We start from the raw sequence: 103,515 nt of genomic DNA on the forward strand, positions 1-103,515 counted from the left end.
CCCCCCCCCCCCCCCCCCCCCCCCCCCCCCCCCCCCCCCCCCCCCCCCCCCCCCCCCCCCCCCCCCCCCCCCCCCCCCCCCCCCCCCCCCCCCCGCCTCTCATCCGAGGCCTGCTATCAGGCGGTGAAGTTCACTTTGCGGCGACGGGCCAGGAAGAACAGCACGCCACCGATGATCAGCAGCAGGGCCGCGCCGCCGGCGATGGAGCTTGCCGCGGCGCCGGTCTTCGGCAGGTTGGTGTCGCTGGACACCGGCGTGGTGCTCGGCGCGGCGGCCGGGCTGGTGGACGCCGGCGGCGTCGTCGACGCGCTGGCCGACGGGGACGGCGACGAGGTCTCCGACGTGCTGGTGCTCGGCGACGGGCTCGAGCACTCGTCCTTGACGACCTTCACGGTCAGGGCCGGAACGCCCTTGAGGTCCGGGAAGTCGACCTTCGCGGTGGTGGCCTCGCCGGCCGGGAAGACGACGTCCTCGGAGGCGCCGGCGGCGACGGTGACGGTCTTGGTGCTGTCGCCGTAGGTCACGTCGGCCTTGGCGGGCACGTTCTTCTCGGGGTTGCTCACGGTCACCGTGACGTTGGTGCAGTCGTTCTTCGCGGTCGCCGTGGGCAGGCAGGTGTCCGGGCGCGTCCAGTTGATCGTCTGCGTCTCGAGGTTCTTGGCCGAGACCGTGATCGGGCCGCTGTCGGCCGCGATGTGGATCGGCTCCTTGGTGGCCTCACCCTTGCCGACGGTCACCGACTGCTTGGTGCCGTTGTAGGCGATCTCGAAGGTGACCGGGTAGCCGCTCAGCTCGCCGTTGTTGCTCAGGCTGAGGTCGGTGCTGCCGTCGCAGTTGGGGATGGCCTGCACGGCCGGCTGCACGCAGTCGCTGGTGCCGAAGTTCTTCCACTGCAGCTTGGTGTCGCCGTAGTACTTGCTGCCGTCGAGCGGGTTGAGGATGTCGTCCTCGCCGCCGACGAACATGTCGACCTGCGTGTTGCACTTCGGCACCGAGACGGTGAGCGAGCCGCTCTTCTGGTCCGAGTCGACGCGGGCGGTCCGGTTGGCGAACAGGTACTGCGGCACCGCGAAGTCGGGCCGCGGCGCCAGGTAGGACACCAGCGTCACGTCGGTCGCGCAGTGCGCGTCATCCTTCAGCGTGAAGGTGCCGACGGCGCTGCCGTCCTCGGCGAACGTGAGCTTCGACGACGCGAAGTCGGCGGTCGTGCACTTGTTGGTGTCGTGGCCGTCGCCGGTGCGGGCCTCGGCCGAGGTGGCCACGGCGCCGGCGCCGATCAGGGCGCTGACCATGACGGCAGCGGCGCGGAAGAGGAGCGTCTTCTTCACCAGGGGGACTCCTGAACATCGAGGGGACGGGATGCGGAGATGCGCCGGGGGGCGCGCCGACGTGGTCGACGCGCCCCCCGGGTGTTGCGGTGTTGCGATGTCGTGCGTCCGCTATCAGGCGGTGAACTTCACCTTGCGACGGCGAGCCAGGAAGAACAGGCCACCACCGACGGCCAGCAGAGCGGCAGCGCCACCGGCGATGCCCGCGGTCGGCGTACCGGTCTTGGCGAGCTGGTCGCCGCCACCCTGGCCGCCACAGTCAGCCGGCTTCTCGTAGGGCACCGTGACGGTCTCGGCCGGGCTGGTGACGCCCTTGTAGACCGCGACGATCGAGATCTTGACCGAGAAGCCCTCGGTGGCATCGAAGGTCAGCGACTTCTTCTCGCCGGCCTTGATGTCGAGGTCCTTCGCGGCGCCGGTCTTCGGCGTGAAGTGAAGCTTGTACTCGATCTCGCCCTTGGTGTTGTCCAGGCCGATCGTCATCGAGTCACAGTCGGCGGCGAAGATCTCGTCCGGCAGCACCGGCTCGGTCGACTCCGACGGGGTCGGGATCGGCACCGTGGGGGTGTCGGTCGGGGTCGCGGACGGCGAGCCCGACGGCGAGGTGGTCTCCTCGGTCGGCGGCGTGCTCGTCGTGGCCGAGGCGGTCGGCGACGGCGACGTGGTCGACGGCGTCGGGTTGGGGTTGTCCGGCTTGCAGTCCGTGTTGGTCGGCTTGGTCGCCGACTTCACGGTCGTGTCTTCGTCGGACCAGTCGCCCTGGGTCCACTTCATCGTGACGGAGAGCTCGACGCTCTCCTTCGAGGCGGGCTCGTCGACAGTGCCCACGAGCCACTGCGAGTAGTCCTTGCCCACGATCGTGTGGAGCTTGATGTCGCCGACATCCTGCGCGACGCCGTCCAGCAGGACAGAGGTGATCTCCGCCTCGGGGTGCCAGTCGTTGGCGACCTTGAACTTGGCGACCCAGCCGCCGTTCTCGCCGCACTCGCTCGAGGGCTTGATCTTGACGTCGCAGGCCGCAGCCGGGGCGGCCATGGCGGCGACGATGCCAAGGCCGATGAATGCGCCGCCGGCGACGGTGGCGCCGCGGCGAAGCTTGGTGGTGAACAGGTTCACGCCTACTCCTGTGTTGGGAATCAGGGGTTCGGCGAGGAAGCGGCGGGCCGACGCCGTTGAGAGCGAGAGCCGTCGACGACGCCTCCCCACGTCGTCGACACGCGGCCGTAACCACGTGCAACAGCGAGGGACTTTAGCGAGTTAGATGAATCTGGGAAATGGCTCAGGGAGCCTTAAAGCTGTTGATGCAAAGCCGTGATCTTCGATGTACCGAGTGAGATCGCTTCGATGCCCAGCGTGTCTGGCTAAAGGGGAATTGTTCACTCTGCGATTGCGCTGCGTGAGTGTTGAAGTAGCTTCGAGTGGTGCTACCCAACGACCCCGGCGAGGGCGAATGACCAGGATCATCGCCGGTTCCCACGGCGGGCGGCGACTGGCCGCACCGGCCGGCGCGCTGACCCGGCCCACTTCGGACCGTGTTCGTGAGGCCTTCTTCAGCGCCCTGGACACGATGATCGACCTGTCGGGAGCGCGGTTCGCCGACCTTTATGCCGGATCTGGGGCGGTTGGTCTGGAGGCGCTGTCCCGCGGGGCAACCCACGCGCTTCTGGTCGAATCGGACGCACGCGCCGCACGTACGATCCGCGACAACATTGTCTCGTTGCGTGTCGGCTCGGCCGCGCGGCTCGTCACCGGCCGGGTGTCCCAAGTGCTCGCCGGGCCGCCGGAGGGCGGGCCGTACGACGTCGTCTTCGCCGATCCGCCGTACGCCGTGGACGACAACGAGATGGTGGAGCTCCAGGAGGCGCTGCTCGCGAACGGGTGGCTCGCGCCCGATGCGGTGGTGGTGCTCGAGCGGTCCCGCCGGGGCGACCCGATGAGCTGGGTGGACGGCATCACTGCGGACCGTAGTCGACGTTACGGGGAGACTACTCTTTGGTACGGTCGCCGATCATGAGACGTGCGGTGTGTCCCGGCTCCTTCGATCCGGTCACCAACGGCCACCTCGACATCGTCGGGCGGGCCAGCCGGCTGTTCGATGAAGTGATCATCGGCGTGCTGATCAACCAGTCGAAGACCGGCCTGTTCACCATCGAAGAGCGTCTCGAGATGCTCGGCGAGGCGACCGCCGGCTACGAGAACGTCCGGGTCGCGTCGTTCCACGGGCTGCTGGTCGACTTCTGCAAGTCCCAGGGCGCCGCGGTCGTGATCAAGGGACTACGCGCCGTCAGCGACTTCGACTACGAGTTGCAGATGGCGCAGATGAACATCGGGCTGTCCGGCGTGGAGACATTGTTCATGCCGACGAATCCGCTCTATTCGTTCCTGTCGTCCAGCCTTGTCAAAGACGTGGTCAAGTGGGGTGGCGACGCATCGGCGTACGTTCCCGACTTCGTGGGTGAGCGGTTGATCAAGCGCCTGAAGCAGAACTGACCTCTCGGCGCGCCGAAAACCGGCGCGCGGAAGAGGCAGTACCGTGATCGGACCACGCTGCGTGAGGCTTCGCCTTCAGTCCGGTCAGGGGTGGCGGGCGGGGTGGTTGGATGGATGACAGGAGTGAGTCACCGGTGGATCCGCTCGACAGCATCGACGAGATCATCGAACGCGTCCAGGACGCGCGCTCCGTCCCGATGTCGCGGACGAACTTCATGTACGACCGCGGCGACATGATCGAGATGCTCGAGTCGCTGCGCTCCGGCCTGCCGTCGGAGATCCGCAAGGCCGCCGCCGTGCTCGACGAGCGCGACCGGATCATCGAGGCCGGCCGCCGCGAGGCCGATCGGATCATCAGCGAGGGTGAGACGGAACACGCTCGGCTGGTCTCGGTCAACGAGATCACCGTCTCCGCCGAGCACGAGGGCGCCCGCATCATCGCCGAGGCGCGCACCGAGGCCCAGCGGCTGCGCGAGGAGGTCGACGACTACGTCGACACCGCGCTGGCGAACTTCGAGCAGTTCCTGACCAGGGCACTCGCCTCGATAGAGCGCGGCCGGGACAAGATGCACGCGCTCCGCGAGATCGGCACCTTCCAGGGCGAGGACGCCGAGCGCCCCCTCCCGTTCTGAACCGCTCGAAGACCAGGCCCGATTCGACGCTGGGCCGAAAGCTCAGGTAACCTTTTCCGTCGGCCTACCTATGGCTGAGAGTTCATGATGCCCAAGTCACCGCAGAGTCACCTGGATCCCAGGCAGCCGCTGGTCGTCGACACGACGAAGCTTCCCCGGCAGCCTGGTGCGACGCGTGCCCTGAAACGGGTGATACCGGCGCCGGCGAACCTCGGCCTGGAGCTGATCAATGTCCCCGTGGGGTCGGATGTCGAGCTCGATCTCGTGCTCACATCGGTCTCCGAGGGGGTGTACGTCTCGGGCACGGTCCGTGGCTCGCTCACCGGCGAGTGCGGCCGCTGCCTCAATGAGATCAGCCAGGCCTTCGAGGTCTCCCTCGCGGAGCTGTTCGCCTACGCGGACAGCACCACCGAGGAGACGACCGACGAGGACGAGGTGGGCCGGATGCAGGGCGACCTGATCGACCTCGAGCCGGCGGTACGCGACGCGGTGGTGCTCATGCTGCCCACCAACCCGCTCTGCCGGCCGGACTGCCCAGGCCTGTGCCCCGAGTGCGGGGTGCATTTCGACGACCTTCCGGCGGATCACAGCCACGAGGAAGTCGATCCCCGCTGGGCCGCTTTGCGCAACCTAACTGGAACTGAGGAGTAAGAACCGTGGCCGTCCCCAAGCGCAAGATGTCGCGCAGCAACACCCGGTCCCGCCGGGCGAACTGGAAGGCGACCGCGGTCGCGACCCAGGCGTGCCCGCAGTGCAAGTCGCCGAAGCTGCCGCACACGGCCTGCTCGGTCTGCGGCACCTACAACGGCCGTCAGGTCCTCGAGGTCTGAGCCTCCCGGAGTGACACGCCCGATTACCGGGCGGGTCGCACCTGGGCAACGGCGAGCCACCGGTCTGCCGGCTTCCTCCGCGGAGCCGGCGACCGCGCGGATCGCCGTCGACCTCCTCGGCGGGGACCACGCTCCCGCCGTCGTGGTTGACGGCGCTCTGCGCGCCTTCCAGGACGATCCGGCCCTTCATCTCCTGCTCGTCGGCACGCACGAAGCGGCCGACGCGGTTCTGGCTGCCGTTTCGCCGGCCGAACGCGACCGGGTGGGCATGCTGCCCATGCCGGCCGTCGAGATCCATCCCGACGACTCGGCCCGGGCCACCCTGCGCGCCGTCGCCGACGGGCTGGCCGACGCCGTCATGTCGGCCGGGAACACCGCGGCCGTCGTGATCTCCGCGTCCCGCGCCCTCGGCCGCTGGCCCGGCGTCCGCCGCCCGGCGCTGGCCGCCGTGCTGCCCACCGCCGCCGGCCGGCTCGTGCTGCTCGACGTCGGCTCGGCCGTCGACCCCGACGAGCACACCCTGGTCATGCACGCCCGGCTGGGCGCCGCGTACGCCTCCGTCGTGCACCGGGTCGCCGAGCCGCGGGTCGGCCTGCTCACCATCGGCATCGAGCGCGGCAAGGGCGACCGTCTGCGCCGCGCCCTGCCGCCTCTTCTCACCGCCGCCGACCTGCCCGGCGCCGCCCGGTACGCGGGCCTGGTCGAGGGCCACGACGTCGTGCTCGGCGAGGCGGCCGACGTGGTGGTAACTGACGGTTTCACCGGGAATGTCCTGCTCAAAGGGCTGGAAACCGCCTACGCCCGCCTCGGTCCTCCCGATGGGCAGACGGCCGGCGTCCCACCCCGCGCCGCACTGCTGCTCGGCGTTGCCGGCACCGTCGTGGTCTGCCACGGCGCCGCCTCCGGAACCGACCTGGCCGCCGGCATCGCGCTGGCGGCCGAGCTGCACCGCCGTGGCGCCGTCGCGGCCATGGCCGACCTGATCCCGCACAACGAGGTGTCTCCATGAGTGACAAGCGCCGCCGGCCGCCGACCCTCCCGCTCGAGGAGGCGTTCGGGGTCCCGATCGAGCCGGGCCTGCTGGAACGGGCGCTCACTCACCGCTCGTACGCGTACGAGAACGGCGGCCTCCCGACCAACGAGCGGCTCGAGTTCCTGGGCGACTCGGTGCTCGGCGTGGTGATCACCTCGGCGCTCTACCACAACCACCCCGACCTGCCCGAGGGCCAGCTCGCGAAGCTGCGGGCCAGCGTGGTCAACATGCATGCGCTCGCCGACGTGGCCCGGGGCCTGGGCCCGCTGGGGCTCGGCCCGCACCTGCTGCTCGGCAAGGGCGAGGAGACCACCGGCGGCCGCGACAAGGCCAGCATCCTGGCCGACACGCTGGAGGCGCTGCTCGGCGCGATCTACCTGGAGCACGGCCTGGACGTCGCGGGCGAGGTGATCCACCGGCTGTTCGACCCGCTGATGGCCGAGTCGGCCGGCCGGGGCGCCGCGCTGGACTGGAAGACCAGCCTCCAGGAGCTCACGGCGGCGCTCGGGCTCGGCGTGCCGGACTACGTGATCGAGGACTCGGGGCCCGACCACGCCAAGACGTTCACGGCCTGGGTCGTGGTGGCCGGCGAGCGCTACGGCGGCTCCGAGGGGCGCAGCAAGAAGCAGGCCGAGCAGCGGGCCGCCGCGGCCGCCTGGCGCACGCTGAACGAGCGCGGCCAGGACGCCGAGGACGAGAAACCAGACGGCGAAGACGACCTGTGAGCCTGGCCGTGGACACGCCCGAGGTCGAGCGGGTGGAGCATCGCGAGCGGCTCTGGGACCTGGCCGGCGCGTGGCGCGGGGTGCTCACCGCCGTCGGGATCTTCGCGCTGACCCGGATCGCGCAACTGCTCATCCTGGCCTGGATGAGCGGCGCGGCGGACGACCATGTGGGTGTGCGCGGCCGCCTGCTGGTCTGGGACGCGGGCTGGTTCCTGCGGGTGGCGGTCAACGGCTACCCCCACGGCTACACGTACGGGGCGAACGGCGGTCTCGAGGGCAACGAGCTGGCCTTCTTCCCGCTCTACCCGATGCTGATCCGGGGCGGGGCCGGGCTCGGCCTGAGCGCGCAGACCGCCGCCCTCACGGTCAGCTGGCTCGCCTCGATCGGGGCCGCGGTCGCGCTGCACCTGCTCGGCACCACCCTCTACGGCAAGCGGGCGGGCTGGGCCCTGGTCGCCATCTGCTGCACCGCTCCGGTGTCGGTGGTGCTCTCCATGGCGTACTCGGAAGCGCTCTTTCTCGCTCTTGTCGCCGGCATGCTCGCCGCCGCCCACCGCAAGGTCTGGTGGGCCGCCGGCCTGCTCGGTCTCGGCGCCGCGCTCACCCGCCCCACCGGCGCCGCCGCCGCGCTCGCCCTGGCCGTCGCCGCGATCATGGCGGTGCGCGAGTCGCGCCGGAAGGCGTGGCAGCCGCTCGGCGCCGCGGCCGTCGCGCTGGCCGGCGTGCCGCTGTTCCTGGCCTGGGTGGGCTGGCGGGTGGGCGACCCGAGCGCCTGGTTCCGCATCCAGACCGCGGGCTGGGGCACCTCGTTCGACTTCGGCTCGAGCACCTGGAGCTTCCTGCGCCAGACGCTGTCCACGGGCGACGGCTGGATCCCGGTGAGCATGGCGATCATGCTGCTGGTGGCGCTGGCCGCGGCCGGGGTGGCGCTGGCCGGGAAGCCCTGGCTGCCGCTCGCGGTTTACGGGGTGGTGGCCATGGTGCTCGTGTACGGCCAGGCCGGTTTCTACCATTCGAAGCCGCGACTGCTGCTGCCCGTACTGTTGACGCTGCTTCCCGCGACCGTCGCCGCGGCCCGCGCCCGCCCCCGGGTGGCGGTGCTGTCGATCGCGGCGTGGGCGGCGTTCGGCCTCTGGTACGGCGCGTACATGCTCACGGTCTGGCCATACACGCTTTAGGAGTTCCGGTGCCCGAATTGCCCGAGGTGGAGACCGTACGTCAAGGGCTGGCCAAGTGGGTGACCGGCCGGACGATCAAGACCGTCGAGGTGCACCACCCGCGCTCGATCCGGCGCCACCTGCCCGGCGACGCGCACTTCATCGCCATGCTGGCCGGCCGCACGATCCTCGACGTGTCCCGTCGCGGCAAGTACCTCTGGCTGCCGCTGGACTCGGGCGACGCGATCATCGGCCACCTCGGCATGAGCGGCCAGTTGCTGATGCAGCCGTCGGATGCCGAGGACGAGAAACACCTCCGCATCCGATTTGTCTTCGATGACGGCGGGCCCGAGCTGCGCTTCGTCGACCAGCGCACGTTCGGCGGCCTGTCGGTCTCCGAGGGCGGCGCCGAGCTGCCCGACGAGATCGCGCACATCGCCCGCGACCCGATGGACCCGCTCTTCGACGACGAGGCGTTCGTGGCCCGGCTGCGCGGCAAGCACACCGAGGTCAAGCGGGCGCTGTTGGACCAGACGCTGATCAGCGGGGTGGGCAACATCTACGCCGACGAGGCGCTGTGGCGGGCCCAGCTGCACGGCGCGCGGGCGACCGACCAGCTGACCCGGCCGGCCGCGCGGCGGCTGCTCGCCCACGTGCGGGACGTGCTCGGCGAGGCGATCGTGGCCGGCGGGACCAGCTTCGACGAGCTGTACGTGAACGTGAACGGCGAGAGCGGCTACTTCGACCGGGCGCTCAACGCGTACGGCCGGGAGGGCGAGCCCTGCCACCGCTGCGGCACGCCGATCCGCCGCGAGCAGTTCATGAACCGGTCCTCGTTCAGTTGTCCCCGGTGCCAGCCCCGCCCGCGTACGCGCTGACGTACGGGCTCGCGTCGGTGGCCAGGCCGAACCCGGCGCCGCGCCGCCCCATCAGCCGCCGCGCCGCGGTGAGCAGCGCCGCCGGCACGCCGTGCACGATGTGGCCGTCGCCCGGGCGCACGCCGTCGCCGTCCCAGCTCTGATAGGCCGACCACGGCCCCTCGAACGTGCAGATCCGCACGCCCAGGTCGCGGTAGAGCGGATGGGTCGGCACGCCCGGGTTGAGCACCACCCGGTGCAGCCCGCGCCGGGCGGCCAGCCGGATGGTCAGCGCCACCGGCCCGACCCCGCCCGATCCGGCCGGCGCCCGGTCGAGGAACAGGCCCTCGACGCCGTCCTCCCGCCAGGCGTCGACGTCGGCCAGCACGTCGGCCAGCGACCGGCTGCCCCAGTCGAGGTCGATGCGGCCCAGCGACTGGTGCAGGGTGCGACGCTCGCCGGGCAGATCCCGGATGATCCAGGTCTCGGAGTCCAGCGCCAGCTCGGGCGACGGGTGGGCGTACGGGGGGAAGAGGGTCTTCACGAGGATCTCCGATGGTCGGCGGCGGTCAGAGCGACGACGAGCAGGCCGGCCACGTGGGTGGCGGCGAGCGCGCCGACGGCGTTCGGCAGAGGGCCGGCGGCCGGTGTCGGTAGGAGCTTCAGGAGGACGGTGGCCAGCGGCGGCGCGGCCGCGATGACGGCGGCGACGCCGATCCGGCCGCGGGCGGCGAGCAGGAACGTGATGGCGAAGACCCCGCCGAGCAGGGTGCCGCCGGCCAGGCCGAGGATCTCGTCGCGGGCGCCGGTCTCGTAGGCGGCCAGGGCCAGCGCGCAGCCCAGGGCGAGCGGCGGCAGCAGCCCGGCGATGGTGACCGTGGTGACGCCGCGCCGGCCGGCCGGGTCGGCGCCGGCCTCGTTGTTCCAGCCGATCAGGGCCTCGAGGATCGGCACCGCGAGCAGCAGCGGCAGCCAGAACGGCATGGTCGACCCGGACGGTCCGGCCCGCCACACCAGACCCACGCAGACCGCCTGGGACGCGCCGATCACCAGATATCCGCCGGCGCGATGCAGCTCGGGCCGGGTGAGCCGGAGCGGGCGGCGGCAGGCGGGCAGCATCGCCGGGCGGAACGCGCGGACCAGCGCCACCACGATCGCGGCCGGGAGCAGGGTGCCGACGGGCAGAAGATGTGCGAAACCGGCGACGGCCAGCAGCCAGCAGGGCACCGACCACCGGACGACCGCGGCCTCGGCCCGGGTGACCAGGGCGGCGGTGACGGTGGCCAGCGTCGCGAGGCCGCCGAGGCCGACCACGAGAGCCATGCCGCGATGGGGTCCGAGCAGCGCGGAGGGCGCGATCCAGACCAGCGCGCACCAGAGGCCGGCGACCGCGGCGAAGCCGGCCGCGACCAGACGGCAGGCGGTGGCGATCCCGGCGCGCTGGGCGATGGTGACGCCGGCGCAGGTCAGGGCCTGGGCGGCGGTCCAGCCGAGCAGCAGCGTGACCAGCGGGACCGGCCACGCGACCTGCCGGAGCTGCCCGCCACCGGCGACGGCGACGCTCAGCGGACCGAGATAGAGGGCGCAGCGGAGCACGGCGGCGTTCAGGTAGGCGCCGCGCGCGGGGGGCGCGAGCTCCGGTGGGGCGACTTGCGGTTCGGCGGCATGCCGTGAATGCCTGGGATGCAGCCGTACGGCGGGAGCATGCCGGCCGTGTCCGACGGCGCTCCTTCGACGGGTACGGGTCCGGGCCGCGCGCGGCGTGGTCACCGGGCGCCGCGGCGTGATCGTCACAGCCCCTCACCGCCCTGCGCGGCCATCGCCTTCTCCTCTTCCACTTCCTCCGCCAGTTCCGTTTCTCCGGCGACTTCCGTTTCTCCGGCCAGTTCCGTTCCTCCGGCCGGTTCCGTTTCTGCGGCCGGTTCCGCCTCTCCCGCCGGGCCGGGCCGGCCGGGCATCGGGCCGCCGGGCATCGAGCCGGACGGGATCACGGCTCGCTCCGGGGTCAACCAGCGCAGGGTGGCCGGGTTCGCGGTCCGCGGGGCCGGCACCGCGAGCGCGACCTCGAAGGCCGTGGCGGGCGGGGGCGCGGACAGGTCGGCGTAGAGGGCGCCGTAGACCCGTACCACCCGGTCGTTGGTGTAATGGGTCAGCGCCCGGCGCCGCGCCGCGTCGCCCAGCTGGCGCCGGCGGTTCGGCGCGCGCAGCAGCCCGACGATCGCGATCGCCAGCTCGGCCGGGTCGTCCGGCTGCACCAGCACGCCCGCGTCGCCGATCGTCTCGGCGGCCGGCCCGACGTCCACCCCGACGACCGCGCGGCCCGACATCATCGCCTCGATCAGCCGGTACGGCGGGTCGGCCGGCCCCGGCACGTGGGCCACGACGTGCCCGGCCGTGTACCGGTCGCGCGGGTCGGCGGGCAGCGGGTGCAGCCGCACGGCGCGGCCCAGCCCGGTCCGCTCGATCTGCTCGGCGCAGTGATCCTCGTGCGCCGGCGTGACGCCGACCAGGTGCAGCACGGTCCCCGGCAGGGCCGCCGCCACCTGCTCGAACGCGGCCAGCAGCGGCGTGAGCCCACTGTCCGGCCCGCCGCTGCCGGCCCAGACCACGGCCGGGTCGGTGTCCAGCTCGGCCGCGCCCGGGTACTCCGAGGGGTCGACCCCGGCCGGCACCTGCACCAGCCGGGCGGCCTCGGCGCCGTGCCGCAGGGCCCAGCCGTGGTGGTAGGCGCTGAGCGGGGCGATGAGGCCGGCCTCGGCGTACCCGGTGCGCGCCACCGCGGCCCGGAAGCGCCGCAGCACCGCCCGCACCGCCGGCGACAGCCGGTCCTCGGCCGGCCGGTGCCGGGCGACCGGCGCCCGGGCCTCGGTGAGCAGCAGCGGGACGCCGTCCCGGAACCGTCCGCCGAGCGCGGCCAGCATCGGGGTGGTGCCGCCGACGCAGTGCACCAGGTCGACCTCCGGCACCGGCACGGTCAGGGCTCCGAGGGCGTGCTTGAGCAGGGTCGCGGCGGTACGGGCGTCGCGCGCCCCGAGCCTCGGCAGCGTCGGCTCCGCCGGTTCGGGCCGGCTTTTCCAGGCGTCCATCAGCAGGTCGGCGAGCGGCACCCCGGCCAGCGGGTCGGGTCGTTCGGCGGCCAGCTCGGCCAGCCCGCGAAGACCGGTGGCGAACCGGCGCTCCTCGATCAGTCCACGGCAGAGCAGGTGAGCCGCTCCGCGGCCGCTCTCGTTGCTGTCGCCGCGGCGGCGTTCTCGGACGGGCTCGCGTCCGACCTGCACGGCCTTGGCCGAGCGGACGTTGAGCGGCAGCGGGTACGCGGGCGCGGACGGCGGTTCGCGGTCCGTGACGGTGAGCAGGTCGAAGCCGAAGCGGCGCAGGCCCTCGACGAGCGTCCGGCACCACCCACTCAGCGCGTCCCGCCGGTACGGGTACCCGCCGCCGGTAAGCAGGCAGACGCGCTCGGGCGACGGGGTCGATTTCACGAAGGAGGCAACGAGACAGCCCGGGGAAGTTACGAGAGCCTGTCAACTAGGCGACACTTTTACGCGCTTTTTATCCGATTTGCCGCCCGCTTTGCACGAATTGTCACATATTCGCGCCGTCGAGCGACCACCCGCCGAGGGGACGACTCACCGGGTGAGGCCCGCCGAGCGCGGGTGGCCGCCGAGGGGAGGTTCCGGGCGGGGCGCCCAGCGCGAGTGATCGTCGACGGGAGGGCCGCGGAGGGGGCCGCTGACGGTGGGTGACCGTCGCGGGCGGAGTGCTCTCGGGCCGGGGCCCCGACCGCCGGGGTGGCCGATTGAGGCGGAGTGCTCCCGGGCCGGGGCCCCGACCGCCGGGGTCGCCGATTGAGGCGGAGTGCTCCCGGGCCGGGGTCCTAGACCGCCGGGGCGACCGATTGAGGGGGAGTGCTGGGGCCGTCGAGCGCGGGTGATCGATCGAGGGGGAGTGCTCCCGGCCTGGGCCGCCGCGCGCGGGTGACCGATCGAGGGGCGGCTCCCGGAGTGTGGGCCGCCGAGCGTGGCGACCGTCGCGGGGTTTCGGGCCGCCGAGCCCGAGGGAATGGCCGGGTGAGTGAGTGGGTGATCGCGTGCACGCGAGTCGCAAGGAGCAAATTGCGCATGGCAAAGACCGTGATGCGTGGTGCGGATTGAGTGGTTCAGGTCGCGTGGTGCGGAGTGATTTGCGCAGATCGCTTGGTGCGGAATGAGTGCGCAATCCGAGCGGAGCGGACCGGGTGCGCAAACCGGATGGTGCAGACCGCCGGGCCCGGGACGGAGGGCGGGGCGGAGGGCGGTTGCGAATGGCGCGGAGCGGGTGGCGCGCGGCGGGTGTTGTGGAGCGGGTGGCGCGCGGCGGGTGGTGTGGAGCGGGTGGCGCGCGGCGGGTGTTGGAGAGCGGGTGATGCGGACCGCCGGGCGCGCACTGCGTGGTGCGGAGCGGGTGATGCGGGCCGCCTGGCGCGCAGCGGGTGGTGCGGAGCGGGTGGTGCGGAGCGGGTGTTGCGGAGCGGGTGGCGCGCAGCGGGTGGTGCGGACCGCGTGGCGCGCAGCGGGTGGGTGCAGGTGCGCGCCGACCGGCGGAAGTGAGTGGTGCGGAGCGGGAGAGCCGACTCGCGGGGCGACCCGGCGCCGGGTGCCCCGCCACTGGCGCCCGGCGCCAGGCCCCGGCGTTCGCGTGGCCGCACGGCCCGGCGCGGCCCGTGGGGGACGCGGGCGTCGCGCGGGCGGTGGGCGCGGTGATCGAGATGCCGAGAGGCTCACCGCCGCGACGCCGCACCGGCCGGCCGCCGTGGCGGCCGGGCTCGGTGTGCCTCGTGGGTGATCACCCGGATTGGGCGACCAGCTCCGGGACTGGTTAGCCGACCCGACCCGGAACTGGTTACCCAACCCCACCCGGAACTGGGTGGGGCGACTTTACGGCCCGCCTATGACATTTTTGACGGGCTGTCCACAACGGCGTGGCCGACCGTATGCGGCGGCGTCAGGTGGCGGCAAACCCGCTAAGCGAAACATAAGGCCTGGTAAAGAGTGTCAACGTGGCATGATTCACTGGCCTGGTGAGCGCGACGCCTTCCGCACCGCTTGACGGAGCGTGGGTATCGGCGGACTATGGAGGTGTCGCCAGTCGCGCCCACTCATGCCTGGTTTCAGTGGCTAGCCATTCAGTCGCTGCTCCTGGTGTGGGACATCTGCACCTCAGACTACGTTCCGCGGGTGCACGATTCTGTGCTCACGCGTGCCCGTGTGCATAGAGGTGTGGTGCACGCTGGGCGCGCGACACAGAGCGCGCGGAGTCAAACAACACCGAAGAAGAAGCGATGCTTCTCAAGGAGTCACCATGGCGAAGGCCCTCTTCGGCCACGTAGGTGCGGCGCCCGATCGGCGCCTGCTCGACGAGGTCACCCGACTGCGTTCCAGGGTGCAGGCTCTGGAGTTCGAGGTCACCCGCCTCCGGGCGGAGAATGATCGTCTCGCGGCGGCCGCCGCGGAAGCGGACGACATCCTGCGGCTGACCGAGCCGGCGCTGACCTGAGTTCCAGCCGCCGCCGCAATCCGGCGGTCCCTCCCCCCTCAGCACCAAGAACGCGATTCACACAGCGCGCCTCCACCCCGTGGCGGCGCGCATCTTTTTGTCCGATTTGCAGGGCGGCACCCCCGCTGAGCGCGGCGTGCCGGGCCGATGGGGCGGGCGGCGGGTAGCCTGCACCCCAAGCAACGTGCAGCCAAGCACCAGCACCCTGTTGTCGACCCTCGGAGATCCGTGCACCTCAAGAGCCTGACGGTCAAGGGCTTCAAGTCCTTCGCCTCCGCTACGACGCTGCGCCTGGAGCCGGGCATCACCTGTGTGGTGGGTCCCAACGGCTCCGGTAAGTCCAACGTCGTCGATGCCATCGCCTGGGTCCTCGGCGAGCAGGGCGCCAAGGCGCTTCGCGGCGGCAAGATGGAGGACGTCATCTTCGCCGGCACCGCCGGCCGGGCGCCGCTGGGCCGCGCCGAGGTGACGCTCACGATCGACAACAACGACGGCGCGCTTCCGATCGAGTACACCGAGGTCTCGATCACCCGCCGCATGTTCCGCGACGGCGCCAGCGAGTACGAGATCAACGGCAACGCCTGCCGCCTGCTCGACATCCAGGAGCTGCTCAGCGACTCCGGCATCGGCCGGGAGATGCACATCATCGTCGGCCAGGGCCGGCTCGACGCGATGCTGCACGCCAAGCCCGAGGACCGCCGCGCGTTCATCGAGGAGGCCGCCGGCGTCCTCAAGCACCGCAAGCGCAAAGAGAAGGCGATCCGCAAGCTCGACGCGATGCAGGTCAACCTCAACCGGCTGACCGACCTCACCGCCGAGCTTCGCCGCCAGCTCAAGCCGCTCGGCAAGCAGGCCGAGGTGGCCCGCCGCGCCGCCGGCATCCAGGCCGACCTGCGCGACGCCCGGCTCCGGCTGCTCGCCGACGACCTGCACACGCTGCGCACCACGTTGGACAAGGAGATCGCCGACGAGTCGGCGATGCGCGATCGGCGCGAGCAGGTCGAGGAGGAGAACCGCGAGGTCCAGCGGTGGCTCGCCGAGCTCGAGGCCGCGCACGCCGAGGACGCGCCGCTGCTGCAGGCCGCCCAGGACACCTGGTACAAGCTTTCCGCCCTCCAGGAGCGTTTCCGCTCGACCGAGCAGCTCGCCAGCGAGCGGCTGCGGCACCTCGCCGCCACCCCCGACGAGGAGCGGCCCGGCCGCGACCCCGACCAGCTGGTCGCCGAGGCCGAGCGGGTGCGCGAGCAGGAGGAGGAGCTGCGCGAGGCGCTCACCGACGATCAGATGCGGCTGGCCGAGGCGGTCGAGCGACGGCAGGAGCTGGAGCGCCAGCTCGCGGCGGCCGAGGGCGCCCTGCGTACGGCCGCGAAGGCCATCGCCGACCGCCGAGAGGGACTCGCCAAGCTCGCCGGAAATGTGAACGCGGCTCGCGCCCGTACCGGATCGGCCGCCGAGGAGATCGAGCGCCTCGCCGCCGCGCACACCGACGCCCTGATGCGTGCCGAGGCCGCCCAGGCCGAGGTCGACGCCGTCGCCGCCGAGTCGACCGAGGCCGACCGCGACAATGTGGAGCTCGACGAGCGGCACGCCGAGGCCGTCGGCGCGCACGACCGGGCCGGCGCCGTGGTGCGGGAGCTGTCCGACGCCGAGCGCGCCGCCGAGAAGGACGCCGCCAGCTGGAAGGCCCGCGAGGAGGCGCTCGCCCTCGGTCTCCGGCGCAAGGACGGCGCCGGGGCGTTGCTGGCCAAGTCCGGCGAGGTGCCGGGCCTGCTCGGCAGCCTCGCGTCGATGCTCACCGTCCGGTCCGGCTACGAGGCCGCCGTCGCGGCGGCACTGGGCACCCTGGCGGACTCGGTCGCGCTCTCCGGTGTGGACGAGGCGATCGAGGCGATGCGTACGCTCAAAATCGCCGACGCCGGCCGAGCGGCCCTGGTGGTCGCCTCGCCGCCCGGCCCCGGCATGCGCGGCTCGCTCGAGTCCCTCCGCCCGCATCTGCCGGAGGGCGCCGTCTGGGCGCCCGAGGTGATCGACTGCCCCGAGCAGATCCGGCCCGCCCTCAACCGCGTCCTGCGCGACGTCGCCCTCGTGCCCGACCTCGCCGAGGCCGCCCGGCTGGTGGCGCAGAACGCGGAGCTGCGCGCGGTCACCCCCGACGGCGACGTGCTCGGCGCGTTCACGGCGGCCGGCGGCTCGGGCAAGGCCACCAGCTACATCGAGGTGCAGGCCGCGGTCGACGAGGCGAAGGCGCAGCGGGCCACCGCCGAGGCGACGATCCGCGAGGTCAAGGCGCAGCTGGTCGACGCGCGCGCCGAGGTCGCGGAGAAGAAGGAAGCGGTGAACGTCGCGGCCGCCGCCAAGCGCGCGGCCGAGGGCGAGCGCAACGCGGCCGCCCGCCGGCTCGCCGAGCTCGGCGCCGCGGCCCGATCGGCCAAGGCCGAGAGCGAGCGCCTCGGCGCGGCCCGGCAGAAGGCCGAGGGCGCCCGGGAGAACGACCTGATGCGCCTGGCCGAGCTCGAGGAGCGGCTCAGCCTGGCCGAGGCGACCCCGATCGACGAGGAGCCGTCCACCGAGGAGCGCGACACGCTGGCGGCCCTGGTGCCCCAGTCCCGGCAGAACGAGATGGAAGTGCGGCTCGCCGTGCGTACGGCCGAGGAACGGGTCTCCTCGATCGCCGGCCGGGCCGACTCGCTCATGCGCCAGGCCAACGCCGAGCGACAGGCGCGCGAGCGCGCCGCCGCCCGCCGCGCCGCCCGCGCCCGGGGCGCCGAGATCGCCAAGGCGGTCGCGCTCGGCGCGGCCACCGCCATGCTCCGGGTCGAGGTGTCGCTCGCCGCCGCCGTCGAGGCGCGCGACGAGCTCGCCCAGGCCCGCACCGCCCGCGAGGCCGAGCTGCAGGAGGTGCGGGCGAGCGCCAAGCGGCTGGTCGCCGAGCTCGAGCGGCTCACCAGCGAGGTGCACCGCGACGAGATGGCCCGGGCCGAGCAGCGCATGCGCATCGAGCAGCTCGAGGCCAAGGCGGCCGAGGACTTCTCGCTCGACGTCGACACGCTGATCACCGAGTACGGGCCGGACCAGCTGGTGCCGCCGAGCGCCGCCGAGACCGCCCAGGCCGACAAGGACGGCAAGCCGGTGCCCGACCCGGCGCCGTTCCACCGTCCGACGCAGGAGAAGCGGGCCAACAAGGCCGAGCGCGACCTCCAGCTGCTCGGCAAGGTCAACCCGCTGGCGCTGGAGGAGTTCGCGGCGCTCGAGGAGCGGTTCAAGTTCCTCTCCGACCAGCTGGAAGACCTCAAGGCGACCCGCAAAGACCTGCTCACCGTGGTCAAGGACGTCGACGACCGCATCCTTGAGGTGTTCACGTCGGCGTTCGAGGACACGGCCCGGGAGTTCCAGGTCGTCTTCCAGGTGCTCTTCCCGGGCGGCGAGGGCCGGCTGGTGCTCACCGACCCCGAGGACATGCTGACCACGGGCGTCGAGGTCGAGGCCCGGCCGCCGGGCAAGAAGATCAAGCGGCTGTCGCTGCTCTCCGGCGGCGAGCGCTCGCTGACCGCGGTGGCGATGCTGTGCGCCATCTTCCGGGCCCGTCCGTCGCCCTTCTACATCATGGACGAGGTCGAGGCCGCCCTCGACGACGTCAACCTGGGCCGGTTGATTACGCTCTTCGCACAGCTGCGGGAGCACAGCCAGCTGTTGATCATCACGCACCAGAAGCGCACCATGGAGGTCGCCGACGCCCTCTACGGCGTCACCATGCGCGCCGGTGTCACCCAGGTGATCAGCCAGCGGCTGGCCAAGGACTCGGAGGACTAGACCGGATGTCGCGCGATCGCGCCCAGGCCCTGCTCATCGACCTGGACGGCGTGTTGCGCCGCTGGGACCCGGCCCCGATGATCGCGGTGGAGGTCGAGTACGGCCTGAAACCGGCGGCGCTGCTCGAGACGGCGATGTCGTGGGACATCTACCGTCCCGCGGTGGCCGGCGAGATCACCGACGCCGAGTGGATGCGGCTGGTCGCCTCCCGCCTGCCGCTCGCGCCGGAAGCGGCGGCCGAGGCCGTCGAGCGCTGGCAGTCCTATCGCGGCGAGCCTGACCCGGACGTGCTGGCCTTCGTCCGCGAGGTGCGGGCCGGAGGCCGCAAGGTCGGCCTGGCGACGAACGCCACCGACCGCCTGCGCCCCGACCTGGAGGCGCTGGGCCTGGCCGACGAGGTCGACGTGGTGATCAGCTCGTGGGAGCTGAAGGTCCACAAGCCGGCGCCGGAGTTCTTCGCCCGGGCGTGCGAGCTGGTCGGCGTCGCACCGGACCGGGTGTTGTTCGTCGACGACGACGACCGCGTGGTGCGCGGCGCGCGGTCGGCGGGGCTGTCGGCGTACCGCTGGTCGGGGCCGCAGCACGTCGCCTACCTGCGGAAGGCCCTCGACCTCCCGGAGTGACGTCAGTCGCCGGTTTCGCCGTCGATTCGCTCGCGCAGGAGGTCGGCGTGGCCGTTGTGGCGGGCGTACTCCTCGATCATGTGGAGGTAGACCCAGCGCAGCGTCATGGTGTTTTCGCGGTGGGTGAACTCGTGGTCCAGCGGCAGGTCGGCCACGGCCTGGTCGGCGGCCGGCAGCTCGGCCCGGAAGGCGGCCAGGTTCGCCTCGGCGTCGGCGTCGGCCACGTCGTCGAAATCGCCGTCCCAGTTCTCCTCGGTGTTGTAGAGGGCGCCGGGCGGGGTCTGGCCGGCGGCCCGGACCACGAACCAGATGCGCTCGACCTCGGTCATGTGGCGCACGAGGCCCAGCAGCGTCAGGTTGGACGGCTCGACGCTCGCCGTCTTGAGCTGGGCGGCGGTCAGGCCCGCGCACTTGCGCAGCAGGGTCTGGCGGTGCCAGTCGAGCCAGCCCTGGAGCATCGGGCGCTCGGAGCCGGTGAAGGGTTCGTCTTCGCGCTGTGCGGCGGGTGCGGTCCAAGTAGTCATCGCCGGTCATCCTGCCGGGAACCGGCCGCTCCCGCGATCCGATTACAGCTGGGGTACCGCACCGAGGCGACCTCGAAGAGCTTGCCCTCCTTGTCGGTGCCCTCGACCCGTACGCTCGCGATCTCGCCGTCGAGGTTCAGGGTGCTCACCGCGTTGCCGAAGTAGGGGCCCGCGAGGCGCTTCCAGCTCCATGGGGGGCGGGGAACCCCGGCCGCCTTGGCCACCCCGCGTACGCCCCGCGCGGCCAGCCGCGACCAGCTGAACCGCATCAGCGGGCGCATGAAGGCGGGCACCTGGTTGTGCACCGGCGAGCAGGTCAGCTGCATCACCGGCGTGTGCACGCCGGCGCCGAAGTCGGCCGCGGCCACGTACGAGTGATGGACGTCCCCGGAGAGCACGCTGATCGTGGCCGGCGCCCCGTAGGCCCCGCCGGCGCCCACGCGACCGCCGTACGACCCCTCGCCGAGGCGCTTGAACAGCTCGCCCATCGCCACGAACGACCGGCTGAACGCCGCCCAGTGCTCGAGGTCGAAGGCCCGCCGGATCTTCTCGGCCCGGGCCGCCACCTTCGGCGAGGACGAGTCGGCCCGGCGCTCGTTCCACGCCTCCAGGTGGTGGATCGCGGGCGGCATCAGCCACGGCAGCGACGAGCCCACGACCAGGTGGTCGTACTCGCCGGTGGCCCGGTCGAGGAACCACTGCCACTCGGTCGCCGGCAGCATCTCGCGCGCGCCCGGCGTGAGCACCCGGTTGCACCGGTTGTCGAGCATGACCAGGCGGGTGCGGCCCAGGTCGAGGGCGAAACTCCATTGATAAAGGTGCTGGGCGCCGTCGACCGAGCGGCCGAAGTCGTGCAGCAGGACGGTGGCGTCCTCGGCCTCGGTCACCTGCTGGTAGAGCGGGTCGGCGGCGAGCTCGTCCGGCGCGAGGTTGCCCAGGTGCTGATAGACCCAGTAGGACGCCAGGCCGCCGGTGATCCGCTCGGTCCACCAGGACTGGGCCGCCATGTCGTCGCGCCACGAGGCCGAGGTGTTCCAGTCGTCGATCATCTCGTGGTCGTCGAAGATCATCACACTCGGCACGGTCGCGAGCAACCAGCGGATCTCCGGGTCGCGCCACGACTCCAGGTAGAGCTTGGTGTACTCGTCGAACGTCACCACCTGGTCGTCCGGGCCCGGTTGCCCGGCGGCCCGGCGGCGCCGCAGGAAGCGCCGGACCTTCTTCGACGTGTTGTCCGCGTACACCTGGTCGCCGAGCAGCACGATCAGGTCGGGGCGCAGGTCCGGATTGCCGGGGTCGGCCATCAGGCGCCGCGAGTAGGCGTCGAGGGCGTCCGGCGGGAGGTGCCGGGCGGTCGAGTGCGGCGTCGCCTCGCGACAAGATCCGAAGATCAGGCGCACGGGTACGTCTTCGTCCTGCGCCGGGCGGGTCCGGATCACCGAGGGTGGGTACGCCGAGTCCGCGGCCGGCCACACCTGGCGATCCTGGATGACGACCCGGTACTCGCTGGTCGTCGCCGGGGTCAGACCCTCGACGACCACGAGCGCGTAGTGATGCCCGTACGCGGAGAAGGTCCGGGCCTCGCCGGAGCCGCCCCCGGAGACGTCGACGCACACGGTGGCCGGCTCGGTGGTCTCGACCCAGATCGTGGCACTGGTGCCGGCCACGCGCCGCAGAACCGGTCCGATGAGCAGGTGAGCGGTCACGGGCACTGGCCTCCACGCGGGGGAACGCAGGTGAACGGGGCGTCCCATCCTCCGTCAGATGTGCCGGATCTCGCCACTGGACCGGCCCACGCCACGTACCGACGGCTCATCTGTCAGGATTTCGGCTATGGAATACGTGGTCGCCGCAGTGATCCTGCTTGTCGTCCTGGTGGCCGGCGCCGTCGGCCTGGTGGTGCCGCGGATGCGCCGCCGGGAGCTGCCGCCGCCCGGTGGGGCCCCGACGACCACGATCGAGCGGCCCCCGGCCGACGAGGAAGCGCCCGGTCTCGTCGTCCCGGCCGAGGCCGACGAGGAGCTCCCGCCGCTGGTCACGGCCCCGGCCGAGGAAAAGCCGGCCGAGGAGATCGTCCCGTCGATCGAGGCGCCGGAGCCCACCGCGGGCCGGCTCGTCCGCCTGCGGGCCCGGCTCGCCCGCTCGCAGAACGCCTTCGGCCGCGGCCTGCTCAGCGTGCTCTCCCGCGACCACCTCGACGAGGACGCCTGGGAGGAGATCGAGGACAGCCTGATCTCGGCCGACGTCGGCGTCGAGGCCACCCAGGTGATCGTCGCCCGGCTGCGGGAGCGGGTCCGCGTGCTCGGCACCCGCACGGCGGCCGAGGTGCGCGCCCAGCTCGCCGAGGAGCTCACCGGCGCGCTGGAGCCCGAGCTCGACCGCAGCCTCAAGACCGCGCCGCACGACGGCCGCCCGGCCGTGGTGCTGGTCGTCGGCGTGAACGGCGCGGGCAAGACGACCACCTGCGGAAAGATCGGCCGGGTGCTGATCGCCGACGGGCGCACGGTGCTGTTCGGCGCGGCCGACACCTTCCGGGCCGCCGCCGCCGACCAGATCCAGACCTGGGGCGAGCGGGTCGGCGCCGAGACCGTGCGCGGCCCCGAGGGCGGCGACCCGGCCAGCGTGGCGTTCGACGCGGTCAAGCGGGGCATCGACACCGGCATCGACACGGTCGTCATCGACACGGCCGGCCGCCTGCAGAACAAGGTCGGCCTGATGGACGAGCTCGGCAAGGTCAAGCGGGTCGTGGAGAAGCACGGGCCGGTCGACGAGACGCTGCTGATCCTGGACGCGACGACCGGACAGAACGGACTCGAGCAGGCGCGCGTGTTCACTGAAGTGGTGGATGTGACCGGCGTGGTGCTGACCAAGCTGGACGGCACGGCCAAGGGCGGCATCGTCATCGCGGTGCAGCGCAAGCTGGGGATTCCGGTCAAGCTCATCGGTCTGGGCGAGGGTCCGGACGATCTGGCCCCGTTCGAGCCGAGCGCCTTCGTCGAGGCGTTGCTTGGCTCCGACGGCTAGTCTCGGAGTCGCAGAGTGTTCGAGACCAGGGGGGCGTGGGTGACGCAGGAGCCGGTGCGGGAGATTCCGCTGCACGGCGGCAACGTCAGCACGGTCTCGCGGGTCGGCGACACCGTCCGGCGTAACACCGGGCCGTGGACGCCGGCGGTGCACGCGCTCCTCAACCACCTCGAGCGGGTGGGCTTCACCGGTTCCCCGCACGCGCTGGGCGTCGACGAGAAGGGCCGCGAGGTTCTCTCGTACCTCGACGGTGAGTGCGGCGAATACCCGCTGGCCCCGCACTGGGTCACCGAGGAAGCGCTGGTCACCGTCGCGACCATGTTGCGGATGTTCCACGACGCGCAGTACGGCTTCGTGCCGCCGCCGAACGCGGTCTGGCGCTCGTTCGGGCCACCGCCGCCGGACACCGAGGTGATCTGCCACCACGACGCCGCCCCGCACAACGTGGTCTGGCGGCCGGACGGCACCCTCGCGCTCATCGACTTCGACCTGGCCTCGCCGGGCGCCCGGATCTACGACGTCGCCTACGCCGCGTGGACCTGGGTGCCGCTGTTCAGCGACCGGGACTCGTACACCCTGGGGTGGAAACGCCCGAACCGGCCGCGTCGCCTGCGGCTCTTCGCCGACGCGTACGGGCTGATCCCGCGCGACCGCCACCGCCTGGTCCGCACCATCCGGAAGCGGATCGTGGACCACGTCGAAGGCATCCGGCGGATGGCCGCGGCCGGCGACCCGGCCTTCGTCCGCATCGTGCACAAGGGGCATCTCCGGCGCCCGATGCGTGATCTGCGTCTGCTCGACTACGAGCGGCACACTCTCGAATACGCCCTCCGCTGATACCGATTGCCCCGGTTTCGGGGCTTTCGGCGTGGGGCCTGTGAGAGTTTCTTCACACGTACGAAACAACCCGTCACGCGCCGGAAATCGCGCGTAGACCGTGCGTGAAACAGCGGACCGGAACGCTTCCCTGCGAACCGGCCGACTGGCGACGCTGCCCCGTGGGTCGTGTGGGAGGACACCTAATTTCGAGAGGAGGCAGCGTGGAGATCAACACCGGCAATACCGCCTGGTTGCTCCTGTCGTCTGCACTCGTTCTGCTTATGACCCCCGGTCTGGCGCTGTTCTACGGTGGCCTCAACCGGTCCAAGGGCATGCTGAACATGATGATGATGAGCTTCTCGTGTATCGGGCTCATCTCCGTCCTGTGGGCCCTCTACGGCTTCACGCTGGCGTTCGGAACCAACGACAGCGACGGCCTCAACAAGTTCCTCGGCAGCTTCAGCCAGTACTGGGGATCCGGGACCTCGTGGGGCTCCGAGATGTGGGGCCAGACCGGCATCCCGACGTACGTGTTCATGGCGTTCCAGATGATGTTCGCGATCATCACGGTCGCCCTGATCAGCGGCTCGCTCTCCGACCGGCTCAAGTTCGGCGGCTGGGTGCTGTTCGCCCTCGGCTGGTTCACCCTGGTCTACGTCCCGGTCGCGCACTGGGTCTGGGGCGGCGGCTGGATCGGCGCCAAGCTCCACGCGCTCGACTTCGCCGGTGGCACGGCGGTGCACATCAACGCCGGTGCGGCGGCTCTCGCCGTCACGCTGGTGCTCGGCAAGCGCCTCGGCTGGCCGCGGGAGAACATGCGCCCGCACAACGTGCCGTTCGTCGCGCTCGGCGCCGGCCTGCTGTGGTTCGGCTGGTTCGGCTTCAACGCCGGCTCCGAGCTGACCGTCGACAGCACCACCGCGTTCGCCTTCGTCAACACCCAGCTCGCCACCGCCGCCGCGCTCTGCGGCTGGTGCGTCGTCGAGTGGCTGCGCGACGGCAAGCCGACCCTGGTCGGCGCGTCCTCCGGCGCGGTCGCCGGCCTGGTCGCCATCACCCCGGCCTGTGGCTTCGTCGCCCCGCTGCCGGCCGTCCTGATCGGCATCATCGCCGGCGCGGTCTGCGCGCTCGCCGTCGGCCTGAAGTACAAGCTCGGCTACGACGACTCGCTCGACGTGGTCGGCGTCCACTTCGTCGGCGGATGGATCGGCTCCCTCTCCATCGGCTTCTTCGCCACCACCCAGGTCAACGGCGCGATCTCCGACGTGCTCGGCGCGGACAACGGCCTGTTCTACGGTGGCGGCGCGACCCAGCTCGGCCGCCAGTTCGTCGGCAGCATCGCGGTCACCTTCTACTCGTTCATCATCGCCGGGCTGCTCGCCCTGGTCCTCAAGGCCGTCAAGGTCTTCCGGGTCAGCGAGGACGCCGAGATCGGCGGCATCGACATCGCCGACCACGGTGAGACCGCGTACGACTTCACCCCGGCCGCGGGCTCGGGCGGGGGCAGCGCGTTCGCGATGGCCGGCATCGGTGGCGCGAAGCAGGTGGATGCTGACGGCAAGGCGGACGTCAGCCAGAAGGTCGCCGGTTAAATACCCGTATGACTGCTCCGAGAGAGGGACTGAGCATGAAGCTGGTGACCGCGGTCATCAAGCCGTACCAGCTCGACGCGGTGAAGGAAGCGCTGCACGCGCTGGGCGTGACCGGCTTGACCGTGAGCGAGGTACAGGGGTACGGACGGCAGAAGGGGCACACCGAGGTGTACCGGGGCGCCGAGTACACGGTGGAGTTCCTGCCGAAGATCAAGGTCGAGGTGGTGACCGACGAGATCGACGTGGACAAGATCGTCGATGCCGTCGTCACCTCGGCACGGACCGGCAAGATCGGTGACGGGAAGGTCTGGGTGACCGCCGTCGAGGAGGTCGTCCGGGTCCGGACCGGCGAGCGCGGCCTCGACGCGCTCTGAGGATGAACAACATGTCCAGTGAGCCGCCGGCCCCACCGTCGGTGCCGGCCGGCGGCTCGCTCGACAAGCTTCGGGAGCACATCGGCGCCGCGGCCCGGGCCGACCGGGCGGCGGCGCTCGACTCCTGGCTCACCGCGATCTTCCCGAGCCATCTGCCCGGCGTCAGCCTGCTGGCGGTGGGCGGGCTCGGCCGGCGCGACTGCGCGCCCTACAGCGACCTCGATCTCGTGCTGCTGCACAACGGCACGGCCGGGATCGACCGGATCGCCTCGGCCCTGTGGTATCCGATCTGGGACGCCCGGCTCGGCCTCGACCACTCCGTGCGCACGCTGCCGGAGGCGCTGTCGGTGGCGCACGACGACGTCAAGGTCGCCCTCGGCCTGCTCGACGCCCGGCACGTGGCCGGCGATCCGGCTTTGTCCGGCGAGCTGGTCGCGGCCGCCGGCGATCAGTGGCGCCGCACCGCCGTACGCCTCATGCCGCAGTTGAAGGAACTGACCACCACCCGCTGGGCCAGCCACGGCGAGCTCGCCTTCCTGCTCGAGGGCGACCTCAAGGAGGCGGCCGGGGGTCTGCGCGACGTGACGATCCTGCGCGGCATCGGCCGGGCCGGCGTCGCCGACACCATGCGGCCCGCGGTCCGGGCCGCCAACCTGCGCCTGCTCGACACCCGCGACGCCCTGCACCTGGCCGTCGGCCGCCGGGTCGACCGGCTGGTCGCCCAGGAGCGCGGCGCGGTGGCCGAGCTGCTCGAGCTCGACGACGGCGACGCGCTGCTGCGCCGGGTCGCCGGGGACGCCCGGACCGTCGCGCACGCCGTCGACGACGCCTGGCGGGCCGCCGACCGGCTGCGGGCCGGACGCCGCCGGGGTGGGCCGCCCGGAACACCGTCCCGCCGCCCGGTCGCCCGCGACGTGGTCGAGCAGGAGGGCGAGCTGGTCCTCGCGCGTACCGCCATCGGCCCCGTGCCCGACCCCGCCCTCTCGCTGCGGGTCGCCGCCGCGGCCGCCACCGTGCGCCTGCCGATCGCCCGCGCCACCAGCGAGTGGCTCGCCGCGTTCAGCCCGCCGCTGCCCAACCCGTGGCCGCCGGCCGCCCGCGCCGCGCTGGTCTCGCTGCTCGGCTCGGGACCGGGCCTGCTGCCCACCTGGGAGACCTGCGACCGGTACGGGCTGATCGACGCCTGGCTGCCCGAGTGGGCGCGGATGCGCAGCCTGCCCCAGCACCACCCGGTGCACCGCTTCACGCTCGACCGGCACCTGGTGCAGGCCGCGTACGAGGCGACCGCCTACGCCCGCGAGGTGGACCGCCCCGACCTGCTGCTGATCGGCGCGTTCCTGCACGACGTCGGCAAGGGACTGCCGGGCGACCACAGCATCGTGGGCGCCCCGATCGCCGCCGAGATCGCGACCCGGATCGGCCTGCCCGCCGCCGACGTGGCCACGATCGAGAAGCTCGTGCGGCTGCACCTGCTGCTGCCCGACGTGGCCACCCGCCGCGACCTGAGCGACCCGGTCACCATCTCGACGGTGGCCGAGCAGGTCGGCGACAGCGCCACCCTCGACCTGCTGCACGCGCTGGCCCGGGCCGACTCGCACGCCACCGGCCCGGCCGCGTGGTCGGACTGGAAGGGCCGGCTGATGGCCGAGCTGGTCAGCCGGGTGCACACCGCGCTCGACACCGGCGAGCTGCCCGAGCCGCCGGCGCCCGACCCCGAGCTGCTGGAGGGCGGCCTGCCGGCCGTGCACCTGGACGGCGACCGGGTGGCGGTGGCCGCCGCCGACCGGCGCGGCCTGCTCGGGGCGGTGGCGGCCTGCCTGGCCATGCACCGGCTCGACGTGGCCGGGGCGAACGCGTCCACGGTCGACGGCCGGGCCATCGTCGAGTTCCTCACGTCGCCGCGCTACGGATCGCCGTACGACCCGGTGGCGCTCGCCGCCGACCTGCGCCGGGTCGCCGCCGGGGATGTGTCGGTCACCCAGCGGGTGCGGGCCCGGGCGATGAGCGCGCGGGGCGGGACGGCCTCGCCGCGGGTGGTCTGGCAACGCGGGGAGGCGACCGGCGCGGCCGTGCTCGAGCTGCGCGCGGCCGACTCGCCGGGGCTGCTCTACCGGGTGGCGACCGCGCTCGACGAGGCCGGGGCCGAGGTGCGCGCGGCCCGGATCTCCACCCTTGGCGGTGACGTGGTGGACGCCTTCTATCTCGTCGGATCATGGGCTCAGCAGGCGGAACGGGACCGGGTCGAGGCCGCGGTGCTGGCCGCGGTGTAACCAAAGAGCGCGGCGCCGCGTTGGTGGGGGAGTGGAATCCCACCCCCATCCAACCACCCCGCCCGCCGCCCATGACCGGACTTGAGACTTCTGATCTGCTCGATGATCACATCCGTTCGCTCGGCCCGCGGCTGCGACTGGCGCTGACCGCCACCGTCACCCGCAACCGCTCGCTCGACGCCCGGCTGCTGCTGGCGCGGGCCGCGCTCGGCGACGCCGGCACGCTCGACGAGCTGCTCGCGGCGGCCCGGGCCGGCGACCGGCGGTGGTTGCGCCGGATCCGCCGCAAGGTGTCGCCGCCGCTGCTGGCCTCCGTCGCCCAGACCCTCGCCCAGCAGGAGATGCTGCCGACCGACCGGGCCGACGCGCGGGCCCTCTACGAGCTGATCCGGCGGGCGGTCGGCGGCCGCAAGCTCAACCCGGCCAACCAGGCCCTGCACGCCCAGCTCGCGCTGGCCGACGAGGGGCCGGACCGGGCCCGGGAGCTGCTTCGCGCGTACCGGAAGATCACCGGTTCGGCACTGGCCGGACTGCGCGCCGACCTGCTCAACCCGTTCGTGGCCGACCGCCCGGCCGAGCCCTGGCTGCGGGCCTTCCAGGCGATGCTGCCGGCGCCCGGGCCGGTGGTCGGCGAGGGCGACGGCGTCCCGTTCGACCGGCTGGCCGCGCCCGCCGCCGAGCGGATCGAGGCCGCGCACCGCGTCTCGGTCGTGGTCACGTCGTTCCGGCCGGACCGCGGGCTGATCACGGCGGTGCGCTCGATCCTGGCCCAGAGCTGGGCCAACGTCGAGATCATCATCGTCGACGACGCGTCCCCGCCGGAGCACGACGACGTGCTGCGGGCGGCCGCCGCGCTCGGCGAGCGGATCCGGCTGGTCAAGCTCGCGGTCAACGCCGGCACGTACGCGGCCCGCAACGCCGGGCTGGAGGCGGCCGGAGGTGAGTTCGCCGCGTTCCAGGACTCGGACGACTGGTCGCACCCGCGCCGCCTCGAGCTCCAGGTCAAGCCGATGCTCGAGGACCGCCGGCTGGTCGCCACCACCTCGGACGGGCTGGCCGTCACCGACGAGCTGACGCTGACCCGGCCCGGGGTGCGCAGCGGCCGGTTCAACCCGTCGTCGCTGGTGTTCCGCCGCAACGCGGTGCTCGGCCAGGTCGGCTGGTTCGACCGGGTGCGCAAGGCTGCCGACAGCGAGTACATCGGCCGGATCCAGGCCGCCTTCGGCGCGCGGCGGGTGCGGCACCTCGACGGGATGCCGCTCGCGCTGATCCGGCTGAGCATGAACTCGCTGTCCCGGTCGGAGATCAAGCCGAACTGGATGCACCCGGCGCGGACCGCCTACAGCTCGGCCTATCTGCGCTGGCATCGGCGGATCGCGGACGGCACGGCCTCGCCGGTGCGGCCGGCCGACGGGTCGGAACGGCCGTTCCCGGCGCCCGGTCACCTGCTCGGCGCCGACCCTTCGCGGACCGCGGCGTACGACGTGGTGATGGTGGCCGACTGGCGGTTCCTGGAGAGCGCGCAGCGTACGGCGGTGGACGAGATCCGCGCGCTGGTGGCGGCCGGCCTGCGGGTGGCGGTGCTGCACCTCGAGTCGTACCGGGCGGTCTACCTCAAGCGGCAGCCGACGAGCGCGCCGATCCAGGACCTGATCAACGACGGGGTGGTGGACCGGGTCGGGACGTACGAGCGGGTGGACGCCGCCCTGGTGCTGGTCCGGCAGGCGGCCGTGCTGCAGTTCGCGGCATCTGAAGACAGCCGGGTGCGGGCCCAGCGCGTGGTGATCGTCGCCGACCGGGCGCCCCGCCGCAGCGACGGCACCGACCGGCGCTACCTCCAGGACACCTGCTCGGCGGCGGCGCGCGACCTGTTCGGCGCCGACCCCGTCTGGGTCCCCCAGGATCCGGGGGTGCGGCCTTTCCTCCGTACGGACGAAAGCCGCGATTTCCCCACCGCGATGGCACCCGCCGGATGGGTCTCCGATCGGGCCGGCGCCGCCGCCGGCCCCGCGCTCGCCGGCACCGACCTCTGCGACGCCGCCAACTGGCCCGCCGACGCGGCCGACTCGCTCGCCGTCTGCTCCCGGCTGCCCGACGCCGACATCCGGGTACGCCTGCCCGACCGTCCCCGCGGCTCGCTCGACATCCCGATGCGCCGCACCTGGCTCGGCTACGAGGCCGGCGACCTCGGCCACCGCACGTTTCTCCACCAGCTCGACTTCTACCTGCACTTCCCGCCGCCGGAGAGCGCCGAGTGGTACTCCCGTCCGGCCCTCGAAGCGGCGGCCATGGGCTGCGTCGTGGTGATGCCCGAGCGGTACGCGGCCCTCTACGGCGACGCCGCCGTCTACTGCGGACGCTCCGAGGCCGGGCCGCTGATCACGCGCTACCGGGCCGACCCAGGCCTCTTCGCCGAACAGAGCCGCCGGGCCCGCGAGGTGGTCGCCCGTGCGCATGATCCGGCCCTGCTCGTCGAACGGATCATGGAGCTTCTTCCCGTAACGGCCGCCGCGACCCCGCCGTTACCACATGCGTGAAAGTGAAGCTCAAGAGGCTGGTCAGGGCGGTACTGGGCCTGCCGCGGCGGCATGTCGCCGGGCTCGCGGTCGCGGCGGCGATCGGCCTCGGCGTGGCGGTCGCCTCGGCCGCCGGCCGGGCCGCGGTCGCCACCAGCCTGCTCGCGCTGCTGCTGGTGGTCGTGCCGGCCGGGGTGATCCACCTGTCCCGGCGGATCGGCGGGGTCAACCGCAACACCCAGGAGACGGTCCGCGACCTGCGGGTCCTGGTCGAGCAGCTGCAACGGCGGGTGATCGCGGCGGTCGAGAAGGAACGGCTCGCGGCCGGCGACCGGCACCAGGAGATGGCCGAGGCGCTGTCCCGGGCCGAGCGGCTCACCGGGCGCGGCGCCGAGCTGCTGCTGCGTCAGCAGACCCAGGAGGTCGAGGCGTTGTTCCAGCTCTTCGGCCGGGTGACGCCGCGGGCGCCGATGCCGGCCGGGGGCGCGCTCAACCCGAGCGACCTGCTCGGCCTGCACACGGTCGCGGCGAGCCGGCGGCCGGCGCTGACCGTGGCGCTGGGCAGCGGGGCGGCGACGGTCTGGCTCGCGTACGCGCTGGAGGGCACCGGCGGCCGGCTGGTGGCCGTGGACCACGACCCCGTGCGCGCCGCGGCGACCCAGGAGGCGTTGCGTGAGCACGGGCTGGACGGGGTCGAGGTGCGGCACGCGGCGCTCGCCGAGCTGACGGTCGAGGGGCGGCCGGTGGACTGGTATGACGTCGACGCCCTGGACGGCCTCCAGGACATCGATCTGCTCGTGGTCGACGGGACGGCCGCGCCCGGCCCGGAGGCGGTGGCGCCGGCGCTGCACGTGCTCGGCCGCCGGCTGTCGGCGGAGGGTGCGGTGGTGGTCGACGAGGCGCCGGCCCGGGTGGCGCCGCGGCAGGGCGGTTTCGGCCTCACGGAGCAGCGGCGGCTTTCGGGGCGCTGGACGACGCTGGCACTGCCGCAGGCGCCGCAGAAGGTCGCCAAGTAGCCTCTCCGGTTGTGGTGATCGAGGATGGCTGGCCTGGAGGCGTTCGGCATGGACCTCTCGCCGGCGATGGTCGACGTCGCCCGGCGAGACCACCCCGGCCTGCGGTTCGCGGCGGGCTCGATGACCGATCTCCCGCTGGCCGACGGATCGGTCGCCGCGCTGCTCGCCTTCTGGTCGCTGATCCACCTCCCGGACGACGCGATCCCCGGGGTCTTCGAGCAGTTCCGGCGTGTGCTGCGACCGGCCGGCCCGGTGCTGGTGGGATTCCACGTCGGTGACCGGTCCCGGCTGAAGACCGAGGGTTACGGCGGCCATCCGATGAAGGTGTACGTCCATCGCCGGCGGCCCGAGCAGATGGCGGGCTGGCTGCGCGATGCCGGGTTCGCGATCGATGCGCAGCTGGTCTTCGGTCCGGACGACGACCGTCCGGGAGCGGTGCTCATCGCACACCCGACGCCCGGAGACTGATCCGGGCGGCGCGTCCTTCAGCTCTGCACGCCGGTTCGTAGCAGGGCGAGCAATCGCCGAGCCTGGTCCGTGTCGACCGCGGTCAGGGCCACGCCGGTGGCCAGGGCGAGCAGGTCTCGTGCGGTCAGCCCGGGACGCAGCTCCGGGGCGGCCCGGGCCACGAGCGCGGTGGCGGTCTCGGTGATGGTCTGATGCCAGCGCCCGGACAGCTCGGCGCGTCGTCCGGGTGGCCCCTCGGTCGCGGCCGTTGCCAGGGCGCGCTTCGTCATCACGTGCTCGACGTAGGCGTCGAGCCAGGTGAAGAGGTCGGCGTCGGCGTCGGCGCCCAGCCGGGCAAGACGATCGACTTCGTCGGCGTAGACCGCCACCAGCAAGTCGGCCCGGGTCGGGAAGTGGCGGTAGAGCGTGGCGTTGCCGAGGCCGGCGCGTTTCGCCACCTCGTCCAGCGGCACCTCGGCGCCGCGCTCGGCGACCAGCTCGCGGGCCGCGGAGAGCAAGCGGTCGGCGTTCCGCGTGGCATCCGCTCGGGCCATGACGTCTCCTTTCGACGGGCAGTCGCTTGCTAAACGGGGACGCCCCCAGTTAAATGGGGGTGTCCCCACTTCGATGATATGGGAGGACCCTCGTGGCTCTCATCGCGAGCGACCGGCAAGCCATCACCGATCTGATCAACATGCACGGCCACCTCACCGACCGGGGCGCGTTCGACCGGATGGACGAGCTGTTCACTTCGGACGCCGAGTTCGACCTCAGCGACTTCGGGCTCGGCGTGCGGGCCGGGCTGGCAGCGATGAACGACGCCATCCGGGCGATCGAGGAGCATCCGGTCGGGCACCATGTGACCAACATTGTGCTGTCCGAGGGCGACGACGGCACCGTCCACGCGATCAGCAAGGGCTTCGGCATCGGCGTGGACGGCCACTGCGGCAGCGTCGTCTATGAGGACGTGCTCCGCGCCGGGCCGGCCGGGTGGCGGATCATCCGGCGGGCGATCCGCCTGCGCCGGGTCCCGCTGCAGGCCTGAGTGACTCAGCGCGCGCGGCGGTAGTGCATGGCCACCGCGCCGTTGCGGAGCGGGTCGGCCGCGATCAGCTCGAGCCGGCGCGTGGCGGGCAGCCCGCCCTGGTAGAGCGTCGGGCCATGGCCGGCGATCCGGGGGTGGATGAGCAGCCGGTACTCGTCGATCAGGTCCAGCCGGTCGAGCTCGGCCGCGAGCTTGCCGCTTCCGAGGAGGACGCCGGCCGGGGTCGCGTCCTTGAGCTTCCGCACGCCCTCGCCCAGGTCGCCGGCGATGTGGTGGCTGTTGGACCACGGGAAGTCCGTGCGCGTGGACGACGCCACGTACTTGGGTTTGGCCTCCAGCTTGACCGCCCACTCGCGCAGGGCCGGCGGCGCCTCCACGTCGCCGCGGGCCACGGCCGGCCAGTGGCTCTCCATCATCTCGTAGGTGACGCGGCCCCACAGCATGGCCCCGTTCTCGTCCAAGAGACGGGTGTAAAGGGCGTGCGTCTCGTCGTCGGCGATCCCCTCCTGGTGGTCGACACAACCGTCCAGGGTGAGGTTGATGCTGAAGGTGAGAAGTCCCATGGCCGCCGACTCTAACGTCCGTGCCGGTCCACCCCACGCCGGTTGCTGGGTAGGCCGATCGAAGCACCCGGGTACGACAGATTCACGCGGCGGTCCACAGGCAGCCGGAAAAAGCGCGACCCCGCCGCGGGGGACGGCGGGGTCGCGGGGGCCACGGGAGACAGGGGGATCTCCCGCGACCGAGCCGGCGGGGGCCGGCCGATCCTGGTGTCGCTTGTTACGCCACGAAGAATCGGCCGCCCGGCGGCCGGGTTTACGGACGCCCCGGGTGCCCTTGGGTTGCCAACTTGGCGGCCAGGTCGGCGTAGAGCTCGTGGCCGTGGTGCCGGCGCACGAACTCGGGGCCCCGGGCCGCCTGCGCCCGCAGCGCCGGGCGGTCCTGGTGCAGCAGCCGGACGGTCTCGGCCACCTCGGGCGCCTCGCAGTAGACGGCCGCGTCCCCGAACGTCGCCGCGTACCGGTAGGGCAGCAGCGCCACACAGCCGGCCGCCAGCGCCGTCAGCAGGTCGGGATCCGGGTCGGCGGGCGCCTCCGGCCGCGGCAGGTGCAGGTAGAAGTCGACCTGGTAGAGGAACGACCGCAGGCTCACCTCGGCCGGGCCGTAGACGAGCCAGGCGCGCGGGGCGCCGAGCCGGCCGAAGGAGCGGCCCGCGGTGCCGTCGGCGTCGAGCAGGCGCACGTCCACCCGGCCCGAGTCCGGCAGCTCGTCGCGCAGCCGCTGCCACTCGGCCCGGCCGCCCCGGCAGCTGCGGCCCACCACCGGCCGGTCGGCTCGCGGGCCGCGCCGGTCGAGCCGCCACTGGCTCGCGTCCACGGTCCCGGGCAGGTCGACGGCGGTGAGCTGGTCGGCCGGGGCGCCGTCGGCGATCGGGTCCTCGGCCAGCGCGGCGGTGAGCAGCCGGCGGCCGTCCGGGCCGGCCGGGGCCCAGAGCGGGCGGCGGCCGAACAGGCGGCGGCTGGACGCGGCGGCCGACCGGGAGACGGCGGCCGACTCGATCACCACGCGCTGGGCCCGCACGCCGCTGGGCAGGTCGGGCGCGTGCTGCAGGACCCGGGCCGAGCGGGCCACCACGAGCCGGGCCCGGACGTCGTCGGTGAGCTCGACCTGGGTCACGTCACCCGAGTTGATCAGGTCCTGCACGGCCGGGTCGAGGTTGCGCGGGCCGTCCCGCAGGTGCGCGAGCACGTCCAGCTGGAGCAGGGCGGCCCGCAGGCCGCGGGCCTTGAGCGCGCGGAGCTGCCCGATCCCGGCGGCCCCGGCCCCGCCGGCCGTCGTCCAGTCGCCGGCGAGCACCACGTCGTACGCCCGCGGTCCGCTCTCGCCCCGGATCCGGCGCGGCGCCGCGAACGCCCGCGGCTCCCGCGGGTCGGCGCCGTCCGCCACCCGCACGTGCCACGCCTGGAACGCCGACAGATACGAGCGGCGGGCCGGGTGCATCCAGCCGGGGCGGTAGTCGGCGCTGGAGAGCGAGCCGCCGGAGAGCCGGATGAGGGCGAGCGGCGGCCCGGTGAGGTGGTGGGTGGCGGCCCGGCCGAAGACGGCGCGGGCGCGTTCGACGTACTCGGCGTCGGCGCCCTTGCGGACCGGGTCGAGGTAACCGACCCGGTTCAGCGCGGCGGCCCGCCGGATCATCAAGGACGAGAGGTTGTACGACCGGGTCTGCTCCACCCCGGGCCGGCTCACCAGCAGCTCCGGCGTCACCCGCATGCCGGTCGAGGTGGTCGAGAAGACCGCGTCGTCGGCGAGCAGCGGCGCGACCTGCTTCTCCAGCCGCAGCGGGTGCGACCAGTCGTCGGAGTCCTGGAACGTGACGAAGTCGCCGGTGGCCGCGTCGAGGCCGGCGTTGCGGGCGACGTACGTGCCGCCGTTCGTCACCATCCGGATCAGCCGCACCCGGGGGTCGAGCGCGGCGGCCGTCCGCAGCACCGGGTCGAACTCGGGCGGCGAGCCGTCGTCGACGAGCAGGATCTCGTGGTTGGTCCAGGTCTGGGCGGCCAGCGAGCGTACGGCCGTGAGGAGGGCCTGATCGGGCCGCCAGGTGGTGACGATGGTCGTGATCCGCACCGGGTGTCCGGTCCGCTGGGCGGCGCCCGTGACGAGCCGGTCGAGCGGGGCGCCCGGGCCCTCCGGGACGCGGCCGGACGGGTGCGGCAGCAGCGCCGCGAAGCCCTCGGCCCAGCCGTCGCCGGTCCCGCCCGCGTGCGGGTTGGCGAGGTCGAGGGTCACCGCCGTGCGGATCGCCGGTGCGACCCCGGTGTACTCGTCCAGCAGCGTCCTGGTCAGGGTGCGATCACCCGCCGCGTACGCCAGCTGGCAGTGCAGTCCCTGGTGGGCCGCCGCGATGGTGCCCGCCCGCCGCAGCCGGGCCAGCCGGGTCAGCGCCTCGGCCTGATCGTCGGGGCGCAGGTCCTGCAGCGCGATCACCCGGGCCAGCTCGCCGGCCGCCCAGGGGTCGTCCTCGGCCTCGGCCTGCCGGGCCAGCGGCGCTCGAGCGGCCACCGAGCGGGCCTGCAGGGCGGCCACGGCGAGCGGGTGCGGTTCCGGCATGAAGATCCTCCAGATTCTCTCCCCTTCCTTAACGACCGAGAGAGTCGGGTGAATTGTCCGTATCGCCCCCTTGGTTCCCATCGTTTGTCCCCGCGTGCCCCAGTACGACGTCGCCATCCTGTCCGACCTGCGATACCCGGGCGGAAACTCGGCGAGCATCGTGGCCGAGGTACGCGCCCAGGCCGCGGCCGGACTGTCCACCGTGCTCGTCCACCTGCCGTCCCCGCACCTCAAGCACGCCCGCCCGTTCCAGGCCCGGATCGTCGCCTGCCTGCGCGACGGCCTGGCCGACCTGGCCCACGACGACGGCGCCGAGATCACCGCGCGGGTGCTGCTGATCCGGCAACCGCGGATCTTCACCGAGGAACCGGCGTCGGTGCCCCGGATCCGGGCCGGGCACACGATCGTCGTGCTCAACCAGCCGCCCGGGGACGAGCGCCACGACCAGTGCTACTACGTCTTCGACGAGGTGCGCGAGCGGGTCGAGCGCCTCTTCGGCGGCGACGTGGTGTGGGCGCCGATCAGCCCGCACGTACGCGAGAACGTGCTCCAGGTGGCGCCGCGGGCGGCCCTGCCCGACACCGACTGGCACGAGATCATCGACGTCGACGACTGGGCCGGCGACCGGGTCCGCGAGCCGGGGCCGATCCCGGTGATCGGCCGGCACGGCCGGCCGGACGCCGTGAAGTGGCCGCGTGACCCGGGTGAGCTGCTGCAGGCTTACCCGGACTCGCCCGACTTCAAGGTGCGCATCCTCGGCGGCGGCGAGATCGGCGTGCAACGGCTCGGCCGGTTGCCGCGCTCGTGGGACGTCGTCGAGTTCGGGGCCGAGTCGCCCGAGGAGTTCCTGCGGACGATCGACTTCTTCGTCTACTTCCACGACCCCGACCTGGTCGAGGCGTTCGGGCGGACCATTCTCGAGGCGATGGCCAGCGGCGTGCCGGTGATCGTCGGCCCGCATTTCCGGTCCATCTTCGGCGAGGCGGCTCTCTACACCGACCCGGCGGGCGTACGCGGGCTGGTCCGCCGGCTGCATGCCGACCGGCCGGCGTACCGGTCCCAGGCCGACCGCGCCCGCCGGTTCGTGGCCGAGCGGTTCGGCAGCGCCTCGCACCTCACCCGGCTCGTCTCGCTCGGCGTGATGCCGCGCGGCGTCACCCGCGGCCCGGCCGAGCGCAAGCGGATCAGCCGCCAGTCCCGGCGCGTGCTGCTGGTCGGCGACGACGTGGCCCGCTTCCGGGCCATCGCCCGCCGCCTGCCGCCCGGCCTCGAAGCGGTCGTGGTGGCCGGCACCGGTGGTCTCGCCGACGCGCACGCGGCCGGCCTGCTCACCGAGTACCTGCCCGAGGCCGCCGACCTGGGCGTGCCGCACGCGCGGTGGACGGCGTTCGTCCGGGACCGGCTGCGGCACCTGGTCGAGCTCTACGGGCCGCGCGCGGTGCTGGTCGGCGGCCTGCCGCACGACGGGATCGTGGCCGCGATCGAGGACCACCCGCTGACCCGCTGGCTGTGGCTGCGCCCGGCCATGTGGCGGCGCGGGGCCGGCGGCGAGTGGGCGGCGCGGGGCGCGGCCTTCGCCGGCATCCTCGAGCCCGGCGAGTTCGCGGCGGCCGGCGACGAGGGCTGGACCACGACCGCGCGCAGCGGGGTGTCCACCGTCGACCCGATCACCGACCTGCCGGACCGGATCGCCCGCCGCGAGGGCCCCGACACGCTGCTCTGCCGCGGCGTCGAGGCCACGCTGCCCGGCTTCCGGGTCGTCGAGGCCGGCGCCGGCGACCTCGGCGAGGTCACGCTGGCCGTCTCCCGGGCCGACTACGCGAGCTTCCACGAGCTGCTCGGGGCGCGGGTGCCGACGGTCTTCGTGCCCGACCCGGAGGCCGCCGACGACGAACTGGCCCGGGCCCGCTTCGCGGCCGCGGCCGGGGTGGCCGTCTGCGCCACCGACGACGAGTCGGCGGCGGCCGAGCTGCAGCGACTGGCCGATCCGGAGGCGCGGGCCGCCCTGGCCCGCCGCTGCGCCGAGCTGTCGTTCGGCAACGGCGCCGGGGACGCGGCGGCATGGCTGGCCGGGCACTGCCGGGGCCGCGCGGCAGTGGGCGAGGCGGAAGCAGGGGAGGTGGATCGTGCCGGACACCGATGACCTGGCGCTGGCCCGCTGGGAGGTGGCCACGCTGACCGGGCGGCTGCGGTCGCTCGAGGCCGAGCGGGACGCCGCGGTGCTGGAGCGGGACATGCACCGGCAGCTGGCGGCGGCGCTGCGGCACAGCCGGTCGTACCGGCTCGGGCGGGTCCTGGTCGACCTCGTGCGCGAGCCGTTGCGTACCGGTCCCGCGCTGGCCGGACGGCTGCTGCGCCGGCGGCGCCCGGCCCCGGCCCGGCGCCGGCCCGCGGTGCGCGAGGTGCCGGCCCGGGTCTACGTGGCGGTCGGCCTGGACCTGACCGCCTCCCAGGAGCTGGTGCGGGCGCTGCGGCAGCGGATCGTGGTCGACGCCGACCACCTGCCGGTCGTGGTGACCGACCAGCCGGCCCTGCGCGGGATGCGGGTGCCGGGCGTGGTGCTCGAATACCTGCCCGACCCGGTGACCTGGTCCAAGCACGAGGCCGACGACTGGGAGGCGCTGCTGGCGGGCCGGGTCGCGCAGCTCTGCCGCGACCACCGGGCGGCCCGGGCCGTGGTCGTCGACCCGCGCGATCCGCCCACCCTGGCGAAGCTCCTGCGTCACTGACCACGTAGCCGCGTCGTTGGCGCAGCATGACCGCGCCATCGCCCAGCCTCGTGGCACCGCGGGTGCCCGGGTTCTCCGCGCCGTCCGTAGGACCAGGCGCCGGCAACGACACAGCGATGCGTTTCGTGGTCGAAGGGCCGCCCGTGGGTGCGCTCTGGCGGCGGGCACTGGCCAGGGCGGCGCTCGTGCCGTTCGTCGTCATGGCGCCGCTCATCGCGATGGCGCCGACCGCCGACCACAAGTACAACGTGTACTGGCACGGCGGCCTGTTCCGGGACAACCCGCTGCGGATCGTGCCGCACACCGTCGACTCGCTCCCGGGGTATCTGCGCAACGGCAACTTCCGGCCGCTGGGACGGATGCTCGAGAAGTCCGTCGACCTCCTCGCGTACGCGATGGGCGATCTTTTCGGTCTGCCGGCGAACGTCGCCTTCCGGCTGGTGTCGATCGCGGCCGCGATGCTGCTGGGTGTCGCGGCGCTCGTCCTGGCCGAGAGCGTGGTGTCGCGCGGGAAGCTGTTCCGGCAACCGCCGTCCACGCTGGCCGCGGTGACGCCGTTCGCGGTCGGCGCCGGGCTGGTCGCCGCCGGCCGGTCGAGCCCGGTGGTGCTCTTCGGCGGGCTCTACCTGACGACGGCGGCGCTGGTGCTGACGATCGCCGCGGCGGCGGCGCGGATCCGGCGAGTGCGACCGTGGGCGATCCCGCTGTTGGTGGCCGGCGGCGCGGCACTGGCGGCGTGCAACGAGCTCACCTACCTCGCGCTGCCGCTGGCCACGGTCGCGGCGGCGGCGCGCGGGCGGTGGGTGCTCGGCCGGCCGTGGCGGCGGATGCTGCCCGCCACCCTCCTGTTCGGCTGGGCCGGGTTCCTGCCGGTCTTCCTGGCGGTGCGGGTGGTCATCCAGCGCTACTGCGCGGCCGGGCCCTGCTACCACGGCTCCGACGTGGCGGCCGGTCCGGCCGTCCTCACGACCTTTCCCGTACGCCTGCTGGCCTGGTTGCCGCCGCTCTCCTGGCCGCAGGCGGTCCGGGGCGGCGGTGGCCTCTCCGGGGTGATCCTCGCCCTCGCCCTGGCCGCCCTCGCCGCTCTGGCCGGGCTCGCGATCCGCGACCTGCGCCGCCTCGGCGCGGTGAGCCGCCCGGCCGCCGCGGCCCTCGCCGTGGTCGCGTTCGCCCTGCTCGCCCTCGGCGCCGGGCTGGGCTCGCTGAGCGCCGACACCCAGGCGCTGGTGGCCGCCCACCGCTGGGGACAGGGCTGGCGCGACTCGGCGCTGACCATCCCGGCCGGGGGCCTGTTGCTCGCGGCCGCCACTCATCTGTTCCGGCCCCGGCGGCTGCTGCTCGGCGGCCTGATCGCGGTGCTGGTGGCCGGCTGCGCGGTCTCGGCCACGGTGAACAAGCGCTTCCGCGACACGGTGATGGAGTCGCCGATCGCCCGGCTCGACGACCGGCTCGCCCAGGCCGTCGTCGACTTCGACACCACGCCGGCCGGCGCGGCCGACCGGTGCGCGCTGCGGGCGCGGTTCTTCGCGCTCAACCCGGGCGGGGAGGGCCTGGCCCGCCGCTTCGACAAGTCGTTCGACGCGGCCGCCGAGCAGCGCGCCGGCGTGCCGTTCTGCCCCGTAACCCGATGACGGTGCCGACGTTGAGGTGATGTGATGATGAGCCGTTTGCGGAAGCTCAACCGCCGGCAGGCGGCCCTGGTGGCCGCCGCGGCCGTCCTCTGTGCCGCCGACGCGGGGTGCGCGCTGACCGGCCATCTCGGCCTGGCGCTGACCGTCCTCGGGGTCTTCCTGGCCGGCGTGGTCGCGTTGATGATGCTGCTCGCCCGCCGGCTGACCGCGCTGCTGGCGGCCAACCGGGCGGCCCAGCGGGACGTGCGTCAGGTGCTCGACCAGACCCAGCGGCGGCTGCTCGGCGCCGTCGAGGAGATGCTGCTGACGGCCGGCGACCGGCACCGGGAGCTCAGCGAGGCGCTGGCCGCGCAGCAGAAGGCGGCCGCCACCGGCACCGACCGGTTGCTGCGCGCGCAGACCGGCGAGATCGAGGCGCTCGTGCAGCTGTTCCAGGGCTTCACGCCGCGGGCGCCGATGCCGTCCTCGGGCGGGTTCGCGCTCAACCCCACCGACCTGCTCGACCTGCTGCATCTGATCCGCACCCGGGAGCCGAAGCTGGTGCTGGAGCTGGGCAGCGGCACTTCGACGATCTGGATCGCGTACGCGTTGCAGAAGTCCGGTGGCCGGTTGGTCTCGCTCGACCACGACCCCGGATACGCCGAGAAGACGCGGTCGGCGCTGGCCGCGCACGGGCTCACCGACGTGGCCGAGGTGCGCGACGCCCCGCTGCGCCCGGTCGTCCTCGACGGCCGCACCTTCCCCTGGTACGACACCGAGGCCCTGGCCGACCTGCGCGCGGTGGACCTGCTGCTGATCGACGGGCCGCCGGAGAAGACCGGGCCGGACGCCCGCTACCCGGCCATGCGGGTGCTCGAGGACCGGCTGGCCGACGCCGCGACCGTGGTCTTCGACGACGCGCACCGGCACGACGAGCAGGTCGCGCTGCGCAAGTGGGTGGAAACGATCGAGGGCCTCACCGAAGAAGGTGAGGCCCCGGGGCGGCACGCCGTTCTGTCGTACCGCCGGATCGTTCGTCAGCTCAGCACGGCTCAGTAGCCGAACTCCTGGGTGTAGTAGACCGTGCCCGACTTGGCGTAGACCGCGCCGACGCCGAGCGTGGTCGCCTTGCAGTTGAGGATGTTGGCGCGGTGCTCCGGGCTGTTCATCCACGCCTTCACGACCTCGACGCCGGTGCGGTAGCCGTAGGCGATGTTCTCGCCGGCCGGGGCCGGGTACCGCGCCGCCTTCTGGCGGGCGGCGAAGGTCGAGCCGCCGCGGCCGGCGTGGCTGAACGCGCCGGTCTGGGCCATGTACGTGCTGTGGCTGCGGGCGGCGGTGGTCAGCCGGGCGTCGACGTGCACCGGCTTGCAGCCGTTCAGCGTGCGCTGCTTGTTGGTCAGGTAGGCGACGTCGCCCTGGAGCTTGGCCTCGCTCACCACCGCGGCGTTCGCCGGCGCGGCGACCATGACCATGCCGAGCAGGGTGGCGGGGATCATCGCGATCAGGGCCAGACGCTGGGAGATCTTGGTACGCAAGTCGGACTGCCTCTCGGTGGTGGGCGCCCGGCTGCTACCGCCGGGTTCACCGACAAAGTTCGGCCCGGCCCGAGCGGTCATGACCCCTCCGCGGTTGCCTTGCCGGGGCCCTTGAGTTGCCGCCCGGTTGGCTAGCCGGGCCCGGTTGCCGTCACGGTGCGCGCCGGTTTCTCGTTGGGTTCTTTCGGGAGCTGGCCGCGCCGAACTAGGGAGAAACCGACCGTGTACGACGTGGCGATCCTGTCCGACTTCCGGTATCCGGGCGGCACCTCGGCGAGCATCGCGGCGGAGGTGCACGCGCAGGCCGAGGCGGCCCTGTCCACCGTGCTGGTGCACGTGCCGTCGCCGCATCAGCCCAAGACGCTGCCGTTCAGCCCGCGGATCAGCGAGCTGCTGCGGGACGAGGTCGCGGTGCTGGCCCGGGACGACGAGCCGGTCCGGTGCAAGCTGCTGCTCGTACGGCAGCCGCGGATCTTCACCGAGGATCTGGCCGTCCCGCCGCGGATCTCCGCCGAGCGGACGGTCATGGTGATCAACCAGCCGCCCGGTGACGCCGGCAACCCCTACCGCTACTACGACTTCGCGGCCGTACGCGACCGCGTGCACCGCTATTTCGGGCCGCGCGTGGAGTGGGCCCCGATCAGCTCGCAGGTGCGCGACCAGGTCCGCCAGGTCGAGCCGGACGCCCGCCTGGCCGCCGACGACTGGCACGAGATCATCGACGTGGCCCAGTGGTGGCGCGACCGGGACGGCTTCGTCGGCGACGTGCCGGTGATCGGGCGGCACGGCCGGGGCGACCCGGTGAAGTGGCCGCTCGACCCGGAGGCGATCCAGCGGGCGTACCCGACCGGCGACGAGTTCCGGGTGCGCATCCTCGGCGGCGGCGACATCGCGGTGCGGCGGCTCGGGCACCGGCCGGACAACTGGGACGTGGTCCCGTTCGGCGCCGAGTCGCCCGAGGAGTTCCTGCGCACCATCGACTTCTTCGTCTACTTCCACGACCCCGACCTGGTCGAGGCGTTCGGGCGGACCATCCTCGAGGCGATGGCCAGCGGCGTGCCGGTGATCGTCGGCGAGCACTTCCGGCCGACGTTCGCCGACGCCGCGCTCTACGGCGCCCCGGAGGGGGTGACCCGCCTGGTGCGTGAGCTGTACGCCGACCCGGCCCGCTACCGGGCGGTGGTCAACCGGGCCCGCGAGTTCGCCGAGCGCCGGTACGGCCACCAGTCGCACCTGGCCCGGCTGGCCGCGTTCGGCATCCGGCCGCGCATCTCCCCGGCTTCCTCGGTGGGCACCGTTCCGGCCGCCGCCGCGAGCTCCCGCCGGGTGCTGATGGTCAGCGACAACGGCGCCGGCATGGGCCACATCTCCCGGCTCATGGCGATCGCGCGGCGGCTGCCCGGCGACATGTCCGCGGTCATCGCCACCCAGTCGTACGCGGCCTCGGTCGCCCACGGCGAGGGCTTCCTGACCGAGTACATCCCGTCCCGCAAGGTGCTGCAGGCCGCCCACCCGCGCTGGACCGCCCTGCTGCGGGCCCGCCTGGCCCACCTGATCGAGCTGCACGAGCCGGTCGTGGTCGCGGTCGACTGCCTGCCCCACGCCGGCATCGTCGAGGCCGTCCGCGACCACCCGGAGCTGACCTGGGTGTGGGTGCGGCGGGCCATGTGGCAGCGCGGCGTCGGCGCCGACTGGATCACCGAGGGCAAGGTCTTCGACCACGTGCTCGAGCCCGGCGAGTTCGCCGCGGTCGTCGACGAGGGCCCTACCGTGGCCGACCGGGCCAACGCGGTGCAGGTCGAGCCGATCACGTTCCTCGACGAGAGCGAGCTGCTCGACCGGGCCGCGGCCCGCGCCGAGCTCGGCCTCGACGACCGGCCGGCCGCGCTGCTCCAGCTCGGCGCCGGGAACATCAACGACATCTCCTCGCCGATCAGCCGGATCTGCCGCCGCCTCACCGAGCACGGCTTCCAGCTGGTGCTGGCCGAGTCGACGATCGCCACCACGCCGATGCCGCACGTGCCCGGGGCCCGGGTGGTCAAGCTCTACCCGGTGAGCCGCTACCTGCGGGCGTTCGACCTGACGGTGAGCGCGGCCGGCTACAACTCGTTCCACGAGCAGATCGGCTTCGCGATCCCCACGGTGTTCCTGCCGAACACCGCGACCCGCCTCGACGACCAGGTCGGCCGGGCCCGCTTCGCGGCGGCCACCGGCGTCGCGCTGGTGGTCGAGGACCCCGGGTCGGCCGAGCTCGAGGAGGTGCTCGACCAGGCGGCCCGGCCCGAGGTGCGGGCCGGCCTGATCCACCGCTGCGGCGAGCTGGCATTCGAGAACGGCGGCGGCGCGGCCGCCGCGTGGCTGAGCGGGCTGCCGGCCCGCCGACGGAGGCTGACGTGAGCGACCTCAAGGTGCCGGGCCGTCGGGTGGTCCTCGACCCGCCCGAGCGGGCCCGCTGGGAGCTGGCCGCGATGGCCGGCCGGATGCGCTCGCTCGAGGCGCGGCTGGCCGAGGAGCAGGAGGGCGCCGAGACCGCCCGCAAGGAGCGCGACCGCGAGCGGCGGCGCTTCGAGAAGCTGCGGGACAGCGAGTCCTACCGGCTCGGCTACGGGCTGGTGTCGCTGGCGAAGGACCCGCTGCGGACGATTCCGCGGCTGACCCGCGCGGTGCTGCGCCGGTTGCGGGGGCGTCGTGCGGCGGGTGGGGCTTCGGGCGTACGCAAGGCGCCCGCCGCCGCCCAGCGGCCGCCGGCCCACCTCTACGTCGCCATCGGTCTCGACATCGCGGCGGTTCGCGAGTTCGTCCTGACCCTGCGGCAGCGCCTGCTGGTGAACCCCGACCACCGCCCGGTCGTGGTGACCGACTGCCCGTCCTTCGCGCTGCTGCGCGACCTCGGCGTGCTCATCGAGTACCTGCCGGACCGGGCCACCTGGGAGCGGCACCGCCCGGACCGCCCCTGGGACGACGTGCTCACCCAGCGGTTGTCCCGGCTCTACCGCGACCACGAGACGGCCCGCACCGTCATCGTGGACGCGGCCCAGCCGCCGTCGCTCGCCGACCTACTGCGGTAGTTCGCGGGCCAGCAGAGGCGCGAGCGCCGCGGCGTACGTCGTGGTCATGTGGTTGGAATCGCGGTAGACCAGGAGATTGCCGACCACCGCGGGGCAGGCGTCGGCGCAGAACCAGGCGGTCGGATCGATCACTCCGGCGTACCCGAGGAAGACCCCGCGCTGCTCCGGACCCCGCACCACCGCTCGCCGGCTTCGCGCGCAGTTCCCGGCGTGGCCGGCGTTGGCCGGCTCGGCCAGGCATTCCGGCACCGAGCTGCCCATGTACGGGGTGTCCGCGATCGCCTCGACCCGGGCGCCCGTCGCCCGCAGTTGCGCGAACGTGCTGTCCCAGGCGGCCCGCCACTGCGCCGCGACGTCGCCCGCGGGCCTGGCCGGCCGGTAGTTGAAGCTCGACCCGATGACCACTATCCGCGGGCGCAGGGCCGCGATCCGGGCCATCGCCGAGCGGTGGAACGCCGTGCATTCGGTGTACTCGCGCTTGAGCGTCTCGTGCCAGAGCGGCAGATCGGCGGCCGAGCACGAGCTCTTGGTCAGCTCGACCAGCCGCCAGTGCCGCTCGGTGGCGAGCCGTTCCATCGCCGGGAACCATTGCGCCGCATGCGAATCGCCGTAAAGGACGACGGTCTCGGCGCCCGCCGGGTCGCCGTAGACGCAGCCGGTGGGCGCGGCGGTGACCGGCACGTCGGCGTGGCAGCCGTCGTCCCAGACGCGCGGCCGGTCGCGGGCCGCCTTGGTGAGCGCGGGCGTCAGGTTGCCGGGCAGCTTGTCGAGGCCGCGGCTCGCCGCGATCGCCGTTCGCAGCGCGGCCGACGGGTCGGCGGCCTCCGCCAGCGCCACGCGCAGATCGTTCTGGCGGGCGCCGGCCGGGACGGCGTGCGGCAGCAGGGCGAGCGTCACCGCGACCGCGGCGACCGCGGCCGACAACGACGCGCCGAATATCAGGCCGCGTTTCCGGAGTGCCGGCCGATGCCGGAGCGGGTTCTCGACCGCGTGGTACGTGACCCAGGCGAGGCCGAGCGCGGCGGTCGCGAGGGCGGCCTTCCTCGGGACCGAATCGGTGGGGAGCAGCATCAGAACCGGCCAATGCCACAGGTACCAGCCGTAGGAGAGCCGGCCGACCTCCTGGAACGGGCGGATGCCGAGCAGCTGGTTGCCGCGGGCGGCGATCAGCACGACGGCGCCGGCCACCGGGATCGCGGCCCGCCAGCCGGGGTACGCGGTCGCGTCGTCGAAGGTGACCGCCGCCCCGACGATCGCGGCCAGCCCGGCCCAGCCGGCCCACCGCGGCAGCCGGGTTCCGGCCAGCGCCAGCAGCGCGCCCGCACCCAGCTCCCAGGCCCGGGTGTGCGGCCCGAAGTAGGCCCACGGCGCGCTGCGGGCGGTCTCGGTGACGCTCAGCGCGAACGAGACGGCGACCAGCACGCCGAGCACGACGGCGAGCGGCCGGCGACGCCGCCACAGATGGGCGGCGGCCATGATCAGCAGCGGCCAGACCAGGTAGAACTGCTCCTCGACGGCGAGCGACCAGAAATGCTGGAACGGCGAGGGCGGCCGGTCGGCGCTCAGGTAGTCGGTGCCGATCGAGGCGAAGCGGAGGTTCGCGAAGTAGCCGGCGGCCGAGAGCGCGTCCTTGCAGTACTCGCCGAGGCGCACCACGGGCAGCAGGAAACGAGCGGCGATCAGGGTGGTCACCAGCACGACGGCGGCGGCCGGCAGCAGGCGTACGGCCCGCCGGCAGTAGAACCTCGCGACCGAGATGCGACCGGTCCGCTCGGCCTCGCGCAGCAGCAGCGAGGTGATGAGGAACCCGGAGATGACGAAGAAGACGTCCACGCCGACGTAGCCGCCGGCCAGGCCCGGCACCCCGACGTGACCGGCCACCACCAGCAGCACGGCCACCGCCCGGAGGCCCTCGATGTCGGGGCGGAAGCCGTGGCCGCCGGGCAGCACCGAGGCCGGCAGCGAGTCGCGCTGGCTGGGCAGCCGGCGGGCGGGGGAATCCAGAGCCGCTACGTTGCGCACCCTCCACCCAACGCGCTTCTCGCAACTTTCGACTCGGCGTTTTCGTTGGGTCTTCGTGACCGCCGAGATCGTTGACGTGCCGCAGCAGGCCGGGCCGGCGGCCGTGCCGTCGCGGGCCGAGGCCCCGCCGGAACGGCCGTGGCGGGGGCTGTGGTGGCGGTGCGCGCTGGTCCCGCCGGTGGTGCTCGCGCCGCTGGTGACGCTGACCCCGTCGGCCGACCACCGGTTCAACATCTACTCGAACGGCGGCCTCTACCTCACCCATCCGTGGCGGTTGCCGGTCACCGCCGTCCGGACCGTCCCGCAGTTCCTCGACCTCGGGAACTTCCGGCCGATCGGCCGGGTCCTCGAATGGTCGCTGGACACCGCCGCGTTCGCGCTCACCGCCCTGTTCGGCATCCCGGCGAACATCGGCCTGCGGGTCGTCTCGTTCGGCGCCGCGATCGTGCTGACGATCGCGGCGGTGGTGCTGGCCGAGGCCGTCACCGCGCGACGGCGGCGGCTGTTCGGCGCACCGCCCTCGGTGGCGGCGGCCGTGCTGCCGTTCGCGATCGCGGCCGGTCTCGTGGCGGCCGGCCGGCTCAGCACCACCGTCCTGTTCGGCGGGCTCTACCTGACCACCAGCGCGCTCGTGCTCGGGACGGCCGCGTGGGCCTGCCGGGCGCGCCGGGCCGGCCCGCTGGTGGTCCTGGTGGGCGCCGCGCTCGCCGCCTTCAACGAGCTCGCCTACCTGGCCGTCCCGCTCGCCACCGCGGCCGTGCTGCTGCGCGGCCGGGTCGTGCTCGGCCTCGGGTGGCGGGAGGCACTGCGCGGTCCGTCGGCGCGCTTCGCGGCGCTGCTGTGGGTCGGCTTCCTGCCGGTCGCGGTGCCGGTGCGGCTGCTCATCCGCGATCGCTGCGCGGGCGGCGGCTGCTACGCCGGCTCGGACGTCGCGCTCGGCGGTGCGGCCGGGACGCTGCCCAACCGGCTGGTCTCCTGGCTGCCGCCGCTGATGTGGCCCCGCGCCACCGGCGGCCACCTGCCGCACCTGGCCGCCGCGGTCCCGGCGCTGGCCCTGATCGCGCTGGCGGTGCTGGCCTGGTGGACGCTGCGCGGCCTGCGCGAGCGGCGGCAGCTCGACCGCCGGCAGTCCCTCGGCCTGGCCGGCGTCGCGGTCGTGCTGCTCGTGCTGGGCGGCGCGCTCGCCTCGCTCAACGCCGAGGTGCAGGACCTGGCCGCGGCCGGCGTCTTCGGCCAGGGCTGGCGGGACAGCGGCCTCACCACGGTCGCCGGCAGCCTGCTCGTGGTCGCCCTGTGGCGGCGCTTCGTCCCCGTGCTGCTGGCCGTCCTGGTGCTCGCCGGGACAGTCTCGGCCGCCGCCAACGAGGACTTCCGGGACGCCACCGCCGGCGGCCGGTTCCCGTACCTCTACGACCGCATCGCGCAGGAGGTCGCCGGCTTCGACCGGACCCCCGCCGGCGACGTCCGCCGCTGCGCCCTGCGCGACGCCTTCATCCAGACCTCGACCGCGAATCACCACGGTGTGAACCAGCGGGAAGTGGAGCGCTTCGACATGAGTCTCGACCGGGCTACGCGGCAGCTTTCCGGCCGCCGCTTCTGCAATGCGGCGCCGCGATGACCGCGCTCGTGTCGGTGGTCGCGCCGATCTACAACGAGGGGCCGGGCGTCGACCGGTTCGTCCGCCGGCTGGGCCAGGTGCTCGGCGACGCCGGCCTGGCGTACGAGCTGGTCCTGGTCGACGACGGCTCGTCCGACGACTCCTGGGACCGGATCGTCCAGCACGCGCTGGCCGACGACCGGGTGCGCGGCATCCAGCTCTCCCGCAACTTCGGCAAGGAGCCGGCCGTCCTGGCCGGGCTCGAGCACGCGGCCGGGGACGCGGTCGTGGTCATCGACTCCGACCTCCAGCACCCGCCGTCGGCGATCCCGGCCATGGTGCAGCGCTGGCGGGACGGCGCGCACGTGGTCGAGGCGGTCAAGCGCAACCGCACCGGGCAGGGCCTGATCGGCCGGCTCGGCGGGAAGGCGTTCAACCGCGCGTTCACCCGGCTGACCCAGGTGGATCTGGTCAATGCCACGGATTTCCGCCTGCTCAGCCGTACGGCGCTGGATGCTCTTCTCCGCATGCCCGAGCATTCGTCGTTCTTCCGCGGCACGTCGAGCTGGATCGGCTTCCGGCGCGACACCATCGAGGTCGACATCGACCACCGCGAGGGCGGCGAGTCCCGCTGGACGTTCCGCTCGCTGTTCCGGCTCGCCGTCAACGGGCTCACCTCGTTCACGTCGGCGCCGCTGCACCTGGTCACGCTCGGCGGCCTGGCGTTCGCCGGTTTCGCGGTGCTGCTCGGCGCCCAGACGCTGATCCGGTGGCTGCGCGGCGGCTCGGTGGCCGGCTTCCCGACGGTCATCCTGCTGCTGCTGGTGATGGGCACGTTCGTGCTGCTCGGCCTGGGCGTGATCGGCGAGTATCTGGCCCGCATCCACGAGGAGGTACGCCGCCGGCCGCGCTATCTCGTGCAGGAGAAGTCGGCCCGGTCCGTCGCCGAGGTGCCCGAGCAGTGGGTGGCGGAGCGCAAGTGACCGCCACCCTGTCCGCGCCCGTCGTCGCCGGCCATGATCGGCGGGCGTGGCGTCAGCTCTTCGCCCGCTGCGTCACCGTTCCGCTCGCCGCGACCGCCCCGCTGATCAGCCTCGTCGCCGGCTCCGACCATCGCTACAACGTCTACTGGCACGGCGCTCTCGTGCAGGAGCACCCGCAGCGGCTGGTCACTCAGAACCTCAGAACCATTCCCATGTACGTCGACTTCGGGAACTTCCGTCCGCTGGGGCGCATGTTCGAATGGGCGATCGACGTCGCCGCGTACGTCTTCTGCGAGGTCACCCACCTCCCCGTGCAGGTCGGCCTCCGCCTGATGTCGGCGCTGGCCGCCGCGCTGCTCACCGCCGCCGCCGTGCTGTTCGCCGAGGCCGTCACCGGCCGCGGCCGCCTCTTCTCCGCCCCACCCGCCCGCACGATCGCCCTGCTGCCCTTCGCGATCGGCTGCTGCCTGTGCGCGGCCGGCGCCCTGAGCAGCACCGTCCTCTTCGGAGGCCTGTACTTCGGCACCGCCGCCCTGGTGCTCGCGGTGGCCGCCCTGGTCTGCCGGGCCCCCCGGCTCGGCGTCCTGCTCGTCCTGACCGGCGCCGCCCTGGCCGCCTTCAACGAGATGGCCGCGATCGCGCCACCCCTGGCCACCGCCGCCCTGCTGGCCCGCGACCGCCTGGTGCTCGGCGTCCGGCCGCGGCTTCGCCCCGCCCTGCTGCTGTGGCTCGGCTTCCTGCCCGTCTTCGTGCCGGTGCGGATCGCGCTGTTCCTGGCCTGCCGGGACGGCGAGTGCTACCGCAACTCCGACCTGAGGCTGGGCGCCGGCGTGCTGACCGCGCTGCCCAACCGCCTGACCGCGTGGCTGCCGCCGCTGCAGTGGGGCTCGGACTCCCCGTCACTCAGCCGGGTGGCGCTGACGGTGTGGATGCTGGTGTTCGCGGTGCTGTCCGTGCGTCTCTTCATGACGCTTCCGCGGCTGCCCCGCCTCGACCGCGCCCAGGCGACCGGTCTGGCCGCGGGCGGCGGCGCGCTGCTGTTGCTGGGCGCGCTGCTCGGCTCGGTCAACGAGCAGGGCCAGCTGGCCGCCGCCGACGGCCGCTGGGGCATCGGCTGGCGCGACAGCGGCCTCACCGCGGCCGGCGGTGCGCTGCTGCTGGCCGGCCTGCTCGCGCTGGTCGCACACCGCCACGTGAGCCGCGTCGCGCTGGTCGTCCTGGCCCTGCTCGGCGCGGGCACGGCCGCGGTCAACCAGGCCTTCACCCAGACGAGCAACCGTCTCCCGTACGCCACCCTGACCGCCCGCATGGCCGCCGAGGTGGCCCAGTTCGACCCGTCCCCGTCCGGCACGGCCCGCCGCTGCGACCTGCTCCGCCAGTTCGACGACATCTTCCGCCGTACGCCCTATTCGCGCTTCGCCTCGGGCGAGCTCCCCGGCACACACAGCGCCACCGACCGCATGGACGTGACCGCCTCGATGGCCACGCGCCAGATGTACGGCAGGCCGTTCTGCCGATGATCGCCCGCCTCTTCCGCTACGCCGTGAGCGGCGGCGCCAGCGCCCTGACCCACTTCGGCGTGGGCCTGTCCCTGACCTACGGCTTGAACGCGCGGCCCGTGCTGGCGTCCGCCGTCGGCTTCACCGCGAGCGTCGTCGTCTCGTACGTCCTGCAACATGCCTGGGTTTTCCGCTCGACCGCGACCCACGCCACCGCCGGCGCCAAATTCCTCACCGTGACCGCCGCCGCCTTCACCCTGAACACCACGGTTCTGTGGCTGGGCACCGAGGTCCTGCATGCCCCATACCCACCGGTGCAGGCCGTGGCCCTGGTCGCCATCCCGGTGCTGAACTATTCGCTCAACTCCCGCTGGACCTTCCGCGCGGCGCCCGCCCAGCTCCCGCCTTCGGCCGCCACACACCCACAACGCTTCCGTTTCGGCCCTCTCGACCCTCGCGAGCCTCGCGAGCCTCTCGACCCTCTCGACGAAGAGCCGCTTCACCACCAGCGCTGACCGCCCGCGGTGCGTCAGCTCTGCTTACTCATACGTGCGTGCGTCAGTCGCCGTTGTTCGCGTTGTGTCGCCTCGTCGGTCGCGCTTTGCTCTGCTTACAAATACGTGCGTCGCCGTGTGTTGCTCTGCTCACCACCGCGCACCGACAGCGTCGGCGTTGTCCACACCGTCGAGTTATCCACACCTCGCCACCGCACGCCCGTCAGAAATCACCGATTTCCGCGATAATGGCCAGCGGGGGCGCCCCCAGAGGTGGGCGGGTTGGGCCTGGTGGAGCGCGGTGGGATCTGCGGCTTGGCCGTGACCGGCCGGCGGGGCCTGCTACGGCCGGGCGGGATCTGCGACGGCCGGGCGGGGCCTGCGACGGCCGGGCGGGATCTGCGACGGCCGGGCGGGGCCTGCGACGGCCGGGCGGGGCCTGCGACGGCCGGGCGGGGCCTGCGACGGCCGGGCGGGGCCTGCGACGGCCGGGCGGGATCTGCGACGGCCGGGCGGGGCCTGCGACGGCCGGGCCTGCGACACGCGGGCTCGGGCGTATGACGGATAGCGCCACCGAGAGCTGCTGACCCGCCGACCGAGCCGCGCGAGCGGAGCCGCACTTCATCGGCTGACCAACGCGAATCGCCCGCCCAGCGGCCGGAGGCGGCCGCTGAGCGGAGCGATGCGCGTATTGGTAAGCAGAGCAAAGGGCGCCGGGAGTAAACCTCAGAGGCGGTGGGCGTCACGGACCGTGGTCACGCCGCGGGTGTCGAAGAAGCGCTTGGCGACGCCGGCCAGGTGGTCGGCGTCGTACTCGCGGTGGTGCTGCACCAGGATGACCAGGTCGGCGGCGGCCGCGGCGCCCTCGAGGTCGTCGGTTCGGGTCACCTCGACGTCGCCCACGGTCCAGGACGGGACGTGCGGGTCGTGGTAGAGGACGGTGGCGCCGAGGGCGGCTAACTGGCGGGCCAGGGGGGTCGCCGGGGACTCGCGCTGGTCGGCGATGTTCGCCTTGTAGGTCACGCCCAGCAGCAGGATCGTGGCGCCGTGGACGGCCTGGCCGTCGGCGTTCAGCAGATTCTGCGCGCGGCGGGCGACGTACGAGGGCATCGTCGCATTGATCTCCTGGGCGAGCTCGACGAAGCGGAACGGGTAGCCGAGCTTGCTGCGGACGTTGTGCGAAAGGTAGTTCGGGTCGATCGGGATGCAGTGCCCGCCGACGCCCGGACCGGGGTAGAAGGCCTGGAAACCGAACGGCTTGGTGGAGGCCGCGTGGATCACGTCCCAGAGGTCGATGTCCAGCTCGTGGCAGAACCGCGCCATCTCGTTGACCAGGGCGATGTTCACGTGCCGGTAGGTGTTCTCGAGCAGCTTGGCGGTCTCGGCCTCCCGGGTGCCGCGCGTGCGCACCACGGTGTCGACGAACCGGCCGTAGAAGTCGGCCACCCGGTCGGCGCAGGCGGAGGTGTAGCCGCCGACCACCTTGGGGGTGTTCCGCGGGCCGAAGCGCTCGTTGCCGGGGTCGATCCGCTCGGGCGAGAACGCCAGGTGGAAGTCGATGCCGGCGGTCAGGCCCGAGAGCTTCTCGAGCAGCGGGCGGACCACCTCGTCGGTGGTGCCCGGGTAGGTGGTCGACTCGAGGACGACCAGCATGCCGGGGCGCAGGTTGCGGCCGATCGCCTCGGTCGCGCCGACCACGGCGCGCAGGTCCGGGCCGTCACCCTCGGCGAGCGGGGTGGGCACGCAGATCACGGCGGTCCCGGCGGTGGAGATCAAATTCTCATCGGCGGTCGTACGGAACCCGCCGGCCAGCATCTCGACCACATCCGCGTCGCCGAGGTCGTCCACGTGCGACCGTCCCGCCGCGAGCGAGTCGACCACCCGCTGGTTGACGTCGAAGCCGAGGACCTTCATGCCGGCCCGGGTGGCCTGCTGCGCCAGCGGCAGACCCACGTATCCGAGCCCGAGCACCACAACATCAAATGTCACGAGATTTCCCCTAGGTCAGGCGATGGAGGTGTCGGAGGAGGGCTGAGCGGGCGGGGACGGCTGGGTGGGCAGCGCGATGTCCGGGTGCACCTGGTCGTCCGAGCCGGTGCTCTGCCGGGCCACCATCGGGGCGCGCGGCGCGACGGGGGCCGGCGCCGGCGGCAGCGCGGCCGTGGCCGGGCGGGGCGCGGCGAGCTCGAACGGGGACGGGAACGGCAGGTACTTGGGCAGGAACTCGGCCAGCAGCGCCGCCTGTTCGGTGGCGGCGTCGGCCGACGAGTCGGTGTCGTTGAGGCAGAACGCGTCCAGGTGCCGGTCGTGCAGCACCCGGGCCAGCCGCATCGGCGTCGCCGGGTCGGCCAGGTCGGTGTACATGTAGTTGATCTCGCCCGGGGCGGCCCGGCCGGTCAGGTACGAGTAGTACTGCTGGAGCGAGCTGAGCAGCGAGACGTCCTCGGGATGCCGGAACTGGTGCTCGGCCGTCGCGGTCACGTGCTCGGCGAAGCGCAGCTCGATCTCGGCCAGCACGCTGCGGCGCGACGGGTGCGGCGTGTGCTTCATCTTGCGGGTCAGCACCCGGCCGAACGCTTCCTGGATGAGCTTGCGGTTGTTCTTGCCGGCCGAGTTGACCGGCGCGTCCTCGGGGCTCCGCGGGGCCGAGTCGACGAGGGCCGTGGACGGGAAGAACCGGGTCAGGCCGCCGGGCGTGAAGAACATCTCGGGCGCCACCGGGCGGGCGATGAAGACGTCGTCGTTGAGGTAGAGGAAGTGCTCGGCCAGGCCCGGGATCCGGTGCAGCCGCGACTCGATGGCCTGCGAGTTGAAGGTGGGCAGCCGCCCGGTGTCGCCGAAGACCTCGCGGTGGCTCACCACGGTCAGGTCCGGCCGGGAGGTGTCCAGCCAGGCCGGCACCTGGTCGTCGGTGACCAGGAAGACGTGCCGCACCCAGGGGGCGAACGCGTGCAGCGCGCGCAGCGAGTAGCGGAGCTCGTCGCGGGAGGCGAACCGGGAGTCGTTGGCGGCCTGGCCGCTGACCTCCGACACCCAGCCGTTCTCGCTCAGGGCCGCGGCCTTGCGCTCGCGCCAGTCCGGGTCGCCGCCGTCCACCCAGGTGTAGACCACGTCGATCGGGAAGGCGATCCGGTCCGGGCTGACCATCGTGAAGATCTCGCGGGTCCGGTACGCGGCGGGGTCGCCGGGCGCGCTGAACGACCCGAAGACCGCCTCGGGGGCGTCCACGATGGGCTCGCCCAGGGGCACCACGTCGGCGACCGGGTTGCTGCGCGGTCCGACGAGGTTGCCGTCCACGGTGCGCCAGAACTCGATCTCGCAGCCGTACTCCGGGCCGAACACCAGGGTGCCGCCCGGATCGGTGACGGGCCGGCTCAGCCGCAGCACGGCGGCCTTGCGCCGGCCCCGGCGGCCGTGACTGCCCTGCGGGCGGACCACCTCGAGCAGGCCGGCGTCGCTCGCGCTCAGGGTCTCGAGCAGGGCGATCACCCGGTTGCGGTCCTCTTCCCGTACGGCCACGGCCGAGCCGGTGAGCGAGTCGATCGGGATGCGGAACCACTCGATGGTCGCCGTCTCGAGAGCCGTCACGACCCGGTCGAGGTTCTCCCGCCGTACGCCCGCCGGTGTTGCCCGATCGGTGACCCGGGCCGAGACGCGCCCCAGCCCCGCCCGGCCCCGCGCCAGCGCCGCGCCGCCCCCGGCCAGCGGAACCACCCGCCGTGCCGTCGCCAGCCGCCGCTCGGCCGGCAGGTAGCGCAGCAGCTTGTGCTGCACGCCGGCCAGTACGCGGCGACGCACCGGCCAGGGCGTGTGTCGCAGGATCCGCCGTATAGGCACGCCGTCGTCCTTCCGCCCGGGGTCCGTCGTCACAAGGCCTCAACGGCGCTCCCGGCCCGAGGTTGCGGTGGATATCGGTACGGACACGCACTTTCGTGACGCCTGATATCGCCGGTATACGCCGTTTGATGGCTGTTGCGCGGGTAAACGCGGGTGCTCGACCCCTACGGGTGCGGTCAGGGTTACGGCCGATGGGCAGGGTTGCTCGGCTGAGGCATGGTGGATGGGCGAGGTTGTCAAGGTGGGGGAGGACCCGATGGGCAAGGCTGTGGCATTTCTGGTCGCGCTGATCCTCGGCGTGATCGTGGTCGGCTGGGTGGTCAGCTCGCTGCTCGGGCCGGCGCTGTTCTACCTGATCGTGGGCGCGCTCGCGGTCGGCGGCGGGCTGTACGTGTACGGCAAGGTCAAGAAGTCGATCGCCCCCGGCACCCGCACCCAGCGGCGTATCGAGGCCGCGCAGAAGACCTACCGCATGCGCAACCGGTGAGCTTTCGCACGGGCGGCTAGGCTTGGCGGTATCGCCTTCACTTCTGACCACCGGGCAGAGCTAGCTAAGGATTAGCGCACCGTGTTTGACACTTTGAGTGACCGCCTGTCCGGGATCTTCGGGAAACTCCGTGGCAAGGGCCGGCTCACCGATGCCGACATCGACGCCACCGCGCGCGAGATCCGTCTCGCGCTGCTGGAGGCGGATGTCGCGCTGCCCGTGGTCAAGTCCTTCATCTTCAACCTGAAGGAACGCGCCCGGGGCGTCGACGTCTCCCAGGCCCTCAACCCGGCGCAGCAGATCATCAAGATCGTCCACGAGGAGCTCATCAACGTCCTCGGCGGCGAGGGGCGGCGGCTGCAGTTCGCCAAGAACCCGCCCACCGTGATCATGCTGGCCGGTCTCCAGGGTTCCGGTAAGACCACGCTGGCCGGCAAGCTGTCCCGCTGGCTCAAGGGCCAGGGGCACCAGCCGCTGCTGGTCGCGGCCGACCTCCAGCGCCCCAACGCGGTCAACCAGCTCCAGGTGCTCGCGGGCCGGGCCGGCGTCGACGTCTACGCGCCGCAGCCCGGCAACGGCGTCGGCGACCCGGTGCAGGTCGCCAAGGACTCCATCGAGTACGCGCGGCGCCAGGCCAAGGACATCGTCATCGTCGACACCGCCGGCCGCCTCGGCATCGACGCCGAGATGATGCAGCAGGCGCGCGACATCCGCGACGCGGTCAGCCCCGACGAGGTCATCTTCGTCATCGACGCCATGGTCGGCCAGGACGCGGTGCAGACCGCCGAGGCGTTCCGTGACGGCGTCGGCATCACCGGCGTGGTGCTCTCCAAGCTCGACGGCGACGCCCGCGGTGGCGCCGCGCTGTCGGTCCGGCACGTCACCGGCGAGCCGATCCTCTTCGCGTCGACCGGTGAGAAGCTCGAGGACTTCGACCTCTTCCACCCCGACCGGATGGCCAGCCGCATCCTCGGCATGGGTGACGTGCTGACGCTCATCGAGCAGGCCGAGCAGGCCTTCGACGACGAGCAGAAGGAGAAGATGACCTCCAAGCTGCTCGGTGGCGAGCAGTTCACCCTGGAGGATTTCCTCGAGCAGCTGACCGCCGTGCGGCGGATGGGCCCGATCGCCAACATTCTCGGCATGATGCCCGGCATGGGCCAGATGAAGGCCCAGCTCGACGAGCTCGACGACTCCCACTTCGACCGGGTCACCGCGATCATCCGCTCGATGACCCCGCAGGAGCGCACCAACCCGAAGATCCTCAACGGCTCCCGCCGGGCCCGCATCGCGACCGGCTCGGGCGTGACGGTCATGGACGTCAACCAGCTGCTCAACCGCTTCGCCGACGCGCAGAAGATGATGAAGCAGATGACCGGCATGATGGGCCTGCCCGGCGCCCGCCGCAAGGCGACGAAGAGCCCGAAGAACAAGCGCAAGGGCACGAAGGGCGGCTCGAACCGTCCCCGCGCCGGCGCCGGCGCCGGCGGCGGTGGCCTGCCCGCGGGCTTCCCGGGCGGCATGCCCCAGCTGCCGCCGGGCTTCGACCCGAACGCCCTGGGCGGCGGGGGTGCGGGCGGTTTCAAGCTCCCGAACATCGACTTCAACAAGCTGACCAAGCAGCCCAAGAAGGACGACGACAAAGGCTGACCCGGCCCGTCCGGTGACCCCGTGATCGGGTAGGACTGTCCCTATGGCATTCCATGTGCGTGGGGCGGTGCTGCCCGACGGTGCGGTCCGGGATCTGTGGCTGGTCGGGGACCGGGTCACGTATGAGCCCGTTGCCGACGCCGAGACCATCAGTGCGGGTGGCTACATCGTCCCGGGGCTGGTGGACGCGCACTGTCACCTCGGCATCGCCTACGGGGCCAAGCCGATCACCGACCTCGACCAGGCGCGCGAGCTGGCCGCCGTCGACCGGGATGCGGGAGTGCTCGCGCTGCGGGACGCGGGGTCGCCCTATCCGTATCCGGAGCTGGATGACGAGCCGGGGATTCCGCGGCTCGCTCGGGCCGGGCGGCACGTCGCGCCGCCGCGGCGGTATCTGCGGGACATCGGGATCGAGGTTGCGGCCGAGGACGTCGCGGCGACCGTCACCGCGCAGGCCAAGGCCGGCACCGGGTGGGTCAAGATCGTGGGGGACTGGATCGACCGGGGGGTCGGGGACCTCGCGCCCTCGTGGGATGCGGCGACCATGACGGCCGCGGTCGAGGCGGCGCACGCGGCGGGGGCTCGGGCCGCCGTGCACACGTTCTCCGAGGAGGGCGTGGAGATCATGGTGCGGGCGGGGGTCGACTCGGTCGAGCACGGCACCGGGCTGTCGGTCGACCTCATCGACGAGATGGCGCGGCGGGGGACCGCGCTCGTGCCCACGATGATCAATATTCGGACGTTCGGGACGATCGCCGAGCAGGCGCGCGAGAAGTTCGCCGGGTACGCGGACCACATGGTCGCGCTGCGGGACCGGTTTCCGGCCGTGGTGCGGGCCGCGCACGAGGCGGGCGTGCCGATCTTCATCGGGACCGACGCCGGCGGCGGCATCCGGCACGGGCTCGCGGCCGAGGAAATGCTGATCATGCAGGAGGCGGGGCTGCCGGCCGCCGACATCATCGCGTCCGCCTCGTGGAAGGCGCGCGAGTGGCTGGGCTTCCCGGGGCTGGTCGAGGGCGGCCTCGCGGACCTGGTGGTCTACGAGGCCGACCCCCGCGTCGACCTGCGCGTCGTGCGGGCGCCCTCGCGGATCGTCCTGCGCGGCGCCGTCATCCGGTAAGGCTCCAGATGCGCACGCCGGTCGCCACCGGGCAGATCAGGCGCTCGGTGGTGTGCACGCACCGGCCGTTCCGGGTCGGCACCTCGCCCAGCCGGGTCAGGTGGCGGTCGGCGATCCGGACGGTCGTGACCGTTCCCTCGGCCGCGGGCGGCAGCACCAGCAGCGTGTCCGGGGTCAGCCACTCGACCTGGGCGTCCGGGGTACGGAACACCGGGCGGCCGGCCGCGTCGTAGAGGACGGTCGTGCCGCCGCCGCTGACCAGGATGTTGCCGGCCAGCGCGGAGAGGCCCCCGGCGCCGTCCGGCCCGGCCACCCGCCAGAGCGTGCGCCGCGCCGCCAGGTCGATCGCCGCCACCGTGGTGGGTCCGTCGCCGGCCCGATCCAGCACGCAGAGCCGGTCGGCGCCGCACACGTCCAGGCCGCCGAGGGTGTGGCCGGCGCCCTCGCTGAAGGCAACGGCCGTGGTTCCGGTGCCCAGGTCGGTGTCGCGGATCCGGTAGCCGGTGGTGCCGCAGCACCCCGCCTCCTCGGACAGCAGGTGGCCGTCGATCACCGCGAGGGTGCCGTCCGGGCGGGGCGTGCCGATCGGGACGGATCGCCGCAGCGTGCCGGTGCCCACGTCGCGCACCAGAGCCTGGCCCGACCTGGTCACCTGCACGAAATCGGTCCCGGCATAGTTGTCCGGCGCCATCTCGCCCGCGGCCCGCATGCCCAGGGTTCGCCGCGGCGGATCGGCCCCGGCGTCGAGCCACCAGCGCCTCGCCCCGGTCGCCCAGTCGAACGCCTCGGTCCGGCCCGCCGCGGTCGAGCGCACCAGCGCCCGGTCGTGCGGGACGAGCGCGTCGCCCTCGCCGAGCGGCAGCTGCCAGAGCTTCCGGCCGTCGGACGGGCGCAGCACGGTCGCCACCCGGCGGGTCGTCCCGCCGTCGTCGCTGTCGATGACGACCAGCACGCCGGCCGGCGCCACGCGCAGGTTGGCCTGGGTGGCGTTCCGGCCCACCTCCGGGTCGGTCCAGGCCACCGCGCCCGTCCGCGGGTCGACGGCGTTCACGGCGACCCGGCCCGCGGCGTCCTGCCACATGGTGAACACGCGCCCGTCCGCGATCGCCGACCATGTGTCGCGCAGCGAGCCGGCGAACGGGAGCAGGGGCCCGACCTCCGGCAGCGCGTGGCTCGAGGGGGCGGGGCCGATCGGGTGGTCGTCCCGCTGCGCCCGGGTGATCATCCCGGCCACGCCGGCCGTCACGAGGCACACCGCGATGGCGGCGGACAGGGTCGCGGCCCGGTTGCGGCTGCGCTGCCGTCCTCGCTGCCGAGCCCGGTCCGCCGTGCCGAGCGGTATGGCGTCGGCCTGCCGGGCGAGGTCGCTGAACAGGTCGTCGAGGTCAACGGGCATCGGGTTGTCCTTCCCCGGTCAGGGCGGGTTCGAGCGGGCCGAGCACCTCGGCCAGGGCGGCCCGGCCGCGGGACAGCCACGACTTGACCGTGCCGGTCGAGACGCCGGTCTCCGCGGCGATCTCGGCCACCGAGCGATCGAGCAGGTAGTGCAGGGCCAGCGCCCGGCGGTGGATCATGGGTAGGGCGCGCATGGCGCCGACCAGCAGCACGGTGTTCTCCGAGGGCGGCGGCGAGGGCGGCGGTGGCGGGTCGGCGGCGGTCCGGGCGCGACGCACGCCCAGGCGGCGCCGGCGGTCGGTGGCGAGACGGTTGACCACCATCCGGAGCCAGGCCTCCTGATTCTCGTACGCGGCCAGCCGTCGCCAGCGCTGCCAGGCTCGCGCGTACGCCTCCTGCACCAGGTCCTGCGCCTCGGCCGGGTCGCCGGTCAGCCCGTACGCGTATCGGGCCAGGCGTCGCGAGGTGTCCCGGTAGAACGCGTCGAACTCATCGGTCCCTGTCATCTCCACCGCCCTTCTACCTAGGACACGGCAAGCCCGCCCGGTGGGTTGCGCACGGTGCGCGATTAAGATGTCGCCTCATGGCTCGAGTGCTCACTCCGCGTGCGGAGGACTTCCCCCGCTGGTACCAGGACCTGATCGCCAAGGCGCAGCTGGCCGACAACGGCCCGGTCCGGGGCACCATGGTGATCCGGCCGACGGGCTATGCCATCTGGGAGCGTATGCAGGCCGACATGGATGCGCGCATCAAGGAAGCGGGCGTGCAGAACGCCTACTTCCCGCTCTTCATCCCGGAGAGCTACCTGCGCCGCGAGGCCGACCACGTGGAGGGCTTCTCGCCCGAGCTCGCGGTGGTCACCCACGCGGGCGGCAAGCAGCTCGCGGAGCCCCTGGTCGTACGCCCGACGAGCGAGACGGTCATCGGCGAGTTCATGGCGAAGTGGGTCGACTCGTACCGTGACCTGCCGCTGCTGCTCAACCAGTGGGCCAACGTCGTCCGGTGGGAGCTGCGCCCGCGCACGTTCCTGCGCACGACCGAGTTCCTGTGGCAGGAGGGGCACACGGCGCACGCCACCGAGGCCGACGCCCGCGAGCACGCCCGCGACATCCACAAGAACGTGTACCAGGCGTTCATGGAGGAGATCCTGGCGGTGCCGGTGGTGCCGGGCCGCAAGACCAAGGGCGAGCGCTTCGCCGGCGCGACGAACACGATGACCGTCGAGGCCATGATGGCCGACACCAAGGCGCTGCAGATGGGCACCTCGCACGAGCTCGGGCAGAACTTCGCGAAGGCGTTCGACATCACCTACTCGTCGGCGGCCGGCTCGGTCGAGCACTGCTGGACGACGTCGTGGGGCACCTCCACCCGCATGATGGGCGGGCTGATCATGGTGCACGGCGACGACAACGGGCTGCGGCTTCCGCCGCGCCTGGCGCCGATCCAGGTGCAGGTGATGGTGGTCAAGGCGGGCGAGGGCGTCACCGAGGCGGCGGCCAAGCTGCGCGACGAGCTCAAATCAGCGGGCGTACGGGTGAAGCTCGACGACCGGGCCGATGTCCCGTTCGGCCGCCGGGCCGTCGACGCCGAGCTGCAGGGCATCCCGATCCGGGTCGAGGTCGGCCCGCGCGATCTCGCCTCGGGCAACGTCACGGTGGCCCGTCGCGTGGACGGCTCGAAGTCCCCGATCCCGATCGGCGACATCGTCGGCGCCGTCACCTCGGCGCTCAAGGCCGACCAGGCCCGCCTGTTCGACGACGCGCTGGCCTTCCGCGAGGAGCACACGGTCGACGTCAAGACGCTCGGCGAGGCGATCGAGGCGGCGCAGACCGGCTGGGCGCGGGTGCCGTGGTCGGCGGTCGGCGACGCCGGCGAGAAGGAGGCGAACGGCAAGGCCGTCACGGTTCGCTGCCTGACCCGCGACGACGGCACGATGCCCGACTCGGACGAGGAACCCGGCCTGATCGCCTACCTGGCCCGCTCCTACTGATGCGCTTCGCTCCCGGCCGCACGATCCTGTATCGGAACTTCTCGGGCGGCGAGCTGAGCGCGGTCCGGCCGTGCCGGGTGATCGGCGACGACGACCGCGGGCTGCTGTTGTGGCTGGCCCGCGGTTCGGCGGTGATCGGTCTGGAGGCCCCGGACGGCCGGCGCATCCGGCAGATGCCGTTCGCCGAGTGGGCGACGCTCCCGCACACCCCGTTCCAGGGCAGCTGGCAGGGCCCGGGGGTGCTCAAGTTCATCCCGCCCGACGTCGACCACTCGGTCTGGTTCTTCCGCGACGACGCCGGCGAGTTCACCGAGTGGTACGTGAACCTCGAGGAGCGGGCCGCCCGCTGGGACGACGGCGACCTGGGCGGCGTCGACGTCACCGACCAGGACCTCGACGTCGTGGTGCGGCCCGACCACACCTGGGAGTGGAAGGACGAGGACGAGTTCGCCGAGCGCCTGGCCGTCCCCGCCCACTACTGGGTCCCCGACGAGGCCGCGGTCTGGGCCGAGGGCCGCCGCGTGATCAAACAGGCCGAGGCCGCCGAGTTCCCCTTCGACGGCACCTGGACCGACTTCCACCCCGACCCCGCCTGGCCCGCCCTCACCATTCCCGCAGGCTGGAACCGCCCAAAGGCATAGCGCAGTCGACCCGGCGGCGGGCCCGGGCGGGTTGGGTTGGGGTTTTTGATCTGCCCCACTCACGCACAATGAAGGGCCAGGGCCAGCAACGCTGGGCCCCGGCCCGGCCTCGGCGGGAGCGACGGTCCGTCACCCCCCACCCAGCTACGACATGACCTTGACCTTGCCGTTGATTTGTCCGGATATCGCGCCCAGTTGGCAGCAGCTGAACCCCGTCTGGCAGAATGGATTCGCTTGGCACGCGTGAGGCGCCCTCTAACCCTGAGCGCGTTGCCATCCCCGAGGCTTCGGTCCCGCATCCCCACGTGGGTCCAAACCTCAAAACTCACGCAGTCATCAGGAGCGAAATCACCGTGGCCGTTAAGATCCGGCTCCTGCGGATGGGCAAGATCCGCAACCCGCAGTACCGCATCGTCGTCGCCGACTCGCGCACCAAGCGCGACGGTCGCGCCATCGAGTACGTCGGCATCTACCAGCCGAAGGAAGACCCCTCGATCATCCAGGTGAAGTCCGAGCGCGTGCAGTACTGGCTCTCGGTCGGCGCCCAGCCGAGCGAGGCCGTGCAGCGCCTGCTGGAGAAGACCGGCGACTGGCAGCAGTTCAAGGGCCTTCCCGCGCCGCCGCCGCTGCTCATGGCCGCGGAGAAGAAGAGCCGCATCGAGCTGTACGAGGCCGAGGCCAAGTCGGCCGCGGGCGTTGCCGACACCAAGCCGGCCACCCCGAAGAAGTCGGCGAAGACCGAGTCGAAGCCGGCCGCCGAGAGCAAGACTGAGGCCAAGGCCGAGGCCAAGACTGAGGCCAAGCCGGAGGCCGCCGAGGCCAAGCCCGTCGAGGCCGCCGAGCCGAACCGTGAGGCTGTCGCCGAGACCGCAGAGGACCCCGCCGGTGCCGGCGCCGACGCGAGCTGACGGGGCGCTCCGGCCCGCGCTGGAGCACCTCGTCAAGGGCATCGTCGACAACCCGGACGACGTCCGGGTTCGGCTGGTCGACTCGCGCCGCGGCAAGCGGCTCGAGGTCCGCGTGCACCCGGAGGACCTGGGAACGGTCATCGGGCGCGGTGGCCGGACGGCGAAGGCCCTGCGTCAGGTCATCGGTTCGATCGGTGGGCGCGGCATCCGCGTCGACATCGTCGACGCCTACTGACCGATGCTGCTAGTTGTAGGTCAGATCGGTAAGCCGCACGGGCTCCGGGGCGAGGTCTCGGTCTACGTGCGGACCGACGAGCCCGAAGAGCGTTTCGCCGCCGGTTCGGTGTTCACCACGGAGGTCCCCCGGGACCGCCGGGTGAGCGCCGCGCCGGCGGCCGCTCCGGGCGTCGTCTATCAGGTGCCGGCCCAGCTCGTCGCCGAGTCGGTGCGCTGGCATCAGGGTCGCGGGATCGTCCAGTTCGAGGGCGTCCACGACCGCAACATCGCCGAGGCGCTTCGCGGCGTGCTGCTTCAGGTCGAGAGCTCCTCGCTGGCGCCGCCGTCGGACCCGGACGAGTTCCACGACCACCAGCTGATCGGGCTGCGCGTGGTGACGGCCGACGGCTCCGAGCTGGGCACCGTGGCGCGGATCGACCACGCGCCGGCTTCAGATCTCGTTGTTTTGGACAAATCGGGCGGTGGGCAGGCGTTGATCCCGTTCGTCACGGCGATCGTGCCGACCGTGGACGTGGCCGGCGGCAAGATCGTGGTCGACCTGCCCGAGGGTCTGCTGGAACTCTGAGCATGCGCGTCGACGTAATCACGATTTTTCCGGACTTCTTGGCGCCGCTCGAGCTGTCGCTGATCGGCAAGGCCCGCGCGACCGGCGCCCTCGATCTCACCGTCCATGATCTGCGGACCTGGACCCACGACGTGCACCGGACGGTGGACGACAGCCCGTACGGCGGCGGCCCCGGCATGGTCATGCGCCCCGAGCCGTGGGGGCAGGCCCTGGACGCCGTGGGCGAGGGCACCCTGATCGTCCCGTCCCCGGTCGGCAAGCGGTTCACCCAGGCCGACGCCCACGAGCTCGCCGCGCTCGATCACCTGATCTTCGCCTGCGGCCGGTACGAGGGGATCGACCAGCGGGTCATCGACGACGCGGCGGCCCGGATGCCGGTGCGCGAGGTGTCGCTCGGCGACTACGTGCTGTTCGGGGGCGAGGTCGCGGTCATCGTGATCATGGAGGCGGTGACCCGGCTGCTGCCCGGCGTGCTGGGCAACGCGGCGTCGCTCGACGAGGAGTCGCACGCGCACGGGCTGCTCGAGGCCCCGATGTACACCAAGCCGGCGACCTGGCGCGGGCATGACGTGCCCGAGGTGCTGCGGTCCGGCGACCACGGGCGGATCGCCCGCTGGCGGCGGGATCAGGCGCTCCTGCGTACGGCCGCGCGAAGGCCCGACCTGCTCGCCGCCTACCCGCCGGCCGACCTCGACAAAGCGGACAAGCGCACCCTGGACGAGGCCGGATTTCGGATCACGCCGCCGGATGTGGCAGAGTAGGTAAGTTGCCGTTTTCACTCCGCGCCGCGGAGTGCGGACGAGGATCCCCCTTGGGAGATCAGCAGTACCCACCTCGCGCATCGAACTCCCGATGCGCCTAGCACGACGAGGATGCAGCGATGAACACGCTGGACGCTCTCGACGCCCAGTCGCAGCGCACCGACCTTCCCGACTTCCGTGCCGGCGACACCCTCAAGGTGCACGCCCGGGTCGTGGAGGGCAACCGTTCCCGTGTCCAGGTGTTCCAGGGCGTCGTGATCGCCCGCCAGGGCGCCGGCCTCCGGGAGACCTTCAAGGTCCGGAAGATCAGCTTCGGCGTCGGCGTCGAGCGGTCGTACCCGATCAACAGCCCGGTGATCGACCGCATCGAGGTCGTCTCCCGCGGTGACGTCCGGCGCGCCAAGCTCTACTACCTGCGCGAGCTCCGGGGCAAGAAGGCCAAGATCAAGGAGCTTCGGGAGAAGCAGACCGTCTGATCCTTATCGATTCCGGCCCCGGGGGAACTACGCTTGCCCTTGTGCCGGATGGGATCAATGTGAACCCTTCCAGTGCTACCGCCCGTACTACTCGGGCGGTAGCTCTGTATTCAGAGGGATCTGCGCTGTTTCCGGAGCGGTTCGGCGGGTCGGCGGCAGCGGCGGCGGGAGATGCGAAGCGTGGAACCGATGCAGGGCTATCGGCCGTCCGAGCGGCGGCGGCGCTCGATGATTCGGCGCAAGGAAATGCCGCTCTGGCAGGAGTTGCCCCTGCTGCTCGTGGTGGCGTTCTGCCTGGCCGTACTGATCCGCACCTTCCTGGTGCAGGCCTTCTACATCCCCAGTGGGTCGATGGAGAAGACGCTGCTGGTGAAGGACCGGGTCCTGGTCAACAAGGTCGTCTACGACCTGCGCGACCCGGTCCGGGGCGAGATCGTGGTCTTCCGCGGCACCGACAACTGGGCGCCCGAGGTGACCGAGCCGGTCAGCAACAGCTTCGCGGCCAAGCTCGGCCGCACGGTCGGTGACCTCGTCGGCGTCAGCCGTCCGGGGGAGCGCGACTTCATCAAACGAGTGATCGGCCTGCCGGGCGACAAGATCGCCTGCTGCGACGACAAGGGCCGGATCACCGTGAACGGGGTCGGCATCGACGAGCCGTACATCGCGGACGGCTACAACTCCGATCTCAATCAGCCGCCGAACCCGACGCAGTGCACCAGCCGGCGGTTCGCCGAGATCACCATCCCGGCTGGTGAGATGTTCGTCATGGGCGACCATCGCGCCGTCTCGCAGGACGCCCGCTGCCAGGGTCCGGTGCCGATCAAGAACATCATCGGGCGCGCATTCGTCATCGTCTGGCCGAGCAGCCGGTTCACCAGCCTCTCCGTTCCGGACGTCTGGAAGAGCTACGCGACCGACCATCCGACCGCGGCCGCCGAGGGTCAGGTGCCGGTGCGCCGCGACGATCCGGGCGTTGACGGTTTCGTCCTCCCGATTCTGTTTAGTGCCGCGCTATCCGCGCGTTCCGGACTGCTCTTCGTGACCCGGCGACGTAGGCTCCGTTCGTGATTGACGAGCAGCCCACCACCAAGCGCCGCGGCTCCTTCTGGCGTGAGCTTCCCATTCTGCTGGGGGTGGCGATCCTCGTCGCCGTTCTCGTGCGCGCCTTCGTCCTGCAGACCTTCTACATCCCGTCGCCCTCGATGGAGCACACGCTCAACGTGCTGGACCGGGTGCTGGTCAACAAGCTCGTCTACGACTTCCGCGACCCGCGGCGCGGCGAAATCATCGTCTTCAAGGCCCCCTCGGATTGGCAGTCCGGCGCCGAGGGCGAAGACTTCATCAAGCGCATCATCGGCACGCCCGGCGACACCGTCGAGTGCTGCGACGACCAGGAGCGCCTGATCATCAACGGTCACTCGCTCGACGAGCCGTACATCTACAAGGACGCCGACGGCAACCAGGACCCGGCCGCCGACCGCAAGTTCAAGATCACGGTGCCGAACGACCGCCTCTGGGTGATGGGCGACCACCGCTCGGCCTCCGGCGACTCCCTCGAGCACTACGAGGAGACGAGCGACATCCAGGAGGCGACCGTTCCCGAGAAATCGGTGATCGGGCGCGCCTTCACCGTGTTCTGGCCGGTCAACCGCGCCACGTGGCTCTCGGTGCCGTCGGGCTACGACGACATTCCGGACGCGACGGCGGCAAAGTAGCACCCGCTCGATAGATCCACCTCGGGCGCAATAGGCTTGGTCCGTGACCCAGATCGACCGCCGTGCCGCGCGCGTGCTGCTCGTCGACCGGGCCGGCCGCTTGCTGCTGCTGCACGGCGGTGATCCGGCCCGTCCCGGGCAACGCTGGTGGTTCACCCCCGGCGGCGGGCTCGACGAGGGTGAGACGCCCGCCGAGGGCGCCGCCCGCGAGCTCGCCGAGGAGACCGGCCTCAGCGTCGACCCGGCCGAGCTGGGCGAGCCCGTGTGGCACGAGGTGACCGAGTTCAGCTACCGCGACCGTGACTACCGCCAGGATCAAGACTTCTTCCTGCTGCGGGTCACCGAGTGGCAGATCGACACCGCGGGGATGGACGAGGACGAGCAGCAGACCATCACGGAGCATCGGTGGTGGTCGGCCGAGGAGATCGACGCGAGCTCCGAGCAGATCTTTCCCCGTACGCTGGCCGCGCTGTTGCGGGGTTTCACGGAGGTGCTGCGCTGATGCTCGCGCCACCGCGCACCGTCGTCCGTCGGGAGGGCGGCATCTACGCCCTCGAGCGCGCCCTGCAGCGCCGCGGGTTCCGCATCGTGGCCGGCGCCGACGAGGCCGGGCGGGGCGCCTGCGCCGGCCCGCTGGTGGCCGCCGCCGCGATCCTGCCCGAGGGCAAGCGTGGCGAGGTGCCCGGGCTCGCCGACTCCAAGCTGCTCACGCCCGCGGCCCGGGAGCGCGTCTACGCCGAGGTCGTCGATCGGGCGCTGGCCTGGTCCGTCATGATCATCCCGGCCACCGAGGTCGACGCGCGCGGCCTGCACGTGTGCAACCTGGCGGCGATGCGGCGGGCGCTGGCGTCGCTGTCGACCTCGCCGGAGTACGTGCTGACCGACGGCTTCCCGGTCGACGGCCTGGGCGTGCCCGGCCTCGCGGTGTGGAAGGGTGACCGGGTCGCGGCCTGCGTCGCGGCCGCCAGCGTGCTGGCCAAGGTCACCCGGGACCGCATCATGGTGGAGATGGACAGCCAGTTCCCGGATTACGGGTTCGCCGTGCATAAGGGATACGTCACCGACGAGCACAGCGCGGCGCTCACCCGGCACGGGCCGTGCGCGGAGCACCGTTTCTCGTACGTGAACGTCGCCGCGGCGTCCGGCCGGGGGAACCGTCCGCCCCGGGCGCGGCGTCCCGCCGTGGTCGAGGCGGCGTCGCTGTTCGACGGGCTTTCGGATGCATCGGGGACCGAGCCGCCGGTGCTTCCGGGCGCTGGTGAGGGTACCGTCGGCGTGGCGTCGGGCGACCAGCCTCAGCCGTCGCCGTCGGTGGGGGAAGATGAGGCCATGGAGGGCGAGAAGCGATGAGCGCAGAGGATCTCGAGAAGTACGAGACCGAGATGGAGCTGCAGCTCTACCGGGAGTACCGCGATATCGTCCGCCAGTTCTCCTACGTGGTGGAGACGGAGCGCCGGTTCTACCTGGCCAACCAGGTCGACCTGCACGTGCGCAACTCGGACGGCGAGGTGTATTTCGAGGTCGAGATGCACGACGCCTGGGTGTGGGATATGTATCGGCCGGCTCGGTTCGTGAAAAATGTCCGGGTGATGACCTTCAAGGACGTCAACGTGGAGGAGCTGGAGAAGCCCGACATCTCCCTCCCGGACGAGCCGGGCTTCGGCAGCTAGCCGGGGTTATCCACAGTCTTTGGGCTGTCCACAGGGGCGGTCGCGGTTGGCTTGAGTTTTCGGCAGGGTGGCGGGCATGTTCGCCGCCCTGCCTTTTCTTGCCGTCCTGCCGTTTGCTGCCGCTCGGCCCGTTCTTGCCGCGCTGATCGCTCTGCTGGCGCCGCTCGGGCCGGCCTCCGGTTCGGCCGCCTTTGCCGCCCGCGCCGGGGGTCCTGGGCACTCTGCCGCGACCTCTTCCGGACATTTCTGGCGATTGGCCGTCCCTCGGGCGGGTGACACCGGCTATGGGTGGCCGTTGTCCCCGGCGCGGGTGGTGCGCAGGTTCGACCCGCCGCCGCAGCCCTGGCTGGCCGGTCATCGCGGAACCGACCTGGCCGGCTCGCCCGCGGCCGTCGTGCGATCCGCCGGGGCCGGCACGGTCGTCTTCGCCGGCGTGGTCGCGGGCCGGGGTGTCGTCAGCGTGGCGCATGCGGGCGGCCTGCGCACGACCTACGAGCCCGTCACCGCCGCCGTGGCCGTCCGAGCCCGGGTCGCACGCGGTGACCCCATCGGCGTGCTGGAGGCGGGTCACCCGGGCTGCCCGGTCGCGGCGTGCCTGCATTGGGGCCTCCGGCGCGGCAACCTCTACCTCGATCCGCTCGCCCTGCTGGGCCTGGGCCGGGTGCGGCTGCTTCCGCTCGGCGGCGTGCGATGAGCGGCCGTCAGCGTTGAAGACTGGCCAGCAGCGGGGGCAGGCGCTCGGCGAAGCGGTCGTACTCGTCCGGGCGGTTGTAGATCTGCGCGCTCAGCCGGAGCAGGCCGCGGCCTCCCCAGGCGTTCACCGCGGTCTCGGTGGCCAGCTTGTCGGAGATCAGCAGGCGGAGCGCCACCGCCTCGGGGGCGGTCGACGCGAGGCCGGCCGGCAGCGGGATCACGCGCATCGCCGTCCGGGGGTCGGCCGGCTGCGGCAGGTCCGCGGGCGCCAGGCCGAGCGCGGCGCCCACGACCCGCTGGCCGTAGGCGATCAGCGCGGCGTTGTGCTCGCGGACCGCCTCCCAGCCGAGGGTGCGCAGCGTGAACAGGCCGGTCGGTGCGGCCAGCCAGGGCGTGTAGTCGAGCGTTCCCTGGTACTCGACCGACAGCGGGAAGCCCTGGTCCTGCTCCCACGAGACGACCAGGGGCTCGATCCGCCGCCGCCACGGGGGAGAGACCGCGAGCAGGGCCGTGCCGCGCGGGGCGAAGGCCCACTTGTGCAGGTTGCCGACCCAGAAGTCGGCGTCGATCGCCGAGACGTCGACCGGGATCATGCCGGGGACGTGCGCCGCGTCGACCAGCACCGGAATCTCGTGCTCGCGGGCGGCCGCGGCTATTTCGCGTACCGGAAAGGTCGCGCCCGTGGCGGAAGCGATCTGATCGATGATCAACAACTTGGTTTTGCCCGGGCGCAGGGCCGCCCGGACGCGCGAGATCACCTCGGCGTTCGAGGCGCCCAGCGGCAGCGCGACGGTCCGCGCCGTCGCGCCCAGCCGGCGGCACTGGCGGCGGGTGGCCATCGCGACCGAGCCGTATCCGTGATCGGTGAGCAGCACCTCGTCGGCCGCCTCGAGCCGCACCGACTGCAGCACGAGCGAGATCGCCGAGGTCGTGTTCGGCACCAGCGCGCTGCCGTCGGGGTCGGCGCCCAGGAACGCGGCGACGTGCCGGCGGGTGTGCACGACGCGGTCGAGCATGCCCTGCGTGTAGAACTTGTGCGGATTCGCCTCGATCTCGTCGCGCAGTCGCTGCTGGACGCGCTGCACGCCGATCGGGACGGCGCCGAAGGAGCCGTGGTTGAGATAGGACACGGCCGGGTCCAGGGAGAACAGGAGGCGGGCACCCGGCAGGGGTGCGGGCGGGTCTCCGGCGCTCACGCTCCGATCGTACGGTGTCATGCCCGGGGGTGGGCCTGTTTGAAGGCGGCCCGCAGGCGCTCGGTGGACACATGCGTGTAGATCTGCGTGCTCGAGAGCGAGGCATGACCGAGCAGATCCTGTACGGCGCGCAGGTCCGCGCCCCCGTCGAGCAGGTGCGTCGCGGCCGAGTGCCGCAGATCGTGCGGACTGGTGTGCGGAAGGCCGGCGCGCTGGGCGGCGGTGTCCACGATCCGCCGGACGACGGTCTGCTGCAGCCGGCCGCCCTTGACCCCGAGGAAGAGGGCGTCCCGGCTCGCGTGCGTCATGAGCGCGGGCCGCCCGTGCCGCAGCCAGTCGGTCAGCGCCCGCTGGGCGGGGAGGCCATAGGGGACGGCGCGTTCCTTGGCGCCCTTGCCGAAGACGCGGACGACCCGGCGGGACTCGTCGAGGTCGGCTCGGTCGAGGCCGCAGAGCTCGCTCACGCGTACGCCGGTCGCGTAAAGCAGCTCGAGAACGGCGCGGTCCCTCATTTGCTCGGCGGTGTCGGTGTTGGCGCCGCTCTCTACGAGGGTGGCCGCCTGGTCGGCGCGAAGGACGTTCGGCAGGTCGCGGTGGGCGCGGGGGCTGGCCAGCTGGGTCCCCGGGTCGGCGGGGGAGATTCCGGCGCGATGCGCCCAGGCGGTGAAGGTCCGGGCCGCGGCGGCTCGGCGTGCTTGCGACGTACGCGCGGAGCCCGCCCGCATGCGCTTGGCCAGCCAGCCGCGGAGCACCGCGATGTCGAGATCGGCCGGGGTGGTGCATCCGCTCTCGGCCGCATGGCTGAGCAGCGAGACCACGTCGCCCACATACGCTCGCACGGTGTGGTGCGACCGGTTGTCAACGCGGGCGAGATGGCGCCCGAACTCGTCGACCGCATCGCGCATCGCGACCGGGAGCCGCTCGTGCATCGCCCTCGAATTGCGTTCTTGTGCCTCGTTCATAAACTGCGCCTCACTATGAGCCTGAACCGCCGCTCCGCCCTGCTCACCGCCGTCGCCCTGGTCGCCGCCGTCGCCGTGCCCGCCGTGCTGGCCGGTTGTGACCCCGCCGGCCCGAACGATCCGGTGAAGTCGTCGTCATCGTCGCCGTCCGCGCGCGCCGGGATGGGTGGCCCGGCCTCGCTTCCGCCGTCCTTCACGATCTCCGAGGTGCCGGAGTCCTACTTCAACACCCCGTCGAAGAACATCTACTGCTACCTAGCCGATTCTTCGGTGCGCTGCGACATAGTCAAGGCGACGTTCCTGTGGCCCGACGAGCCCGCCGACTGCGAACTCGACTGGGGCGGGGCCGTGCAGCTGGCGAACGGCAAGCCCCGGGTGCTCTGCCACGGAGACACGCTTCTCGGTACGTCGAAGCAGACCCTGGCCTATGGGACCGGTTTCCGCTCGGGCTCCGTCGAGTGCGACAGCGCCAGCACCGGGCTGACGTGCAAGGACTCGGATTCGGGCAGCGGGTTCACGTTGTCGCAGGCTCGGTATCGCATCTTCTGAGGGGCGCTTTTCTGTCGTACCCCCGCCCTAGGGTCGACCCATGACACGCCCCGATCGATCCCTTCCCGCCGCCGTTACCTTCGACGCCGCCTTCGCCGCCGTTACCTTCGACGCCGCCTTCGCCGCCGCCTTCGCCGCCGCCTTGGCCGCCCGGTCGAGGTTGCGGTTTCAAGTTCTTCCGGCCCGGGTGGGGTCGTCACGCGGATCGCCGGTCGCCCGGCCTGCGCCGCCGCCGTCTTTCCCGGCGGGCGGGCTCTACGGCCGGGTCAGCTGCACGCGGTCGGCGGGGTGGACGGTTTCCGTGCCGTCCGTGGCCGTGACGACCAGAACCGGCACGCCCTCGCCGAGGCGATACTTCCGCCGCTCGGCGTCGGTGGGCATGCGGGCGCCGGCCTTCTCGCCGCGGGCCAGGGTCACGAGCTCGGTTGGCTCGGGCACCCGCACGAAGGTCCCACGTGGCCGGTCGACGGTGACCAGGCCCTCGGTGCGGAGCTGCCCGATCGCCTGGCGGACGGTGGTGCGGCTGATGCCGTATTCCTGCGCGAGGCGCAGCTCGCTGGGCAGTGGCTCGCCGGGGCCCAGCTCTCCCGACTCGATCTGGTTGCGGAGCAGGTCGGCCAATTGGCGGAACACCGCTCGGTCCGCGGAGGGATCGATCATGCCCCTCAATTTACGTGGCCACGATGCTCCATCATATTGTACGTATGTAGGCATGTCCGTATAATACAACTGCCGCACTGAGAAGGCCCAGACTTGATCGGGCGGCAGGGCGGGCGGCGGTTAGTCGATCGCTCGTAGGGTCGCGAAAGCGCCTGGTGCGCGGTCCGGCCGTCGCCCGTTCCACCGCTGCCGGGAGACCAGCGGTGACCGCCTCGAAGCGCGAACGCCCGCCCTGTCAGGCCGGCCAGCGCCTCGAGTGCAGGAGCCCAGCCGCATGCCAGCGCTCGCACGAAGACCGTCCAATGTGTTCCGCTGTTTCAGTGCCGTCCGCCAAGTGGCACGGGCGGCGGCAGATGCCCGTTCGACGTGAGCGGCCAAGTCACATTCACGGCGACGCACGCCCCTTCAAAGCCGTATCCGCGGCGGCGGGCTCCCGTTCATGCGCGCGGCCGAGTCGTGTCCGCGGCGGCGGGCCGCCGTTCATGCGCGCGGCCGAGCCGTATCCGCGGCGGCGGGCTCCCGTCCATGCGCGCGGCCGTGTCGTGTCCGCGGCGGCGGGCATCCGTTCAGTTCGCGGCCAAGTCGCGTCCGCGGCGGCGAGAGAATCCGTTCGATCCGCGGGGCCGAGTCGCGTTCGCGGCGGAGGGCATCCGTTCAATGCGTGGCCAAGTCGCGTTCGCGGCGGCGCTCGTTCAGAGCGGCCGCCGCCGAGAAGCGCCCGCGGCGGCAGGTGCCAGTTCGGTGTGTCCGCGCCAGGGATGCGCGGCTCAGAAGCTGACCCAGGAAAGGAACCGCTCGTAGAGGTCGGCTGGTGTGGATTGCCCGTGGGCGGTGAGGTCGTCGAGGGCGTCGTACATCTGGCCGGAAAGGTAGATGGTCAGCACCGACGGAAACTCCTGGAACTCCGTCAGCAGATCCGTCTTGGCGTTGGCGCACGGCCACGGCTGGTTGCAGACGCGGCAGTCCCAGGCGGGCCGGGCGTGCAGATGCTCGACCTGCCCCACCATCGTGGTCATTGGTATCTCCCGCTGGCCGCCGGGTTCGGGAAGGAGCTCCTTCCACCGGGCGGGCTGCCCGGGCTGCCGGTGATCGGAGCGCTCACCCTCGGGGCGGGGCAGGCCCTCCGGGTTCCTGGATCGCTGGCGCGGCACGGCCCGCGGCGTTCGGCCGCCGTTCGTCATCGCGGGCTCCGATCGAGCAGGAACGTAGCGACTCCCCGAGGCCGGCCGGTGCGGCTGCGCGCCACCACGAGCTCCCGAAGGTGGCCGCGCCGACCCCCGTGCGGGCCGGCCCGCATGCCGCGCGCACCAACCCGCCCGACGCGTCCACCGGCTTTGTCGTCCTTCACCACGCGCCCCCTACTTCGCCGCCCGCGTAGCGGCCATGGTCAGGCGCCTCGAGGCGCTGTGGTCATTGACTGAGCGGTCCGCGCAGGCGGGCCGGGGCGGGGAAGCGGGGGCGGCCCCGAGCCGGAGACCGGGGCAGGGACTTGGATCGGGGCCGCCCCCGGCGCCCGGGTCGATGGCAAGGTCGGCCCGGGCGCTGGGTGGTGGTGGCAATGTGGCGGTGGCCGGAGCGTGGGTGGGGCGCGACCACCGTGGGACCGGGGCGTCCGACAAGCGTGGCAGCGGGCGCAAAGCCGTCAGGCCGACGAACGTCGGGAACGGGACGGCGGCCAGATAGTCGATGACGGTGGGGAGCGGTGTGGCAGTGCGCGGTGGCCTGGGCTGGATCGAGGCAAGGTAGAAGTCGACCGTTGGCGACGGTGTGGCCGGGCGCGCGGGGAACGGTCGTGGCTTGGTGGGGACCTCGTGGTCGACGCAGGGCCAGGTCAGGCCGCAGGTGCAGCGTCGCCAGAGGGTGAGCCGATCTCGGCGATGAGTGGGGGCTGTGGGGACCGGCTCGGTTGCCCGGCGACGCCTAGTCATGGGCACAGTATAGATGTCATACGACTACCTGTCTTCTATCAAGTTGGCGACTGACTAATAGTCTCACGCCTACGGTCGATCACGTGGCAGTGAAACCGATCCGGCTCATGGGCGCGCACGAGATCCGCATCCGGCTTGGCGGGGTCAGCCGGCAGCGTGCGTACCAGATCACCAGTCGGGCTGACTTCCCCAAGCCGCTGGCCGATCTGGCGCAGGGCAAGGTGTGGCTGGCCGACGACGTCGAGGCGTGGATGAAGGTTCATCGGCGCGACCTGGACGACTCCGAGGACTGACGGAACGACGGCACGGCGGCGACCGCGAGTCGTGGGGGCTCACGGCGCCGCCTCCGTACGCCTGCGCAGGGCGATCTCGCCCTCGCGCCGCTCGATCAGACCGGCCAGTTCCAGCAGGGACAGCCGGCGGAGCACCGTGCGCACATCCAGGCCGGCCTTCGCGGCGAGCTGCTCGGTGGTGACCGAGCCGCGCGCCGGCACCGCCTCCAGCACGAGAGCCGATTCCTCGTCGAGCGAATCCCGCCGGTGTTCCGGACCGCGGGGCGTCTCCACCCCGTACTCGCCGATCCGCCCGACCGCCTCCAGAACGTGGGAAACGTTGGTGACCAGGGTGGCGTCCGGCCGTGATCGCAAGGTCTCGTGGCACCCGACGGACATCGCCGACGTCACCGGTCCCGGCACCACCATCGCGGGCCGCCCGAGCGCCAGCACCCGGTTCATCGTCTGCATCGCCCCGCTGCGGGCGCCGGCCTCGACCAGCACCGTCCCCGCCGTGGCGGCCGCGATCACCCGGTTCCGGATCAGGAACCGGTGCCGCAGCGGCTCCGACCCCGGCGGCCATTCGCTGATCAGCAGCCCGGCCTCGGCGATCAGGTCGAACATGGACGCGTTGCCGGCCGGGTAGGGCCGATCGACCCCGCAGGCGAGCACCGCCACCGTGATCCCGTTCGCGGCCAGCGTCGCCCGGTGCGCCGCCGCGTCGATCCCGAACGCCCCGCCCGACACCACCGCCCAGTTCTGCTCGGCCAGCCCCGACGCGATCTCCGTCGTCGTCTCGACGCCATAACCGGTGGCCGCCCGCGCGCCGACCACCGCGATCGAGCGTTCGAGCGTCTGCCCCAGGGGCCAGGCGCCGCGTACCCAGATGCAGAGCGGTGGCCGCACGTGCCGGTTGATCCGCCCCGCGCTCTCCAGTTCCAGGAAGGCCAATTCGTTCACGCGGTACGGCCATTCGTCGTCGCCCGGGACAACAATGCGCGCCCCCAGCCGCTCGGCCCGCCGCATCGTGGCTTCGGCAACCCGCCGCGGATCGATGTCCGCCTTCCTGGCCCGAGCCGCCACCCTCAGCGTCGCGTCGGGCGTGTCGCCGCGCATGAGCCGCTCGAGCGTCGCGGGCGCGCCGTCGGCCTCGACGAGCGCCCAGACCTCGCGATGGCCGGGCTCGGCCAGCGCCACCAGGGCGACCCGCGCGGCCCGGTCCTCGTCGGAGCCGGCGGCCGGGCTAATGGGCGTACTCATGCGACTCTCCCATCCGCAACTGGGTGGCCTCGGCAACCTCCGCGCTGCCGGGGCGTTCCTTGCCGTCGAGGTCGGCGATCGTCCACGCCAGCCGCAGCACCCGATCGAAGCCGCGGGCCGACAGGAAGCCCCGGTCCATCGCCTTCCGCAGGTCGGCGGTGGCGTCCGGCGGCAGCGTCCACGGGTGTTCCCGCAGCTTCCGGCCGGGGACATCCCCGTTCACTCGCCATCCATCGGTCGCCCAGCGCTCGGCCGCCGCCGCGCGCGCCCGCCCGACCCGCTCGGCCACGACCGCCGAGGGCGTGGCCGGCGCGCCGGTCGCCACCAGGTGGGCGGCGCGCAGCGGGTGCAGGGTGATCCGGATGTCGATCCGGTCGAGCAGCGGCCCGGACAACTTGGCCCGGTAGCGCCGCCGGGTCGCGGGGGAGCAGGTGCAGTACTGGTCGCCGGCGGCCGGGGCGCAGGGGCACGGGTTCGCCGCGACCACCAGCTGCACCCGCGCCGGATATTCGACCGTGCCGTTGGCCCGGCCCAGGATCACCCGCCCCTTCTCCAGCGGCTGGCGAAGGGCCTGGAGCGTCGGCCCCGGCATCTCGGCGACCTCGTCGAGGAAGAGCACGCCGCGGTGGGCCAGCGACATGGCGCCCGGGCGGGCCACCCCGCTGCCGCCGCCGATCAGCGCCGCCATGCTCGCGCTGTGGTGCGGAGATTGGAACGGCGGCCGGCGGACGAGCCCGCCGCCCGGCGGCAGCACCCCGGCGATCGACTGGAGGGCGGTCACCTCGAGGGCCTCGGCGTCGTCGAGACCGGGCAGGATCGAGGGCAGGCGCTCGGCCAGCATCGTCTTGCCGGCCCCGGGCGGGCCGAACAGCGCGAGGTGATGGCCGCCCGCGGCCGCGACCTCCAGGCCGAACCGGCCGAGCTCCTGGCCGGCGATCTCGGACAGGTCGGGACCGGTGGCGGCCGGCGTGTCCTCGGCCGGCGGCGGATCGAGGAGGCGGCCGACGCCGAGGACGAAGCTGACGAGCCGGCGCAGGGTGTCGACCGCGGACACCGTCACGCCGGGGACCACGGCCGCCTCGCGCGCGTTCTCCAGCGGCACGATCACCCTGGTCAGCCCCGCCTGGACGGCCGCGGCGACCATCGGCAGCGCCCCGCGGACCGGCCGCACCGCGCCGTCGAGGCCGAGCTCACCGATCACGACCACGCCCTCGAGCGGGCCGGCCGGCAGGTCACCCGCGCCGGTCAGCAGGGCGACGGCGATCGCGAGGTCGAAGCTGCTGCCGTGCTTCGGCAGCGCGGCCGGGAGCAGGTTGACCGTGATCCGGCGGCTGGGCCAGTTCTGACCCGAGTTGACCACCGCCGCCCGCACCCGATCGCGGGCCTCGTGCAGCGCCGTGTCCGGCAGGCCGGTCAGGACCACGGCCGGCAGGCCGAGGGAGAGATCGGCCTCGACCTCGATGACGTGCCCCGCGACCCCGACCAGGCCGACGCAGAGCACGCGCGCGTAGCTCATCAGAAGGCCGAGCGGATGTGCGTGACGGCCGGGTCGCCGCCACGCCGGGGCCGGACCTCGACCACGTCGAAGCGGGCGTCCCGCTCGTGGAGCCCGGTCGCCTGGAACCAGCGGATGGCGAGCTTGCGGAGCCGGCGCACCTTCTCCGGGGTGACACCCTCGGCCGGGGAGCCGAAACGGTCGCCGCGGCGGGTTTTCACCTCGCAGAAGACGACCGTGTTGCCTTCTCGGAGGACCAGGTCTATCTCGCCGTCGGGGCAGCGCCAATTTCGGTCGAGGACCACCAGGCCCTGGTCCTGCAGATGGTCGGCCGCGACCTGCTCGCCGTACGCGCCGAGGGTTTGTCGTTCCGTCGTCATGGGCGACAACCGTGGACCGCTTCCGCCGATCGCGCCGGGAAATTTGGCCGGGTTGTGGACGGAGCGCGACTGTGGAAAACCGCTGTGTAGCCGTTTCGGTGTGTTATGGCTCCAGCGGTGGCATCGGCGACCGTGGTCACTTACGGTGCGACATCGTGGAAGGACACCGCTACGCCGCCGACGACGAGCCGAGCTGGTACGAGGGAAAGGGGCTGGGCCAATATGCCCGGTCCACCGATCCCGGCGTCTACGACTCGGGTATCCACGAGCGCCCGAGTGGCGCGTTCCGTCTGCCGGAGCAGCGGCCCGCGACCGCGCCGGCGTCCAATCCGTACGCGCTGACCGACCCGCTCTCGACGACGGGCAGCCTCGGCGTCCCGGCCGAAGAGACGCGCATCCCGGTTCGCGGGCCGGAATACCCGACAATTCGGCCGACTGATGGCCCGGCCTTGATGCCACCGGCCCCGATCGCGCCGATGAATCCGATGAACCCGATGACCCCGGTGACCCCGATGGCCGAGCCGACCAGCCTCGTCCCGCCCATCACCGCGCCGAAGGAGAACGTCTACCACTCGCGGCGACCGATTTCGTCGTTCCTGGTGGCAATCGTGATGATCGTCCTGTTGATCCCGGTCATCCGGCTGCTGATCGATCAGACGTTCACCGGCGACCCGACGGCCGGCGGCATCGTCCCGGCCGTGCTGCTGACGCTGGGCTTCACGCTTACCGGCATCGGGCTCTTCTCGGTCGCCCGCTCCGGCACGATCACCCGCGAGACCTGGCTGCGCCCGCCGGTGGCGTACCTCCCCGCCGGTTTGATCTTGCTCTTGGCCGCAGGCCTCGCAACCTCGTAAAAGCGTCGAAAACCCCACAGAAAACGACGGCTCCCACCTGGCGTATGCTTGTGACTCGGCGACCGCCATGTGCGGTCGACCTCGCGTGCCCTCCGTCAGGTCCCGGATCAACCCGGGATCGGCGGCGACGGCCCTCCCTGGTCTCGATCTTCATCGGGTCCGACTGTGGCCGGCGACCGGGCGCCAGGACGCCTACCGCCGGTGGGCGTGACAACCAGGGAAAACAGGGAGCAAGCCACCATGGCCGTCGTGACCATGCGTCAGCTGCTGGAGAGCGGTGTCCACTTCGGGCACCAGACCCGGCGCTGGAACCCGAAGATGAAGCGCTTCATCTTCACCGAGCGTAACGGCATCTACATCATCGACCTGCGCCAGACGCTCGACTACATCGAGAAGGCGTACAGCTACGTGCGTGACACCGTCGCCGAGGGTGGTCACATCCTCTTCGTCGGCACCAAGAAGCAGGCGCAGGAGGCGATCGCCGAGCAGGCGACCCGCGTCGGTCAGCCGTACGTGAACCACCGCTGGCTGGGCGGCATGCTCACCAACTTCCAGACCGTCTACAAGCGGCTCCAGCGGATGAAGGAGCTCGAGGCCCTGGGCGACCTGAGCGGCACCGCCGCCGGGTACACCAAGAAGGAGACCCTCCAGCTCTCCCGCGAGAAGGACAAGCTCACCAAGACCCTCGGTGGTCTGCGTGACATGACCAAGGTGCCGTCGGCGATCTGGGTCGTGGACACCAAGAAGGAGCACATCGCCGTCGACGAGGCCCGCAAGCTGGGCATCCCGGTGATCGCCGTGCTCGACACCAACTGCGACCCGGACGAGGTCGACTTCCCGATCCCGGGCAACGACGACGCGATCCGCTCGGCCGAGCTGCTGACCCGGGTCGTGGCCAGCGCCGTGGCCGACGGCCTGATCGCCCGCTCCGGCCGCAACCGTGGCGGCGAGGACACCAAGCCCGAGGTCGCCACCGTCGCCGCCGGCGAGCCGCTGCCCGAGTGGGAGCGGGACCTGTACGAGGGCGCGGAGAAGAAGGCCGCCGAGGCCCCCGCCGCCGAGGCTGCCCCGGCTGCTGCCGAGGCCCCGGCCGAGGTCGCTCCGGTCGCCGAGGCCGCTCCCGCCGCCGAGGCCCCGGCCGCGGCCGCTCCCGCCGCCGAGACCGTCCCCGCCGAGTAAAGAGAGAGTCATGGCTAACTACACCGCCGCGGACGTCAAGAAGCTCCGCGACCTGACCGGTGCCGGCATGATGGACTGCAAGAAGGCGCTCGAGGAGTCCGAGGGCGACTTCGAGAAGGCCGTCGAGTTCCTTCGCATCAAGGGTGCGAAGGACGTCGGCAAGCGGGCCGGCCGCACCGCCGCCAACGGCATCGTGAGCCACTTCGAGAAGGCGCTGCTCGAGCTCAACTGCGAGACCGACTTCGTCGCCAAGACCCCCGACTTCGTGGCCCTGGGCCAGCAGCTCGTCGAGCTCGGCGCCGCCATCAACGCCGCCGACGCGGCCGCGCTGTCGGTCGCCACGCTGCCCGGCGGCAAGTCGGTGGCGGACACGATCCAGGAGTACTCCGCCAAGATCGGCGAGAAGATCGTCGTGAACCGCTTCGTCAACCTCGACGGCAACGTCGCGGTCTACCTGCACCGCAAGGCGCAGGACCTGCCGCCGCAGGTCGGCATCCTCGTGCAGTACGAGGGCAAGACCGACGAGGCCGCCGACGCGGACGCCCGGGGCATCGGCATGCAGATCGCCGCCATGCGCCCGCGCTTCCTCACCCGCGAGGAGGTGCCGGCCGAGGTCGTCGAGTCCGAGCGCCGCATCGCCGAGGAGACCGCCAAGGAGGAGGGCAAGCCCGAGAAGGCGCTGCCCAAGATCGTCGAGGGCCGGGTGAACTCCTTCTTCAAGGACTACGTCCTGCTCGAGCAGGCCTCGGTCGTCGACAACAAGAAGACCGTGAAGCAGATCGCCGCCGAGGCCGGGCTGACCATCACCCGCTTCGTCCGGTTTGAGGTCGGCCAGGAGTAAGAAGCCGCCAGAAGTAGGCATGGGAGGTCGGGAACGCGATTCTGCGCCCGGCCTCCCCGTCACATAAGGTCTCTGCTGGGCTATGAAGGGAAGGCGGGTCTCATGACGATGGTGACCGAGCAGGAATCTCCGGTTGACGATCCGACTCCGCCGTCCTTGCGGCCCCGTCGGGTCGTGCTCAAGCTCTCCGGCGAGGTGTTCGGCGGTGGCGCGGTCGGCGTCGACCCCGACGTCGTCCAGGGCATCGCCCGGCAGATCGCCACCGTCATCCGCCGCGGCATCCAGGTCGCCGTCGTGGTCGGCGGCGGAAACTTCTTCCGCGGCGCCGAGCTGCAGAAGCGCGGCATGGACCGCAACCGCGCCGACTACATGGGCATGCTCGGCACCGTGATGAACGCGCTCGCCCTGCAGGACTTCCTGGAGAAGGAGGGCATCGAGACGCGGGTGCAGACCGCGATCACGATGGCCCAGGTCGCCGAGCCCTACATCCCGCTGCGGGCGATCCGTCACCTCGAGAAGGGGCGCGCCGTCATCTTCGGCGCCGGCGCCGGCATGCCGTACTTCTCCACCGACACGGTCACCGCCCAGCGCGCGCTCGAGATCCACGCGGACATCGTGCTGATGAGCAAGAACGGCGTCGACGGCGTCTACTCGGCCGACCCCCGGGTCGACCCGACCGCGCAGAAGCTCGAGGCCGCGACCTTCCAGGAGATCATCCAGCGTGGGCTGCGCGTCGCCGACCAGGCCGCGTTCAGTCTCTGCGAGGAAAACAAGCTTCCGATGCTCGTCTTCGGCGCCGAGGGCGACGACACGATCGTGCGTGCCGTCAGCGGCGAGAAGATCGGCACTCTGATCACCGCCTGAGCCTGAAAACCCCATCGAGCACAGCAAGGAGGCGAGAAGAGCCGGTGATCGACGAAACCCTCTTCGAGGCCGAAGAGAAGATGGAGAGCGCGGTCGAGCACGCCAAGGAGGAGTTCGCCGCGATCCGCACCGGGCGGGCGACCCCGGCGATGTTCTCCAAGATCGTGGTGGACTACTACGGCGCGCCCACTCCGGTGACGCAGATGGCCTCGGTCGGCGTCCCCGAGCCGCGCATGGTCATCGTCAAGCCGTACGACGCGAGCCAGCTCGGCGCGATCGAGCGGGCGATCCGCGACTCGGACCTCGGTGTCAACCCCAACAACGAGGGCACCCAGCTGCGGATCCACCTGCCGCAGATGACCGAGGAGCGCCGCCGCGAGATGATCAAGGTCGCGCGCAGCAAGGCGGAGGAGGGCCGGGTGGCCATCCGTAACGTCCGCCGCAAGGCCAAGGAGCAGCTCGACAAGCTGGTCAAGGACGGCGACTCGGGCGAGGACGACGTCCGTCGCGCCGAGAAGGAGCTCGACGACACCACGCACCGCTACGTGACGGTGGTCGACGAGCTCGTCAAGCACAAGGAAGCCGAGTTGCTCGAGGTCTGATGTCTTACCTCGATCCGCGTGCCGGCGAGACGTCCGGCGACGACACGAGCGTGCCGGCGCCGTACGGCTATGCGGATGTCCGCCCGCAGCACCTGGGCGACGTGCCACCGCCCGAGCCCGCCAAACGCGGGCCCGGGCGGCGACGGGCCTCTAACAAGACGGCCAAGCCCGGTGGCCGGGCCGGCCGCAACCTCCCCGCCGCCATCGCGGTCGGCGTCGGCCTGGTCCTGCTCGTGCTCGGCTCGCTGCTGGTGTGGTGGCCGGCCTTCCTCGGCCTGATCGCCGTGGCCTCCGGCTTCGGCGTCTGGGAGATGACCCGGGCGGTGCGCAAGACCGGGGCCGAGCCGCCGGTCATCCCGCTGCTCGGCGGGGCCCTGCTGATGATCGGCCTGGCCTACCACGACGGCACCGACTCGCTGCTGGTCGGCCTGGCCGTGACGGTCGTCGCCGGCGTGGTCTGGCGCCTGGCCGACGGCCTCAAGTCGATCAAGCGGGACTTCACCGCGACGCTGATGATCGCGGTCTACGTGCCGTTCCTGCTCAGCTTCGCGGTGCTGCTCCAGCAGCCCGACCCCGAGCAGGACGGGAAGTGGCGGGTCCTCTGCACGCTGCTGGCGATCGTGCTCTCCGACACCGGCGGCTACGCGTCCGGCGTCTTCCTCGGCCGGCACAAGATGGCGCCGTCGATCAGCCCGGGCAAGACCTGGGAGGGCTTCGCGGGCTCGATCTGCGCGTCCGCCATCGGCAGTGCCCTGCTGCTGTACTTCCTGCTCGACATCCCGTCCTACTGGGGCCTGCTCTTCGGCGCGGTGATCTCGGTGGTGGCGGTGATCGGCGACCTGGCCGAGTCGATGCTCAAGCGCGACCTCGGCATCAAGGACATGAGCAACCTGCTGCCCGGTCACGGCGGGATCATGGACCGGCTCGACTCGATCGTGTTCGCCGTGCCCACGGCGTACCTCCTGTTCGCGCTGATCGCTCACCAGCTATGAGGGAGCTACTCGCGCGGCGTGGGAGACTGGATACGCCATGACGATTCTTCCGGTCATCCCGACCAGCCCCGATCAGCCCGACGCGGTCACCACGCGGCGGCGCGCGGCCATGCCCCCGCGGCACCTCGCCGACCTCGACCTCGCGGCCCGCAAGGCGGCGGTCACCACCCTCGGCGAGCCGGCCTTCCGCGCCAAGCAGCTCTCGACGCACTACTTCGGCCGCCTGGTCCGCGACATCGACGCGATGACCGACCTGCCGGCCGCCTCCCGGGAGCGCCTCACCGGCGACCTGCTGCCCACGCTGCTGACCCCGGTGCGCGAGCTGGCCTGCGACGACGGCGCCACCCGCAAGACGCTGTGGCGGCTGCACGACGGCGCCCTGGTCGAGAGCGTGCTGATGGGCTATCCCGACCGGGTGACCGCCTGCATCTCCAGCCAGGCGGGCTGCGGCATGGCCTGCCCGTTCTGCGCCACCGGCCAGCAGGGCCTGACCCGCAACCTCTCGATCGCCGAGATCGTCGACCAGGTGGTCTACCTGGCCGGCGTCGCGGCGAGCGGCGCCGTCACCGGTTCGCCGCCGCGGTTGTCCCGGGTCGTCTTCATGGGCATGGGCGAGCCGCTGGCCAACTACCCCCGGGTGATCGAGGCCGTTCGCCGGCTCACCGCGCCTGCTCCGGAGGGTCTGGGACTTTCGCAACGGCACATAACCGTCTCCACCGTGGGTCTGGTGCCCGCAATGCGGCGGTTGATCGCGGAAGAGCTGTCCGTGACCCTTGCGCTGTCCCTGCACGCCCCCGATGATGATCTGCGCGATGAGCTAGTGCCCGTCAACCAGCGTTGGAAGGTGGCCGAGGTGCTCAATGCCGCGTTCGACTACGCGGCGCAGACCGGACGCCGGGTCTCGATCGAGTACGCCCTGATCAGGGACGTAAACGACCAACCTTGGCGAGCCGACCTGCTCGGCAAGCTTCTGCACGGCAAGCTGGCGCATGTGAATCTCATCCCACTGAACCCGACCCCGGGCAGCAAGTGGGATGCCAGTCCGAAACCGGTCGAGCGCGAGTTCGTGCGCCGCCTGCGTGAGGCAGGCGTGGCGACGACGGTCCGCGACACCCGGGGCCGGGAGATCGACGGAGCGTGCGGCCAGCTGGCCGCGGGTGAGCTCACGGAGGCGGGCGCTGGGGGCGCCGCCGACGCGGAGGTGGCACAGTGACTGGGCGTAGGTCCCGGCGAGCGGAGTGGGAGACGTTGTGACGAGTCAGGGGCAGCGTTTCCGGCGGCGTGCGCTGCGGCGCGGCTACAAGGTCGACGAGGTCGACGGTTTCCTCGACCGAGTGGAGGCGACCCTGGCCGGCGAGTCGGTCGGCCCGCCCGTCGGCGCCCAGGAGGTGCACGACGTCGTCTTCCGGGTGCGCTTCGGCGGCTACGACGAGTGGCAGGTCGACCTTCACCTCGACCGGGTGGAGCGGCAGCTCGCCGAGCTCGAGGACCGTGGCGGCCGGCCCCCGGCGCCGGACCCGATGCGTGACTCCCTGCGGAGCGGCCTCAACACCGGCAGCATGAACACCGGCGGCATGAGCTCCGGCGGCGGTCTCGCCGGCCGGGGCGCGGCCGGGATGGCCGGCGCGGGCATGGGCGGCCTCGGCCCCGGCCCGGGCGGCCCTGGCAGCGGCATGGGCGGCCCGCGCAGCGACATGACCGGCGGCGGCATGACCGGTGGCGGCATGACCGGCGGCGGCCGGATGGCCCCGCCGACCGAGCGCCTCCCGGCCCCGATCCGCGAGGACCGGATGCAGCCCCAGCAGATGCCGCCCCGGGGCCAGGACCCGTACGGCCGCGGTTACGACGAGCCCCAGCCGTACGGCCAGCAGCAGCAGCCCCAGCAGCAGCAGCTTCCGCAGCGCCAGGGCCCGCCCCCGGGCTATGACCCGAGCGGCTACGACACCGGCGGCTTCGACGGGTTCGAGGCCGGGCGGCACGGCAAGACCGACATGACCGCCGAGATCCGCATGCCGCAGCGCGAGCAGGACTCCCGCGGCTACGGCGAGCCCGGTGGTTACGGCGAGCCCGACCCGCGCGGTGGCTACGGCGGTCCGCCGATGAGCGGTCCGCCGATGTCCGGCCCGCCGATGTCCGGTGGCGGCGGTTACGGCGCTCAGGCGCAGCCGCAGCTGCCCCCGCCGATGGGCGAGCCCGGCGGCGAGCTCTACCGCGTCGACCAGCTGCGTCGCACGTTCCAGGTGCGCCGCTTCGGCAGCGGGTACGACCCGATGCAGGTCGACCGCCTCTTCGAGGGCATCCTGCAGGCGATGACCGGTCGCGGCCCGATGCCGGTGCCGGAGAACGAGCTCGACATGCTCCAGTTCGGGCTGGTCCCGGGCGGCTACTTCGAGGCCGAGGTCGACGCGGCCCTGCGCGAGGTCAAGGACATCCTGCTGAGGCATCGGTAACGAGAAAAGGCCCGCGAAAGCGGGCCTTTTTCATGAGGTACGAGTTACTGGTCGTTGGGCTTGAGCCCGTTGCGCCGCAGCACGACATCGGCGATCACGGCGCCGATCAGGCCGAGGGCGAAGACGACGAGGAAGATGTTCTCGGTGTTGCCCTCGTGGTTACCCCAGAAGAACATGAGCATGGCCACCGCAGTGCCGAGCGCCCCGAGACGGGCCAGCTTCCGGTTGCCCGGCTTGAGCTGGTCGGGAGCGTAGACCGGGTCTTGTTCCGCAGACACGCCGAAAGTCCTTCCTCGCAGGCGATCCCAATACGGTCAAGTCTCGCACGACCGGGTACCTTCGATGCGGTCAGGACCCAAGGCGGAGGAGGAAGACCAGTGCGGATCACGGGCACCGGCCATGCCAGCATGCGGATCGACACGTCCGCCGGCAGCATTCTGTGCGACCCGTGGGTCAACCCGGCCTACTTCGCCTCCTGGTTCCCGTTCCCCGACAATTCGCTGCTGGACTGGGAGACGCTCGGCGACGTCGACTACCTCTACGTCTCCCACCTGCACCGCGACCACTTCGACGCGGCCCACCTCCGGCGCTTCATCAGCAAGAAGGCGACGGTGCTCCTCCCGGAGTACCCGACCAGCCAGCTCGAGGACGAGCTGCGTGACCTCGGCTTCACGAGCTTCCTGAAGACCAGGTCCAACGAGGTGCATGAGCTCGACGGCGGCCTCAAGGTGATGATCCAGGCGCTGACCAGCCCGACCGACGGCCCGATCGGCGACTCCTCACTCTGGGTCGAGCACGAGGGCGTCCGCGTGCTCAACCAGAACGACGCGCGCCCCACCGACCTGACCACGTTCGCCGAGCTCGGCCACGTGCACGCGCACATGCTCCAGTTCTCCGGCGCGATCTGGTACCCGATGGTCTACGAGCTGCCCGAGAGCGCCAAGACCGCGTTCGGCAAGCAGAAGCGCGACCGTCAGTTCGACCGCACCTGGCGCTACATCGACGACCTCAAGGCCGACCACGTCTTCCCGATCGCCGGCCCGCCCTGCTTCCTCGACGACGAGCTGTGGAAGTTCAACGACATCTTCGGCGACGAGGGCAACATCTTCCCCGACCAGTCGGTCTTCATGCGCGAGTACGCCGCCGTCGGCGGAACGAACGGAATCGTCCTCCTCCCCGGCTCCGTGACCGAATTGTCCACCTCGGCCGCCACCACGACACACCCCGTCGACGTGGACGAGTTCTTCGCCAACAAGTCGGCACATCTGGACGAGATGAGGCAACGGAAGGCCCCGGTCATCGCGGCCGAGAAGGCATCCTGGCGCCACCCCGAGATCGACGTGCTCGGCGAGCTCAAGAAGCGCATCGAGCCCCTGCTCGAAGAGTCGATCTACATGGCCCAGGGCGTCGGCGGCCCGGTCCGCTTCGACTTCACCGACACCGACGGCCCCACCGGCAACATCATCGAGTCGATCGTGGTCGACTTCCCCGGCAAGCAGGTGCGCCCCTACGCCGACGAGAAGGTCCGCTACCGTTTCAAGACCGGCCGGGGCCTGGTCGAGCACCTGATCCACATAGACGAGGGCGACTGGGTCAACAGCCTGTTCCTGAGCTGCCGCTTCTCCGCCGCCCGCATCGGCCAGTACAACGAGTTCGTCTACGCGTTCTTCAAGTGCCTCAGCGAGGAGCGCCTGCAATACGCCGAGGGCTGGTACGACGAGCACGAGAAGGCAGTCGAGGCCGAGGACACGCAGCTGGGCGACTGGACCCTCCAGCGCCGTTGCCCCCACCTGAAGGCCGACCTGAGCCGTTTCGGCATCGTCGAGGGCAACACGCTGACCTGCCAGCTGCACGGCTGGAAGTTCGACCTGCCGAGCGGCCGCTGCCTGACGAGCGTCGGCCACAAGATCCGCGCCGAGAAGACGAACCCGTAAAAGATCAAATGCACGATGTCCCACGCGGGTGGGGCGTACGGACCGTCGCTCCCGCGGGGGACCCGGGCGGGCCGAGCAGGGCGCTGACGCGCCCAAACCGCTAGCCCCACCCGGGCGACGTGCGTGAGCGGTAACGCTCACCCCAAGCCCGTTCCCCCGCAGCGACCCCAAGCGCATCGCACCCGCTCGTTGCCGGCGGCGCTCAGCTCCGACCCGTCCCTGTGGATAGCCCCGCGAATTGTCGTAGCCAGGCCGTAGGTTCGCCCCACCCAGTTTTCGGGTGGGGTCTGGCCCGGCGGCGTTCGGGGTGCGAGCGCAGGCCGGCGGCGTTCGCAGTACGGCGCAGGCTCGCGGTGTTCGCCGTGAGCGCAGGCCCGCGGCGTTCGCTGTAAGGCGCAGGCTCGCGGTGTTCGCAGTAAGGCGCAGGCGCGCGGTGTTCGCAGTAAGGCGCAGGCCCGCGGCGTTCCCTGTGTAAGGCGCAGGCCCGCGGCGTTCCCTGTAAGGCGCAGGCTCGCGGTGTTCGCAGTGAGCGCAGGCGGTCGGCGCTCGCGGTAGCGCGCAGGCGGTAGGCCTCAACGCCACACTCTCGGTGCAGGGCGGCTCGTCGCTGGTGGCGTTCCCAATGGCGCGCAGGCTGGCGGCCTCGACGGCAATGCACCTGTGGACAGCCCGCAAGAATTGTCATAGCCATGCCCTACGTTGACCCCACCCAGTTCCGGGTGGGGTCCGGACCGGCGCGTTCGGAGTGGGTCCGGCTGGCGGTCTCCGGGCAGCGCGGGCTGGCGGCCTCGACGGCAATGCACCTGTGGATAGCTCGCAAGAATTGTCGTAGCCAGGCCCTACGTTGGCCCCACCCAGTTCGGGGTGGGGCTCAGCCTGGCGGCGGGCCGAGTGGGCGCAGGCTGGCGGCATTCAGGGCGGGGCGCAGAGCGGCGGCGTTTCAGGGCAGGGCGCAGAGCGGCGGCGTTTCAGGGCGGGGCGCAGAGCGGCGGCGTTTCAGGGCGGGGCGCAGAGCGGCGGCGTTTCAGGGCGGGGCGCAGAGCGGCGGCGTTCGGGGTGGGGCGCGCAGGCTGGTGGTGGGCGGGGGCGCGCGCAGGCCGACGGCGTTCGGGGAGATCCAGGCCGGCGGCATTGGAGGCGACCACAAGCCGGCGGCGCTACGGGGCGGGGCGCAGGCTAGCGGTGGCACCGGGCGCGCACATGCCGACGGCGTTCGGCGAGATCCAGGCCGGCGGCATTCGAGGCGACCAAAAGCCGGCGGCGCTCCGGGTACGCGCAGACCACCGGCGTCGCACATGCGTGCGGCCGCCACCCCCGAGCGGGGCGACGGCCGCGACTTCGTCGAGGCTGCCGGGCTACTTACCCAGGTCGGCGAGGATGCGCTTGGCGACGTTGTGGCCGGCGGCGCCGATCACCGAGCCTGCGGGGTGGGTGCCGGCCGAGCCGGCGTACAGGCCGTCTACGCCGGTGAAGTACGGCATGCGCTCGTTGAAGGCGACCGTGTTGTCGACGTGGTGGATGTGGCCGCCGGTGATGCCGAAATGCTTCTCGATGCCGGGCGGGGTCAGTGGCATCACGTCCGCCACCAGGTCGGACGTGCCGGGGGCATAACGGTCGCAGATCGCGAGCAGCTGCTGGACGTAGCCCGGCAGCGCCTCCTCCCAGGTCGTGCCCGTCAGCTCGTAGGGCACCGACTGCACGAACAGCGCCGACGAGTGGTGGCCCGCGGCGTCCTGCAATGACGGGTCGACGGTCGTGTGCACGTACCACTCGATGGTCGGCTCGGCCGGCAGCTGCCCGGCCTGGACCTCCGCCCACATGGCCCGCAGGGCCGCCATCGGCGACTCGCGGTCGTCGGCGCCGGCGGTGGCCAGACCGGCCGAACCCGGCAGCAGGTGGATCGTCGAGCCGAACGGCGACGCCGCGTCGGGCGGCAGGCAGGAGAACCGCGGCAGGTCACGCAGCGCGAGGTTGAGCTTCAGCGTGGTGCCGGGGCGCTTGACCGCCGCCATGCGCGACGTGAGCTCGGCCGGAATGACGCCCGAAGGAACAAGGCTCATCAGCCGGTACGGGTCACAGGCGCCGAGCACCACGCGGGCCGACAGGGTCCGGCCGTCGGCGAGCACGACCCCACTGGCCGCGCCCCCGTCCATGGTGACGGCGGTGACCTCGGCGTCGGTGAACAGCTGTGCGCCGGCCGCCCGGGCCGCCTCGGCGAACGTGCGCGAGACGGTGCCCATGCCGCCCTGCGCGATCATCCAGGTGCCGTCCGCGCCCGGCAGCCGGCACATGTTGTGCACCAGGAAGTTGTGACCCGTGCCGGCGTCGTCGGGGCCGGCGTTCAGACCGGAGAGGCCGTCGGTCACCGCGTACATGCTCATCAGCAGTTCGCTCTTGAATCCGAACCGGGCCAGGTAATCGGCGACCGAGCCGCGCACCAGATCGATGAACGTGCTCTGCAGCTGCGGCCGGATGTGCCGGTCGGCGATCTCCTCGACCGTGCCCGGCTCCTCGAGCCAGGCGGGCGCGAGATCGGACCGCAGCGCCGCGATCTCGACCGCGAGCTGCTCGTCGGCGGCGATGTCGCGCGGCGAGAAGAAGCGCTCGAGCTGGGCGCGCGTGGAGGCCTGGTCGCGGCCGAAGAGGAGGTACGGCGAGCCGGCCGCCCCGGGGGTGGGCAGGAAGTAGTGCGGATCGCGGCGCAGGACCGGGATGTCGACGTCGAGCGTGCGCAGCAGCTCGGGCGGCATGAGGCCGAGGAGGTAGGAGCCGGTGGACTGGCCGAGGCCGGGAACCTTGGCGAACGGCCGCTCGGTGCGGGTCGCCCCGCCCAGCACGCTCGCGGACTCGAGCACGACGACGTCGAGCCCGGCCCGTGCCAGCAGAATCGCGGAGACGAGACCGTTGTGACCGGCGCCGACAATCACGACGTCGGCGCGGGCGGGGATGGGGGTCATGACGTGCGAGCGTAGCGCGCGTTGTTGAGTGCTCGCTTCAGCGTTTCGTATGCGAAATGTGTCTCGGAGTTACTCAACCGTTCCGCTTGGTCAGCGACCAGGTGACGGCGTAACCGGCCAGCAGGATCACATGGAGTAGATAGAGCCACAGGCCCACCGCCACCATGCCGCCGATCTGGTCGAAACCGCCGAACGGGGCGCCCAGGTTCAGGGGCAGCGAGCAGAACAGCACGAAGCCGTGCAGGAAGCCGGCCAGGTTCGCGGCGGTGAACGAGCCGATCACGACGGTCACCAGCCAGCGGGGGCGGCCGGGCGCCACGTACCGGTAGACCCAGATGACCACCGGCGTGAGCACGAGCCAGCATGCGAGGAACGACAGAACCACTGCTAACACCGCGTACCACCCGCCGCGTACCCACAGGGAACTTGTCGCGGGAAGCGCGAGAAACATCGCCAGCAGCAACGCCGGCGCCGCCGCCAATGCCGGCAACCAGAGCAAGCGGCCTTTCCAGCCGACCGCGGTGTCCCGGATGTCCGGCTCGCGCAGCGAGACGAACGCGCGCCGCAGACCCTCGCCGTAGAGCGTGGCCGGCAGCAGGCTGGCCAGCGCGAAGACCGGCGTCAGGCGCAGGCCCGCGTCGATCAGCACGGCCAGGGCGTGCGGCGCGCCGATCTCGGACGGCAGCGCCGCGATCGTGTGGGCGGTCAGGCGCCGTACCCGGTCCGCGCCTGCCACCCGCCCGGTGACCCAGATCGCCAGCAGGGCGATCGGCACCACCGCGATCCCGCCGTAGAAAGTGACCGCGGCCGCCCGCAGCGCGACGTCACGACCTCGAAACAGCTCCACCGGTTCCCTATACCCAGAACGCGTCCGGGAAGATTGCCCCATGCGCGACCTCGTTCTGCTGGGCTCGACGGGTTCCATCGGCACCCAGGCCATCGACATCGTCCGCCGCAACCCCGACCGCTTCCGCGTGGTCGCCCTCGGCGCGGGCGGCGGCAACGTCGAGTTGCTCGCGGCCCAGGCGCTCGAGCTCGGCGCCGAAGTGGTCGGCGTGGCCCGGGCCAGCGTCGTCCAGGATCTCCAGCTCGCCTTCTACGCCGAGGCGCAGAAGCGCGGCTACGCCACCGGCGGCTTCCGCATCCCCAAGATCGTGGCGGGACCGGACGCGATGACCGAGCTCGCCCGCGTCCCCTGCGACGTGGTGCTCAACGGCGTGGTCGGCAGCCTCGGCCTCGCGCCCACGCTGGCCGCGCTCGAGTCCGGACGCATCCTCGCGCTGGCCAACAAGGAGTCGCTCGTCGCCGGCGGCCCGCTGGTTCACAAGATCGCGAAGCCGGGCCAGATCGTGCCGGTCGACTCCGAGCACTCGGCGCTCGCCCAGTGCCTGCGCGGCGGCACGGCGACCGAGGTGACCAAGCTCATCCTGACCGCGAGCGGCGGCGCCTTCCGCGGGCGGCGGCGCGAGGAGCTGACCGACGTCACCCCGGAGGACGCGCTCAAGCACCCGACGTGGGACATGGGCCCGGTCGTCACGATCAACACGGCCACCATGGTCAACAAGGGCCTCGAGGTGATCGAGGCGCACGAGCTGTTCGGCATCGCGTACGACGACATCGAGGTGATGGTCCACCCGCAGTCGGTGATCCACTCGATGGTCGAGTTCGCCGACGGCTCCACGTTGGCGCAGGCCAGCCCGCCCGACATGCGGTTGCCGATCGCGCTCGCGCTGGCCTGGCCCGAGCGGGTGCCGGGGGCCGCGCCGGCCGTGAACTGGCGTGAGGCGCACAACTGGGAGTTGCGCCCTCTCGACGACGAGGCATTTCCCGCCGTACGCCTGGCGAAGGAAGCGGGCCGGACCGGTCGCTGCCGCCCGGCCATCTACAACGCCGCCAACGAAGAGTGTGTGGCCGCGTTCGTCGCCGGTCGGCTACCTTTTCTGGGCATCGTCGACACCCTGGAGCGAGTTCTCGCATCGGCTCCGGAGTTTGCCGAGCCGGGTAACGTCGAGGAAGTGCTAGCCGCGGAGGCATGGGCCCGTGCCCAGGCACAGCAGATGATCGCTGAAGGAGCCTGATGCTTTACTGGCTGGGAGTGGCCGGTTTCGCGCTGACCATTTTGATCTCGGTGAGCCTGCACGAGGCGGGCCACATGATCACCGCCAAGCGCTTCGGCATGAAGGTCACCCGCTACTTCGTCGGCTTCGGTCCGACACTCTTCTCGTGGCGGCGCGGCGAGACGGAGTACGGCCTCAAGGCCATCCCGCTCGGCGGCTTCTGCAAGATCGTCGGCATGACGCCGCAGGACGACGACGTCGAGCCGGCCGACCAGCCGCGGGCGATGTGGCGCTTCCCGGTGTGGAAGCGGACGATCGTCATGTCCGCCGGCTCGATCACCCACTTCCTGCTCGCGCTGGCCGCGGCCTGGGTGGTGGCGTTCACGCTCGGCCTGCCCAACACGCACTACCCGACGACGAACGCGGACGAGGCCACGCAGAAGGCGTACGTCACGGTCTCGGACTGCACCTGGGTCACCATCCCGGCGAGCGCGCAGACCTGCGTGGTGGGCCAGGACGGCGGGGTTGCCGGGCCGGCCTACGCGGCCGGCATCCGCGACGGAGACCTGATCACCAAGGTCGGCGACACCCCGATCAGCACGTACGGGGATCTGACCGACGCCATTCGATCGCAGCCGGCCGGCCAGGTGCCGTTCGAGTTCGTGCGGGACGGCGTCACCAAGACCGTCTCCGTCGACCTGGTCACCGCCGACCGCAAGCCGCTCACCGACGACAGCGCCTCGACCAGCAAGGTCTCGGTGGCCGCGCTCGGGTGGGCCGACGTCGGCGTCCCGACCACGATCAAGTACAACGTGGGGTCGGCGGTCCCGGCCACGTTCGGCTACGGCTGGTTCATCGTCGAGAACACGTTCAAGTCGCTCGGCCGCATCCCCGAGAAGGTGCCGGCCCTGTGGCACTCGCTCACCGGCAGCGAGCGCGACCCGGACACCCCGATCAGCGTGGTCGGCGCGAGCCGGCTCGGCGGCGAGGCGATCGAGCACGGCGTGCCCGAGCTGTTCCTCAACATCTTCATCACGCTGAACATCTTCATCGGCATCTTCAACCTGCTGCCGCTGCTGCCGCTCGACGGCGGTCACATCGCGATCGCCTGGTTCGAACGGGTCCGGTCGTGGCTCTATGCTCGCCTGCGCCGGCCCGACCCGGGTCGCGTGGACTACTACAAGCTCATGCCGATCACGTACGCGGTGATTCTGATCGGTGGCGCGTTCACCCTGTTGACCGTCACCGCCGATATCGTCAACCCGATCCAGATCTTCAATAGGTGATGCGACAGTGACCGCAGTCAGTCTCGGTATGCCGGCCGTGCCCCCGCCGCCGCTGGCGCCCCGGCGGCAAAGCCGCCAGATCATGGTGGGCAGCGTGCCGGTGGGCGGCGGCGCGCCGATCAGCGTGCAGTCGATGACGACCACGCTCACCTCGGACGTGAACGCGACCCTCCAGCAGATCGCCGAGCTGACCGCCTCGGGCTGCCAGATCGTCCGGGTCGCGGTGCCGTCGCAGGACGACGTCGAGGCGCTCCCCGCGATCGCCAAGAAGTCGCAGATCCCGGTGATCGCCGACATCCACTTCCAGCCGAAGTACGTGTTCGCGGCCATCGACGCCGGCTGCGCGGCGGTCCGGGTCAACCCCGGCAACATCCGCCAGTTCGACGACAAGGTCAAGGAGATCGCCCGGGCGGCGTCCGCGGCCCACGTCCCGATCCGCATCGGCGTGAACGCGGGCAGCCTCGACAAGCGCCTGCTCGAGAAGTACGGCAAGGCCACGGCCGAGGCCCTGGTCGAGTCGGCGCTCTGGGAGTGCTCGCTGTTCGAGGAGCACGGCTTCCGCGACATCAAGATCTCGGTGAAGCACAACGACCCGGTCGTCATGATCCGGGCCTACCGGCAGCTGGCCGAGCAGTGCGACTACCCGCTGCACCTCGGCGTCACCGAGGCCGGCCCGTCGTTCCAGGGCACGATCAAGAGCTCGGTCGCGTTCGGCGCGCTGCTGGCCGAGGGCATCGGCGACACGATCCGGGTGTCACTGTCGGCCCCGCCGGTCGAGGAGATCAAGGTCGGCAACGCGATCCTCGAGTCGCTGGGCCTGCGCGAGCGCGGCCTCGAGATCGTCTCCTGTCCGTCCTGCGGCCGCGCCCAGGTCGACGTCTACACGCTGGCCGAGCAGGTCACCGCGGCGCTCGAGGGCTTCCCGGTGCCGCTGCGGGTGGCGGTCATGGGCTGCGTCGTGAACGGTCCGGGCGAGGCCCGCGAGGCCGACCTGGGCGTCGCGTCCGGCAACGGCAAGGGTCAGATCTTCGTGAAGGGCAAGGTCATCAAGACCGTCCCCGAGTCGATCATCGTGGAGACCCTGGTCGAGGAGGCCCTGCGGCTGGCCGACGAGATGGGCGCCGACCTGCCCGACGAGCTGCGCGAGCTGCTTCCCGGCCCGCAGGTGACCGTGCACTGACTCTCCGTGGTTGTCACGCAACTTCAGGAGACACGCCTGGACGACCGGGGGTCCATCAGGGCCTCCGGCGTCGGCCAACAGGCCGGCGGCGGCCCGCCGATCCACATGTACTCCAGCCGGTCGAGGGCGCCGTCGTGCCCGAACAAAAAGATCGCGTCGCCGTCGGTGCCCGCGACCCGGGCGTCGGCGATGAGTTCGAGGCCGTCCGCGTCGTCGCGGAAATCGACGGTCGGGCAGCCGCAGGAACAGCCGCCGACAACCCGCAGATCGGGGATCTGAAGCAGCAGCCCGCCCGCCTCCGGGCAATGCAGGTTGAGCAGGGTCGAGACGATCGCTTGCTCGTTCTGGTTCAGAAGTCGCCCGGTCTCCGTCGTCATGCCGACAGGGTGACAGAGCGATGCGACTCCTCTTCGTAATCGTTTCGCGATCTGCCACGCTAACGGTCATGCGATCAAGGGCAAACGGCATGTGGTGGGGCGCGGCGATCGAGGCCCCCGACCCCGGCGCGCTGGCACGGTTCTACTCGGAGCTGCTCGACTGGCCGATCGGCCACGAGGAGCCCGGCACGGCGATCGTGGCCGTTCCCGGGGGTGCGAGCTTCCTGGTCTTCCAGCAGGCGACGGACTATGAGCGGCCGGTCTGGCCGCCGGCCAAGGGCGAGCAGCGGCCGATGACGCATTTCGACTTCCAGGTCGGGGATCTGGAGTCAGCGGTGGCGGAGGCCCTGGCGTTGGGCGCGACGCTGGCCGCGCACCAGCCGCAGGAGAACGTGCGGGTGTTGTTCGACCCGGCCGGCCACCCGTTCTGCCTCTGCCGCGACGACGGCTGATCAGGGGTGCCCGCCGCGAGTGGGGGCGCTCACCAGCCCAGCTCACCAGCCGAGCCCAGCAGCCACCCCACCCCGGAACTGGGTGGGGCGAGATTACCGGCCGGCGGTGACACTTTTCGAGGGCTGTCCACAGGGCGTTGCGCAACCCTTCCCGCAACTCGGCGCCGTTGGGGCCGGCGATGTTGCAGGCTCCGACGTGGCAGCCAGATTTCGGGCACCTGGGTGAGCTCGCCCAGTTGCGGTCGATCCGCGACGCGGACTGGGCCGCTCGGCGATCGCTGCATATCGGCGAGGCCGGTGGAGTCCCGGTTCGCTGGAGTATCAACACCGACGCCAGATCTCGGCGATGATCGCCCTGAACCGGAACAACCAGCCCCGACGTCCGCAGCGGCGACAACCACGCCAACCCCACCGCCAACAGCGCAAACCCGCCCGCCACCGACAACGCCGACCGAGCCCCCGCCGCCGACGCGACCAGGCCGGCCACAAAGGACCCCAACGGCATCCCCACGCCACAGGCCGGCATGCGACCCGCGGCGTTCACCCGGCTCGGCATCGGCTCCAGGGTCTCGGCCTGGCGGTACACGATGTTGTTGCTCGCGTTCACCCCCGCCAACGACCCGGCCGCGAGCGGCGTTGCGATCAAGGCCACCCGAGGACAGCCGGAGGGGGGAGGACGACCACCGAGAGCAACCCGCCGGCGCTGAACGCCACGAACAGCAGCGACGCCGCCGGCGGCCAAGGCCAGCGGGATCGACGCCAGCGCGACCGCGTTCACCACGTCGGCGCCGACCATCAGGCGCTTCCGGTCGACCCGGTCGGCGATCAGACCGACCAGCACGTACGCGATCCCGTCGAACGCCACCACGAGACCGGTCAGCAGCGGCGGCCGGACATCACCCGACCCGGCGCACGATCGCCAGCAACGACTCCTCGACGTCCTCGATCGGGCGATCCGGCTGGAACACGAGCCAGTCGACCGCGACCACGAGCCCGATCCCGAAGAGGGCGGCCGAGGCCACCCGTACGTCCAGGTCGGCCGGAAGGTCCCCGGAGTCGACGCCCGCGCGCAGGGTTTCCGCGATCACCCCGATCGCCTGCTCGCGCAGCAGGATCAGGGTCTGGTGCCACTCGCGGTTGGTGCGCCACATCTCCGAGAGCAGCAGCTGCGCGAACGCCCGGTAGCGGCGGATGTACTCGAGCTGGGTGCGCACCAGCGCCCCCACCGCCTCGCGCGGCGGCAACCCCACGACCGCCGTGCGGAAACCGTCGGTGAGCAGGCCGATGCCGTGCCGGAGCAGCTCCTCGAAGAGGTCGTTCTTCGACTTGAAGTTGTAGTAGACGGTGCCCTTGGCGACCTTGGCGCGCAACGCGATGTCGTCCACCGTGGTGGCCGAGAAGCCCTGCTCGGCGATCAGCTCGACGGCCGCCTCGTAGAGCTTCTGCCGGGTCTCGGCCCGGCGCCGGCTACGCCCGTCCGTCACCGCCCGTTCCTCCGTCACGGCACCAGTCCATCACATCTCAGATCGCGAGCTCCGGGTGCAGCGCCGACGAGGTCAGGCGCCGGGCGCGACGGGCGACAACCACGGTCAAGATCAAGGACACCATCCCGTACGCGATGAGCGCCGCGACCCCGAGCCAGACCGGTCCCGCCGCGCCGCCGTCGATGGCGTGGCGAGCGGCCTCCACCACGTACGTCATGGGCAACAGTGGGTGGATCGCCTGGAAGAACCCCGGCGTGGTCTGCACCGGATAGGTGCCGCCGGAGGAGGTCAGCTGGAGCATGAGCAGCGCCAGCGCCACGATCCGGCCGGGCGCCCCGAGCGCCGCGCCGATCAGTTGCATGATCGCCGCGAAGGCCGCCGCCGTGAGCATCAGCAGTGCCCAGGTGAGCAGCGGATGCACCGGCGACAGGCCGAGCCCGAAACGCACCACCGCGAACAACAGCGTCGCCTGGGTGAGCCCGACCGCGACCGCGGGCAGCAGGCCGGCCAGCGCCACCCGGTAGGCGGGCGCGCCGGACATCAGGTACCGGCGGTTCAGCGGCCGCAGCACCATGTAGGTGATCATGCCGCCGACCCAGAGGGCGAGGGCCAGGAAGTAGGGCGCGAAGCCGACGCCGTACGTGCCGGCCGGGTGCCGCACCGTACGGTCGAGCCCGACCGGGTCGGCGAGGATCCCGGCCCGATGCGAGGTGTCGTCGCCATAGCCGGGGATCTGCCCGGCGCCGTCGGCGAGCTTGGTGGCCAGCTGGTTGGCGCCGCCCTCGATCTGCCCGAGCCCGTCGGCCAACTGGTGCCCGCCGGACGAGAGCGTGGCGAGTCCGCCGTCGAGCTGCCGGGCGCCGGTCGCGAGCCGGTAGATGCCGCCCTCGAGATCCTGGGCGCCGTCCTTCGCCTGCGCCGTGCCGGTCTCGAGCCGCTGCGCGCCGGTCGCGAGCCGGCCGAGCCCGGTCGCGAGCTGGTCGACCTTGGCCCGGGCCGCCTGCACGTCGTCGGCCAGGTGCGGCGCCGCCTTGGCGACCTCCCGGGCGGTGGCCGCGACCTGGGTGAGCTGCTTCTTGAGCTGGTTCAGGTCGGCCGAGTCGACCGTGTGCCGCACCTTCTCGGCCGAGGTCACCAGCCGGGCCGCGAGCGCCTTGGCGTCGGCCAGCCCGGGTGTGTCGGCGGGCAGTCCGGCGAGGTAGTCCCGCAGTTCCTCGGCGTCCTGCACGGCCTGGTCGGCGGCGGTGTCGATGGCCCCGATGTTGGCCGCGAGCGTGTCCGCGCCGCGGGCCACGAGGGTGGCGGCGTCGGCAATGGACTGTGCGTTGTCCCGCAGCACCGGCACGATCGCGTCGGCCGCCCCGTCGACGGCGGTGGCGAGCTGCTTGCCGCCGGCCGCCGCCTGCGCGGTCCCGGTCGCGAGCTGCGTGGCGCCGGCGTTGAGCTGGGTCAGCCCGTCCACGAGGTCACGGGCACCCCGGTCGGCCGTCCCGAGGCCGCTCGCGAGCTGCCCCGCGCCGTCGTGCGCCCGGTCGATCCCGTCCGCGACCTTCCCGGCCCCGTCCCGCGCCTCCCCGATCTTCCCGTCGAGCGTGGCGGCGCCGTCGGCCGCCTTCTGGGTCTGGGCCTTGAGGTCGGTGAACCCGATCAGCATCTGGTCGTAGTAGCCGGCCGACGCGCTGGTCGCCGCGGCCGCCCGCACCTCGTCGAACGCGGTGCGCGCGAAGACCCCGCTCAGATAGTTGGTGGCGTCGTCGCTGACGGCGCGCAGCTGTCCCTTCTCCGGGGCGGCGGCGTCGTCCGGGGCCGTGACCAGATCGGCCGAGAAGTCGCTCGGGATGCGCAGCAGAATCTGGTACTTGCCGCTCTCCAGCCCCCGCTCGGCGCCCTTCTCGTCGGTGACGTGCCAGTCGAAGACCTGCCGCCGGATGAGCTCGTCGGCGAGATCCTCACCCGCGTGCACCTTGGTGCCGTCGGTGGCCGTGGCCGGCCGGTCCTCGATGACCAGCGCCGCCGGGATGTGGTTGAGCCGGCCGTAGGGGTCCCAGAACGCGTAGAGGTAGAGCGCGCCGTAGAGCAGCGGCACGACGGCCAGGACGGCGAGGGCCGCCGCGGTGAGCCGGCTGCGCGTGAAGCGTTTGAGCTCCATCCCGGCCAGCGCCAATGTGGACGTACCCCTCATCGCTCCTGCTCCTGTTCATCCTTCTCGGGCCGGTTGTCGCCGAGCCGGATCACCGTGGTCACGGCCTTCTCGTCGATCTCGCGCGCGGTCAGCACGATCGCCGTCCCGGTCGCGGCGATCTCGGTCAGCAGCCCGAGCAGGTCGGCCCGCTCGGTCGCGTCGAGACCGGCGTCGAGGCCGTCCAGCGCGATCACGGCCGGATTCTCGAGCTGGGCCAGAACAAGACCCAGGACCTGTTTCCCGTACGGCGAAAGCTCGCGCCCTGGTGTTGATCGGTCGAGGCCTCGCAGTCCGACGGAATCCGCCTCGCGCCGGTCACGGCCGACCAGGGCGAGCCGCTCGCGGACGTGCTCGATGACCGTGAACACCGGTTCGGGACCGGAGACCTCGGGCACGTAGCCGAGCGCGGCCCGCCCCTCGACGGTCACCTCCCCGGCCGCGAGCCGGAAGCGCCGGGCCAGCGTGAGCAGCGCCGTCGTGCGTCCGCTGCCGGGCGGGCCGACGATCGCGACCACCTCGCCCGGCTCGACCGCGACGTCAAGATCGCGGAACAGCCAGCGGCGCCGCTGTCGGACGCCAGCCCCGCGAGCGATGAGCACCGGCATGGTCGAACTCCCTTTTTGCACTGACCAGTCAGTTCAAAAACGTACCCGCAAAGGGGCCTATTCCACACCGCCGGTGGTGGACCTCACTCGCCGCGGCAGGGCAGGATCATGCGCATGTCGATGCGATGGGGCATGACCGTTCCGCTGGGCGGGGTTCCGCTGGCCGACCACAAGGGCGTGTACGAGACGCTGGCCGAGGCCGGCTTCACCGACCTGTGGTCCTCCGAGGTCGCGGGCACCGACGCGTTCACCCCGCTGGCGCTGGCCGCCGCCTGGACCCCGGCGCTGCGCCTCGGCACCGCGATCACGCCGGTCTTCACCCGGGGGCCGGGCCTGCTCGCGATGAGCGCGGCCGCCCTCGCCGAGGCGGCGCCGGGCCGGTTCCAGCTCGGCCTCGGCTCGTCGTCCCCGGTCGTGGTCGGCGACTGGAACGCGGTGGACTTCTCCGAGCCGTACGCCCGCAGCCGCGACACGCTCCGGTTCCTCAAGGCGGCCCTGGCCGGCGAGATGGTCGACCACGACTACGGGACGTTCGCGCTGCGCCGGTTCCGCCTCGAACGGCCGCCCGCGACCCCGCCGCAGATCCTGCTGGCCGCGCTGCGCCCGGGCATGCTCCGGCTTGCCGCCGCCGAGGCCGACGGCGTGATCCTGAACTGGCTCTCGGCCGGCGACGTCACCACCGCGCTGGCCGAGACCAAGGCGGCGCCCGGCGGCTTCGAGGTCGCGGCGCGGATCTTCGTCTGCCCGACGGACGACGCCGCGTACGCCCGCGCGGTCGGTCGCCGTTTGATCGCCGCCTACCTCACCGTTCCCGCCTACGCCGCGTTCCACCGCTGGCTCGGCCGCTCGGAGACGCTGGGCCCGATGTGGCAGGCGTGGGCCGCGGGCGAGCGCAAGGCCGCGCTGGCCGCGATTCCCGACTCGGTGGTCGACGACCTGATCGTGCACGGCTCGCCTTCCGTCTGCCGTTCGAAGGTCGCGGCGTACGTGGAGGCCGGCGTGACGGTGCCGGTGATGGCGCTGCTCCCCACCCCGGCCCTGGAATCCGATCTGCTGGGAACGCTGGTTTCGCTGGGCGCTTGACGCCGGAAAGGCGCACCCCCGTGGGATGCGCCTTTCCGGTCGTGCATTGATTACTCGCTGTCGGCGAGGATCGCGTACAGCTTGCGCTTGGTCTCGTTGAGCACCTCGAGCGCCTTCTGCCGCTGCTCCGGCGTGCCGCTGAAGCCGACCTGCTTGAGCGCGCCCATGATGCCGACCGCCGCGTCGCGGAAATCCTGCACCTGGGACATCGTGTCGTCGCCGATCGAGGCCCACGGCGGGTTCTGCGCCGCGGTCTCGGCCTCGGGCCGGCCCGCGTCGGTGAGGTGGTAGCTCTTGCGACCGCCGTCGGCCTCCGCCTCGATGAGGCCCTCGTCCTCCAGCAGCTGCAGGGTCGGGTAGACCGAGCCGGGGCTGGGGCGCCAGATGCCGTTCGTGCGGGCGTCGAGCTCCTGGATCATCTCGTAGCCGTGCATCGGCCGCTCGAGAAGCAGCGCGAGCACCGCGGGCCGCACGTTGAGGCGGCTGCCGCGGCCTCCGCGGCGTTGCCCTCGCGGGCCGCCGGGGCCGAATGGACCGCCCGGGCCCCAGCCGCCGGGGCCGAACTCGTGACCGCCGAACGGGAAGCCGGGACCGAAACCGCCGCGCATGCGACGGCCGCCGTGGAAGGGGTGACCTTCAGTGTTGAACCTCATGACTATCTCCAACCTGTCGTCGATAGTTTGACGATATATCGGCAACACATCGAACGCAAGGGTTTCTGGAAAGAGGGGGTTGCTACGCGTGTCAGTGACACCGGATCTGGCAATGTGATACCTGTGCTGACGGTGCCCATTCGCCAGCTCGGGGAGTCCGAGCGCGCAGCGGTCGAGCGGATCCTCGACCGTGATCCCTACGCGGGCGCCCAGATCGCCGAGCGGGTCGCGGCCCACGGCCTGAACTGGTGGCGCTCCGACGGCCGCATCTTCGGCTACGGCGCCGGCCGGCGCGTCGAGTCGATCATCTGGTCGGGCGCCCACCTGGTCCCCGTCGGCACGACACCGACCGCCACCGCCGCCTTCGCCGACATGCTCGGCAGCGAGGCCCGCATCTGCTCGTCGATCATCGGCCGTTCCGACCAGGTGCTCGACCTGTGGGACCGCCTCGGCGGCTACTGGGGCCGCGCCCGCGACGTCCGCCCGAACCAGCCCCTGCTGGTCGCCGACCGTGACCCCGAGGTCAACGCCGATCCCGACGTACGCCTGGTCCGCCCCGGCGAGGTCGACCAGCTCTTCCCGGCCGCCGTGGCGATGTACACGGAAGAGGTGGGCGTCTCGCCCCTGCTCGACGACGGCGGCCGAGGCTACCGTCGCCGGATCGCCGAGCTGGTCAAGGGCAAGCGCGCGTACGCCAGATTCCTGGGCGACCGAGTCATCTTCAAGGCCGAGCTGGCGATCGTGACCCGCCGGACAACCCAGGTCCAGGGCGTGTGGGTCGACCCCGAGTTCCGCGGCCGGGGCCTGGCCGCCCCCGCGATGGCCGCCGTGGTCCACGACGCCCTGCGCCGGGTGTCACCCACCGTGAGCTTGTACGTGAACGACTACAACGCACCGGCCCGGCGCGTGTACGCCCGGTGCGGCTTTGTGTCGGCCGGCTCGTTCGCGACCGTCCTCTTCTGACGCGCCCGCTGTCGCGCCCTGCGGCCGGCCCGACGTCATCAGCACCCGTGGGAGCGCTTAGCTGACGCGCGACCAGCGGCGAGTGGTTGGTGGTGGGATCAGGCCGCCGGCGTTGCGGGGACGGGGTCCGGAGGCCGCGCGGGATATCCCATCCAGCCCCGCCGAATCCAGCCCCGCCGAATCCAGCCCCGCCGAACCCAAGCCCGCCCTGCGGAACCCCACCCCGTTCTTGGGTGGGGTCGAGTAAAGCGGCGGGGTCCGACAAGTTTTCGCCGTTGTCCTCAGGCGGGGCCGCTTTCTCAGGCCGGGTCGTTGTCGCCGGGTGGGGTCGTTGTCGCCGGGTGGGGTCGTTGTCGCCGGGTGGGGTCGTTGTCG

Annotated in this window: 94 protein-coding genes and 1 pseudogene; 64 read left to right on the plus strand and 31 right to left on the minus strand. The window is 72.1% G+C overall.

Annotated features, from left to right (window positions below):
* Nucleotides 1-116: 116 nt before the first annotated feature.
* Nucleotides 117-1,328: an LPXTG cell wall anchor domain-containing protein gene (locus ACZ6TB_RS15190; protein ID WP_465554652.1), complete on the minus strand. Its 1,212-nt coding sequence runs from the start codon at nucleotides 1,326-1,328 to the stop codon at nucleotides 117-119.
* Between the two features lie 114 nt (nucleotides 1,329-1,442).
* Nucleotides 1,443-2,444 carry an LPXTG cell wall anchor domain-containing protein gene (locus ACZ6TB_RS15195; RefSeq protein WP_465554654.1) on the minus strand — a complete coding sequence of 334 codons (1,002 nt, stop codon included), beginning with the start codon at nucleotides 2,442-2,444 and terminating at the stop codon, nucleotides 1,443-1,445.
* 334 nt (nucleotides 2,445-2,778) lie between these two features.
* Between ACZ6TB_RS15195 and rsmD the strand changes: the two genes are divergently transcribed.
* The 9 genes from rsmD (at nucleotide 2,779) to mutM (ending at nucleotide 9,073) form a co-directional block, all read left to right on the plus strand.
* Nucleotides 2,779-3,342, plus strand: a complete 564-nt coding sequence (gene rsmD, locus ACZ6TB_RS15200) for a 16S rRNA (guanine(966)-N(2))-methyltransferase RsmD (protein ID WP_465554656.1) — start codon at nucleotides 2,779-2,781, stop codon at nucleotides 3,340-3,342.
* Nucleotides 3,339-3,818 (plus strand): pantetheine-phosphate adenylyltransferase, encoded by a 480-nt coding sequence (coaD, locus tag ACZ6TB_RS15205; RefSeq protein WP_465554658.1) that lies wholly within the window; start codon nucleotides 3,339-3,341, stop codon nucleotides 3,816-3,818. The genes rsmD and coaD overlap by 4 nt, the downstream gene beginning before the upstream one ends.
* Nucleotides 3,819-3,952: 134 nt before the next feature.
* The gene (locus tag ACZ6TB_RS15210) at nucleotides 3,953-4,450 is read left to right on the plus strand and encodes an ATP synthase subunit B family protein (protein WP_465555552.1); all 498 of its coding nucleotides are present in this window, start codon (nucleotides 3,953-3,955) and stop codon (nucleotides 4,448-4,450) included.
* 87 nt (nucleotides 4,451-4,537) lie between these two features.
* On the plus strand, nucleotides 4,538-5,101 hold the full coding sequence (locus ACZ6TB_RS15215; RefSeq protein WP_465555553.1) for a YceD family protein: 564 nt from the start codon (nucleotides 4,538-4,540) through the stop codon (nucleotides 5,099-5,101).
* Nucleotides 5,102-5,106: 5 nt separating this feature from the next.
* Complete coding sequence (gene rpmF, locus ACZ6TB_RS15220) at nucleotides 5,107-5,280, plus strand: 50S ribosomal protein L32 (RefSeq protein WP_020518010.1); 174 nt, start codon at nucleotides 5,107-5,109, stop codon at nucleotides 5,278-5,280.
* A 64-nt stretch (nucleotides 5,281-5,344) separates the two neighbouring features.
* Entirely contained in the window at nucleotides 5,345-6,289 is a 945-nt protein-coding gene (locus ACZ6TB_RS15225; protein ID WP_465555554.1) for a phosphate acyltransferase PlsX, read from the plus strand.
* Complete coding sequence (gene rnc, locus ACZ6TB_RS15230) at nucleotides 6,286-7,038, plus strand: ribonuclease III (protein WP_465554660.1); 753 nt, start codon at nucleotides 6,286-6,288, stop codon at nucleotides 7,036-7,038. Before ACZ6TB_RS15225 ends, rnc begins: the two co-directional genes overlap by 4 nt.
* Nucleotides 7,035-8,216: a mannosyltransferase family protein gene (locus tag ACZ6TB_RS15235; protein WP_465554662.1), complete on the plus strand. Its 1,182-nt coding sequence runs from the start codon at nucleotides 7,035-7,037 to the stop codon at nucleotides 8,214-8,216. Before rnc ends, ACZ6TB_RS15235 begins: the two co-directional genes overlap by 4 nt.
* A gap of 8 nt (nucleotides 8,217-8,224) precedes the next feature.
* On the plus strand, nucleotides 8,225-9,073 hold the full coding sequence (gene mutM, locus ACZ6TB_RS15240) for a bifunctional DNA-formamidopyrimidine glycosylase/DNA-(apurinic or apyrimidinic site) lyase (protein ID WP_465554664.1): 849 nt from the start codon (nucleotides 8,225-8,227) through the stop codon (nucleotides 9,071-9,073).
* Here mutM and ACZ6TB_RS15245 read toward each other — a convergent pair.
* From ACZ6TB_RS15245 to ACZ6TB_RS15255, 3 genes are all read right to left on the minus strand, one after another.
* Nucleotides 9,033-9,596, minus strand: a complete 564-nt coding sequence (locus tag ACZ6TB_RS15245; protein ID WP_465554665.1) for a spherulation-specific family 4 protein — start codon at nucleotides 9,594-9,596, stop codon at nucleotides 9,033-9,035. The genes mutM and ACZ6TB_RS15245 overlap by 41 nt on opposite strands.
* Nucleotides 9,593-10,648, minus strand: a complete 1,056-nt coding sequence (locus tag ACZ6TB_RS15250; protein WP_465554667.1) for a hypothetical protein — start codon at nucleotides 10,646-10,648, stop codon at nucleotides 9,593-9,595. The genes ACZ6TB_RS15245 and ACZ6TB_RS15250 overlap by 4 nt, the downstream gene beginning before the upstream one ends.
* A gap of 194 nt (nucleotides 10,649-10,842) precedes the next feature.
* Nucleotides 10,843-12,534: a DUF3492 domain-containing protein gene (locus ACZ6TB_RS15255; RefSeq protein ID WP_465554669.1), complete on the minus strand. Its 1,692-nt coding sequence runs from the start codon at nucleotides 12,532-12,534 to the stop codon at nucleotides 10,843-10,845.
* Between the two features lie 1,858 nt (nucleotides 12,535-14,392).
* Here ACZ6TB_RS15255 and ACZ6TB_RS15260 point away from each other — a divergent pair.
* The 3 genes from ACZ6TB_RS15260 to ACZ6TB_RS15270 all read left to right on the plus strand — a co-directional run bounded on the left by ACZ6TB_RS15260 (nucleotide 14,393) and on the right by ACZ6TB_RS15270 (nucleotide 19,020).
* Nucleotides 14,393-14,587: a hypothetical protein gene (locus tag ACZ6TB_RS15260; RefSeq protein WP_020518001.1), complete on the plus strand. Its 195-nt coding sequence runs from the start codon at nucleotides 14,393-14,395 to the stop codon at nucleotides 14,585-14,587.
* 228 nt (nucleotides 14,588-14,815) lie between these two features.
* Entirely contained in the window at nucleotides 14,816-18,397 is a 3,582-nt protein-coding gene (smc, locus tag ACZ6TB_RS15265; protein WP_465554672.1) for a chromosome segregation protein SMC, read from the plus strand.
* Between the two features lie 5 nt (nucleotides 18,398-18,402).
* Nucleotides 18,403-19,020, plus strand: coding sequence for an HAD family hydrolase (locus tag ACZ6TB_RS15270; RefSeq protein WP_465554674.1), 618 nt, complete (start codon nucleotides 18,403-18,405; stop codon nucleotides 19,018-19,020).
* A 2-nt stretch (nucleotides 19,021-19,022) separates the two neighbouring features.
* Here ACZ6TB_RS15270 and ACZ6TB_RS15275 read toward each other — a convergent pair whose 3' ends face one another.
* Both ACZ6TB_RS15275 and ACZ6TB_RS15280 read right to left on the minus strand, forming a co-directional pair.
* The gene (locus ACZ6TB_RS15275) at nucleotides 19,023-19,544 is read right to left on the minus strand and encodes a DinB family protein (RefSeq protein ID WP_465554676.1); all 522 of its coding nucleotides are present in this window, start codon (nucleotides 19,542-19,544) and stop codon (nucleotides 19,023-19,025) included.
* Nucleotides 19,541-21,250, minus strand: a complete 1,710-nt coding sequence (locus ACZ6TB_RS15280; protein ID WP_465554678.1) for an alkaline phosphatase D family protein — start codon at nucleotides 21,248-21,250, stop codon at nucleotides 19,541-19,543. Before ACZ6TB_RS15280 ends, ACZ6TB_RS15275 begins: the two co-directional genes overlap by 4 nt.
* A gap of 127 nt (nucleotides 21,251-21,377) precedes the next feature.
* On the opposite strand from ACZ6TB_RS15280, the gene ftsY reads away from it, so the two are divergent.
* The 8 genes from ftsY (at nucleotide 21,378) to ACZ6TB_RS15320 (ending at nucleotide 31,623) form a co-directional block, all read left to right on the plus strand.
* Nucleotides 21,378-22,568, plus strand: a complete 1,191-nt coding sequence (gene ftsY, locus ACZ6TB_RS15285) for a signal recognition particle-docking protein FtsY (protein WP_465554680.1) — start codon at nucleotides 21,378-21,380, stop codon at nucleotides 22,566-22,568.
* A 39-nt stretch (nucleotides 22,569-22,607) separates the two neighbouring features.
* The gene (locus tag ACZ6TB_RS15290) at nucleotides 22,608-23,405 is read left to right on the plus strand and encodes a phosphotransferase (protein WP_465554682.1); all 798 of its coding nucleotides are present in this window, start codon (nucleotides 22,608-22,610) and stop codon (nucleotides 23,403-23,405) included.
* Nucleotides 23,406-23,608: 203 nt separating this feature from the next.
* Nucleotides 23,609-24,979: an ammonium transporter gene (locus ACZ6TB_RS15295; protein ID WP_465554684.1), complete on the plus strand. Its 1,371-nt coding sequence runs from the start codon at nucleotides 23,609-23,611 to the stop codon at nucleotides 24,977-24,979.
* A gap of 35 nt (nucleotides 24,980-25,014) precedes the next feature.
* A complete protein-coding gene (locus ACZ6TB_RS15300; protein WP_020517993.1) occupies nucleotides 25,015-25,353 on the plus strand; it encodes a P-II family nitrogen regulator in 339 nt (112 codons plus the stop codon).
* Between the two features lie 2 nt (nucleotides 25,354-25,355).
* On the plus strand, nucleotides 25,356-27,623 hold the full coding sequence (locus ACZ6TB_RS15305) for a [protein-PII] uridylyltransferase (RefSeq protein WP_465554686.1): 2,268 nt from the start codon (nucleotides 25,356-25,358) through the stop codon (nucleotides 27,621-27,623).
* A 71-nt stretch (nucleotides 27,624-27,694) separates the two neighbouring features.
* Complete coding sequence (locus ACZ6TB_RS15310; protein WP_465554688.1) at nucleotides 27,695-30,160, plus strand: glycosyltransferase; 2,466 nt, start codon at nucleotides 27,695-27,697, stop codon at nucleotides 30,158-30,160.
* 2 nt (nucleotides 30,161-30,162) lie between these two features.
* The gene (locus ACZ6TB_RS15315) at nucleotides 30,163-31,155 is read left to right on the plus strand and encodes a class I SAM-dependent methyltransferase (RefSeq protein ID WP_465554690.1); all 993 of its coding nucleotides are present in this window, start codon (nucleotides 30,163-30,165) and stop codon (nucleotides 31,153-31,155) included.
* A 24-nt stretch (nucleotides 31,156-31,179) separates the two neighbouring features.
* Complete coding sequence (locus tag ACZ6TB_RS15320) at nucleotides 31,180-31,623, plus strand: class I SAM-dependent methyltransferase (protein ID WP_465554692.1); 444 nt, start codon at nucleotides 31,180-31,182, stop codon at nucleotides 31,621-31,623.
* A 17-nt stretch (nucleotides 31,624-31,640) separates the two neighbouring features.
* Here ACZ6TB_RS15320 and ACZ6TB_RS15325 read toward each other — a convergent pair whose 3' ends face one another.
* A complete protein-coding gene (locus tag ACZ6TB_RS15325; RefSeq protein ID WP_465554694.1) occupies nucleotides 31,641-32,156 on the minus strand; it encodes a TetR/AcrR family transcriptional regulator in 516 nt (171 codons plus the stop codon).
* A gap of 92 nt (nucleotides 32,157-32,248) precedes the next feature.
* On the opposite strand from ACZ6TB_RS15325, the gene ACZ6TB_RS15330 reads away from it, so the two are divergent.
* A complete protein-coding gene (locus ACZ6TB_RS15330) occupies nucleotides 32,249-32,647 on the plus strand; it encodes a nuclear transport factor 2 family protein (protein WP_465554696.1) in 399 nt (132 codons plus the stop codon).
* Nucleotides 32,648-32,652: 5 nt separating this feature from the next.
* On the opposite strand, the gene ACZ6TB_RS15335 is transcribed toward ACZ6TB_RS15330, so the two are convergent.
* Nucleotides 32,653-33,210 carry a dihydrofolate reductase family protein gene (locus ACZ6TB_RS15335; protein ID WP_465554698.1) on the minus strand — a complete coding sequence of 186 codons (558 nt, stop codon included), beginning with the start codon at nucleotides 33,208-33,210 and terminating at the stop codon, nucleotides 32,653-32,655.
* 253 nt (nucleotides 33,211-33,463) lie between these two features.
* Nucleotides 33,464-35,758, minus strand: coding sequence for a glycosyltransferase (locus ACZ6TB_RS15340; RefSeq protein WP_465554700.1), 2,295 nt, complete (start codon nucleotides 35,756-35,758; stop codon nucleotides 33,464-33,466).
* 94 nt (nucleotides 35,759-35,852) lie between these two features.
* Between ACZ6TB_RS15340 and ACZ6TB_RS15345 the strand changes: the two genes are divergently transcribed.
* The 4 genes from ACZ6TB_RS15345 (at nucleotide 35,853) to ACZ6TB_RS15360 (ending at nucleotide 41,156) form a co-directional block, all read left to right on the plus strand.
* Nucleotides 35,853-37,901: a glycosyltransferase gene (locus ACZ6TB_RS15345; RefSeq protein WP_465554701.1), complete on the plus strand. Its 2,049-nt coding sequence runs from the start codon at nucleotides 35,853-35,855 to the stop codon at nucleotides 37,899-37,901.
* Nucleotides 37,885-38,487, plus strand: coding sequence for a hypothetical protein (locus ACZ6TB_RS15350; RefSeq protein ID WP_465554703.1), 603 nt, complete (start codon nucleotides 37,885-37,887; stop codon nucleotides 38,485-38,487). Before ACZ6TB_RS15345 ends, ACZ6TB_RS15350 begins: the two co-directional genes overlap by 17 nt.
* A gap of 116 nt (nucleotides 38,488-38,603) precedes the next feature.
* Nucleotides 38,604-40,118: a hypothetical protein gene (locus ACZ6TB_RS15355; RefSeq protein WP_465554705.1), complete on the plus strand. Its 1,515-nt coding sequence runs from the start codon at nucleotides 38,604-38,606 to the stop codon at nucleotides 40,116-40,118.
* Between the two features lie 24 nt (nucleotides 40,119-40,142).
* On the plus strand, nucleotides 40,143-41,156 hold the full coding sequence (locus tag ACZ6TB_RS15360) for an O-methyltransferase (RefSeq protein WP_465554707.1): 1,014 nt from the start codon (nucleotides 40,143-40,145) through the stop codon (nucleotides 41,154-41,156).
* Here ACZ6TB_RS15360 and ACZ6TB_RS15365 read toward each other — a convergent pair.
* Nucleotides 41,150-41,635, minus strand: a complete 486-nt coding sequence (locus tag ACZ6TB_RS15365) for a CAP domain-containing protein (protein ID WP_465554708.1) — start codon at nucleotides 41,633-41,635, stop codon at nucleotides 41,150-41,152. The two genes, ACZ6TB_RS15360 and ACZ6TB_RS15365, sit on opposite strands and share 7 nt — an antisense overlap.
* A gap of 222 nt (nucleotides 41,636-41,857) precedes the next feature.
* On the opposite strand from ACZ6TB_RS15365, the gene ACZ6TB_RS15370 reads away from it, so the two are divergent.
* Nucleotides 41,858-44,032 (plus strand): glycosyl transferase, encoded by a 2,175-nt coding sequence (locus ACZ6TB_RS15370; RefSeq protein ID WP_465554710.1) that lies wholly within the window; start codon nucleotides 41,858-41,860, stop codon nucleotides 44,030-44,032.
* The gene (locus tag ACZ6TB_RS15375) at nucleotides 44,029-44,703 is read left to right on the plus strand and encodes a hypothetical protein (protein ID WP_465554712.1); all 675 of its coding nucleotides are present in this window, start codon (nucleotides 44,029-44,031) and stop codon (nucleotides 44,701-44,703) included. The genes ACZ6TB_RS15370 and ACZ6TB_RS15375 overlap by 4 nt, the downstream gene beginning before the upstream one ends.
* On the opposite strand, the gene ACZ6TB_RS15380 is transcribed toward ACZ6TB_RS15375, so the two are convergent.
* A complete protein-coding gene (locus ACZ6TB_RS15380; protein WP_465554714.1) occupies nucleotides 44,692-46,725 on the minus strand; it encodes an acyltransferase family protein in 2,034 nt (677 codons plus the stop codon). The genes ACZ6TB_RS15375 and ACZ6TB_RS15380 overlap by 12 nt on opposite strands.
* Before the next feature lie 55 nt (nucleotides 46,726-46,780).
* Here ACZ6TB_RS15380 and ACZ6TB_RS15385 point away from each other — a divergent pair, with 55 nt between their 5' ends.
* Genes ACZ6TB_RS15385 through ACZ6TB_RS15400 form a run of 4 tightly spaced genes read left to right on the plus strand, consistent with a single transcriptional unit; the run spans nucleotide 46,781 to nucleotide 51,319 of the window.
* Complete coding sequence (locus tag ACZ6TB_RS15385; protein WP_465554716.1) at nucleotides 46,781-48,343, plus strand: hypothetical protein; 1,563 nt, start codon at nucleotides 46,781-46,783, stop codon at nucleotides 48,341-48,343.
* Complete coding sequence (locus ACZ6TB_RS15390; protein ID WP_465554718.1) at nucleotides 48,340-49,305, plus strand: glycosyltransferase family 2 protein; 966 nt, start codon at nucleotides 48,340-48,342, stop codon at nucleotides 49,303-49,305. Before ACZ6TB_RS15385 ends, ACZ6TB_RS15390 begins: the two co-directional genes overlap by 4 nt.
* Nucleotides 49,302-50,825, plus strand: coding sequence for a hypothetical protein (locus ACZ6TB_RS15395; protein WP_465554720.1), 1,524 nt, complete (start codon nucleotides 49,302-49,304; stop codon nucleotides 50,823-50,825). The genes ACZ6TB_RS15390 and ACZ6TB_RS15395 overlap by 4 nt, the downstream gene beginning before the upstream one ends.
* Nucleotides 50,822-51,319: a GtrA family protein gene (locus ACZ6TB_RS15400; RefSeq protein WP_465554722.1), complete on the plus strand. Its 498-nt coding sequence runs from the start codon at nucleotides 50,822-50,824 to the stop codon at nucleotides 51,317-51,319. The genes ACZ6TB_RS15395 and ACZ6TB_RS15400 overlap by 4 nt, the downstream gene beginning before the upstream one ends.
* Nucleotides 51,320-52,024: 705 nt before the next feature.
* Here ACZ6TB_RS15400 and ACZ6TB_RS15405 read toward each other — a convergent pair.
* The gene (locus ACZ6TB_RS15405; protein WP_465554724.1) at nucleotides 52,025-53,287 is read right to left on the minus strand and encodes a nucleotide sugar dehydrogenase; all 1,263 of its coding nucleotides are present in this window, start codon (nucleotides 53,285-53,287) and stop codon (nucleotides 52,025-52,027) included.
* 15 nt (nucleotides 53,288-53,302) lie between these two features.
* On the minus strand, nucleotides 53,303-55,135 hold the full coding sequence (locus tag ACZ6TB_RS15410) for a stealth family protein (protein ID WP_465554726.1): 1,833 nt from the start codon (nucleotides 55,133-55,135) through the stop codon (nucleotides 53,303-53,305).
* A gap of 223 nt (nucleotides 55,136-55,358) precedes the next feature.
* Here ACZ6TB_RS15410 and ACZ6TB_RS15415 point away from each other — a divergent pair, with 223 nt between their 5' ends.
* From ACZ6TB_RS15415 to ACZ6TB_RS15425, 3 genes are all read left to right on the plus strand, one after another.
* Nucleotides 55,359-55,622: a hypothetical protein gene (locus ACZ6TB_RS15415; RefSeq protein ID WP_465554728.1), complete on the plus strand. Its 264-nt coding sequence runs from the start codon at nucleotides 55,359-55,361 to the stop codon at nucleotides 55,620-55,622.
* Nucleotides 55,623-55,703: 81 nt separating this feature from the next.
* Nucleotides 55,704-57,272, plus strand: a complete 1,569-nt coding sequence (gene ffh / locus ACZ6TB_RS15420; RefSeq protein WP_465554730.1) for a signal recognition particle protein — start codon at nucleotides 55,704-55,706, stop codon at nucleotides 57,270-57,272.
* 43 nt (nucleotides 57,273-57,315) lie between these two features.
* Nucleotides 57,316-58,392, plus strand: coding sequence for an amidohydrolase family protein (locus tag ACZ6TB_RS15425; protein WP_465554732.1), 1,077 nt, complete (start codon nucleotides 57,316-57,318; stop codon nucleotides 58,390-58,392).
* On the opposite strand, the gene ACZ6TB_RS15430 is transcribed toward ACZ6TB_RS15425, so the two are convergent.
* Together ACZ6TB_RS15430 and ACZ6TB_RS15435 are read right to left on the minus strand one after the other, a co-directional pair.
* Complete coding sequence (locus ACZ6TB_RS15430) at nucleotides 58,382-59,788, minus strand: outer membrane protein assembly factor BamB family protein (protein WP_465554734.1); 1,407 nt, start codon at nucleotides 59,786-59,788, stop codon at nucleotides 58,382-58,384. The two genes, ACZ6TB_RS15425 and ACZ6TB_RS15430, sit on opposite strands and share 11 nt — an antisense overlap.
* Entirely contained in the window at nucleotides 59,778-60,293 is a 516-nt protein-coding gene (locus ACZ6TB_RS15435) for a SigE family RNA polymerase sigma factor (protein WP_465554736.1), read from the minus strand. The genes ACZ6TB_RS15430 and ACZ6TB_RS15435 overlap by 11 nt, the downstream gene beginning before the upstream one ends.
* A 77-nt stretch (nucleotides 60,294-60,370) precedes the next feature.
* Between ACZ6TB_RS15435 and proS the strand changes: the two genes are divergently transcribed.
* From proS to ACZ6TB_RS15500, 13 genes and pseudogenes are all read left to right on the plus strand, one after another.
* The gene (gene proS, locus ACZ6TB_RS15440) at nucleotides 60,371-61,777 is read left to right on the plus strand and encodes a proline--tRNA ligase (RefSeq protein WP_465554738.1); all 1,407 of its coding nucleotides are present in this window, start codon (nucleotides 60,371-60,373) and stop codon (nucleotides 61,775-61,777) included.
* On the plus strand, nucleotides 61,777-62,418 hold the full coding sequence (locus tag ACZ6TB_RS15445; protein ID WP_465554740.1) for a ribonuclease FAU-1 family protein: 642 nt from the start codon (nucleotides 61,777-61,779) through the stop codon (nucleotides 62,416-62,418). Before proS ends, ACZ6TB_RS15445 begins: the two co-directional genes overlap by 1 nt.
* Before the next feature lie 353 nt (nucleotides 62,419-62,771).
* A pseudogene (rpsP, locus tag ACZ6TB_RS15450) lies at nucleotides 62,772-63,242 on the plus strand (30S ribosomal protein S16); the annotation flags it as partial.
* A 61-nt stretch (nucleotides 63,243-63,303) separates the two neighbouring features.
* Nucleotides 63,304-63,561 carry an RNA-binding protein gene (locus ACZ6TB_RS15455; protein WP_014447131.1) on the plus strand — a complete coding sequence of 86 codons (258 nt, stop codon included), beginning with the start codon at nucleotides 63,304-63,306 and terminating at the stop codon, nucleotides 63,559-63,561.
* Nucleotides 63,562-63,567: 6 nt separating this feature from the next.
* The gene (gene rimM, locus ACZ6TB_RS15460) at nucleotides 63,568-64,128 is read left to right on the plus strand and encodes a ribosome maturation factor RimM (RefSeq protein WP_465555555.1); all 561 of its coding nucleotides are present in this window, start codon (nucleotides 63,568-63,570) and stop codon (nucleotides 64,126-64,128) included.
* 2 nt (nucleotides 64,129-64,130) lie between these two features.
* Nucleotides 64,131-64,889 (plus strand): tRNA (guanosine(37)-N1)-methyltransferase TrmD, encoded by a 759-nt coding sequence (gene trmD, locus ACZ6TB_RS15465; RefSeq protein ID WP_465554742.1) that lies wholly within the window; start codon nucleotides 64,131-64,133, stop codon nucleotides 64,887-64,889.
* Between the two features lie 119 nt (nucleotides 64,890-65,008).
* On the plus strand, nucleotides 65,009-65,365 hold the full coding sequence (gene rplS / locus ACZ6TB_RS15470) for a 50S ribosomal protein L19 (RefSeq protein ID WP_465554744.1): 357 nt from the start codon (nucleotides 65,009-65,011) through the stop codon (nucleotides 65,363-65,365).
* Nucleotides 65,366-65,536: 171 nt separating this feature from the next.
* On the plus strand, nucleotides 65,537-66,433 hold the full coding sequence (gene lepB / locus ACZ6TB_RS15475) for a signal peptidase I (protein WP_465554746.1): 897 nt from the start codon (nucleotides 65,537-65,539) through the stop codon (nucleotides 66,431-66,433).
* Nucleotides 66,430-67,080 (plus strand): signal peptidase I, encoded by a 651-nt coding sequence (lepB, locus tag ACZ6TB_RS15480; protein ID WP_465554748.1) that lies wholly within the window; start codon nucleotides 66,430-66,432, stop codon nucleotides 67,078-67,080. Before lepB (ACZ6TB_RS15475) ends, lepB (ACZ6TB_RS15480) begins: the two co-directional genes overlap by 4 nt.
* A gap of 43 nt (nucleotides 67,081-67,123) precedes the next feature.
* Entirely contained in the window at nucleotides 67,124-67,582 is a 459-nt protein-coding gene (locus tag ACZ6TB_RS15485; RefSeq protein WP_465554750.1) for an NUDIX hydrolase, read from the plus strand.
* Nucleotides 67,582-68,430 (plus strand): ribonuclease HII, encoded by an 849-nt coding sequence (locus tag ACZ6TB_RS15490; RefSeq protein WP_465554752.1) that lies wholly within the window; start codon nucleotides 67,582-67,584, stop codon nucleotides 68,428-68,430. Before ACZ6TB_RS15485 ends, ACZ6TB_RS15490 begins: the two co-directional genes overlap by 1 nt.
* Entirely contained in the window at nucleotides 68,427-68,750 is a 324-nt protein-coding gene (locus tag ACZ6TB_RS15495; protein WP_127497241.1) for a DUF2469 domain-containing protein, read from the plus strand. Before ACZ6TB_RS15490 ends, ACZ6TB_RS15495 begins: the two co-directional genes overlap by 4 nt.
* Nucleotides 68,751-69,063: 313 nt before the next feature.
* A complete protein-coding gene (locus ACZ6TB_RS15500) occupies nucleotides 69,064-69,444 on the plus strand; it encodes a peptidoglycan DD-metalloendopeptidase family protein (protein WP_465554754.1) in 381 nt (126 codons plus the stop codon).
* A 7-nt stretch (nucleotides 69,445-69,451) separates the two neighbouring features.
* Here ACZ6TB_RS15500 and ACZ6TB_RS15505 read toward each other — a convergent pair whose 3' ends face one another.
* On the minus strand, nucleotides 69,452-70,639 hold the full coding sequence (locus tag ACZ6TB_RS15505) for an aminotransferase class V-fold PLP-dependent enzyme (protein ID WP_465554756.1): 1,188 nt from the start codon (nucleotides 70,637-70,639) through the stop codon (nucleotides 69,452-69,454).
* A 17-nt stretch (nucleotides 70,640-70,656) separates the two neighbouring features.
* Nucleotides 70,657-71,568 carry a tyrosine recombinase XerC gene (locus ACZ6TB_RS15510; RefSeq protein WP_465554758.1) on the minus strand — a complete coding sequence of 304 codons (912 nt, stop codon included), beginning with the start codon at nucleotides 71,566-71,568 and terminating at the stop codon, nucleotides 70,657-70,659.
* Between the two features lie 48 nt (nucleotides 71,569-71,616).
* Here ACZ6TB_RS15510 and ACZ6TB_RS15515 point away from each other — a divergent pair, with 48 nt between their 5' ends.
* Nucleotides 71,617-72,150 (plus strand): DUF6636 domain-containing protein, encoded by a 534-nt coding sequence (locus ACZ6TB_RS15515; RefSeq protein ID WP_465554760.1) that lies wholly within the window; start codon nucleotides 71,617-71,619, stop codon nucleotides 72,148-72,150.
* 255 nt (nucleotides 72,151-72,405) lie between these two features.
* Here ACZ6TB_RS15515 and ACZ6TB_RS15520 read toward each other — a convergent pair whose 3' ends face one another.
* Nucleotides 72,406-72,810 carry a winged helix-turn-helix domain-containing protein gene (locus ACZ6TB_RS15520; RefSeq protein WP_465554762.1) on the minus strand — a complete coding sequence of 135 codons (405 nt, stop codon included), beginning with the start codon at nucleotides 72,808-72,810 and terminating at the stop codon, nucleotides 72,406-72,408.
* 767 nt (nucleotides 72,811-73,577) lie between these two features.
* Complete coding sequence (locus ACZ6TB_RS15525) at nucleotides 73,578-73,826, minus strand: hypothetical protein (protein WP_465554764.1); 249 nt, start codon at nucleotides 73,824-73,826, stop codon at nucleotides 73,578-73,580.
* Between the two features lie 1,019 nt (nucleotides 73,827-74,845).
* Between ACZ6TB_RS15525 and ACZ6TB_RS15530 the strand changes: the two genes are divergently transcribed.
* Nucleotides 74,846-75,031: a DNA-binding protein gene (locus tag ACZ6TB_RS15530; RefSeq protein ID WP_203780320.1), complete on the plus strand. Its 186-nt coding sequence runs from the start codon at nucleotides 74,846-74,848 to the stop codon at nucleotides 75,029-75,031.
* A 39-nt stretch (nucleotides 75,032-75,070) separates the two neighbouring features.
* On the opposite strand, the gene ACZ6TB_RS15535 is transcribed toward ACZ6TB_RS15530, so the two are convergent.
* The 3 genes from ACZ6TB_RS15535 to ACZ6TB_RS15545 are packed head-to-tail and all read right to left on the minus strand — an operon-like array spanning nucleotide 75,071 to nucleotide 78,145.
* Nucleotides 75,071-76,270, minus strand: coding sequence for a DNA-processing protein DprA (locus ACZ6TB_RS15535; protein ID WP_465554766.1), 1,200 nt, complete (start codon nucleotides 76,268-76,270; stop codon nucleotides 75,071-75,073).
* On the minus strand, nucleotides 76,254-77,786 hold the full coding sequence (locus ACZ6TB_RS15540) for a YifB family Mg chelatase-like AAA ATPase (protein ID WP_465554768.1): 1,533 nt from the start codon (nucleotides 77,784-77,786) through the stop codon (nucleotides 76,254-76,256). Before ACZ6TB_RS15540 ends, ACZ6TB_RS15535 begins: the two co-directional genes overlap by 17 nt.
* Entirely contained in the window at nucleotides 77,786-78,145 is a 360-nt protein-coding gene (locus ACZ6TB_RS15545; RefSeq protein WP_465554770.1) for a YraN family protein, read from the minus strand. The genes ACZ6TB_RS15540 and ACZ6TB_RS15545 overlap by 1 nt, the downstream gene beginning before the upstream one ends.
* 155 nt (nucleotides 78,146-78,300) lie before the next feature.
* Here ACZ6TB_RS15545 and ACZ6TB_RS15550 point away from each other — a divergent pair, with 155 nt between their 5' ends.
* The 8 genes from ACZ6TB_RS15550 to ACZ6TB_RS15585 all read left to right on the plus strand — a co-directional run bounded on the left by ACZ6TB_RS15550 (nucleotide 78,301) and on the right by ACZ6TB_RS15585 (nucleotide 85,927).
* Nucleotides 78,301-78,999, plus strand: coding sequence for a hypothetical protein (locus ACZ6TB_RS15550; protein ID WP_465554772.1), 699 nt, complete (start codon nucleotides 78,301-78,303; stop codon nucleotides 78,997-78,999).
* 240 nt (nucleotides 79,000-79,239) lie between these two features.
* On the plus strand, nucleotides 79,240-80,178 hold the full coding sequence (rpsB, locus tag ACZ6TB_RS15555; protein WP_465554773.1) for a 30S ribosomal protein S2: 939 nt from the start codon (nucleotides 79,240-79,242) through the stop codon (nucleotides 80,176-80,178).
* Nucleotides 80,179-80,188: 10 nt separating this feature from the next.
* Nucleotides 80,189-81,019 (plus strand): translation elongation factor Ts, encoded by an 831-nt coding sequence (tsf, locus tag ACZ6TB_RS15560; RefSeq protein WP_465554774.1) that lies wholly within the window; start codon nucleotides 80,189-80,191, stop codon nucleotides 81,017-81,019.
* A 102-nt stretch (nucleotides 81,020-81,121) separates the two neighbouring features.
* Nucleotides 81,122-81,883, plus strand: coding sequence for a UMP kinase (gene pyrH / locus ACZ6TB_RS15565; RefSeq protein WP_465554776.1), 762 nt, complete (start codon nucleotides 81,122-81,124; stop codon nucleotides 81,881-81,883).
* 44 nt (nucleotides 81,884-81,927) lie between these two features.
* Complete coding sequence (frr, locus tag ACZ6TB_RS15570; RefSeq protein WP_465554778.1) at nucleotides 81,928-82,485, plus strand: ribosome recycling factor; 558 nt, start codon at nucleotides 81,928-81,930, stop codon at nucleotides 82,483-82,485.
* The gene (locus ACZ6TB_RS15575; protein ID WP_465554779.1) at nucleotides 82,485-83,477 is read left to right on the plus strand and encodes a phosphatidate cytidylyltransferase; all 993 of its coding nucleotides are present in this window, start codon (nucleotides 82,485-82,487) and stop codon (nucleotides 83,475-83,477) included. Before frr ends, ACZ6TB_RS15575 begins: the two co-directional genes overlap by 1 nt.
* A 37-nt stretch (nucleotides 83,478-83,514) precedes the next feature.
* Nucleotides 83,515-84,690, plus strand: a complete 1,176-nt coding sequence (rlmN, locus tag ACZ6TB_RS15580; RefSeq protein WP_465554781.1) for a dual-specificity RNA methyltransferase RlmN — start codon at nucleotides 83,515-83,517, stop codon at nucleotides 84,688-84,690.
* Between the two features lie 37 nt (nucleotides 84,691-84,727).
* Entirely contained in the window at nucleotides 84,728-85,927 is a 1,200-nt protein-coding gene (locus ACZ6TB_RS15585; protein WP_465554782.1) for a DivIVA domain-containing protein, read from the plus strand.
* A gap of 44 nt (nucleotides 85,928-85,971) precedes the next feature.
* Here ACZ6TB_RS15585 and ACZ6TB_RS15590 read toward each other — a convergent pair whose 3' ends face one another.
* The gene (locus ACZ6TB_RS15590) at nucleotides 85,972-86,205 is read right to left on the minus strand and encodes a DUF2631 domain-containing protein (RefSeq protein WP_465554784.1); all 234 of its coding nucleotides are present in this window, start codon (nucleotides 86,203-86,205) and stop codon (nucleotides 85,972-85,974) included.
* A gap of 99 nt (nucleotides 86,206-86,304) precedes the next feature.
* On the opposite strand from ACZ6TB_RS15590, the gene ACZ6TB_RS15595 reads away from it, so the two are divergent.
* Nucleotides 86,305-87,861, plus strand: coding sequence for a Rieske 2Fe-2S domain-containing protein (locus tag ACZ6TB_RS15595; protein WP_465554786.1), 1,557 nt, complete (start codon nucleotides 86,305-86,307; stop codon nucleotides 87,859-87,861).
* 1,355 nt (nucleotides 87,862-89,216) lie between these two features.
* On the opposite strand, the gene ACZ6TB_RS15600 is transcribed toward ACZ6TB_RS15595, so the two are convergent.
* A complete protein-coding gene (locus ACZ6TB_RS15600) occupies nucleotides 89,217-90,818 on the minus strand; it encodes a phytoene desaturase family protein (protein WP_465554788.1) in 1,602 nt (533 codons plus the stop codon).
* Between the two features lie 73 nt (nucleotides 90,819-90,891).
* Nucleotides 90,892-91,707 (minus strand): YhjD/YihY/BrkB family envelope integrity protein, encoded by an 816-nt coding sequence (locus ACZ6TB_RS15605; protein WP_465554790.1) that lies wholly within the window; start codon nucleotides 91,705-91,707, stop codon nucleotides 90,892-90,894.
* Between ACZ6TB_RS15605 and dxr the strand changes: the two genes are divergently transcribed.
* From dxr to ispG, 3 genes are read left to right on the plus strand one after another with little or no spacing between them, the layout of a single operon-like run.
* Entirely contained in the window at nucleotides 91,706-92,896 is a 1,191-nt protein-coding gene (gene dxr, locus ACZ6TB_RS15610; protein ID WP_465554792.1) for a 1-deoxy-D-xylulose-5-phosphate reductoisomerase, read from the plus strand. The genes ACZ6TB_RS15605 and dxr overlap by 2 nt on opposite strands.
* The gene (locus ACZ6TB_RS15615; RefSeq protein WP_465554794.1) at nucleotides 92,896-94,161 is read left to right on the plus strand and encodes a M50 family metallopeptidase; all 1,266 of its coding nucleotides are present in this window, start codon (nucleotides 92,896-92,898) and stop codon (nucleotides 94,159-94,161) included. The genes dxr and ACZ6TB_RS15615 overlap by 1 nt, the downstream gene beginning before the upstream one ends.
* A gap of 7 nt (nucleotides 94,162-94,168) precedes the next feature.
* The gene (ispG, locus tag ACZ6TB_RS15620) at nucleotides 94,169-95,341 is read left to right on the plus strand and encodes a flavodoxin-dependent (E)-4-hydroxy-3-methylbut-2-enyl-diphosphate synthase (protein ID WP_465554796.1); all 1,173 of its coding nucleotides are present in this window, start codon (nucleotides 94,169-94,171) and stop codon (nucleotides 95,339-95,341) included.
* Nucleotides 95,342-95,364: 23 nt separating this feature from the next.
* On the opposite strand, the gene ACZ6TB_RS15625 is transcribed toward ispG, so the two are convergent.
* Entirely contained in the window at nucleotides 95,365-95,718 is a 354-nt protein-coding gene (locus ACZ6TB_RS15625; protein WP_465554798.1) for a hypothetical protein, read from the minus strand.
* 68 nt (nucleotides 95,719-95,786) lie between these two features.
* On the opposite strand from ACZ6TB_RS15625, the gene ACZ6TB_RS15630 reads away from it, so the two are divergent.
* Nucleotides 95,787-96,170, plus strand: coding sequence for a VOC family protein (locus tag ACZ6TB_RS15630; RefSeq protein ID WP_465554800.1), 384 nt, complete (start codon nucleotides 95,787-95,789; stop codon nucleotides 96,168-96,170).
* An 896-nt stretch (nucleotides 96,171-97,066) separates the two neighbouring features.
* Here ACZ6TB_RS15630 and ACZ6TB_RS15635 read toward each other — a convergent pair.
* From ACZ6TB_RS15635 to ACZ6TB_RS15645, 3 genes are read right to left on the minus strand one after another with little or no spacing between them, the layout of a single operon-like run.
* A complete protein-coding gene (locus ACZ6TB_RS15635) occupies nucleotides 97,067-97,654 on the minus strand; it encodes a TetR/AcrR family transcriptional regulator (RefSeq protein ID WP_465555556.1) in 588 nt (195 codons plus the stop codon).
* A gap of 37 nt (nucleotides 97,655-97,691) precedes the next feature.
* On the minus strand, nucleotides 97,692-99,836 hold the full coding sequence (locus tag ACZ6TB_RS15640) for a YhgE/Pip family protein (protein WP_465554802.1): 2,145 nt from the start codon (nucleotides 99,834-99,836) through the stop codon (nucleotides 97,692-97,694).
* Nucleotides 99,833-100,441: an ABC transporter ATP-binding protein gene (locus ACZ6TB_RS15645; RefSeq protein WP_465554804.1), complete on the minus strand. Its 609-nt coding sequence runs from the start codon at nucleotides 100,439-100,441 to the stop codon at nucleotides 99,833-99,835. Before ACZ6TB_RS15645 ends, ACZ6TB_RS15640 begins: the two co-directional genes overlap by 4 nt.
* Before the next feature lie 114 nt (nucleotides 100,442-100,555).
* On the opposite strand from ACZ6TB_RS15645, the gene ACZ6TB_RS15650 reads away from it, so the two are divergent.
* Nucleotides 100,556-101,524 carry an LLM class F420-dependent oxidoreductase gene (locus tag ACZ6TB_RS15650; RefSeq protein WP_465554806.1) on the plus strand — a complete coding sequence of 323 codons (969 nt, stop codon included), beginning with the start codon at nucleotides 100,556-100,558 and terminating at the stop codon, nucleotides 101,522-101,524.
* 50 nt (nucleotides 101,525-101,574) lie between these two features.
* Here ACZ6TB_RS15650 and ACZ6TB_RS15655 read toward each other — a convergent pair whose 3' ends face one another.
* The gene (locus ACZ6TB_RS15655) at nucleotides 101,575-102,132 is read right to left on the minus strand and encodes a PadR family transcriptional regulator (RefSeq protein WP_465555557.1); all 558 of its coding nucleotides are present in this window, start codon (nucleotides 102,130-102,132) and stop codon (nucleotides 101,575-101,577) included.
* Between the two features lie 168 nt (nucleotides 102,133-102,300).
* Here ACZ6TB_RS15655 and ACZ6TB_RS15660 point away from each other — a divergent pair, with 168 nt between their 5' ends.
* Nucleotides 102,301-103,140 (plus strand): GNAT family N-acetyltransferase, encoded by an 840-nt coding sequence (locus ACZ6TB_RS15660; RefSeq protein ID WP_465554808.1) that lies wholly within the window; start codon nucleotides 102,301-102,303, stop codon nucleotides 103,138-103,140.
* Nucleotides 103,141-103,515: the final 375 nt, after the last annotated feature.

The sequence above is a fragment of the Actinoplanes sp. NPDC051537 genome, from assembly GCF_055586105.1.

What these genes read in the sequence shown, in the direction of transcription:
- ACZ6TB_RS15400 (WP_465554722.1), top strand. Translation starts at nt 50,822, where the DNA reads ATGATCGCCCGCCTCTTCCGCTACGCCGTGAGCGGCGGCGCCAGCGCC.
- lepB (WP_465554746.1), top strand. Translation starts at nt 65,537, where the DNA reads ATGCGAAGCGTGGAACCGATGCAGGGCTATCGGCCGTCCGAGCGGCGG.
- ACZ6TB_RS15655 (WP_465555557.1), bottom strand. Translation starts at nt 102,132, where the DNA reads ATGCGCGGCGGTTTCGGTCCCGGCTTCCCGTTCGGCGGTCACGAGTTC.
- ACZ6TB_RS15630 (WP_465554800.1), top strand. Translation starts at nt 95,787, where the DNA reads ATGCGATCAAGGGCAAACGGCATGTGGTGGGGCGCGGCGATCGAGGCC.
- ACZ6TB_RS15275 (WP_465554676.1), bottom strand. Translation starts at nt 19,544, where the DNA reads ATGACTACTTGGACCGCACCCGCCGCACAGCGCGAAGACGAACCCTTC.
- ACZ6TB_RS15515 (WP_465554760.1), top strand. Translation starts at nt 71,617, where the DNA reads ATGAGCCTGAACCGCCGCTCCGCCCTGCTCACCGCCGTCGCCCTGGTC.
- ACZ6TB_RS15640 (WP_465554802.1), bottom strand. Translation starts at nt 99,836, where the DNA reads ATGAGGGGTACGTCCACATTGGCGCTGGCCGGGATGGAGCTCAAACGC.
- ACZ6TB_RS15415 (WP_465554728.1), top strand. Translation starts at nt 55,359, where the DNA reads ATGGGCGAGGTTGTCAAGGTGGGGGAGGACCCGATGGGCAAGGCTGTG.
- ACZ6TB_RS15360 (WP_465554707.1), top strand. Translation starts at nt 40,143, where the DNA reads ATGATGAGCCGTTTGCGGAAGCTCAACCGCCGGCAGGCGGCCCTGGTG.
- ACZ6TB_RS15645 (WP_465554804.1), bottom strand. Translation starts at nt 100,441, where the DNA reads ATGCCGGTGCTCATCGCTCGCGGGGCTGGCGTCCGACAGCGGCGCCGC.
- ACZ6TB_RS15390 (WP_465554718.1), top strand. Translation starts at nt 48,340, where the DNA reads ATGACCGCGCTCGTGTCGGTGGTCGCGCCGATCTACAACGAGGGGCCG.
- ACZ6TB_RS15510 (WP_465554758.1), bottom strand. Translation starts at nt 71,568, where the DNA reads ATGCACGAGCGGCTCCCGGTCGCGATGCGCGATGCGGTCGACGAGTTC.
- coaD (WP_465554658.1), top strand. Translation starts at nt 3,339, where the DNA reads ATGAGACGTGCGGTGTGTCCCGGCTCCTTCGATCCGGTCACCAACGGC.
- ACZ6TB_RS15625 (WP_465554798.1), bottom strand. Translation starts at nt 95,718, where the DNA reads ATGACGACGGAGACCGGGCGACTTCTGAACCAGAACGAGCAAGCGATC.
- ACZ6TB_RS15545 (WP_465554770.1), bottom strand. Translation starts at nt 78,145, where the DNA reads ATGACGACGGAACGACAAACCCTCGGCGCGTACGGCGAGCAGGTCGCG.
- ACZ6TB_RS15320 (WP_465554692.1), top strand. Translation starts at nt 31,180, where the DNA reads ATGGCTGGCCTGGAGGCGTTCGGCATGGACCTCTCGCCGGCGATGGTC.
- ftsY (WP_465554680.1), top strand. Translation starts at nt 21,378, where the DNA reads ATGGAATACGTGGTCGCCGCAGTGATCCTGCTTGTCGTCCTGGTGGCC.
- trmD (WP_465554742.1), top strand. Translation starts at nt 64,131, where the DNA reads ATGCGCGTCGACGTAATCACGATTTTTCCGGACTTCTTGGCGCCGCTC.
- ACZ6TB_RS15435 (WP_465554736.1), bottom strand. Translation starts at nt 60,293, where the DNA reads ATGACAGGGACCGATGAGTTCGACGCGTTCTACCGGGACACCTCGCGA.
- ACZ6TB_RS15355 (WP_465554705.1), top strand. Translation starts at nt 38,604, where the DNA reads ATGCGTTTCGTGGTCGAAGGGCCGCCCGTGGGTGCGCTCTGGCGGCGG.
- ACZ6TB_RS15490 (WP_465554752.1), top strand. Translation starts at nt 67,582, where the DNA reads ATGCTCGCGCCACCGCGCACCGTCGTCCGTCGGGAGGGCGGCATCTAC.
- ACZ6TB_RS15535 (WP_465554766.1), bottom strand. Translation starts at nt 76,270, where the DNA reads ATGAGTACGCCCATTAGCCCGGCCGCCGGCTCCGACGAGGACCGGGCC.
- pyrH (WP_465554776.1), top strand. Translation starts at nt 81,122, where the DNA reads ATGACGATGGTGACCGAGCAGGAATCTCCGGTTGACGATCCGACTCCG.
- ACZ6TB_RS15215 (WP_465555553.1), top strand. Translation starts at nt 4,538, where the DNA reads ATGCCCAAGTCACCGCAGAGTCACCTGGATCCCAGGCAGCCGCTGGTC.
- ACZ6TB_RS15310 (WP_465554688.1), top strand. Translation starts at nt 27,695, where the DNA reads ATGACCGGACTTGAGACTTCTGATCTGCTCGATGATCACATCCGTTCG.
- ACZ6TB_RS15425 (WP_465554732.1), top strand. Translation starts at nt 57,316, where the DNA reads ATGGCATTCCATGTGCGTGGGGCGGTGCTGCCCGACGGTGCGGTCCGG.
- ACZ6TB_RS15300 (WP_020517993.1), top strand. Translation starts at nt 25,015, where the DNA reads ATGAAGCTGGTGACCGCGGTCATCAAGCCGTACCAGCTCGACGCGGTG.
- rnc (WP_465554660.1), top strand. Translation starts at nt 6,286, where the DNA reads ATGAGTGACAAGCGCCGCCGGCCGCCGACCCTCCCGCTCGAGGAGGCG.
- ACZ6TB_RS15605 (WP_465554790.1), bottom strand. Translation starts at nt 91,707, where the DNA reads ATGGGGCAATCTTCCCGGACGCGTTCTGGGTATAGGGAACCGGTGGAG.
- rpsB (WP_465554773.1), top strand. Translation starts at nt 79,240, where the DNA reads ATGGCCGTCGTGACCATGCGTCAGCTGCTGGAGAGCGGTGTCCACTTC.
- ACZ6TB_RS15270 (WP_465554674.1), top strand. Translation starts at nt 18,403, where the DNA reads ATGTCGCGCGATCGCGCCCAGGCCCTGCTCATCGACCTGGACGGCGTG.
- ACZ6TB_RS15540 (WP_465554768.1), bottom strand. Translation starts at nt 77,786, where the DNA reads ATGAGCTACGCGCGCGTGCTCTGCGTCGGCCTGGTCGGGGTCGCGGGG.
- proS (WP_465554738.1), top strand. Translation starts at nt 60,371, where the DNA reads ATGGCTCGAGTGCTCACTCCGCGTGCGGAGGACTTCCCCCGCTGGTAC.
- ACZ6TB_RS15445 (WP_465554740.1), top strand. Translation starts at nt 61,777, where the DNA reads ATGCGCTTCGCTCCCGGCCGCACGATCCTGTATCGGAACTTCTCGGGC.
- ACZ6TB_RS15530 (WP_203780320.1), top strand. Translation starts at nt 74,846, where the DNA reads ATGGGCGCGCACGAGATCCGCATCCGGCTTGGCGGGGTCAGCCGGCAG.
- rplS (WP_465554744.1), top strand. Translation starts at nt 65,009, where the DNA reads ATGAACACGCTGGACGCTCTCGACGCCCAGTCGCAGCGCACCGACCTT.
- ACZ6TB_RS15495 (WP_127497241.1), top strand. Translation starts at nt 68,427, where the DNA reads ATGAGCGCAGAGGATCTCGAGAAGTACGAGACCGAGATGGAGCTGCAG.
- ACZ6TB_RS15430 (WP_465554734.1), bottom strand. Translation starts at nt 59,788, where the DNA reads ATGCCCGTTGACCTCGACGACCTGTTCAGCGACCTCGCCCGGCAGGCC.
- dxr (WP_465554792.1), top strand. Translation starts at nt 91,706, where the DNA reads ATGCGCGACCTCGTTCTGCTGGGCTCGACGGGTTCCATCGGCACCCAG.
- ACZ6TB_RS15615 (WP_465554794.1), top strand. Translation starts at nt 92,896, where the DNA reads ATGCTTTACTGGCTGGGAGTGGCCGGTTTCGCGCTGACCATTTTGATC.
- ACZ6TB_RS15650 (WP_465554806.1), top strand. Translation starts at nt 100,556, where the DNA reads ATGTCGATGCGATGGGGCATGACCGTTCCGCTGGGCGGGGTTCCGCTG.
- rlmN (WP_465554781.1), top strand. Translation starts at nt 83,515, where the DNA reads ATGACGATTCTTCCGGTCATCCCGACCAGCCCCGATCAGCCCGACGCG.
- ACZ6TB_RS15325 (WP_465554694.1), bottom strand. Translation starts at nt 32,156, where the DNA reads ATGGCCCGAGCGGATGCCACGCGGAACGCCGACCGCTTGCTCTCCGCG.
- tsf (WP_465554774.1), top strand. Translation starts at nt 80,189, where the DNA reads ATGGCTAACTACACCGCCGCGGACGTCAAGAAGCTCCGCGACCTGACC.
- ACZ6TB_RS15305 (WP_465554686.1), top strand. Translation starts at nt 25,356, where the DNA reads ATGAACAACATGTCCAGTGAGCCGCCGGCCCCACCGTCGGTGCCGGCC.
- ACZ6TB_RS15525 (WP_465554764.1), bottom strand. Translation starts at nt 73,826, where the DNA reads ATGACCACGATGGTGGGGCAGGTCGAGCATCTGCACGCCCGGCCCGCC.
- ACZ6TB_RS15335 (WP_465554698.1), bottom strand. Translation starts at nt 33,210, where the DNA reads ATGGGACTTCTCACCTTCAGCATCAACCTCACCCTGGACGGTTGTGTC.
- ACZ6TB_RS15600 (WP_465554788.1), bottom strand. Translation starts at nt 90,818, where the DNA reads ATGACCCCCATCCCCGCCCGCGCCGACGTCGTGATTGTCGGCGCCGGT.
- ACZ6TB_RS15340 (WP_465554700.1), bottom strand. Translation starts at nt 35,758, where the DNA reads ATGCCGGAACCGCACCCGCTCGCCGTGGCCGCCCTGCAGGCCCGCTCG.
- ACZ6TB_RS15260 (WP_020518001.1), top strand. Translation starts at nt 14,393, where the DNA reads ATGGCGAAGGCCCTCTTCGGCCACGTAGGTGCGGCGCCCGATCGGCGC.
- ACZ6TB_RS15520 (WP_465554762.1), bottom strand. Translation starts at nt 72,810, where the DNA reads ATGATCGATCCCTCCGCGGACCGAGCGGTGTTCCGCCAATTGGCCGAC.
- rsmD (WP_465554656.1), top strand. Translation starts at nt 2,779, where the DNA reads ATGACCAGGATCATCGCCGGTTCCCACGGCGGGCGGCGACTGGCCGCA.
- ACZ6TB_RS15575 (WP_465554779.1), top strand. Translation starts at nt 82,485, where the DNA reads ATGTCTTACCTCGATCCGCGTGCCGGCGAGACGTCCGGCGACGACACG.